109 protein-coding genes, 1 other RNA gene and 4 pseudogenes (1 of these 114 running past the window's edge) are annotated in these 115,343 nt (G+C 45.7%); 18 read left to right on the plus strand and 96 right to left on the minus strand.

What is annotated here, in order from left to right; all coding sequences use genetic code 11:
• Both A7D23_RS02585 and A7D23_RS02590 read left to right on the plus strand, forming a co-directional pair.
• The coding region (locus A7D23_RS02585) for a transposase (RefSeq protein ID WP_141690632.1) at positions 1–342 on the plus strand (342 nt) is incomplete at its 5' end.
• Between the two features lie 217 nt (positions 343–559).
• Positions 560–1,054 carry an HD domain-containing protein gene (locus A7D23_RS02590; protein WP_019226921.1) on the plus strand — a complete coding sequence of 165 codons (495 nt, stop codon included), beginning with the start codon at positions 560–562 and terminating at the stop codon, positions 1,052–1,054.
• A 163-nt stretch (positions 1,055–1,217) separates the two neighbouring features.
• Here A7D23_RS02590 and A7D23_RS02595 read toward each other — a convergent pair whose 3' ends face one another.
• The 5 genes from A7D23_RS02595 to A7D23_RS02610 all read right to left on the minus strand — a co-directional run bounded on the left by A7D23_RS02595 (position 1,218) and on the right by A7D23_RS02610 (position 5,431).
• Positions 1,218–2,156 (minus strand): DUF2935 domain-containing protein, encoded by a 939-nt coding sequence (locus A7D23_RS02595; protein WP_019226920.1) that lies wholly within the window; start codon positions 2,154–2,156, stop codon positions 1,218–1,220.
• Positions 2,157–2,771: 615 nt separating this feature from the next.
• On the minus strand, positions 2,772–3,092 hold the full coding sequence (locus A7D23_RS02600) for a hypothetical protein (RefSeq protein ID WP_019226918.1): 321 nt from the start codon (positions 3,090–3,092) through the stop codon (positions 2,772–2,774).
• Positions 3,093–3,238: 146 nt separating this feature from the next.
• Positions 3,239–4,162: a TIGR01777 family oxidoreductase gene (locus A7D23_RS02605; protein ID WP_019226917.1), complete on the minus strand. Its 924-nt coding sequence runs from the start codon at positions 4,160–4,162 to the stop codon at positions 3,239–3,241.
• 215 nt (positions 4,163–4,377) lie between these two features.
• Positions 4,378–4,509, minus strand: a complete 132-nt coding sequence (locus tag A7D23_RS15520) for a DUF1659 domain-containing protein (protein WP_019226916.1) — start codon at positions 4,507–4,509, stop codon at positions 4,378–4,380.
• An 88-nt stretch (positions 4,510–4,597) separates the two neighbouring features.
• A complete protein-coding gene (locus tag A7D23_RS02610; protein WP_025206214.1) occupies positions 4,598–5,431 on the minus strand; it encodes a DUF3102 domain-containing protein in 834 nt (277 codons plus the stop codon).
• A 248-nt stretch (positions 5,432–5,679) separates the two neighbouring features.
• Here A7D23_RS02610 and A7D23_RS02615 point away from each other — a divergent pair, with 248 nt between their 5' ends.
• On the plus strand, positions 5,680–5,883 hold the full coding sequence (locus A7D23_RS02615; protein WP_019224928.1) for a hypothetical protein: 204 nt from the start codon (positions 5,680–5,682) through the stop codon (positions 5,881–5,883).
• A gap of 131 nt (positions 5,884–6,014) precedes the next feature.
• Here the strand turns inward: A7D23_RS02615 and A7D23_RS02620 are convergent, their stop codons facing one another.
• Both A7D23_RS02620 and A7D23_RS02625 read right to left on the minus strand, forming a co-directional pair.
• Positions 6,015–6,686 (minus strand): hypothetical protein, encoded by a 672-nt coding sequence (locus A7D23_RS02620; protein WP_019224929.1) that lies wholly within the window; start codon positions 6,684–6,686, stop codon positions 6,015–6,017.
• 84 nt (positions 6,687–6,770) lie between these two features.
• Positions 6,771–7,412 (minus strand): hypothetical protein, encoded by a 642-nt coding sequence (locus tag A7D23_RS02625; protein WP_019224930.1) that lies wholly within the window; start codon positions 7,410–7,412, stop codon positions 6,771–6,773.
• 65 nt (positions 7,413–7,477) lie between these two features.
• Between A7D23_RS02625 and terS the strand changes: the two genes are divergently transcribed.
• Both terS and A7D23_RS02635 read left to right on the plus strand, forming a co-directional pair.
• On the plus strand, positions 7,478–7,861 hold the full coding sequence (gene terS / locus A7D23_RS02630) for a phage terminase small subunit (protein WP_019224931.1): 384 nt from the start codon (positions 7,478–7,480) through the stop codon (positions 7,859–7,861).
• A 22-nt stretch (positions 7,862–7,883) separates the two neighbouring features.
• Positions 7,884–8,228 carry a phage scaffolding protein gene (locus A7D23_RS02635; protein ID WP_019224932.1) on the plus strand — a complete coding sequence of 115 codons (345 nt, stop codon included), beginning with the start codon at positions 7,884–7,886 and terminating at the stop codon, positions 8,226–8,228.
• 75 nt (positions 8,229–8,303) lie between these two features.
• Here the strand turns inward: A7D23_RS02635 and A7D23_RS02640 are convergent, their stop codons facing one another.
• The 4 genes from A7D23_RS02640 to ssrA form a co-directional block, all read right to left on the minus strand.
• Positions 8,304–8,561: a hypothetical protein gene (locus A7D23_RS02640; protein ID WP_019224933.1), complete on the minus strand. Its 258-nt coding sequence runs from the start codon at positions 8,559–8,561 to the stop codon at positions 8,304–8,306.
• Between the two features lie 8 nt (positions 8,562–8,569).
• Entirely contained in the window at positions 8,570–9,166 is a 597-nt protein-coding gene (locus A7D23_RS02645) for a sigma-70 family RNA polymerase sigma factor (RefSeq protein WP_019224934.1), read from the minus strand.
• Positions 9,153–9,497: a hypothetical protein gene (locus tag A7D23_RS02650; protein ID WP_019224935.1), complete on the minus strand. Its 345-nt coding sequence runs from the start codon at positions 9,495–9,497 to the stop codon at positions 9,153–9,155. Before A7D23_RS02650 ends, A7D23_RS02645 begins: the two co-directional genes overlap by 14 nt.
• Before the next feature lie 415 nt (positions 9,498–9,912).
• Positions 9,913–10,263, minus strand: a transfer-messenger RNA (tmRNA) gene (ssrA, locus tag A7D23_RS02660).
• Positions 10,264–10,608: 345 nt separating this feature from the next.
• Between ssrA and A7D23_RS02665 the strand changes: the two genes are divergently transcribed.
• On the plus strand, positions 10,609–12,051 hold the full coding sequence (locus A7D23_RS02665) for a PIG-L family deacetylase (RefSeq protein ID WP_019224938.1): 1,443 nt from the start codon (positions 10,609–10,611) through the stop codon (positions 12,049–12,051).
• Here A7D23_RS02665 and A7D23_RS02670 read toward each other — a convergent pair.
• The 18 genes from A7D23_RS02670 to A7D23_RS02755 form a co-directional block, all read right to left on the minus strand.
• Positions 12,048–13,037 (minus strand): DUF4003 domain-containing protein, encoded by a 990-nt coding sequence (locus A7D23_RS02670; protein ID WP_019224939.1) that lies wholly within the window; start codon positions 13,035–13,037, stop codon positions 12,048–12,050. The two genes, A7D23_RS02665 and A7D23_RS02670, sit on opposite strands and share 4 nt — an antisense overlap.
• A gap of 23 nt (positions 13,038–13,060) precedes the next feature.
• Positions 13,061–13,525 (minus strand): SsrA-binding protein SmpB, encoded by a 465-nt coding sequence (gene smpB / locus A7D23_RS02675; protein ID WP_019224940.1) that lies wholly within the window; start codon positions 13,523–13,525, stop codon positions 13,061–13,063.
• A 107-nt stretch (positions 13,526–13,632) separates the two neighbouring features.
• A complete protein-coding gene (locus A7D23_RS02680) occupies positions 13,633–14,397 on the minus strand; it encodes an alpha/beta fold hydrolase (RefSeq protein WP_019224941.1) in 765 nt (254 codons plus the stop codon).
• Positions 14,398–14,638: 241 nt separating this feature from the next.
• Positions 14,639–16,648, minus strand: coding sequence for a sodium-translocating pyrophosphatase (locus A7D23_RS02685; RefSeq protein ID WP_019224942.1), 2,010 nt, complete (start codon positions 16,646–16,648; stop codon positions 14,639–14,641).
• Between the two features lie 129 nt (positions 16,649–16,777).
• Complete coding sequence (secG, locus tag A7D23_RS02690; protein ID WP_019224943.1) at positions 16,778–17,008, minus strand: preprotein translocase subunit SecG; 231 nt, start codon at positions 17,006–17,008, stop codon at positions 16,778–16,780.
• Between the two features lie 219 nt (positions 17,009–17,227).
• Positions 17,228–18,502 (minus strand): phosphopyruvate hydratase, encoded by a 1,275-nt coding sequence (gene eno / locus A7D23_RS02695; RefSeq protein ID WP_025206215.1) that lies wholly within the window; start codon positions 18,500–18,502, stop codon positions 17,228–17,230.
• A gap of 96 nt (positions 18,503–18,598) precedes the next feature.
• A complete protein-coding gene (gene gpmI, locus A7D23_RS02700) occupies positions 18,599–20,149 on the minus strand; it encodes a 2,3-bisphosphoglycerate-independent phosphoglycerate mutase (RefSeq protein WP_019224944.1) in 1,551 nt (516 codons plus the stop codon).
• Positions 20,150–20,154: 5 nt separating this feature from the next.
• Complete coding sequence (tpiA, locus tag A7D23_RS02705) at positions 20,155–20,919, minus strand: triose-phosphate isomerase (RefSeq protein ID WP_019224945.1); 765 nt, start codon at positions 20,917–20,919, stop codon at positions 20,155–20,157.
• A gap of 132 nt (positions 20,920–21,051) precedes the next feature.
• Entirely contained in the window at positions 21,052–22,245 is a 1,194-nt protein-coding gene (locus tag A7D23_RS02710; protein WP_019224946.1) for a phosphoglycerate kinase, read from the minus strand.
• Positions 22,246–22,518: 273 nt separating this feature from the next.
• Entirely contained in the window at positions 22,519–23,973 is a 1,455-nt protein-coding gene (locus A7D23_RS02715; protein WP_019224948.1) for a TrkH family potassium uptake protein, read from the minus strand.
• 15 nt (positions 23,974–23,988) lie between these two features.
• Positions 23,989–25,320, minus strand: coding sequence for a Trk system potassium transporter TrkA (gene trkA, locus A7D23_RS02720; RefSeq protein WP_019224949.1), 1,332 nt, complete (start codon positions 25,318–25,320; stop codon positions 23,989–23,991).
• A 101-nt stretch (positions 25,321–25,421) separates the two neighbouring features.
• On the minus strand, positions 25,422–27,014 hold the full coding sequence (locus tag A7D23_RS02725) for a Na/Pi cotransporter family protein (protein ID WP_019224950.1): 1,593 nt from the start codon (positions 27,012–27,014) through the stop codon (positions 25,422–25,424).
• 5 nt (positions 27,015–27,019) lie between these two features.
• Positions 27,020–27,985, minus strand: coding sequence for a DNA-binding protein WhiA (gene whiA, locus A7D23_RS02730; protein WP_019224951.1), 966 nt, complete (start codon positions 27,983–27,985; stop codon positions 27,020–27,022).
• 56 nt (positions 27,986–28,041) lie between these two features.
• Positions 28,042–29,406, minus strand: a complete 1,365-nt coding sequence (locus A7D23_RS02735; protein ID WP_019224952.1) for a gluconeogenesis factor YvcK family protein — start codon at positions 29,404–29,406, stop codon at positions 28,042–28,044.
• Between the two features lie 15 nt (positions 29,407–29,421).
• The gene (rapZ, locus tag A7D23_RS02740; protein ID WP_019224953.1) at positions 29,422–30,291 is read right to left on the minus strand and encodes an RNase adapter RapZ; all 870 of its coding nucleotides are present in this window, start codon (positions 30,289–30,291) and stop codon (positions 29,422–29,424) included.
• A 35-nt stretch (positions 30,292–30,326) separates the two neighbouring features.
• A complete protein-coding gene (locus A7D23_RS02745) occupies positions 30,327–31,508 on the minus strand; it encodes an ABC transporter substrate-binding protein (protein ID WP_019224954.1) in 1,182 nt (393 codons plus the stop codon).
• A 237-nt stretch (positions 31,509–31,745) separates the two neighbouring features.
• On the minus strand, positions 31,746–33,620 hold the full coding sequence (locus A7D23_RS02750; RefSeq protein WP_019224955.1) for a B12-binding domain-containing radical SAM protein: 1,875 nt from the start codon (positions 33,618–33,620) through the stop codon (positions 31,746–31,748).
• 56 nt (positions 33,621–33,676) lie between these two features.
• On the minus strand, positions 33,677–34,474 hold the full coding sequence (locus A7D23_RS02755) for a Cof-type HAD-IIB family hydrolase (protein WP_019224956.1): 798 nt from the start codon (positions 34,472–34,474) through the stop codon (positions 33,677–33,679).
• A gap of 298 nt (positions 34,475–34,772) precedes the next feature.
• On the opposite strand from A7D23_RS02755, the gene A7D23_RS02760 reads away from it, so the two are divergent.
• The 5 genes from A7D23_RS02760 to A7D23_RS02780 all read left to right on the plus strand — a co-directional run bounded on the left by A7D23_RS02760 (position 34,773) and on the right by A7D23_RS02780 (position 39,975).
• The gene (locus tag A7D23_RS02760; RefSeq protein ID WP_019224957.1) at positions 34,773–35,894 is read left to right on the plus strand and encodes a sensor histidine kinase; all 1,122 of its coding nucleotides are present in this window, start codon (positions 34,773–34,775) and stop codon (positions 35,892–35,894) included.
• On the plus strand, positions 35,884–36,516 hold the full coding sequence (locus tag A7D23_RS02765) for a response regulator transcription factor (protein WP_019224958.1): 633 nt from the start codon (positions 35,884–35,886) through the stop codon (positions 36,514–36,516). The genes A7D23_RS02760 and A7D23_RS02765 overlap by 11 nt, the downstream gene beginning before the upstream one ends.
• Positions 36,517–36,756: 240 nt before the next feature.
• On the plus strand, positions 36,757–37,695 hold the full coding sequence (locus A7D23_RS02770; protein WP_019224959.1) for an ABC transporter ATP-binding protein: 939 nt from the start codon (positions 36,757–36,759) through the stop codon (positions 37,693–37,695).
• 9 nt (positions 37,696–37,704) lie between these two features.
• Entirely contained in the window at positions 37,705–38,829 is a 1,125-nt protein-coding gene (locus A7D23_RS02775) for an ABC transporter permease (protein ID WP_019224960.1), read from the plus strand.
• The gene (locus A7D23_RS02780) at positions 38,830–39,975 is read left to right on the plus strand and encodes an ABC transporter permease (RefSeq protein WP_019224961.1); all 1,146 of its coding nucleotides are present in this window, start codon (positions 38,830–38,832) and stop codon (positions 39,973–39,975) included.
• Between the two features lie 90 nt (positions 39,976–40,065).
• On the opposite strand, the gene panB is transcribed toward A7D23_RS02780, so the two are convergent.
• The 17 genes from panB to A7D23_RS02865 form a co-directional block, all read right to left on the minus strand.
• Positions 40,066–40,908: a 3-methyl-2-oxobutanoate hydroxymethyltransferase gene (gene panB, locus A7D23_RS02785; protein WP_015044879.1), complete on the minus strand. Its 843-nt coding sequence runs from the start codon at positions 40,906–40,908 to the stop codon at positions 40,066–40,068.
• 208 nt (positions 40,909–41,116) lie between these two features.
• Positions 41,117–43,939, minus strand: coding sequence for an excinuclease ABC subunit UvrA (gene uvrA, locus A7D23_RS02790; protein ID WP_019224962.1), 2,823 nt, complete (start codon positions 43,937–43,939; stop codon positions 41,117–41,119).
• 144 nt (positions 43,940–44,083) lie between these two features.
• Entirely contained in the window at positions 44,084–46,135 is a 2,052-nt protein-coding gene (uvrB, locus tag A7D23_RS02795; RefSeq protein ID WP_019224963.1) for an excinuclease ABC subunit UvrB, read from the minus strand.
• A 67-nt stretch (positions 46,136–46,202) separates the two neighbouring features.
• Complete coding sequence (locus tag A7D23_RS02800; RefSeq protein ID WP_019224964.1) at positions 46,203–47,243, minus strand: hypothetical protein; 1,041 nt, start codon at positions 47,241–47,243, stop codon at positions 46,203–46,205.
• Positions 47,244–47,579: 336 nt separating this feature from the next.
• Positions 47,580–48,761: a S41 family peptidase gene (locus A7D23_RS02805; protein ID WP_019224965.1), complete on the minus strand. Its 1,182-nt coding sequence runs from the start codon at positions 48,759–48,761 to the stop codon at positions 47,580–47,582.
• Between the two features lie 72 nt (positions 48,762–48,833).
• Positions 48,834–49,967, minus strand: a complete 1,134-nt coding sequence (locus tag A7D23_RS02810; protein ID WP_019224966.1) for a M23 family metallopeptidase — start codon at positions 49,965–49,967, stop codon at positions 48,834–48,836.
• Between the two features lie 73 nt (positions 49,968–50,040).
• Positions 50,041–50,925 (minus strand): permease-like cell division protein FtsX, encoded by an 885-nt coding sequence (gene ftsX / locus A7D23_RS02815; RefSeq protein ID WP_019224967.1) that lies wholly within the window; start codon positions 50,923–50,925, stop codon positions 50,041–50,043.
• Complete coding sequence (gene ftsE, locus A7D23_RS02820; RefSeq protein WP_019224968.1) at positions 50,915–51,601, minus strand: cell division ATP-binding protein FtsE; 687 nt, start codon at positions 51,599–51,601, stop codon at positions 50,915–50,917. Before ftsE ends, ftsX begins: the two co-directional genes overlap by 11 nt.
• A 318-nt stretch (positions 51,602–51,919) precedes the next feature.
• Entirely contained in the window at positions 51,920–52,885 is a 966-nt protein-coding gene (locus tag A7D23_RS02825; protein WP_019224969.1) for a transketolase family protein, read from the minus strand.
• Positions 52,885–53,697 (minus strand): transketolase, encoded by an 813-nt coding sequence (locus tag A7D23_RS02830; RefSeq protein ID WP_019224970.1) that lies wholly within the window; start codon positions 53,695–53,697, stop codon positions 52,885–52,887. The genes A7D23_RS02825 and A7D23_RS02830 overlap by 1 nt, the downstream gene beginning before the upstream one ends.
• 33 nt (positions 53,698–53,730) lie before the next feature.
• Positions 53,731–54,838, minus strand: a protein-coding gene (gene prfB, locus A7D23_RS02835; protein ID WP_141690633.1) for a peptide chain release factor 2 whose coding sequence is annotated in 2 segments (ribosomal slippage) — positions 53,731–54,768 and positions 54,770–54,838 — 1,107 coding nt in all. Because the reading frame shifts where the segments join, the coding sequence is not laid out codon by codon here.
• Between the two features lie 70 nt (positions 54,839–54,908).
• Entirely contained in the window at positions 54,909–57,419 is a 2,511-nt protein-coding gene (gene secA / locus A7D23_RS02840; RefSeq protein WP_019224972.1) for a preprotein translocase subunit SecA, read from the minus strand.
• A 154-nt stretch (positions 57,420–57,573) separates the two neighbouring features.
• On the minus strand, positions 57,574–58,104 hold the full coding sequence (gene raiA, locus A7D23_RS02845) for a ribosome-associated translation inhibitor RaiA (RefSeq protein ID WP_015044892.1): 531 nt from the start codon (positions 58,102–58,104) through the stop codon (positions 57,574–57,576).
• Positions 58,105–58,531: 427 nt separating this feature from the next.
• Positions 58,532–59,254 carry a ComF family protein gene (locus tag A7D23_RS02850; protein ID WP_019224973.1) on the minus strand — a complete coding sequence of 241 codons (723 nt, stop codon included), beginning with the start codon at positions 59,252–59,254 and terminating at the stop codon, positions 58,532–58,534.
• Complete coding sequence (locus A7D23_RS02855) at positions 59,247–60,932, minus strand: DEAD/DEAH box helicase family protein (RefSeq protein WP_242836979.1); 1,686 nt, start codon at positions 60,930–60,932, stop codon at positions 59,247–59,249. The genes A7D23_RS02850 and A7D23_RS02855 overlap by 8 nt, the downstream gene beginning before the upstream one ends.
• A gap of 103 nt (positions 60,933–61,035) precedes the next feature.
• Entirely contained in the window at positions 61,036–61,407 is a 372-nt protein-coding gene (locus tag A7D23_RS02860; protein WP_019224975.1) for a hypothetical protein, read from the minus strand.
• A 60-nt stretch (positions 61,408–61,467) separates the two neighbouring features.
• Positions 61,468–62,694 (minus strand): O-antigen ligase family protein, encoded by a 1,227-nt coding sequence (locus A7D23_RS02865; RefSeq protein WP_025206217.1) that lies wholly within the window; start codon positions 62,692–62,694, stop codon positions 61,468–61,470.
• Between the two features lie 98 nt (positions 62,695–62,792).
• Between A7D23_RS02865 and A7D23_RS02870 the strand changes: the two genes are divergently transcribed.
• A complete protein-coding gene (locus A7D23_RS02870) occupies positions 62,793–63,914 on the plus strand; it encodes a glycosyltransferase (RefSeq protein WP_019224977.1) in 1,122 nt (373 codons plus the stop codon).
• Positions 63,915–64,038: 124 nt separating this feature from the next.
• Here the strand turns inward: A7D23_RS02870 and A7D23_RS02875 are convergent, their stop codons facing one another.
• The 7 genes and pseudogenes from A7D23_RS02875 to A7D23_RS02905 form a co-directional block, all read right to left on the minus strand.
• Positions 64,039–64,770 carry a WecB/TagA/CpsF family glycosyltransferase gene (locus A7D23_RS02875; RefSeq protein ID WP_019224978.1) on the minus strand — a complete coding sequence of 244 codons (732 nt, stop codon included), beginning with the start codon at positions 64,768–64,770 and terminating at the stop codon, positions 64,039–64,041.
• A 17-nt stretch (positions 64,771–64,787) separates the two neighbouring features.
• Complete coding sequence (gene mreB / locus A7D23_RS02880; RefSeq protein WP_019224979.1) at positions 64,788–65,777, minus strand: rod shape-determining protein MreB; 990 nt, start codon at positions 65,775–65,777, stop codon at positions 64,788–64,790.
• Positions 65,778–65,999: 222 nt separating this feature from the next.
• On the minus strand, positions 66,000–66,254 hold the full coding sequence (spoIIID, locus tag A7D23_RS02885) for a sporulation transcriptional regulator SpoIIID (protein ID WP_015044900.1): 255 nt from the start codon (positions 66,252–66,254) through the stop codon (positions 66,000–66,002).
• Between the two features lie 213 nt (positions 66,255–66,467).
• A pseudogene (locus A7D23_RS02890) lies at positions 66,468–66,944 on the minus strand (hypothetical protein); the annotation flags it as partial.
• A 3-nt stretch (positions 66,945–66,947) separates the two neighbouring features.
• Complete coding sequence (spoIID, locus tag A7D23_RS02895; protein WP_019224981.1) at positions 66,948–67,883, minus strand: stage II sporulation protein D; 936 nt, start codon at positions 67,881–67,883, stop codon at positions 66,948–66,950.
• A gap of 78 nt (positions 67,884–67,961) precedes the next feature.
• Positions 67,962–69,212, minus strand: coding sequence for a UDP-N-acetylglucosamine 1-carboxyvinyltransferase (gene murA / locus A7D23_RS02900; protein ID WP_019224982.1), 1,251 nt, complete (start codon positions 69,210–69,212; stop codon positions 67,962–67,964).
• 188 nt (positions 69,213–69,400) lie between these two features.
• Positions 69,401–70,033 carry a hypothetical protein gene (locus A7D23_RS02905; RefSeq protein WP_019224983.1) on the minus strand — a complete coding sequence of 211 codons (633 nt, stop codon included), beginning with the start codon at positions 70,031–70,033 and terminating at the stop codon, positions 69,401–69,403.
• Between the two features lie 218 nt (positions 70,034–70,251).
• On the opposite strand from A7D23_RS02905, the gene A7D23_RS02910 reads away from it, so the two are divergent.
• Positions 70,252–70,554, plus strand: a complete 303-nt coding sequence (locus tag A7D23_RS02910) for a metal-sensing transcriptional repressor (RefSeq protein ID WP_019224984.1) — start codon at positions 70,252–70,254, stop codon at positions 70,552–70,554.
• A gap of 89 nt (positions 70,555–70,643) precedes the next feature.
• Here the strand turns inward: A7D23_RS02910 and A7D23_RS02915 are convergent, their stop codons facing one another.
• From A7D23_RS02915 to sleB, 33 genes and pseudogenes are all read right to left on the minus strand, one after another.
• Complete coding sequence (locus A7D23_RS02915; protein ID WP_019224985.1) at positions 70,644–71,045, minus strand: F0F1 ATP synthase subunit epsilon; 402 nt, start codon at positions 71,043–71,045, stop codon at positions 70,644–70,646.
• Positions 71,046–71,047: 2 nt separating this feature from the next.
• A complete protein-coding gene (atpD, locus tag A7D23_RS02920) occupies positions 71,048–72,451 on the minus strand; it encodes a F0F1 ATP synthase subunit beta (RefSeq protein ID WP_019224986.1) in 1,404 nt (467 codons plus the stop codon).
• Between the two features lie 37 nt (positions 72,452–72,488).
• Positions 72,489–73,337 carry an ATP synthase F1 subunit gamma gene (gene atpG, locus A7D23_RS02925; protein WP_019224987.1) on the minus strand — a complete coding sequence of 283 codons (849 nt, stop codon included), beginning with the start codon at positions 73,335–73,337 and terminating at the stop codon, positions 72,489–72,491.
• Positions 73,338–73,355: 18 nt separating this feature from the next.
• On the minus strand, positions 73,356–74,858 hold the full coding sequence (atpA, locus tag A7D23_RS02930; protein ID WP_019224988.1) for a F0F1 ATP synthase subunit alpha: 1,503 nt from the start codon (positions 74,856–74,858) through the stop codon (positions 73,356–73,358).
• A 4-nt stretch (positions 74,859–74,862) separates the two neighbouring features.
• Entirely contained in the window at positions 74,863–75,435 is a 573-nt protein-coding gene (locus A7D23_RS02935) for a F0F1 ATP synthase subunit delta (RefSeq protein ID WP_019224989.1), read from the minus strand.
• Positions 75,429–75,986, minus strand: a complete 558-nt coding sequence (gene atpF / locus A7D23_RS02940; protein WP_019224990.1) for a F0F1 ATP synthase subunit B — start codon at positions 75,984–75,986, stop codon at positions 75,429–75,431. The genes A7D23_RS02935 and atpF overlap by 7 nt, the downstream gene beginning before the upstream one ends.
• An 83-nt stretch (positions 75,987–76,069) precedes the next feature.
• Entirely contained in the window at positions 76,070–76,303 is a 234-nt protein-coding gene (gene atpE, locus A7D23_RS02945) for a F0F1 ATP synthase subunit C (RefSeq protein WP_015044915.1), read from the minus strand.
• 82 nt (positions 76,304–76,385) lie between these two features.
• A complete protein-coding gene (gene atpB, locus A7D23_RS02950; RefSeq protein WP_019224991.1) occupies positions 76,386–77,147 on the minus strand; it encodes a F0F1 ATP synthase subunit A in 762 nt (253 codons plus the stop codon).
• Positions 77,148–77,489, minus strand: coding sequence for an ATP synthase subunit I (locus A7D23_RS02955; RefSeq protein WP_242836980.1), 342 nt, complete (start codon positions 77,487–77,489; stop codon positions 77,148–77,150).
• A 16-nt stretch (positions 77,490–77,505) separates the two neighbouring features.
• The gene (locus tag A7D23_RS02960) at positions 77,506–77,736 is read right to left on the minus strand and encodes an AtpZ/AtpI family protein (RefSeq protein ID WP_019224993.1); all 231 of its coding nucleotides are present in this window, start codon (positions 77,734–77,736) and stop codon (positions 77,506–77,508) included.
• 169 nt (positions 77,737–77,905) lie between these two features.
• Positions 77,906–79,093 carry a UDP-N-acetylglucosamine 2-epimerase (non-hydrolyzing) gene (gene wecB / locus A7D23_RS02965; RefSeq protein WP_019224994.1) on the minus strand — a complete coding sequence of 396 codons (1,188 nt, stop codon included), beginning with the start codon at positions 79,091–79,093 and terminating at the stop codon, positions 77,906–77,908.
• Positions 79,094–79,226: 133 nt separating this feature from the next.
• Complete coding sequence (locus tag A7D23_RS02970) at positions 79,227–79,682, minus strand: dCMP deaminase family protein (RefSeq protein ID WP_019224995.1); 456 nt, start codon at positions 79,680–79,682, stop codon at positions 79,227–79,229.
• 158 nt (positions 79,683–79,840) lie between these two features.
• Positions 79,841–79,936 (minus strand): annotated as a pseudogene (locus tag A7D23_RS15525) (uracil phosphoribosyltransferase); the annotation flags it as partial.
• A gap of 7 nt (positions 79,937–79,943) precedes the next feature.
• A complete protein-coding gene (gene glyA / locus A7D23_RS02975; protein WP_019224996.1) occupies positions 79,944–81,191 on the minus strand; it encodes a serine hydroxymethyltransferase in 1,248 nt (415 codons plus the stop codon).
• Positions 81,192–81,309: 118 nt separating this feature from the next.
• Positions 81,310–81,873, minus strand: a complete 564-nt coding sequence (locus A7D23_RS02980) for a TIGR01440 family protein (RefSeq protein WP_019224997.1) — start codon at positions 81,871–81,873, stop codon at positions 81,310–81,312.
• A gap of 65 nt (positions 81,874–81,938) precedes the next feature.
• Positions 81,939–82,382 carry a ribose 5-phosphate isomerase B gene (gene rpiB, locus A7D23_RS02985; RefSeq protein WP_015044923.1) on the minus strand — a complete coding sequence of 148 codons (444 nt, stop codon included), beginning with the start codon at positions 82,380–82,382 and terminating at the stop codon, positions 81,939–81,941.
• A 59-nt stretch (positions 82,383–82,441) separates the two neighbouring features.
• Positions 82,442–82,891 (minus strand): low molecular weight protein arginine phosphatase, encoded by a 450-nt coding sequence (locus tag A7D23_RS02990; protein ID WP_019224998.1) that lies wholly within the window; start codon positions 82,889–82,891, stop codon positions 82,442–82,444.
• A 42-nt stretch (positions 82,892–82,933) separates the two neighbouring features.
• Positions 82,934–83,482 (minus strand): manganese efflux pump, encoded by a 549-nt coding sequence (locus A7D23_RS02995; RefSeq protein WP_019224999.1) that lies wholly within the window; start codon positions 83,480–83,482, stop codon positions 82,934–82,936.
• On the minus strand, positions 83,473–84,591 hold the full coding sequence (locus A7D23_RS03000) for an L-threonylcarbamoyladenylate synthase (RefSeq protein ID WP_019225000.1): 1,119 nt from the start codon (positions 84,589–84,591) through the stop codon (positions 83,473–83,475). The genes A7D23_RS02995 and A7D23_RS03000 overlap by 10 nt, the downstream gene beginning before the upstream one ends.
• A 58-nt stretch (positions 84,592–84,649) precedes the next feature.
• Positions 84,650–85,528: a peptide chain release factor N(5)-glutamine methyltransferase gene (gene prmC, locus A7D23_RS03005; RefSeq protein ID WP_019225001.1), complete on the minus strand. Its 879-nt coding sequence runs from the start codon at positions 85,526–85,528 to the stop codon at positions 84,650–84,652.
• 32 nt (positions 85,529–85,560) lie between these two features.
• On the minus strand, positions 85,561–86,628 hold the full coding sequence (gene prfA / locus A7D23_RS03010; protein WP_019225002.1) for a peptide chain release factor 1: 1,068 nt from the start codon (positions 86,626–86,628) through the stop codon (positions 85,561–85,563).
• Between the two features lie 27 nt (positions 86,629–86,655).
• The gene (locus A7D23_RS03015; protein WP_019225003.1) at positions 86,656–87,534 is read right to left on the minus strand and encodes a DUF1385 domain-containing protein; all 879 of its coding nucleotides are present in this window, start codon (positions 87,532–87,534) and stop codon (positions 86,656–86,658) included.
• A gap of 87 nt (positions 87,535–87,621) precedes the next feature.
• On the minus strand, positions 87,622–87,822 hold the full coding sequence (rpmE, locus tag A7D23_RS03020) for a 50S ribosomal protein L31 (RefSeq protein WP_019225004.1): 201 nt from the start codon (positions 87,820–87,822) through the stop codon (positions 87,622–87,624).
• A 126-nt stretch (positions 87,823–87,948) separates the two neighbouring features.
• Positions 87,949–88,923: a class II fructose-bisphosphatase gene (gene glpX, locus A7D23_RS03025; protein ID WP_019225005.1), complete on the minus strand. Its 975-nt coding sequence runs from the start codon at positions 88,921–88,923 to the stop codon at positions 87,949–87,951.
• 16 nt (positions 88,924–88,939) lie between these two features.
• Complete coding sequence (gene fsa, locus A7D23_RS03030) at positions 88,940–89,581, minus strand: fructose-6-phosphate aldolase (protein ID WP_019225006.1); 642 nt, start codon at positions 89,579–89,581, stop codon at positions 88,940–88,942.
• A gap of 43 nt (positions 89,582–89,624) precedes the next feature.
• Complete coding sequence (locus A7D23_RS03035) at positions 89,625–90,317, minus strand: hypothetical protein (protein ID WP_019225007.1); 693 nt, start codon at positions 90,315–90,317, stop codon at positions 89,625–89,627.
• 304 nt (positions 90,318–90,621) lie between these two features.
• On the minus strand, positions 90,622–90,999 hold the full coding sequence (locus A7D23_RS03040; protein WP_019225008.1) for a response regulator: 378 nt from the start codon (positions 90,997–90,999) through the stop codon (positions 90,622–90,624).
• Positions 91,000–91,097: 98 nt separating this feature from the next.
• Entirely contained in the window at positions 91,098–92,294 is a 1,197-nt protein-coding gene (alr, locus tag A7D23_RS03045) for an alanine racemase (RefSeq protein WP_019225009.1), read from the minus strand.
• A 71-nt stretch (positions 92,295–92,365) separates the two neighbouring features.
• Complete coding sequence (locus tag A7D23_RS03050; RefSeq protein WP_019225010.1) at positions 92,366–93,448, minus strand: peptidoglycan bridge formation glycyltransferase FemA/FemB family protein; 1,083 nt, start codon at positions 93,446–93,448, stop codon at positions 92,366–92,368.
• Positions 93,449–93,627: 179 nt separating this feature from the next.
• Entirely contained in the window at positions 93,628–95,232 is a 1,605-nt protein-coding gene (locus tag A7D23_RS03055; protein ID WP_025206222.1) for a CTP synthase, read from the minus strand.
• A gap of 92 nt (positions 95,233–95,324) precedes the next feature.
• Positions 95,325–97,010, minus strand: coding sequence for an arginine--tRNA ligase (gene argS / locus A7D23_RS03060; RefSeq protein WP_019225012.1), 1,686 nt, complete (start codon positions 97,008–97,010; stop codon positions 95,325–95,327).
• Between the two features lie 201 nt (positions 97,011–97,211).
• Positions 97,212–98,633 carry a PepSY1/2 domain-containing protein gene (locus A7D23_RS03065; protein ID WP_019225013.1) on the minus strand — a complete coding sequence of 474 codons (1,422 nt, stop codon included), beginning with the start codon at positions 98,631–98,633 and terminating at the stop codon, positions 97,212–97,214.
• A 12-nt stretch (positions 98,634–98,645) separates the two neighbouring features.
• Positions 98,646–99,353 (minus strand): spore cortex-lytic enzyme, encoded by a 708-nt coding sequence (gene sleB, locus A7D23_RS03070; RefSeq protein WP_068883187.1) that lies wholly within the window; start codon positions 99,351–99,353, stop codon positions 98,646–98,648.
• Positions 99,354–99,657: 304 nt separating this feature from the next.
• Between sleB and A7D23_RS16535 the strand changes: the two are divergent.
• A pseudogene (locus A7D23_RS16535) lies at positions 99,658–99,795 on the plus strand (FAD-binding protein); the annotation flags it as partial.
• 18 nt (positions 99,796–99,813) lie between these two features.
• On the plus strand, positions 99,814–102,321 hold the full coding sequence (locus A7D23_RS03075) for a heterodisulfide reductase-related iron-sulfur binding cluster (RefSeq protein ID WP_019225015.1): 2,508 nt from the start codon (positions 99,814–99,816) through the stop codon (positions 102,319–102,321).
• A gap of 431 nt (positions 102,322–102,752) precedes the next feature.
• Here the strand turns inward: A7D23_RS03075 and A7D23_RS03080 are convergent, their stop codons facing one another.
• The 4 genes from A7D23_RS03080 to A7D23_RS03095 form a co-directional block, all read right to left on the minus strand.
• Positions 102,753–103,922 (minus strand): alanine--glyoxylate aminotransferase family protein, encoded by a 1,170-nt coding sequence (locus tag A7D23_RS03080; RefSeq protein WP_019225016.1) that lies wholly within the window; start codon positions 103,920–103,922, stop codon positions 102,753–102,755.
• Positions 103,923–104,106: 184 nt separating this feature from the next.
• Entirely contained in the window at positions 104,107–105,498 is a 1,392-nt protein-coding gene (asnS, locus tag A7D23_RS03085) for an asparagine--tRNA ligase (RefSeq protein ID WP_019225017.1), read from the minus strand.
• A gap of 34 nt (positions 105,499–105,532) precedes the next feature.
• Entirely contained in the window at positions 105,533–106,285 is a 753-nt protein-coding gene (locus tag A7D23_RS03090; protein WP_019225018.1) for a DUF2225 domain-containing protein, read from the minus strand.
• A 68-nt stretch (positions 106,286–106,353) separates the two neighbouring features.
• Positions 106,354–107,505, minus strand: coding sequence for a class I SAM-dependent RNA methyltransferase (locus A7D23_RS03095; RefSeq protein WP_019225019.1), 1,152 nt, complete (start codon positions 107,503–107,505; stop codon positions 106,354–106,356).
• Between the two features lie 271 nt (positions 107,506–107,776).
• Between A7D23_RS03095 and A7D23_RS15535 the strand changes: the two genes are divergently transcribed.
• The gene (locus A7D23_RS15535) at positions 107,777–108,172 is read left to right on the plus strand and encodes a response regulator (RefSeq protein WP_019225020.1); all 396 of its coding nucleotides are present in this window, start codon (positions 107,777–107,779) and stop codon (positions 108,170–108,172) included.
• Positions 108,173–108,303: 131 nt separating this feature from the next.
• On the opposite strand, the gene A7D23_RS03105 is transcribed toward A7D23_RS15535, so the two are convergent.
• Genes A7D23_RS03105 through A7D23_RS03115 form a run of 3 tightly spaced genes read right to left on the minus strand, consistent with a single transcriptional unit; the run spans position 108,304 to position 110,294 of the window.
• A complete protein-coding gene (locus tag A7D23_RS03105; protein WP_019225021.1) occupies positions 108,304–108,981 on the minus strand; it encodes an ABC-2 transporter permease in 678 nt (225 codons plus the stop codon).
• Positions 108,982–108,983: 2 nt separating this feature from the next.
• Positions 108,984–109,889, minus strand: a complete 906-nt coding sequence (locus A7D23_RS03110; RefSeq protein ID WP_019225022.1) for an ABC transporter ATP-binding protein — start codon at positions 109,887–109,889, stop codon at positions 108,984–108,986.
• An 18-nt stretch (positions 109,890–109,907) separates the two neighbouring features.
• Positions 109,908–110,294, minus strand: a complete 387-nt coding sequence (locus A7D23_RS03115) for a GntR family transcriptional regulator (RefSeq protein WP_019225023.1) — start codon at positions 110,292–110,294, stop codon at positions 109,908–109,910.
• Positions 110,295–110,479: 185 nt separating this feature from the next.
• On the opposite strand from A7D23_RS03115, the gene A7D23_RS03120 reads away from it, so the two are divergent.
• The gene (locus A7D23_RS03120) at positions 110,480–111,031 is read left to right on the plus strand and encodes a hypothetical protein (RefSeq protein WP_019225024.1); all 552 of its coding nucleotides are present in this window, start codon (positions 110,480–110,482) and stop codon (positions 111,029–111,031) included.
• Between the two features lie 39 nt (positions 111,032–111,070).
• On the opposite strand, the pseudogene A7D23_RS03125 reads toward A7D23_RS03120, so the two are convergent.
• A pseudogene (locus A7D23_RS03125) lies at positions 111,071–111,803 on the minus strand (metallophosphoesterase).
• Between the two features lie 111 nt (positions 111,804–111,914).
• Between A7D23_RS03125 and hflX the strand changes: the two are divergent.
• Entirely contained in the window at positions 111,915–113,720 is a 1,806-nt protein-coding gene (hflX, locus tag A7D23_RS03130) for a GTPase HflX (protein WP_019225025.1), read from the plus strand.
• Between the two features lie 52 nt (positions 113,721–113,772).
• Here the strand turns inward: hflX and A7D23_RS03135 are convergent, their stop codons facing one another.
• Entirely contained in the window at positions 113,773–114,714 is a 942-nt protein-coding gene (locus tag A7D23_RS03135; protein WP_019225026.1) for a 1,4-dihydroxy-2-naphthoate polyprenyltransferase, read from the minus strand.
• A 66-nt stretch (positions 114,715–114,780) separates the two neighbouring features.
• Positions 114,781–115,343 carry the 3' portion of a LysE family translocator gene (locus tag A7D23_RS03140; protein ID WP_019225027.1) on the minus strand. Its footprint extends 67 nt past the window's final position, so 563 of the gene's 630 nt are visible here — the last part of the coding sequence; the start codon falls outside the window, past its right edge; it ends in the stop codon at positions 114,781–114,783.

The raw sequence follows: 115,343 nt of genomic DNA on the forward strand, positions 1-115,343 counted from the left end.
TTCTACGGTGACGCCGGATATTTGGGACTAAATAAACGACCGGAAATCACAGAGGACCCTCACAAATCACAAATTGATTACCGTATCGCTGAGCGTCCCGGAAAGAAACGCAGCATGGACAATGGCCCTGCACGGGATTTTTATTGCCATATAGAGTTTCGGAAAGCGTCTGTCCGAGCCAAAGTGGAGCACGCCTTTCATATCATTAAGAACATATTTGGCTTCAAAAAGGTTTGTTATAGAGGAATTGCCAAGAATCTGAATAGACTGTATATGCTGGCCGCCAGCGCAAACCTGCTGATGTGCGCCCGAAGCGGCGGCTGGCGAAGCCAATGCGCGTAATCCGGGGATAAGTACGCCTTTTTTCGAGAATTACTCGGAAAAGGCAGCTGAAATCGGCGGCGATAGGGCCGCTAACTTGGGATTATCCCACTTTATTATTTATTGGGATGATAAAAAACGTTATTAATCAGTGGTTCCTAAGGTCTTTTAAAGGTGCTCGTAGGCTGCTGACGAATGCCGAACTGTTATCTACGACAGAAAATTCTGGAGGTGCGGAATGAATGATATCGGGCAGGTTATCAACGCTATGATCCATTATTTTATGGGTGACGCGCGGCGCATCAACCATTTTATTAAGGTCTATGGCTTTGCCAAGACCATTGGCGTGCTGGAAGGGCTGGATGAAAGCACGCAGGAAATTCTTGAAATTGCGGCTGTCACTCATGACATTGGGATAAAAAACAGTGAAAAAAAATACAACAGTGCTTCCGGAAGTCATCAACAAGTCGAAGGACCTCCTGAAGCCAGAAAGCTATTGGAAGATTTAAACTTTCATCCTGCGGTCATTGGTAGGATTTGCTGGTTGATTGCGCATCACCATACCTATGATAAGATTGACGAACTTGATCACCAGATATTGATAGAGGCTGATTTTATTGTTAATGCTTTTGAAGATGACCTGTCAGAGATCGCCATTCAAAATGTTTCTGAGAAAATATTCAAGACTGAAACCGGACGAAGATTCCTGAACAAACTATATTTTTCAAAATAGCTTGATGATCATAGATGTACTGTAATTCTCATTCAGCTCGATAATATTTGAATGTCAATTAAGGGAAGAGTTAACGAACTCTTCCCTTCTAGCGCGAGCAAGGGCGAAAAAGAAATATCCGGGAATGATCTAGAATAACCAATCCTAGAAATATTCTAATGTGTTATAACTGTAAATCCCGTTTTAACCTGTTTAATATTCTTAGGTAATGATTAGCTTCTCTCAATACATGATCTGCTAAGAGTGGAATGATTATTGATTTTATCTTACACGTTAGTATCCCTTCTGTACCGGCTGCTTTAAAATCTCTAAACGCTCGGGTCGCCGTAATCGTTGACCGTGTTAAACCGCCAATATCTGTTTTAGTTAGGGATGCTTCCGGCACCTTTTGTTCAAGTGTATTGAATTGCTTGTCAAAGCCTTCTGCTTGAACAATTAGGCCAGATTCAGTTGGATCTAATAATTGACGAATAAACTGTGCGTGTTCCGCCATTTGCCTGTTCCAGAACTTTTCTTCTTCAATAGCCTCCTGAATAAAATCAACCGCCATGTGCCTTTGCAATCGCTCTAAATGATTTATGTAAAATAATGCTTCTCTTCGGATATGGATTATTAATAAAGGAAAATTAAAAGTGAACAATTTACATTGAAGCATTCCGTTAAGTATATTGGTTTTAAACTGGACCAAAGCATTGGTCAAACCAATGGCTTTCTGATTTAAGGCAGTGACTTGTGCCTCAAGTTGTGCTGGATTTACTCCGCCATTTGGGGTTAGTCCGAATTCTTCATTAGTAATAACTGATTCAATCGTGATCCCAGATAGCTCCTCAGTAACTTGTTCAGCTCGTAGCGTTTTATCTGTTATGGATTCCCCTGATCTTAATGTTTCTTCGCTGACAACCCCGTTTGCCAAAAATACAGCCTCCCTTAATACTTCAGCAAATTGGGTCTTAAACATATCCGCTTGTTGCGCAAATGCTGCATCCTTCGTCACAAAACCAGCTTCGAGGAATATAGAATGCTCCTTCATAATTCGTCCAAAAAACAGGTGTAATTCCAAGGACTCCCGAACAAAATCTCCAGGCAGTAATATTGCTTTCAATTAAATCCCTCCTTCGTTAACGCTTACGCTAAAACGTATTTTTAAAAGAACTCATTTATTCCATTATCTCTAGAAATCTACTCACGTCTCTATTAATGTTAGCCCTTCTTAACTACGGATGAGAGTTTAACCGGGTCATGTTCAGTTCGTTATAATATTCAGCGCCATTATTGCCAACGATATATTTTTAACGTCCAGCGGTGTTCTGACCGATATACCACAAAAATCAAAACCACTAAATGCTGTAACATAGCATTTAGTGGTTATTAAAATGGACAATCGGACAATGGGCAATAGCCGATCCTATGAGAATTCATCACTCGGATGGAAGAAGTCAATATCGCAGCGCTGCCTTGCTTTAATAAGGATTTATCGAGTATAAATACGAATATACTATCCAAATGATTGCAATAATAATCAATGCAATAACTGAAGACACTATTAGGGGTTTTTTCTTATTTATTATTCCGTAAATTAAACCTGTAAGCGAAGCTACAATAAGAATAATACCCAAGGCCATACCGTTACACCTCCGAAATTTAAATATCCCTCATAATTTTACCTCTTGAAGTTATAATATTCTACTACTACGAAGGAATAATACATCAATTCCTTTCACCCGCGATTGCCTATCAATAACATTAAAACACCAATAAGAAATACAATGCCAAGAGGTATTGATAGATAGACCAAAACAGAGTGTTCATTATGTTTTTTGACAGCTATTAGTCCAATGGCAGAAGCAATGATTATTGCTGAAAACATAAGATAAATGACCGTTCCCAGAAATGGACTATTAATAGGATTCGGATATTCGAGCGTGTTCCCCTGTGTTGAAGAAATTATACCCCCTGCTACTGCTAAAGCAATAAAAGCAATAAATAATCCTACTGACCATCTCCCAGCACGAGTTTCGGGCAAAAGTACCGTTTTCATGAGATACACCTTCTTTCAAATTTAGATTGCATTAGTTTGCAATTGTATACTAATGCGAAGAAATATCCGACTATTTTCGTCCGCACCAGGAGGGCGCGGTTGCGTCCCAACCGCATGCATATCGGCAAAGTCGAGGTAATGCCGTGTTAGACGACGTTCCGGTTCCCCAAAGCATCCTCTAGAGCAGACTTTAAATCAGGAAATTTAAACTCGAAACCAATATCACTAATTTTTTGGGGAATAGCCCTTTGACCATGTAATAACATTTCAGACATCTGGCCTAATGCGATTTTCAATACAAATTCGGGAACTGGAAACCATGATGGTCTCTTTAAGACTTCTCCTAAAATCTTTGAAAAGCCTTTCATTCTTACTGGTTCTGGTGCTGTTCCATTTACAGGACCAGTAACCTCATCATGTTCGATTATAAATCTAAACATCCTGATTAGATCTTGAATGTAAATCCACGGAAGCCACTGATTTCCTTTACCTAATGGACCACCGATGTAATATTTAAAGGGTATAACCATTCTTGTAAGAGCACCTTGACTACCCAATACTACCCCAATACGAATAGTAACGACTCGTGTAAATTCATTTTGGACCTTGTAAGCTTCATCTTCCCATTTCTTGCAAACTTCCGCAAGAAAATCCTGTCCAGGACCTTCACTCTCGGCTATCTTATCATCCTGACGAGGCCCATAGTATCCTACAGCTGAAGCATTTATTAGAACTTTTGGATTCATAGTCCCATCGTTTATAGCGTTAACAATGGAACGAGTAGTATTTATCCTACTATTCAATATCTCTTGCTTAACTAAATTGGACCAACGACGGTTACCGATTGATTCTCCTGCAAAATTAATAACTACATCAAATTCCTTAAAATCATAAATTGCAGATAGAGGAGAAATGTTATCCCACTCTATTAAATCAACATTACTTTCAACTTTGTCTGCTGTGAATTGCCGATTTCTTGTTATAACAGATACTTTATAACCACTAGACATTAACTCCTTGGTTAAGTTCCTTCCTAAAAAACCTGTTCCACCAATAATCAAAACATTCATATTTCATACCTCCGGAATGTCGTCTAATGTCCAGCCGTTCCCGAAGCGTCATATTACATTTATATATTCTAAGTTTTGGGAACGGCGTGTTATCTGCCGTGTGGCACCCTCAAGCTGGGTTGCCATGGACGGCAACCGACCGCAACAACTTCTTAATGCAATTGGCATATCCTCCATTTTATGTTACATTTTACCACGTCCTAGACAATAAATCATTATATTATGAATATTATCAGGTTAAGCCTTCCAGCCTCATAGACAGTTTGATCCGAAGCATTGTAAACAATATTGTTAAGGGTTCGCTGTTTGGTTAGCGGAGCGCCGGATGATGCTGAAACAACGGCCATTCCCATCATCCCCTTTCCCTTTTATTGGACAGCTTACGGCTGTCTTATACATACTATGCTTGGCTTGTCCAAAGGTTCCAAAAAAAAATCAGGAATTAACTCTAAGCGGCTTCTTGGGGGGCGGCCACTCTTTAATCGTCCCTGCCATATATTCAATCAGCCGGTTAGCCTCTTTTCTTTTCTCTTCTTTCAGCTTCGGATCGATATGGGTCAGATTGGTGAGTGCTGTTGTCAGATCGAAGAAGGTATCGGCGATCGTTTTGCAGCAAGCGTCGCATTTTTCTACATACTTGATGTGAGCGTCCGGGTCATGTTCGGTTTTAAGGTTGTGGGTCGGCAGGGCGGGTTGACCGGCAGAGAAGGCTTCTGCTTTGACATTCTCCGGATTTGTTGGCATTGACGGGGTCTTAGCCTGCTCCTTTTTTAATTCGGAGATGGTGCTGTCGATCGCCTTCAGTCCTTTTTTAAATGCTTGATTCTCCTGAAGCGCCTGTTCCTTTTCCTGATTGGCCTTGTCTCTGTCCTGAAGTGCCTGCTGCAGCTTCTTGGTGGTCATACCGCCGACATCATTCTGCTCGATGAATTCCTCCCGCTCCTCTGCCGGTAAACCCAGAAGGAGGAGGGCCTGGGTGTAAGTCATATTCGACATTGATGTCGATTTTGACGTGTCCAATCCGTCAGAGAAGTTTGGCCCGTACTCTTGGTAGAGCTTTATCAGTCTTTCGGCAGTTTTCTGGGAATAGCTCACAGACTCTGCCAGCCAATTACCCCATTCCCCGTGTTTGACCAAATCCTTGGCTTCCAGCAAACGACGGCCGATTTCAATGGCACCGGCAAGCAGGATTTTTTTGGTTTGGCAAGTTATCATATTTATTTCAGCCGCAATGATAAGCGGCGTGCGTTCGGTGACCGGATTATCCATACCGCCCATCCTTTTATTATTCGTCTAAATACAGCATACGCAGATAGGCTTCAGATGGTGAGGGCTTAGTTTCTACTTATTAATGAAGCAGAACCCCGGCCAATTTTGATATGCTCCTCCTTGCACTAAACAGTTTTTGTTATTTGAACTGTCTACTACGAAGGGAGCATATCAATTGGGACGGTCTTTTTATTGCAGGAAAATACTTCCTTTCATCGAATATTAACAGAACAAGGGAGGGATTTATCTTGTTGTGCGAAAAAGATTATTTTGACGCTGCCGCAGTAATCTTCGCAGGTATGCTAAAAAATGATGCTATCGAAATGGAGTTTGTGCAAAACCCAAATCATCAACTCGAGATAAGATTTAAGACTGAAGGTTCAAAAGATTTTGTTTCATCAAGCGGAATTATGTCGGCGATTATTCGAAGCATAAAAACAACTGAAACCTAAACGGAAAATAAGAGCTTTCGGGCTCTTATTTTTATTTCTCCAAAACAAACGAAGACCTCAGAGATACAGTATTAAATTATAAATATTAATATACTAACGAATGAAATCTTTTTGAATAAATCGAATGGTAATTAGTTTAATATCAAATCTATACCAATTATTTGATTATTTTTTTTGTTTTTAATTAAGATTATATCGTCGCATTTTTTAATAAAATACCTTATTGCAATTGATTCACGTAACTTGTCTGTGTATGTCCAACCATATGGAGTGAGGCAAATTTTTCGTTCTCTCGCATAACATCTCAGTAAAAGATCCCAAGTTGAATCAAAGGATGGGCAATTGATAGGTTTTATCATCTCAGGATTAACTTTATAACAAAGTGAGCCTTCGGTAGGCGGATCAGGATAGGCTGGATTATCCAGATACAAGTCCAAAATAGTCGGTTCTAAATTGCTATTTTTAAATAATAATTGCATTAATTGGGCAGAATCGGGCTTCACTTGCCGAAAAATTAAAGTTCTGATCTCTCCTTGTTTACTTTTTATTGCTTGAACCTTTTCATAATGAGGCGCCAATTCCGTCAAAACATACTGACAAATTTCCTCGTCAGGAACTGGGATAGACGTATATAAATTTAATATACCAGCTGCAGTTGGGCCGAGAAAAAATTGACAAAAAGGAGAGAAGGATTCTGGTACTTCATTTTGATTAATTGCTAAGTCAACTAGATCTCTGGAATCGCTAGTATTAATTACGTTTTTCATAAGAGTTTCTTTGTCTATCTCAACTGTCCAACTCATATAATTAAACCTCCGCAATCTGCCAGGCTAGGATATTAATCTAGCCTGGCAAAAATTATATCCACGTAGTATAAGTATATACTATTAATTGACGTAAACGGGACTTAAATCTACCAGTTGGATTAACTCATAATTAGCATACCTACCCATAGCTATACCACCAAATGTCGCTGTGTAATATCCTCCTGATGATACCGTGGTTGATACTTGGTCTAAAAATTGAGACACAGATGGATTAAACCATAAAGTATTAGCTCTTGTTACTAATGGTATTTCAAGTTCTAAGTTAGGATTTACATAATAGAAGGTAGCAGCCCATTCCGCGTAACTTACCATATCAATGAAAAAATGAGCTGTAATGTTACAATTCACGGTTCTGCCAGAGTGAGTCATGCCTCCGGTAACATATCCTCTTACTCCACTTAACGGTAGCGAGGCAAGAGATTTTACTGGATCGCTAGACTCTAACGAATTAGTTGATGTTGTTGTGTCTTTTTCAACAATAAGGGCTAACCCTTCGTTGGGATCTAGTCCATACTTCTTTAATACTTTACGGTCTTTTGTCTTGGAGTAATCTTCTACTAATTGAGTAACTTGATCTTGTGTTAAGACTGCATGTTTTGATGACGTATCAACAGTTTGTGCACTTGCAAAACAAGGTATAGAAAGTGTGAATATAAGAGTTAAAACTACAGCGATAAACTTTTGGGAAAACATTTTAGGCATAATGGAACCTCCTTAATTGGATAACTCATACTACGTTGATAATAGCATTAATTGGTGGTGAAGGTGTGGCAAAAGAAAAAAATCCTCTAAGAGGTAAAGCTCTTGAGATATTCCAAGAGTCTGAAGGAAATATAACCAATCGTGAGATTGCAAATATACTTGAGATACCCGAACGTACCGTCAGCGTATGGAAGCTACGGGACAAATGGAACGATCAAATAGGTTGTAGTACTTCAATTTCAAAAAACTGTAGTACTACAAAATGTAAGCACGGCGGCCAGCCGAAAAATAAAAACGCCAAAGGCCATGGGGCTCCGGTCAAAAACAAGAATGCGGAGACTCATGATTTTTTTAGTAAATACCTCCCGGATGAGACACTGGAGATCATGCAGGTGATCCAGGAGAAGCACCCGCTGGACATCCTTTGCCAATCTGGCCGATGCCAATAAACAAATTGAGGCCTTTAAGGGCATGGATATTGAGGGCATTAAGGGTGCAGCTGACGAGTGGAAAACCAAGTATGAGACTTCCAAGACAGAAGCAGACAAAGAGCTTAATAAGCTGAGGTTGGACGATGCGGTCGAACGAGCTCTAATGGCCGCAAAGACCAAGAATCCGAAGCTGGCCAAGGCGGCTCTGGACATGTCTCTTATTAAATTGGACGGGGAGACCATCCTCGGGCTGAATGAACAGCTTGAGAAGCTTAAAGCGAGTGACGGGTACCTCTTTGAAGAAGTCGGCAATGAAGACAAAGGCGGCTCATCCTTCAGGGTTGAAAGTGGCGGAAAGAGTACAGCTTTGGAACAGCCAGAGTAGAAGTAAAAAAAGCCTCGAGGGAGAGATCCTTCGGGGCTTTTTTGCGTTTATGGCTACATTTAGGGCTGTAATATCTTATTTTATGCTTTCAACATCTAATGAATAACCAATTACTTCTCCAACATCGGTAATAGTTCCAATCACGGTGACTTTTTGTTTGTTTGTAAATTTGGCTACTGTAGCTTTCTGTTCTTCAGTTATGTAACACATGACATTGAATAACGAATAACTATCATCCAAAGGGCCAATGGAAAAATATTTACCACTACTATCAATATTCGATAATTGACCGGTTATCTCAACATATTTTCCTTCCTGTCTAGTTCTCATCATACTAGACTTTACGCTCTGGGTGTACTGATCAATATCAAGGCCATGGTTGCCGGTTGCTCGAGTTGAGAATACCCTTCAAGCCTTGCCTGTATAACCGCGCGCTGTCGTTCCGGAAGCGTTGAAATGATCTCATGTAGTACAACCTTTAGCCGATTTCTGACCATTTCGTCACTGATTTCATCTTCGAAATTGGCTGTCGGGTCCGGAAGCGTATCAATAAGCAGAATTGTATTTCCGTCGTTCCTGTTTATGGGGGTGTCAAGGCTGATCATACCCTTTTCGTGTTGGCTTTGTGCGGTTCTGCGGCGGTCTTTATAACCCCATATAATTTGTTTAACGATGTATGTCGCCAGGCTGGCCGAACCTTCTTCACGGAATTTGTTTACCTTTTTTATCATCATAAAAAAGGCTTCCTGCATTTCATCATCAAAATCTTGTTCACGACCACGACATAAACGGCGGACAGTATAGCGAATCAGTCTATGATTTTGCAAATACAGAGCTTCCAGGGCGGAAGGATCGCCATCATGGTACAGCTTGACCAGTTCTTCGTTCGTCAGATAGTTTTCACGATCCCGACCCCCTTCCTGTTTATGGTGAAGCACCACCTGACCCCAGGAAGTCTTCGTCGTCGTCATAGTCCTTAAATATGGGAACGGCTGTCTTTGTTGCTTTATAGCCGCCGCGATCCCGTTCCTTTGACAGCCAGTTATTTACAAACCTAAGAATCCCGCTTCTGGTCTTTCTCTTTGAAGGATTGGCGTCCAGCCATCCCTTCATTTTCCGAAGCTCCTGTTGAACATCTACGGCAGGATACAGCTTCGACCATTCCGCGATTTTTGCTTCCGCGATCCCGTATTCGCTCTTATCATTTAAGATCAAGGAAATAACGTGATCAGGCGCCGGCCGGCATGAAGCGGCTTCCGCTCCGTGCAAACATTCTTCTTCTGGTTCGGAATCCTGATTTCTGGTTTCTGGTTCTTTATTCGGGAACCCTTTCGGGAATCGTTTCGAAACTATTTCAGTAAGGGTTTCTAAAGGCTTTTCAATGCTTGTATGCCTCTCAGAACATCCTTTTGGTACGGTTAAGTGGTACCATGGAGCCCATTATCTTTTATGCAAGGGTATAGAAAAAACCACAGGCGAGCTGGGGCTTAGTTTCCTTGCATATAATTTGAAAAGGGCAATTAATATGGTAGGAACAAAGAAATTAGTGGCAGCAATGAAGGCTTGATGGCCTTCTTTTTTTTGTATTTTTCTAACTATAAACAAAAAAACGGTCAGAAAACCGTTAAAAATTTGCTCCGGAAAATTTCAAACCCGCATGAATAGCGGGTTTTTGGACGAATTTTGGTGGAGGCGAGGGGACTTGCACCCCTGTATCGAAAGACAATACCAAAAGCATCTACGTGTGTAGCTCTCATTTTAATTCTCGCTTCGCGGGACTCCTGAAAGCGGGATTCCTTTGAAGCCAGTCTGGTTAATCCTTGTTTTGGCCTCAGACGGTGGCCGCACAAGTTTTCCTGCTAATTTGACACCCTGGCCCTTCCCCGCAGGTTAAGAAGGCAGGATGTAGCAGCTTAAGCTGCTAAAGCGTAATTTGTTTTGTCAGTTATTGTTTGTCCGCTGTTTAACGAGGTCAAGCGGGATCTCGACACGCGACTCTTGCCATTGCTCCCCCGAGCGAGTCTAAAACGCCCCCGAGAAAGTGTAGCGATATCATTATACCATATCTCAACATTTTGACTAGTACCAACTTGAAAATCTTATTTAATGTTTACAGAAAATACAAATATCTTTCTTAAGAAGCATGATTCAGCCTATAGAACTTTATTTTTAATTTTAATTTAATTCTCTACTTAACAATTAATTTAAAAAACGATCTTAATTGTTAGATTTTTATTTTTGTCATCTCATGCTATCTTAAGCATCTTATTTTAAGGTATAATATTAGATGGTAATTTAACCATAGAGACTATGAATTTGTATAAAATTACTCGAGCAAAAATTCTTAAAAACACATTTTGCTGAGCTTAACTGAGGTAATATGAAAAAGATCTTGAAAAGAAGAATTTTTCTGGCTGCTTCGACTCTGATTATTGTATTCGCATTTGTCTTTATCCTATCGGATCAGATGGTTGCCAATTATATGGTCGACACAACTCCGGAGCATATCGATGCGCCTGGGGCGGGCTCCCGGGTCCTGATCATTGCGCCGCACCCCGATGACGAGACGCTGGGGGCGGGTATGCTCATCAAAAAGACGCTGGCTAACGGAGGTAAAGTAAAAGTGGTCCTTATGACCAATGGTGATGGTTATAGGGTTGCAGCCCATTTAGACTATACAAAAATAACGCTTACACCAAAAGAATATATCAATTTTGGCTATACGCGCCAGCAGGAATCAGTGAAAGCTTTGGCATCATCGGGAGTTTCTGAAAGCGATATTATCTTCCTGGGTTATCCTGACGGCGGACTTGCCTCACTATGGTCTTCCAACTGGAATTCAACGAATCCGTACACCAGTCCCTATACCCAAGCAGACCGGTCACCCTATACCGACAGTTTTAAGAAAAACCGCCTGTATTGCGGGCAAAATGTTGTCGCTGATTTATCACAGATTATTCACGATTTTCAGCCAACCGATATTGTCATGCCGCACCCGAATGATAAACATCCGGATCATTGGGCTAGCAATGCTTTCACGAAATATACGCTGACTGTGCTGAACTATTCTCCGCAGAAAGAGTGGCTTTATCTAATTCACCGCGGTTTATGGCCTAGCCTGGAAGCCGGCTCACAGCATAAAAAGGATCTTGCGCCGCCGGCCAAACTGCTTAAAACCGGCACCAAGTGGTATGCACTCGACCTAACTGATCAGGAAATAAGATTAAAGACCGAAGCGATCAAGCTGTATCATTCGCAGCAAAAAACACTGGGATTCCAGATGTCCTGTTTTGAAAAGCAGAGCGAATTATTCGGTCAGTATACAGATGCTAAACTAATCAGCGGCATGCGTATGGATTCGGACATTACGCCAAATGCCGGCAATATATTGATTCAGGACCCGGTTCAGGATAAACTGCTTTTGGATGTAGACAAAGGAGGCGATATCTTAGCTGTCCATGCAGAAATCTCCAAGGAAGGCAATTTGCATCTTATTATACAAACAGATCAAAAAATGATTAAGGAATTAAATGAATATCGTTATAATCTGGTCTTTATTAATAAAGAAAAGTCCTCGCACCTGACCCTCATCGTCAAAGGAAATGAGGTCTATGCGCAGGACCCAACTACAAATACAATCACAAGGGAGACTGTAAATATTTGTGTTTCAAATCAGGGCGGTATGTCTCATCTTATTATTAATCAATCAGCATTTCAGCAATTAGAATTTGGCCATTATGATCATGTCTTTATGGATGCGGAGTCCGCGTTTAATAACCACCTGATAGACAAAACTGCCTGGCGGATGATCGATACACGCTAGCTGCCGCTGGATGCAGCCGTTGCGGCACACGCAGCGCCGATCATTGCTGCGTTTTGAGCTGCGATGAGTGCTTCAATCGTCACAAAAGCATTGGTATAGATCACATCATTGCTGTTTTTGAGGCTTTCCAACATCGTGCAAGAAACGAGCGACGCTGCTGTAAGAAAAATAGTCTCCTTGCCCAACCAGCGGATATTTCGGTCTTCTCGGAGAACTTCACTCATTCCGAGCACCTCACGCGCAGCTCTCTGGCTTTTATCTTCAAGCAAGGTAAGCAGACCGAGTGTTCCATAGTTATTGGCGTAGACTTTTAATTTATTTTGACCGAAGAAATCATACAGGATGCGGCATCTTGCAGCTTTTGCCTTACTGTTCTCCTCACTCAGACTTAAGATGTGCGACAAGAATTGGAGTCCGTTTCCACGGCTAAAACCACATTCATGAAGTTCTTTGTACAGCTCTTCCATTTTAGCTATGATACTCTGTACGGGTTTATCCGAAGCTGCAAGCAGGATTGAGACAGCATAGTCGTCACCGGAAGTCAGCCAAGGGTGATGTTTCTTCATTTCGGTGAAAATCTCATAGGCTTTGGCAATCCGAATATCGGCTTTGCGCGGTTCGCAATTCAAGAGCAGTGTATAGGCGGTCACAGGCCTGTATGTGTAACTGCGAAACCCGTTTTCTTTAAGTCTTTCATCATAAGCAAGAAGAATATCCAGTTTTGTTTCCGGATCGGGAGAATTGACGAGCAGCAAGGCTGAATACAGAATGGATCTTTGTCTGAAACTCGAAAAAGAACCCAAATTCTTTTTGATATAGTCATTGACCCTTTCGATTTCTTTCCTGTCATAAACCTTGTCTTTGGCTACATAAGACAAAGCAATCAGCGTATTGATACTGCTTGAATTTTTCCAGCGAAAGTCCTTGGCAACCTGCTGATAGATGCTGATCAGATTTTCAGCTTTTTTCCGAAGATTACTGTCCATTTCCCCATCCCCTTTCCCGCGAACTAACCCTTGTTTCTGTCTCTTAAATCCCGTTCCATTTGCCTTTTGGCATCCCGCTCAGCCAGATCATCCCGCTTGTCATAAGTTTTTTTGCCTTTACACAGCCCAAGTTCAATTTTGGCCATGCCGTGCTTGAGATAAATCTTTAACGGGACAAGGGTCATTCCCTGTAGTTTGACCTTATCCCCCATCTTAATAATCTCGGTGCGATTAAACAGCAGTTTTCTCTTCCGCAGCGGATCATGGTTGAACCTGTTCCCTTGTTCATACGGGCTGATATGCATCTGATTCAGCCAGACCTCACCCTTGATAATTTCAGCATAACTGTCTTTGAGATTCACACGGCCGGCCCGGATTGACTTTATCTCGGTCCCCGTTAAGATGATCCCGGCTTCATAACTGTCCTCGACAAAGAAATCGTGCCTGGCTTTTCTGTTTTCAGCGATGACCTTAATTCCCTCAGCCAATCTATTTCCACCTCGCTGCTTTATCTATTAATAATATTACCCGTTGTTGACCGCTCAGGCAATGGGTATTTCCTTTAGATTATTTTGAAAAAAATCAGTAAACCGACCTATGGGACCAGCAGCTGACGCTTTTCTATAAATTCCCGTATTTTTTGGGCCAATTCGTCCCGCGCTGCGCTCAACGGCAGATAGTGATCCTCATCTTTCCAGTAAACTGCATCGCAATAGCGGTCTCCGATGTTCTTCTGAATAAATTCACCGCTGGACGGATGGACTGTCCCGTCAGCCATGCTCTGGACCATAAGCGTCGGACAGCTGATTTGGGGCAATTTTCCTTTCATTCGTTCAATGGCTTGGTTTAAAGAAATAAAAGATATCACCGGTACCTGAATATAGGAAAAATGGGGGAGTCCCTCGCTGTTCAGGCTGATCTCAGCGGTTTTATGCGGTTTGCCAACATATTCTATTTTTCCTATCAAGCTTTCGGCCTGATGCAGCTTTTCATCAACATAAATAATCGGGGCATTGATGGAGACTGCACCGTCGATCCTGCCCTGAGCAGCCAGAGACAGTGCCAGCAATCCGCCCATGGAATGTCCGACGGCAAGGACTTTCTGATACGTTTTCTTTAATTGCTCAGCTGCTTCGGCAACAGCTCGCTCCCAATCCTGCCAGGATGTCTTCTTCAAGTCTTCTATTGAAGTTCCATGGCCGGGAAGAAGCGGGGCCTGGACTGTATATCCCCAATTTTTCAATCTCTCACCAAGTGGCTTCATATCAATCGGGCAGGCTGTAAAGCCGTGAATCAGAAGGATCGCCGTGCTTCCGCCTGAAAAGTAAAAAGGTTTGGCCAGCTCTTCTCGTGTAAACATGCTTCTCCCTTCCACTTGCCAACATCAGGCAATAATGTCCTTATCGGTTTATTTAAACAGATTTTTTTGCCGAATGCAATGTCTTTGATTTTATGATGGTAAATTAAGCTTTGATGATAGTCTTAAAGAATAAATAAAAAGATTTAAGATAAATAAAATTCATACAAAAATAGAAATGGAGATGCTTTAAAGGCATCTCCATATATTTCACTTGAAAACGATGTTTGACGGACCTAACCTCTTAGTGAAGGAAAGGAGCAATGATCAGGGAAATCGTTCCCATAACTTTAATCAAAGCATTCAGGGAAGGACCGGCAGTATCTTTGAACGGATCGCCAACAGTGTCGCCGATAACAGCTGCAGCGTGAGCAGGAGTCCCCTTGCCGCCATGGTGTCCGGATTCAATATATTTCTTGGCATTGTCCCAGGCCCCGCCGGCGTTGGCCATGAATACGGCCATCAGGAAGCCGGCAAATGTACCGCCTGCGAGCATTCCACCCATGGCACTCTTGCCTAAAATAAATCCAACAAGTACCGGTGTGCATACGGCCAGTAAACCAGGAGCGATCATTTGTCTGATTGCCGCTTTGGTCGAAATATCAACGCAGGCCGCATAATCAGGTTTCGCTTTGCCTTCCATCAGTCCGGGGATTTCTCTGAACTGACGGCGGACTTCAGCAATCATGTCAAACGCAGCTCTTCCGACCGCCTGCATCGCAAAAGCGGAGAACAGGAACGGCAGGGCAGCACCAATAAATAGACCGATAATCGTCGTCGGCACAAGAATGTCAATGACCTGAAGGTCGGCAAGTTCAGCAAACGCGTTGAACAGAGCCAGCGCGGTAATTGCAGCTGATCCAATCGCGAAGCCTTTAGCTACGGCAGCTGTGGTATTTCCAACAGCGTCAAGTTTATCTGTTGTTTTACGCACACTCGGATCGAGTTCAGCCATTTCGGCAATACCGCCGGCATTGTCAGCCACCGGTCCGAAAGAGTCAATCGCAACGATGATTCCCGCTGTGGAAAGCATCGCCATTGCAGCCATCGCAATGCCATATATACCCGCAACCTGATAAGCCACCAGGATCGCAGCACAAATCGTAATGACCGGCAAAGCTGTACTTTTTAGACCGACAGCCAAACCCGTGATGATGTTCGTAGCTGCTCCGGTTTCGGAGGCCTTGGCAATCGACTGGGCCGGTTTCTTTTCATTGGATGTGTAGTACTCCGTGATCAAACCAATGATAATATTTACTGCAAGACCGCAGATAATGGCTAAAAATATCCTGTTTGGTGTGAGTACGAGTCCGGATTCTGTGACATAAGTTGCCGGCATCAGCAGATGGACTGCGGCAAAAGAACCAATAGCTGTAATCACATTTGTTCCCCAAAGGCCCATGTTCAGAGCCATCTGTGGATTGGCCTTTTCTCCTGTGCGCACAAAGAAGCTGGCAATAATCGAGGCAAGAATACCGATCGCACCGATAATCAGGAAGATAGACTCCCCAATGCCATGACCGCCGAAGACCGAAAAGCCGATCAGCATGCCGGAAATGGCGGTTGCAGCATAAGATTCAAACAAGTCGGCACCCATACCTGCTGTATCGCCAACGTTGTCACCGACATTATCAGCAATAACTGCCGGGTTACGCGGATCATCTTCTGGAATTCCGGCTTCAACCTTCCCTACAAGGTCAGCTCCAACGTCAGCAGCCTTGGTAAAGATACCTCCACCGACACGGGCAAACAGTGCAATCGCACTTGCGCCAAAAGCAAAGGAGTTGATTGTTTCAGCATCACCAAAGATCATAAACAGCCCGGCAACACCTAACAGACCCAGACCAGCCACCGAAAATCCCATAACTGCGCCTGCGCGGAATGACACGCCGAGTGCTTTGTTCAAACTGGTACGGGCAGCTTCTGTTGTACGGGCATTGGCTCTGGTCGTAATCCCCATGCCGACATAACCTGCAGCACCTGAAGCTACTGCACCAACCAAGAAGGACAGTGGTGCCGCAGCGTTACCTTTTAACGCAAATAAAGCAATAAAAATAATGATAACAATCGGAATAAGCGTTCTGTATTGACGGTTCAGATAAGCCATCGCGCCGACTTGAATCGCTTTGGAAATTTCTTTCATTTTGTCATTTCCGGCGCTCTCCTTAAGTACACTTTTTGCAAAAAACAATGCCGCGAGCAGTCCGATAATTCCTGCTCCTACACCCAATAAGGGTATCTGTGAGAAATCCATTCCTACTACCTCCTAATAAATAACCACACGAAGTATGTTCCACGCAGCCTGGTGTGTTGACCTTATTTCATACCGAATAATCCGCACAATTGCGGATAAATCTGCAGGGCACGGGATCTTGCTGTTATCTTATTTTAAAAACAAGGTCAGCCCTAGTGAACTTACAAGGAACAAAACGGCAAATACAACACCAAGTTTGGCGAATAAGCCTTCCTTTCCTTTGGCAGCCTTACCGAAAAATTGCTCACCCGCTCCGGTGATCGAACCGGAAAGACCAGCGCTTTTTCCTGGCTGCAGCAGAACTGTGGCGATTAACCCGAGAGAACTGATGATCAAAATTACAACGATTGCTATTGTCATATTTTCACCTCCCTCAAAGGTTTAAACCGTTATTTTACCCGGCTTTAACTATTTACAGCATATGTTTCCCTGGTCGGCATAAAATAGCATGTTTGTCTGATTATGGTCAGTATTGCTATTTTAGCACAGCCCCAGTGTTGACGCAAGGGAATACGGCCTGAATGGCCGATTATTGCGGATGGAATGCCCATAGCCGATTGTGGATGGACCCAGGACTGATTATTTCAGCACGGCTCTGCCTTTGTAGATAGCGGTTAACCCGAGTTCTTCCTCAATCCGGAGAAGTTCATTATATTTAACCAAACGGTCCGTACGAGCCGGCGCGCCTGTTTTCAGCTGTCCAGCATTGACTGCTACGGCAATATGGGCCAAAGAGACATCTTCTGTTTCTCCGGACCGATGGGAAATAACCGTGGTATAGCCGGCTCTTTTAGCTATCTCTATCGTATCGAGGGTTTCGGTCAGGGTGCCGATCTGATTCAGCTTGATTAAGATGGAATTCCCGCACTTCGCCTGAATTCCCCGGCTAAGCCGTGTTGGATTCGTAACAAACAAATCGTCCCCGACAAGCTGGATTCTGTTGCCGAGCCGTTGGGTGAGTTTAGCCCAGCCGTCCCAGTCTTCCTCTGACAGGCCGTCTTCTATCGAGACAATCGGAAATTTGCTGCATAAGTCTTCATAATAGGCGATCATTTCGTCCGCGGTTTTCGTCAATCCTTCGCCTTCCAGAACATATAGGCCGTTTTTATACATTTCGGTAGCTGCTGCATCAATCGCCAGTGTAACCTCTTCGCCCGGTTTGTAGCCGGCTTTTTGAATGGCATCGACAATGACTTCCAAAGCTTCGGCGTTGGAAGCAAGGTTCGGCGCAAAGCCGCCTTCATCTCCGATTGCGGTTACCAGACCTTTCCCCTTTAAGACGCTCTTAAGGGTATGGTATATTTCCGAGCCCATTCTCATCGCTTCGGCAAAGCTGGCTGCTCCGACCGGCATAATCATAAATTCCTGAATATCCACATTGTTGTCGGCATGTTTGCCTCCGTTCAGGATATTCATCATCGGCACGGGAAGCTCCTTGGCATTAATGCCGCCGATATACTGGTAGAACGGCAGGCCGAGATAAAGAGAAGCCGCTCTGGCTGCAGCCAACGATACGCCCAGAATGGCATTAGCTCCAAGCTTGCTCTTGGTTTCCGTTCCGTCGATCTCTTGAAGCGTCCGGTCGATCCCCGGCTGATCAAAGACATTGAGTCCTTCCATTTCCAGACCAATCACGTCATTGACATTGTCAACAGCCTGAAGAACGCCTTTGCCAAGATAACGGTTCTTGTCCCCGTCGCGCAGTTCCAGAGCCTCAAAAGCTCCGGTGGAAGCGCCGGACGGCACAGCAGCCCGCCCCATGGTGCCGTCTTCCAGCACAACATCTACTTCAACAGTCGGAAAACCTCTGGAATCAAGGATTTCCCGTGCAATTACCTGGTCAATAAAACTCATCATAGTCACTCCTTCATTTTTTTTGATTTTTTTGGGTATACGTTATTGCCAGTACCTTGGTAGTGGGTATACACCTGGGTTTGTTTGCCATGGATACTAGTATAAAAGCAAGGATTTACCAGTCATTTCCGCCGGAATATCAAGCTTCAGCAACTTCAGCATCGTCGGTGCAATATCGCAGAGACTTCCTCCCTCCCGGAGGGTGCGGTCTTTATACGTATCATTCACCAGAATGAACGGTACCTTATTGGTCGTATGCGCTGTAAACGGTGAATTTGTTTCCTGATCAATCATGCACTCGGCATTTCCATGGTCCGAAGTAATTAACACAGTCCCGCCTTTGGCCTGAACTGCATCAACGATCTTCCCGATACAAACATCGACAGCTTCCAAGGCCTTGACTGCCGCTAGAAGATATCCGGTATGCCCGACCATATCGGCGTTAGCAAAATTTAAAACAATTACATCATATTGATCGTCCCGCACTTTGCTAAGCAGGGCCTCGGTGATGCCATAGGCGCTCATTTCCGGCTGCAGGTTGTAGGTAGGCACTCCCGGTGACGGAATCAGACAGCGGTCTTCTCCATCTTCAGGTTCCTCTATCCCACCATTGAAAAAGAATGTTACATGCGCATATTTTTCTGTTTCAGCGATGCGAAGCTGCCTTAGACCTTTGGCTGCCAGAGCCTCGCCAAGTGTATTTTCGAGGTTTTGCGGCGGAAAAACCACCGGACAGTCAAAGCTGGCATCGTACTCGGTAAGGCAGACATAATGCACCCGGGGACGGTTTGTCCGTATAAAACCTTCAAAATTTTCTTCAATAAACGCCCGGGTAATTTCTCTGGCCCGGTCTGCCCGAAAATTAAAGAAAAGCACACTGTCGTCGTCTTCAATTACCGCCACTGGACGGCCTGATTCATCCGTGATTACGGTCGGGTCAACAAACTCATCGACAATCTTTTTGTCATAAGCATTCTCTACAGCTGCCAGAGCATTACAGGCCATCGGCCCCTCTCCGGCTACAAGGGCTTTATATGCTTTCTCGACTCTGTCCCAGCGCTTATCCCTGTCCATCACATAATAACGCCCACTAACTGTAGCAATTTTTCCTCTGCCAAGCTGTTTCAGTTTATTTTCCAGCTGCCGGATAAATTCCTTGGCGCTTTGGGGAAGAACATCTCTGCCGTCAAGAACCGGATGAATATAAAGCTTCTCTACACCGGCCTCAACCGCCATGTCCAGTAATGCAAACAAATGACGGATATGGGAATGGACACCACCGTCCGAAAGCAGCCCCAGCAAGTGAAAAGCTTTTCCGGAATCCCTGGCTCGGGTCATTGCTTCGTGCAGCACTTCATTCTTGACAAGGTCTCCTTCGTCCATTGCCTTGAAGATCCGTGTCAGTTCCTGATAGACGACCCGGCCGGCGCCAATGTTTAAGTGGCCGACCTCCGAATTGCCCATTTGTCCTTCCGGCAATCCCACTGCAGCACCCGAAGCGTTAAGCAGCGTATGTGGATAACTTTCCTGCAAACGGGAAAAATTCGGGATCTTTGCAAGCAGCGTTGCATTTCCATTCTTTTCTTTGCTACAGCCCCAACCGTCCAGGATCATCAGCAGGAGCGGCCTCCCTGTTGCCTCGGACATCAAAATCACCTCACGCTGCCAATCAGTTCAGTAAATCCAAGGAAGTCCAGACTTGCTCCACCGACCAGCGCGCCATCAATATCCGGCTGATCCATCAGTTCGGCGATATTGGAAGCCTTGACACTTCCACCGTATAAAATTCGTATTTCCTGAGCGGCTTCAGCGGCGAGCCTCGCCAGGGTGGCACGGATTGCGGCACACATTTCCTGGGCATCCTGCGGAGATGCTGTCCTGCCTGTTCCGATAGCCCAAATGGGTTCATATGCAACAACAATCTTTCTGATTTCTTCGGGACTCAACTCCCTGAGGGCATTCTCAACCTGCCCTTGTACAAAGACTAGGGCCTGACCTGCTTCTCTCAAAGCCAGGTTTTCACCAACACACAGAATTGGCGTCAGTCCAAAGTCCAGTGCGGTCTTGACTTTTTTTGCTATAAGCGCGTCATCTTCTTTAAAATATTCCCTGCGTTCCGAGTGGCCGATAATCACATAGGTACAGGCTAGCTCTGTCAGCATAAGTGGCGATATCTCCCCGGTATACGCACCCTGTGTCTCATAATACATATTTTGGGCGCCAATATGGATGATGCTCTCTTCAAGTTCATCCTTTAAGGCTGCCAGCGCAGTAAACGGCGCACAAATTACCATTTCCGCGTTTGTTCCATTTTCCAGTTTCTCCAAACTTTCCAACAGTCCCGCGGCAAAATCTTTGGCTTCCTGCACCGTCTTATACATCTTCCAATTACCTGCAATGATCGGCTTTCTTGTCATCAGAGACCCCTCCCATAGCTTTTTTATCTGTAATATATTCCTATGCCTGATATTTTTATATCTTATTTTGTGATATTCATATCTCGTAGACTGATTCTTTAAATTCCGCTAATACCTGAAATTGAGTCAATTTCAGTTTTCAGTTTTTTCTTTTAGTACTGCTACACCCGGCAGAATCTTTCCTTCCAGGAATTCGAGCGAAGCGCCCCCTCCGGTAGAAATATGCGTCATTTTTTCTGCCACACCTACTTTTTCCACAGCAGCAACAGAGTCCCCACCTCCGACAATCGTTGTTCCCTGGCATCCAGCCAGCGCCAGCGCGATTTGTTCCGTGCCCCGCGCAAAGTTTTCCATTTCAAATACGCCCATCGGGCCGTTCCATATGACAGTCTTCGCAGGCAAAATCGCCTCTGCAAATAATTCAGCACTTGCCGGGCCAATATCCAAAGCCATTTCTTCCGGAAGAATGTTGGAGACCTCTGTAACTCTGAACGGGGCGTCCGCTTTGAACTCCAGCGTAACGACTACATCCTGCGGGAGCATTAATTTTACGCCGGTACTTTCGGCCTGCCGGAGAAGTTCGGCGGCCAGTTCCACCTTGTCCTCTTCAATCAGTGATTTCCCGACTTCCAGCCCCTGGGCCTTCAGGAACGTATTGGCCATCCCGCCTCCGATGATCAGAACATCCACCTTTTTCAGCAGATTTTCTATGACACCGATTTTATCACTGACCTTCGCTCCACCAATAATCGCAGCAAATGCTCTGGTTGGCTGACCGAGCACCTGGCCAAGGATGTCCACTTCTTTTTTCATCAAGAATCCGGCATAAGCAGGTATATGTTGGGCTATCCCTTCAGTTGAGGCATGTGCCCGGTGCGCCGCTCCAAACGCGTCATTCACGTAGATATCGGCTAAGCCGGCCAGGCTGCGTGCAAAATCAGGGTCATTCTTTTCCTCTTCCTCATGAAATCTGACATTTTCCAGAAGCAAAACCTGCCCATCTTCCATATATTCAACCAGCGCTGCAACCTTGGGCCCGATACAATCAGGAGCGAGCTTCACTTCGGTGTCCAACAGAATGCTTAAATGGGCTGCTGCAGGTGCCAGTGAATATTTGGGATTGACTTTGCCTTTGGGTCTTCCGAGGTGGGAAGCCAAAATGACTTTAGCACCGTTTTCTTTCAGATAACGAATCGTCGGAAGTGCAGCCCTGATTCTGGTATCATCCGTAATATTTTGCTGATCGTCCATCGGCACATTAAAATCCACGCGTACGAAAACACGCTTTCCCTTTACGTCTATTTCATCGATTCCGATTTTATTCATCGTTATATCTCCCTCTTTTTCTTTCATATGTTTGGAGAACAGGTTTAGTTTCCCTTTTCCCTTATTTTCTTATTCGGTCGTATGCTCAGAATATCATTTCCCGGATTCCTTCTGTTCAAATGAACATATTTGTTTGTTTTTATGTTTTATTTTAACATGTTTTTGTTTGTTTGCGCATGTTTTTTTCATTAGGCAATTCATATTCACAGAATCTTCGTTCGGCATTAGGCCACCATCAAAAAAACTGGCCGTAGCCAGTTTTTTGAGATAAGCTTACCAGCTTTTTTTCGATTTCCAAAACTCCGGCGTTAGAAAGACCAGCAGGGTAAAGAGTTCCAGCCTGCCCAGCAGCATACACGCTGTCAAAACAATTTTCCCGAAAGGTTCGATCGGTGCATAGGTAAACATCGGTCCGACGGCGCCAAACCCTGGTCCAACGTTGCTGAGATTCGCAATAACTGCCGACATCGCATCAAAAGGCTCCAGACCTGTACCGGCCAAAAGAATAGACCCGATAGCAAATGTCAGGAAGTAAACGAAGAAAAACCGTCCCACATTACTCAGCACTGTCGTGTCAATTACTTTATCCTGAACAACAATATTGATTACCAGGCGTGGATGGATCGCTTGTCTGAGCTGAGCCAGACCCATTTTGACCAATAAGATCACTCTGGACACTTTTAAACCACCGGCAGTGGATCCGGCACTCGCGCCGATGAACATTAAAAAAAATAAAATCAATTTCGCCAGCCCCGACCACTGGTCAAAATCAGTAGATGCAAATCCGGTAGTCGTCATCAGCGTTACCACTTGAAAGACGGAATGTCTCAGAGCAGCAAGTGATCCCCAGCCCTGCTGGATGACAAGTGAACCGGTGATAATGAGCGTAGACACAACAACTATTAAAAAATAATATTTCAATTCCGTATCTTTGAGCGGACGCAAAGAACGTTTCCGCCAAGCCTGGACGAAAAGACTGAAGTTTGAACCTGCGATAAACATGAAAATGGTCACAACAAGCTCAATAGGGAAAGAATTGTAGGCAGCAATACTTGCCGAGCGCGTGGAGAAGCCACCTGTCGCCACAGTGGCAAAGGCATGGTTCACCGCATCAAAAAGGGACATCCCCGCGAACAACAGCAGCACAATCGTCGCCACTGTAAGCCCTGCGTAGATCCCCCAGAGAATCAGCGCAGTATCTTTGATTCTCGGAACAATCTTCTCGGAAATCGGTCCAGGGACTTCGGAGTTAAAGATGTGGACTGCCCCAATGCCAAGGTTCGGGAGGAGTACAATAAACATCACGATGATCCCCATCCCGCCCATCCAGTGGGTCAGGCTGCGCCAGAAAAGAATACTCCTGGGCAGAACCTCCAGATTACTCAATACGCTTGATCCCGTCGTTGTCAGGCCGGAAACCACTTCGAATAACGCATCAATATAGGTTGGAACGACGCCGGAAATAATAAAAGGCAGCGCCCCAAACAGCGACGCAAAAATCCAGGCTCCCCCGACAACTGCAAAGCCTTCCCGCACGCTAATTTTGCCTTCAACTTTTCCATGGAAGCGCATAACTGTTCCGACAATGACGGTAATGCAAAAAGAAATTAGAAAAGCCCAGCCGACCTTCTCTTGAAAGAACAGCGCAACAGCAATCGGAATAACCATGGCAAAACTGTAGGCAATCAAGAACCTTCCCAAGATATTTTCCAGCAGCGTAAAATTCATGATCCTGATTCTCCGTTAAAAGAATTTATTGACCTTAATGATCGTATCAGGCAGTGCAAAGATTATCACCTGGTCACCGGGCATCAGAACAGATTCACCGTTTGGCACGTAAACCCGACCTTGATGCAGGACTGCTCCAACCAGACAATTGTAGGGAAACCTGACCTCTTTCAGCTTCTTGCCGGCAACTTTGGACGTCGGAGATATGCCGATTTCCATAGCCTGCGCTTTGGCGCCTTCCAGCAGAGCCACGGAAATAAATTTACCCCTGCGGACCTGGCTCAGAATAAAACCGGCTGTGATCAATCTTGGCGATAAGACAGAATCCACGCCTACCTTTTCCATCAGGGGAATATACTCCGTTCTTCCTACCCGGCAAATTGTTTTCTGGGCGCCCAGATCTTTGGCCATCAGGGCCAGAAGCAGATTCAGCTTATCGTCATCTGTCAGACAGACTACGGCATCGGCATCTCCGACCCCTTCTTCCATCAGCAGATCGACATCGGTTCCCTCTCCGCAGTACACAGTTCCCTTTTTGAGGCTTTTGGCCAAAGCCTGACACCGTTCCGGATTCTTGTCGATCACCTTGACGATCATACCTGCCTTTTCGAGCAGAACGGCCAGATTGCGGCCAATTCGGCCGGCTCCAATGAGCATGACTTTCTTGACCGGGACCATCTTTTCGGTAAACTCATCCTGGATCTCATTTAAAGCTTGCGGATCGCCGACAAGAAAAACATTGTCGCTTGGCTTCAGCATCTCCGCGCCGTTCGGTATAATCATCCTGTTTTTACGCAGGATACCAACAATCAAAATATCTTTCGGAAGATCCAGTTCGGAAATCGGGATATTTGTATGCGGTGATTCTGGCCGGATCCTTACTTCCAACAACCTGACTTTACCATCGGCAAAGTCCTCGACCTCCAGTGCTGCCGGAATGAATAAGATCCTGCTTATTTCAACCGCGGTAACATGTTCAGGGTTAATCGTCAGATCGATCCCCAAAGAACGATGGAATTCGGCTTCCTCTTTACCAATATATTCGCTATTGCGGATTCGGGCGATTGTTTGATGTATTCCAGCCTGTTTCGCTGCCATACACGCCACCATGTTCACTTCATCACTGTCGGTGACAGCAATCATCAAGTCTGCCGACCGGACATCCGCGTTCATCAAGACCCTGGGGCTCGCTCCATTCCCTTGAATAGTCATGACGTCAAGGCTGTTCTGGATAATATTCCGGCGTGTTTCATCTTCCTCAATAACAATGACATCATGGTCTTCATCAACGAGGTACTGCGCCAGACTAAAACCAACCTTTCCAGCTCCCACAATGACTACCCGCACGTTAACCCCTCCGGTTCCTATTACTGTTTTAGAGCTACAATATAGCACAAACCAAAGATTTTCAACAGTGTTTTCTCATAATTTGTGAAATTAATTTGCATCTAATCCTGCAATATCTTGGCGATCCGGACAATATGCTCCCCAATTTTATACAGCCAGCTGTTCAATTCCTGCATACCTTGATCATCTTTGGAGATCCGGCAAGTCAGGCTGTTCTGAACTTGATTATAGATTTCGATAATACCCTGATGGGCTTCGATGATCAGCAAAGCAAGAGCCTGATCACCTCTTTCCAAATAGCGCAGCAGGGTTAAAAAATTGCTGGATACAGCGATGTATAATTCTCCGGCCTTTTCCTGATCAGTCTCTTCAGCCATTATCTGGGCAGCATGAATCCTGGTCCCCAGCCTGGCCATCACAATCAGGCTGTCGGCAATATATTCAAGTTCTTTAATGATCAACTGGTAGCTGTGGCTCTCGACAATTTGTTCCCGGGTCATATTCCGACGGAATAATTCCGTAAAGAATTTCGACAGTTCCTGATAGTGCCAGTCTACTTCCCGCTCCGTCCGTTCCAGCTCCTGAAGTATTTTTGTATCCCCGTAAAAGATGATACGCGGCAGTATTTGAACCATATTCTCAAGGATCTTATTCGCCACCCAGCGGATTTCCTGTCTTGCCTGGGTCAAGGCAACAGCCGGCAGTTCAGGAGCTGCCTTGGTAATATAAATAAGCCTTGGTTTTTTGCCTTCGTCCCTTCGCTGCGGGATCAGCTTAATCAGACATTTGCTTAAGATTTTGTTTAAAGGCAGAAATAGAATCACCATTAAGACTGCCGAAAAAAGATGCGTATTCGCTACCTGCCGGGGCAGGTCCGCAGCACTCCATTCGATAAACCGAGTAAAGTACGGAAAAAACGGCAGTAAGATTAACGCTGCAGCAAGACGATAAAGCGTGTTGGCTGCGGCTACCCTAACCGCATCGGCCCGTTCAGCGCTGAGAGAGGAAAACAAAGTCGTCAGCGTCCCCCCGATGTGAGCCCCCATGACCAGCGGGATGACCGATTCCACAGACAGCAGTCCGTGTGTGGAGAGGGAAATAAGAATTGCCAGAAACGCAGCACTGCTCTGCAGTAATGCTGTCACAACCATACTTATGGCTATACCGAGAATCGGGTTTGTCCCGAACTGGGAGAGGAACGCATCGACATCAGGCGAGCTTTTCAACGGTGAAAATGCTCCAGAAAGCAAAGACATGCCAACAAAAATACAGCCAAAACCGATCAGCGCTTGTCCGATGCTTTTGGCCAGCATGGTTCTGACAAGAAAAAACATGATAAATCCGATAAAAAGCAGCAAAAGTGCAAAATCCAGGATTGGGAAAGAGATTAATTGAATGACGATCGAGGTCCCGACCGCTGACCCCAGAACAACACCAAGCGCCTGGGTCAGCGTCATCAGGCCTGAATTGACAAATTCGACGATCATGACCGTTGTCGCGGTACTGCTTTGCAGCGCGACTGTCATCACAATTCCGAATAGGGTCGCTGCCCAAGGCTTTCTAGTTAAAGAGGCCAGGATGTTTTTCAACTTTTTCGCGGCAATTTTCTGCAGCCCTTCCGAAGTAACATTAACCCCGTACAGGAACAGTCCCAGTCCGCCTAGAAATTGCATTACCATCGTGATCGAAAACATTTGCTTTAACTCTTTCCTTTGCCAGGCTTTGGTTTGTTCTTATCCGTCTGAATCTTTTCGGCAATCTCTTCAATCTTGCGCAGTCTGTGATTGACGCCCGATTTACCGACTTTCGGGGTCAGAATTTCGCCCAGTTCTTTCAAGGTATAATCCGGAAATTCCAGACGCAGGCAAGCAATCTCCTGCAGATTTTCCGGCAGGGCTTTGAGTCCGATGGTCCTTTCAATCAGCCGAATGTTTTCTAACTGACGTACTGCGGCGTCCACCGTCTTATTCAGATTGGCAGTCTCACAATTAACGATCCGGTTAACTTGGTTGCGCATTTCTTTGATGATCCGGATATTTTCAAACTCAAATAACGCCTGGTGGGCACCAATCAGCGCAAGAAACTCGACGATATGTTCGCTCTCCTTTAAATAAACCACATGGAAATTCTTACGGGTACTGACCTTCGCCTTTAGATCAAATTTGTTCAAAAGTTCGCTCAGGTCTCCTGCCAGAACCGGATCATTCGTGATAATCTCCATATGATAATTCCCCTCAGGGTTACTGATCGAGCCTCCGGCCAGAAATGCCCCGCGGAGGTAAGCCTTCTGGTCACATTTTTTGGCAATAAGTTTCTTATCAATTCCGGCCTGGATTTCTCCCTCTTCATTAAACAATCCGAGTCTTTGCAGATCACTCATCTCTCTGGGGTAAATCTTCACCAGGTAAGAATTGTTTTTCTTCAGTCTTAATTTCCGCCTGACCACAATATCGGCTGGCAGATGCAGCGATTCTTTGGCCAGGTTATATATTTTTCGCGCCACAGGAGCGCTTTCAGTGATCACGTTCAGGGAATATTTCTGATTCGCGCTGATCTGCAGTGTTCCATCCATGCGGATAAGCGAAGCCAGCTCAGCCAGCTCACAACAATCCTTCTGCAACTCCAGTCTGGCTAGTTCCTCTTTGGTTATGGCACTAAACGACATACCATCAACTCCGGCCCTTCAAAATAATATCCTTTTTCATCAACAGCGGCTTATATTTATATCGACTTAATTTTCCGATTTAGCAGATACGAATCAACCATGGCGACTCTCTCATTCACGGGCTTGAGACGGAATAACAGACGCAAAATTTCTTTAGCCAGCTTATCCGGATTATGCCGGACAACTTCCCCGCCGGTGTAAAAACTGCCTTCAAAGTAACGAACACCCAGTTTTTCGACCTCAGCGGCATCACCGTCCACAACCTCAGCTCCTTCTGCCTGATAGCGTTCCCTGACTTGCTGAGATATATTTTCTCTGGCAGCCAGCACCGCATCAACCAGATCCTTCCCAACATGCTCGATAATCACCTTCAAATGGTCGGCGACCGCATAATGGTCAGTCTCTCCAGGTTCCGTCATAATGTTGCAGACATAAATGCACGGAGCCTTGGCCGAAGCAATCTTGTCGCGAAGCCCTTTCACCAATAGATTCGGAATGATACTGGTATAAAGACTCCCCGGCCCAAGAACAATCAGGTCGGCATCTTCAAGCGCCGCTAAAGCTCCGGGCAAGGGCCGACAGTCCTGGGGCATAATATTGAGAACTTTGATCTTGCCAGGTGTCGTCCGGATGGCTGTCTCGCCGTTAATGAATCTACCGTCTTCAAAATAAGCATTCAGGGTGATTTGAGAAAGCGTTGACGGATATACTTCCCCGCGCAAGGCGAATACTTTGCCAATTTGCTCGATGCCTTTCTGAAAATCACCGAATCTTCCGGCCAGACCTGCAAGAAACAAATTCCCGAGGCTGTGCCCGGCCAGCGTCCCGGTATCAAAGCGATAGGAAAAAAGTTCTTCCATGATATCTTCTTTTTCAGCCAGAGCAACCAGACAGTTACGGATATCCCCGGGCGGCAGAATCCCAAGCTCTCGACGCAGACGCCCCGAGCTTCCGCCATCATCCCCAACGGTAACGATAGCCGTCAGATTGCTGGTATATTCTTTTAGCCCTTTCAGCAACGCCGACAGCCCGGTACCTCCACCGATAACAACAATTTTAGGTCCTCGCTTCAATTGACGGCGGGAATAAATCACATCGAGAATTCTATCTTCATTTTCCGGAATCAGCACGGAAATGATCGAGCTGATCATTTTTTTAAACGCAATAAAAACGATAGCCATACCTGCCAGGCAGGTAACGACCCCCGCCGGACCCACCATTACGGTATCTTTGCCGGCCAGCTGATAGATGATCTCCCGAAACTGCACTTCAATAAATCCGAGGGTTTCCCCGGAGCTGATGACCGAAAGTCCGCCGGCGACAAGAAATAAACCGAGGATTGCCAACAGAAAATATCTTTTTACACCTAAATTTGGATAGAACCATTTGCACATTTCCAAATATTTTTTCGGAAGTTCCATCTCGTCAAACCATTCCTATCCTTTGATATCTCTGTGGTTTATAACACAGGAGTAATTGTTCATCTGCAGGAACTCCGCTGTTTTCTCGGCAATTGCCACGGAACGGTGCTGCCCCCCTGTACATCCTATGCCGATGACCAGGTGACTCTTGCCTTCCTTGAGATATAACGGCAAAATAAATTCCAGCATATGAAAAAACCTGCCGATAAAATCAGCCGTGGTAGGATTCAGCAAAACATAATCCCTGACCTCTTTATCTTTGCCGTTCAGCGGTTTAAGTTCCTTTAAATAATACGGATTAGGCAGAAAACGGACATCGATAATTGTATCGGCATCCAGCGGTATCCCAAATTTAAACCCAAAAGAAACAACCGATACGGACATCCTGGCCGGATCGTATTCCTTTCCAAACAGATTCCTGATTTTTTCCTTCATCTGTACGGTTGTCAGGTCTGAACTGTCAATGATCTTGCTTGCATCCCCGCGTAAATCGGCAAGATATTGCCGCTCTTTGTGAATGCCTTCCAGCACATTTCCCTTCGGAGATACGGGATGCCTTCTTCTTGATTCTTTATAACGGTTGACCAGAACATCGTCCGAAGCCTCTAGGAATAAAATTTCGTATTGATATCCCGCCTCCTGCAGATCCTCGAGCGCCTGGTTTAAAGAAGAAAAGAAATCTCCGCCGCGTAAGTCACAGACAATGGCAGCTTTGTCTATTTTTCCTTGGGATTGGGCACACAAGTCAACGAACTTTTCAATAAGGCTCGGCGGAAGATTGTCAACGCAAAAAAATCCAAGGTCTTCCATACTTTGCAGGGCTTGCGTTTTTCCAGCCCCGGACAAACCGGTAATAATCACCAGTTTCAATGCTTCACTTTTCATAGCCTTTTCCCCCACCTGAATTGTTCCTTTCCTGATTATTTCGTTTGCTTGCCAATATCCGACGCATCCTGCTGAATACGAGCGAGTTCACTTTCCATATTGGCCCCTCCTGCAATATTCTGCCAGCTGGAATTTAGGAGGTCCAAATACGTCCAGTCGTTCACTGAACCCTCCAAATACCAGGCAGACTGCAAAGACAAAGCAACCTCTGACTGAAAACGCTTCGTCGCCGATTCGTAATACGCACTGTTAACAGGCAGCCTGCCGCCGGCTTGAAACATCGCCTCTTCCGCCGCCGGCTTCAGCAGTTCTTCTTCAACCAGCCGAATGGCGCTTTCCATGACAGGAATGGTCTTTATGGATGAATTAGCGATTCCGATCGTATGCTCCAGCAAAACCTGTCCCTTGGCTCCCAGTAAAGAATAGAAGGACAGACAGTCCCAGTTTCCACCTATGTTCGTCAGTCTGGTACTGTCACTGGCCCAGGTCAGCAGGTAACCGGTCTCACCCCCGGCAAACCGGGCTAAGGCCGCACTGTCCAAAAGCACTTGATTTTGCTGACGAAGCGCTGCAAAATTGTTGATAAAAGCCCGATTCTTCTGCGAATCCAGGGCTGGAACACCGTTGGCACTTAACGTTCCTCCCTCAGCCCTCCACCACGGACTGAGCAGCGACGCATTCAGACCCGGAACTGCGATGACGGAATGTTTCTCCCAGATTTCCGCCAGACTTGCCGGGGGCACCAGTACTTTATCTTTGCGGTAGTAGAGCAGTGGCACATCCGTAAGCCAGGGTGCTGCAAATGCTTGTTTATTATACGTAAAAACCGCTCTCGCCGCCGGATAGGCTGAGTCGATATCCGCCAGAACAGGTGAGACCGCCCCTTTTTTATAGAGCGCATCGAGGATCTGTCTTCTAGCAATCACAATTTCCGGCCCCTCTGCTCCGGCTTGGTAGTTCCAGACCTGCTGGACAATATCTGCCTCAGCAATTTTTTCACCTTTAACCGATACTTCGGGATATTCCTTATTGATTCTGGCAAACTGCGCAAGTAAAGCCTGTTCTTCTTTGCCGTCCAACGAATACCAGACAGAGATTACCGCAGGGGCGTCTCCGCCGGGTTCCCCCGGAGAGGGTCCCTTGGAACAAGCTGTTAAAGCCGTTAAGCTCAATATAATTATCATAATACACAGAAGTGCTTCCAGCCTTTTTTCCATTCAGAGCGATTTCCTCTCCACATACCTGATACAATATTACTAAAATATTCAAAAACCATTAGGGTAAGTCTAAAGGCCATAATACCGTTTCTCGGCTGTTGCGCATCCATTACGGAGACTAACCCGAGCAAATATTCGTTTCTTCTCCCCTTATTCTAATCCGTCCGCTGGAAAGTTACAAATACTACTTTCTGAGACTGTTTTTGTCAATTGATTTTCTATATGCTTTTAGGAGCTTCAACTTTCAACTTTAAAATACTGGGTCGGCTTTCGACCGTAGTAGAACAAATACCAGCCGCCTTTTCCCGGGGAATGTTCTGTAGTCCCTGTTGGAATATCCCGCTCAAAATATTCGATAGCCGTAGCTCTGATCCATTGCCTTTTATCCATGCCCTCAGACTCAGGAATCCGGTTCTGCCAAATCGGGTCCTTCCTTATCTCTTCTTTCCAACTTTTATCCTGGACAGTCTCTTCTGCTCTCTGTAGAAAATCAGGGATTTGCCCGGGACGTTCAGCGACAAAATAATCAAAACGCAGTGCTTCGCGCCAAAGTTTCCGATTCAGTGCGGTCCGGCCGTCCGGCTGTTCCATCAGAAATTCCCAGATATTCTCGAAGAGTGACCTGGAACTCCATTCTCTTTGGAACCAGCCCTTACCGTGCCAGTATCTGGCCAGAGCATCAAAAAAATCAAACGGGCTTTGCCGGTCAGCAAGAACAACTTCGAGTGAAAACTTAAACCTTCCAGAATTATAGTACCTTTCCAGAGTTTCTTCTATTCGGGCCAGGTCCAAAACCTGTTCGTGGCTCAACTCCCGTGTTTTCAAGACCGTATAGGGCGGATCCGGGCAGTATTTCAGCCCGTATTGGGTGCATTGCCTGCGGATTCCCGAACCCTTCAATACCTTCAGAAAACCAAGCTGCAAATGATTCGGTCTGAGATTAAAAACTTCATCAAATGACTTGCGGAATTCTGCCCACCCCTCATGGGGCAAGCCTGCAATAAGATCCAAATGAACCGGTATCCCGCAATCGTGCTGCAAATAACGAACCTTATCTTTCCAGTCCGCAAAATTCTGGGATCGGCGGATCGCTTTCAAAGCAGGTGGATGGGTGGACTGGACTCCTATCTCTAATTGAATCATTCCTGTCGGATAGTTCTGCAAGTACTGCAGCCAGTCCTGATCCAGCAAATCTCCGGCTATCTCGCAATGAGCCCGTGGAATGTCCCCAGACAATCCATATGTGCCCTCCGGTCCTGTTTTCTCGTACTCCCGTTCAGCTTCCTCTTTAAATAGGTCAAGAACTTGAAACCCGTGTGTTTTGGATGCGTTGAATGTTCTGTCCACAAATTTAATCGTCCGTGCCCCGTTCGCAAAAAGCTGCCGCAAAATAGGACGAAAACGCTCCGGCTGCAAAAACCGGACACCCTTGAAAGTGGACGAAATACAAAATTCACAGTTATACGGACAGCCCCTGCTTGTCTCGACATAAACCAGTTTCCCGCGAAAATCCTCTTGCACCGCGTAGGGGTTTGGCAGAAAATTCAGATCCACGGTATCCGGTGTCGCTGCATTCGTCACTACCATGCCACATGCATCCGTGCTGGTCATTCCCTGGAAACCATCCGAGGCAGTCATGCTGTTCAGGCCCTGGGGACCGCCGGCCTCTCTCCGCAGTCGCCAGACAACACCGGCGACATCCCGGGGAAGGCTGCCTTCGGACCAACCTTTAAGCAGCACAGGCAGAACCCGTTCGGCTTCCCCGGCAACGACCGCATCGAGCTGGGGGACCTCATTCATAAGACGATCACAGTCAAAAGATACTTCCGGCCCCCCAGCCAGAATGAAGGTATCGGGCAAGACAGGCCTCAACCTGCGTACCAGGGCCTTAACGGAGACAATGTTCCAGATATAGCAGGAGAAACCAAGGACATCCGGTTTCTCTTCAAATATTTCTCCGGCAATTTTGTCCAGATGCTCATTAATCGAAAATTCGCGGATACAGATTTCCCATTCAGTGTTTCCCTGTGTCTTCAGGACTTCACGCAGACCGCGAATGGCCAGATTTGTATGTACATACCGGGTATTTATGCCAACGAGCAGGATCTTCACATTAAAACTCCTTACCTGAATTCTTAGGCTGGATTTTTTTTGATTTATGATGGACCTTACAGAACAAATTTCTCGAAAACTTTGGCTACTCCGTCTTCTTTATTTGAAGCTGTAATATAATCCGCAATTTCTTTAAGTTCCTGATGGGCATTGCCCATAGCCACACCGATACCGGCAAACATCAGCATTTCCCGGTCATTGAAATTATCCCCAATCGCGATAATTTCTTCCGGCAAGATGCCGAAATTCGCGGCTAACGCCCTAAGCGCGCTGCCTTTGTTGACCTCTTTATCGATCATATCCAGAAAAATTGGCTTGGAACGCGTAAAATGAAGCCTGTCGGCATAGATCTGCCGCAGTTCTGCCGTAGCAGTCTGGAGATAATCCTCCCCGGAAATGCACAATATTTTTTCAGCACCTTCCGGCTCAGTGTGCAAAATTTGCAGCACATCCGTTTCCTGGACCTTTATTCCGGTCATTTCCTCATAGGCTTTGGAATATTGATTCCATTTATTTGTAAAGACTTCATCTTTGATAAACACCTGTGTGTAGACTTCTTTCGACTGGAGATGCTGAATAATCTTCATAGCTAATCCTGACGGAATCACTTTATGGCAGATGATTTCCCTGCTCAGGGAGTGCTCGATCAAGGCTCCGTTGCATGTAATAATCGGAACATCCAGACCCAGCTGGCTGGCGTATTTTCTGGCAGATACAGCCATCCTTCCTGTAGCAAGCGTAACCATTACGCCTTTGGCCACTGCGCGGCGGATGGCCTTGATATTCCCTTCAGAAATTTGCCACGCATCGTTAAGCAGTGTTTCATCCAAATCTATGGCAACAAGTCGGATCAATCTATTTCACTCCTTTGGTAGATTACACGAACAAATCGATACTATTATACCATAGAACTTGAGGGCCGTAGCCTTTTCGATTTTTAGGCAAGGTAGTCAGACGTATACGTATAACATACCAGAATTAGGGTTGACATGGTCCCGGTAGAAAAACTATAGTAGGATTATATAGAGAATTTGGCTTACGGCAAGCCTTTTGGCACAGGCGTAGGCCTTAGTTGCCCATAGATATATCAAAAAGCACCTAGGTTTTTTCACCGAAATCTGATATGTGAAATAGGATGAACGAGGTAATCTGATGACCAGCTGGCTTTTGGGCACGAAATTAGTGATCATTCTATATAGTATTTTTTGCTATGTACTGACTGGGATGACCAATTTGCCCCTGGTGCTGTTACTTCTACTTATCTATATCATTATGAGCATGTTTCATATTATTTCCTCCAGGGAATCCGTAAAAAAAACATGGATGGTTTTGATATGTGTTTTTCTGATTCTCTCTGCTTTCTATGCCTCTAATCTCTTTGTTTTTCTTTTGCCGTTAAACTTGTTGGAATTGTTTCACCAGTTCGGGAAGAATCCATTATATGCCCTGATCTCTACAGCTCTTCCTCTTTTCTTGCTTGCGGGGAATATTATCCCGGAATATCTGCTGATCAGTCTTTTGAGTGCCATGATTTATGAACTGTCCCTAAAATCTTCGATGCGCATTGCCCGCCTGGCCGCGGACAACGATTTCTTAAGAGAAAAGAACCATTCTCTTTACGGTCGTTTGCACTCCGGTACCGAATATGAAAACCAGGTCAAGTATTTAAGCCAACTGGAAGAAAGAAATACGCTTGCGCAAAATATTCACGATAAAATTGGGCATGTCCTTGCCGGAAGCCTGATCCAGCTTGAAGCCGCCCGCCTGGTGATTGATCGGGACCAAAGCAGATCAAAGGAGATTATTATCAATGTTATCCATGTTCTGAAAGAAGGCATGGAGGATATCCGTTCTACACTCAGAACTATCAAACCAGCTCCTGAGCAGCTTGGCATTAATCGTTTGAAAGCGATTCTGGATGAACATTCATTTAACAGCCAAATGAAAACACATTTGAACTACCAGGGTGATCTGAACTGCATTACCCATTCACAATGGAGAATCATTCTGGAGAATGTCCGGGAAGCACTGACAAATACATTGAAATATTCATCCGCCGGAGAAGTGAAAATAAAACTTGAAATAATGAATAAACTTATTAAGGTCGAAATAAAAGATAATGGAGTCGGTGCCATATCGATTAAGAAGGGATTGGGGCTGGAAGGGATGGAAGAAAGAACGGAAAGCTGCGGGGGTAAACTTATTCTGGACAGTTCAGACGGTTTTTCCGTCATTACCTTACTGCCTGTGAAAGGAGCAGAAAATGCCGATTAAAGTACTTATTACCGATGACGATATCCTGATCCGGGAAGGGCTTAAAATCATACTTCAAAACGACGAACGTTTTGAAGTAACCGCCTGTGTGGAAAATGGCCTGCAGGCCATCCAATACTGCGAATCCCAGAAAGTCGATATCGCGCTGCTTGATGTCAGGATGCCTGTCATGGACGGCCTGCAGGCTTCCAGAGAAATATCTGAAAAAACGACCGTCAAGCCACTGATCCTGACCACATTTGACGACGATGATTTTATTCTGACGGCCGTAAAAAACGGCTCAAGAGGGTATTTGCTGAAGAACAGTTCCCCTGACCGGATCATGGACGCGATAAAAATGGTATATGAGGGCGGCATTGTGATGCAGGACAGTGTGATGAAAAAAATTCGGGAGGAGCTGGTCACGAATCCCAAAGTCAAAATTGCCGAAGATCTTTTTTCTGACAGGGAAATGGATATCATCAAACTTATTTCCAAAGGTCTGGCTAATCGCGAAATAGCAAAGAAGCTCTATGTCTCGGAAGGCACAGTTAAAAATTATATCACTTCCATCCTGAATAAAACGGGACTTGAACACCGAACCCAAATTGCGATTTATTACCTGACCGGTTCCAAATCATAAAAACGTTACATAACAAAAAGAATGCAACTCAATCATCATAAACAAATGACTTTTGTCATACAAACTGGTGACCTTTTCTACTAACGAAAGGTTCCTTTTTTTATTAGTATATAAGAAAGTATACGTTACTTTCTTATATATCTAAGTGCAGCTAAGGCTGCCGCCAGAAAACTTGGCGCCAGCCAAGTTTTCTTTGATGAATCAGAGGGATGGGTAGGAAAATGAAAGGGGCGATTCATTATGAGCATCCTGGTGATGGAAAATGTTACGAAAAAATTCGGTGATGTCATTGCTGTAGATAACATGAATATCAGCATTGCGAAGGGAGAAATATTTGGACTTTTAGGACCGAACGGTGCAGGTAAGAGCACCGCTATTAACATGATTATTGGCTTATTATCCATCGATAAAGGGAGTATCTCTATACTGAATAAAGATACGAAAAGAAACAAAGCCTTTTCGAAGAAAAATACAGGCATAGTTCCCCAGGATATTGCCATTTATGAAGATCTGACCACGCTGGAAAATGTCAAATTTTTTGCGGGACTTTACGGTCTGCGAGGGGATGAGCTGAATAAAGCAGCGGCTGAGGCGCTTGAATTTACCGGATTAAGCGATAAAGCAAACAGTTATCCAAAAAGCTTTTCCGGGGGCATGAAAAGACGGCTGAATATCGCCTGTGCGATTACCCACAAACCGAAATTGATTATCATGGATGAGCCTACCGTAGGTATCGATCCTCAATCCCGGAATCATATCCTGCAATCTGTTAAGAAATTAAATCAGATGGGCTGTACAATCATTTATACCAGTCATTACATGGAAGAAGTCGAAGAAATCTGTTCCCGAATCGCGATCATGGATCACGGCAAAGTGATCGCCCTGGGCAGCAAAGAAGAGTTGAAAGCGCTGTTAACCGACTCCAATATTGTCTGGATTACCGTTAACGACTCGATCACGAAAGCTGTCGAAGACAAGATCAGGGAAATACCCGGGGTTCTTCAGATGGACATTGAAGAAAATACGCTAAAAATAAGCACTGCCAAAGAAGTCCACAACCTTGATAAAATTATCTGTTACTTTACCGAAAACAAGTTCTCAATCAAAAGTGTTGAGAGCAGAACACCGGACCTGGAAACTGTATTTCTGTCGCTGACCGGCCGCAGTCTAAGGGATTAGGTGGCTACCATGAGAATTATCCATATTATTTTAAAGGAATTCAAACAGAACATTCGGGATTTCAAAGCGAATATTATGATGGTCCTTTTCCCGATTGTCTTGATTGTCATTCTGGGTACGGCCTTTTCCGGTGTATTTTCCAATGATATTGTATTGGACGATATACGTGTCCTTTATTCTGTTCAAGGAGATCCGGCACTTACCGAAAGTTTTCATTCCTTTCAGGATGAGCTGCAGAAACAGCTGGGAATTACTTTTACCGAAACGACAGACCCAGAGGAAGGTCTAAGCAGTATTAAAAATGACCAGTATTCCTGTTTTATTTTGCTGACGAGCGCCCCTCCGGAAATTCGCGTCTATAAAAATGCGCGTTTTAACTTTGAGGCCAATCTTGTTGAATCATCCGTTAAAGTGTTTGCCGCCAGATACGATGCCGTTAAGCTGATTGCCCAAATAAATCCTTCCGCATTAGCGGGCATTATGGCTAGTCCTGAAGAAGATTATGTTCAGTCCGAATCCATAGACAAAAAAAGAGAACCCGGTTCACTGGATTACTACGCGGTAACCATGCTGACACTTTTTTTACTGTACGCTTCGCTGACCGGATTCTGGTCTGTTAAAAATGAACAGAATTTTAAAACCGGAAACAGGATACTTTGCAGTCCTGTCACCAAAATTGAACTACTCACAGGCAAAACGCTCGGCGGCCTCCTGGTAACCATCGTGCAGGCAGCGGTCGTTCTTCTGTTCAGCTCGCTTTTCTTTAAAGTGTACTGGGGATCAGATCTGCTATCGGTCCTGCTGATCATTTTCTCTGAAGCTGTTCTGGCAATCAGTCTAGGCACAGGAATTGCTTACCTGATTCGCAATGACGGTACAGGTGCCGCTTGTCTAAATGTTTTGATCCCAATTATTGCTTTCCTCGGCGGCGGGTATGTCCCGTTATCCTCGCTGAATGGTCCACTCACTGCCATCACTGCGCTATCTCCGCTTAAGTGGACAAATGAGGCAATTTTCAGATTGATCTATGATCAGGACTATACGATCATGCTTCCTGCTATTCTGATCAATCTGGCTGTCGCCGCGACATTTCTAATGGTCTCAGCATTCCTGTCCAGAAAGGAGGCGGTCTGAATGAAAAACATTCTATTTTTAGTCCAGAACACCTTAAAGGTCACCTTTAGAAAAAAGGGGAATTATATTGTCTATCTGCTTCTTCCACTGCTCGGTATTGTCTTTGCACTGGCGATCTACAGCGGGGCCAAGTCAGAACCCGTCCAAATCGGGCTGATTGACAAAGACCAAACTGCCCTTTCCGCCTACCTTGTCCAGGAAACTGCTAAAGCGGGAAACTATACGCTTACTCCCCTCCAAGAAACAGAAATAAAAAACAACCTTCTGGATCAAACCCTGGAGGCAGCTGTCATCATCCCCGGTGGATATGAAAAAAGTATTGTTGCCAGCTCTCCGGCAGCAATCAAAATCATCTCGTTAAAGGGACAGGATACAACGGCCTGGCTGGAGCAGTTTTTCAATCTGCAGACCCGGAATCTGAAAGATCTGGCTGCCGCTGCCGGCGGGGACGAGACAGCTTTCCGGGGACTGTTTCAGGAATACAGCAGCCATCCGCTCCAGGTATCTGCTGTCGAACTGCAGGACGAAAGTGTCAGCAAGGATATTACCCTGACAAGCTTCGGCTTCCTGCTGATGTTTGTTATGCTCGGAGCAGGCTTGACATCCCATGCTATCCTGAATGAAAAAAAAACCAGGACCTATCACAGAATTTGTGCGAGTCCCGTATCGCCAAAGGAATATCTCAGTGCAAATGCGCTAAGCAGCCTGATCATCGTTACCGTTCAAACACTCTTTATCATCGTGGCTTTACAATATCTGTTCCGTATTGAAACCTATGTGCCTGCAATCCTTCTGTTCTTTATCCTTCTGCTGTTCGGCCTTGTTTCGATCGGGATTGGACTTATTACAACAGCGTTTTCCAGTTCGTCCTACATGGCAGGCACGCTTTCTACGCTTATCCTGACACCGACCTGCATGCTGGGAGGATGTTTCTGGCCGGTTAGCCTGATGCCCGAAACCATGCAGAAAATCGCCCATTTTATGCCGCAATGGTGGGCTTTGGATGCGATTCGAAAAATGCAGTCCGGCAGCAGTCTGTCAGAAATCCTGATGAATATTGCTATCTTGATTGCTTTTGCCGTGGCTTTCTTCCTAATTGCAGTGTACCGGTTCGCCCGGGAAAACAATATCCAGAAATTCGTGTAATTCATTTGTTTGTACTGAATAAGAAACAAAAATACTGCCAACAACGGTCAGCAGTATCTAATATTAAACCTTCATATTCCTGTATGATTTTTATGCTTGCCTGAGAAGCTTTTCCAATTCCCCATTCATAAAGTTATAATTATGTCCGTCTTCCGGGTACTGTTCCCCAACTACATCATTCTTGTAGCTTTCCAAAGCATCCAAAATGATCGAATTCAGATTCACATACTTCTTGACAAATTTGGGGGTGAAAGCGTCAAAGAAACCCAGCGCATCGTGGACAATCATCAGCTGTCCATGAACATATGGACCTGCTCCGATTCCAATAACCGGGATATTTGCTCTTTCAGTAACAATCTTGCCGACTTCAGGCGGAATAGCTTCCAGCAGCAACAGGCTAATACCGGCTTCCTCAAGAATTCTGGCATCTTCAATAATCTTTAAGGCGCCTGCACAATCGCGTCCCTGGGATTTGAATCCACCTAATTGAGCCATCGATTGCGGAGTTAAGCCAAGATGTCCCATGACAGGAATGGTCGCTTTGACCATAGCTTCGACGGTATCCGCCATATTGGATCCGCCTTCCAGCTTGACAGCATCGCAGCCAGCCTCTGCCATAAAACGGCTTGCATTGCGAATGGCTTCTTTTTTGCTGATCTGATAGGTCATATAAGGCATATCGCCGACTAAGTACGCCGTAGGTGCACCTTTACGGACTGCCTTGGCATGTGTGACCATGGTATCCAGGTCCATGCCCAGGGTTGTCTCTTCTCCCAGAACGGTCATTGCCATAGAATCTCCGACAAGTATAATATCGATACCAGCCTTCTCTTCGAGAAGGGCCATTGGATAGTCATAACACGTGAGCATGGTAATTTTTTCACTTAAATTCACTTTGTTCTGCAACGCATTGATGTTGACTTTCGATCGCATTTTTCTCTTTCCCTCCAAAAATATAGGAACGATTCCTTAAAATTATTTACAATATAATATATACCATCTGCCTTCAATTGTCTACCCCCTGCCGACACTTTTCCACAAGGGGAGTACACCAATTAATGACATTGTCGAAAAATCAGAAAAGCTGACACCGTATAAAACGACGCCAGCTTGTAAAAATTAATGAATTTAACCCATTGTCCTAAATTCCCAAATGTTTTCCTAAAAACTGTCCAGTATACGAGGCGGGAACCGCGGCGATTTCCTCTGGTGTACCGACTGCGACAATCTCGCCTCCCCGGCTGCCGCCTTCTGGACCGAGGTCGATGATATAATCGGCGGTTTTAATCACGTCCAGATTGTGCTCAATGATCAGAACGGAATCGCCCGCCTCAACAAGGCGCTGTAAGACCTTTAACAGCTTATCCACATCGGCGACGTGCAAACCGGTCGTCGGTTCATCCAAAATATACAGCGTTTTCCCCGTACTGCGGCGGCTGAGCTCCGTAGCCAACTTAACGCGCTGGGCCTCTCCCCCGGAAAGGGTCGTAGCCGGCTGCCCAAGCTTGATGTAGCCTAAGCCAACATCCTGCAGGGTCTGCAGTTTCCGAGCAATCCGAGGTACAGCCGCGAAAAATTCAACCGCTTCAGCAACCGTCATGTTGAGGATCTCCGCAATATTTTTTCCTTTAAAGCTTACCTCCAGGGTCTCACGGTTGTAACGCTGCCCGCGGCATACCTCACACGGGACATAGACATCCGGAAGAAAATGCATTTCAATTTTTATGATTCCGTCTCCCCGGCATGCCTCACAGCGTCCGCCTTTGACATTGAAGCTGAACCGGCCTTGTTTATAGCCTCTGATTTTCGCTTCCGGCGTCTGGGAAAAAAGGTCCCGGATAAAATCAAATAGCCCGGTGTACGTGGCTGGATTGGATCGCGGTGTACGCCCGATCGGAGACTGATCAATGTCGATAACCTTGTCGACATACTCCAGTCCTTTGAGCTCCCGGTAAACCCCGGGACGGACTTTACTGCTGATTTTGAGTTCCATCTGAAGCCCTTTAAATAATATTTCGTTGACCAGCGTGCTTTTGCCCGATCCGGACACTCCTGTTACACAAGTCATCACACCCAAAGGGAATTTGGCATGGAGCTGTTTCAGGTTGTTCTGGGCTGCGCCGACTACTTCAAGCCATTTTCCGTTCGGCTGGCGACGTTGAGCAGGGACTTCAATCTTTTTACGACCGGTCTGATACTGCCCGGTAATCGAAGCTTCACACGCCTTGATCGCTTCCAGATCTCCCTGCGCCACAATATGCCCGCCATGGGTTCCGGCGCCAGGGCCGATATCAATGATATGGTCGGCCTCCAAAAGAGTATCCTCATCATGTTCCACGACCAAAAGCGTGTTCCCCAAGTCCCGCAGTTTTTTCAACGTGTCCAGCAGTTTAGCGTTATCGCGCTGGTGCAGACCGATGCTTGGCTCATCCAGCACATAAAGCACGCCGGTGAGACTCGAGCCAATCTGCGTGGCCAGACGGATCCGCTGGGCCTCCCCGCCTGAAAGTGTCCCGGCGGCACGATCCAGAGTCAGGTAGTCCAGCCCGACATTAACAAGAAAACCAAGCCTTTCTTTGATTTCTTTCAAAACCTGACGCGCAATCATCTGTTCCTTTTCACTTAGAACCATCTTTTTAAAAAAGTCCAGGGACTCCATCACGGTAAGCCGGGTCAGCTCATAGATGGATAAACGATTAATCTTCACAGCCAGCGCTTCGGGTTTCAGCCTCTTGCCCTGACAGACCGGGCACGGTCTCTCTGTCATCAGACCTTCTATTTCATTCCGGACATAGTCCGAGGTCGATTCCTTATATCGGCGGTTAAAATACGGCACCAGTCCTTCAAAAGGCGCTTTCCAATATTTTAATTCATCAAAGATATTGTAGTAACTGAATTTAATCGGTGAATCAGAGCCATAGACCAGGACCTGCCACTGCTCCGGTGTCAGATTTTTCACCGGGCAGTCCAGACTGAACCCGAATTTTTCGGCCAGCCCCTGCAGCAAGGCAGGATAATAGCTCAAATTCGATTTCGCCCACGGCACGATTGCACCTTCATTGATCGACTTGCCGCGGTCGGAGATAATCAGATCGATATCTGCTTCCAGATTCGCCCCGAGTCCGGTACACGACGGACAGGCCCCGAATGGGCTGTTGAAGGAAAACAGTCTTGGAGCAATCTCGTCGATTGCAATTCCGCAGTCCGGGCACGCAAAATTTTCGCTGAATAGAATCTCTTCCTGACCCGCGATGTCGACCAGGACCGTGCCTTCGGCGAGCTTCAGCGCAGTCTCGATTGAGTCGGCGAGCCGAGCGGTGCTGTCGGGCTTCAGGGAAATTCTGTCGACAACCACATCAATGGAGTGTTTTTTGTTTTTTTCAAGAAGTATTTCCTCACTGAGATCTCTGACTTCTCCATCCACCCTCACCCGGACGTAGCCGCTTTTTCTGACCTGTTCGAGTGTCCGGACGTGCTCTCCTTTTTTTCCTTTGATCACCGGTGCTAGAATCTGTAAACGGGTTTTCTCCGGATAGGTCAGTAATTGATCCACCATCTGCTGGACGGTCTGCTGGCTGATCTCCTTGCCGCAGTTCGGACAATGCGGATGACCGACCCTTGCATAAAGCAGTCTGAGATAATCATAGATTTCCGTTACCGTTCCTACGGTTGATCGTGGATTGCGATTTGTCGTCTTCTGATCAATGGAGATTGCGGGTGATAGCCCTTCAATATAATCGACATCCGGTTTGTCCATCTGCCCCAGGAACTGGCGGGCATAAGCTGAGAGGGACTCAACATAGCGTCTTTGGCCTTCAGCGTAAATGGTGTCAAAAGCTAGAGATGATTTTCCTGAACCGGACAGGCCGGTAATAACAACGAGCTTATCCCGCGGAATATCGACATCAATGTTTTTGAGGTTATGGACACGGGCGCCCCGTACCTTGATATAATCCTGGGTCATACATTTCCTCCATAAGGCTTCTAAAGATGATAAGGCTATATTTTTGCTTGATTCTATTCCTTATTTAACATCTATTCTTCCATAATTGCCACGATCTTATCTTACACCAAAAAACAGTAAAAGGGAACATTTGTTCGCATTTATTTACCTTCTTTTTTTACGGGATCTGTTCTGTTTCTCGGAAGAATAGTTTTTGCCGGATTTAGAGCGGCTGCTCCGTGTCATACCAGCATATTCTCCCTTCAGTTCAATGATCGCATCCCTTAAATCAGCTGCGCGTTCAAAATCCAGTTCCCTGGCAGCCTTAAGCATCTCTTCTTCCAGGACCTGAATGGTTTTTTCCTGTTCCTCAGGTGTCAACTTGCCGCCTTTTTCCCCATAAGCCGTCTTTTTCTCCGCAACTTTCGTCGCTTCAGGCACTTCATAGATCTGCTTGCGAATGGTCTGCGGGATAATCCCGTGTGCTCTGTTATATTCTTCCTGGATCGCTCGGCGACGGTTGGTCTCACCAATCGCGGCTTTCATGGATTCCGTCATATTGTCCGCATACATGATGACTTTTCCGTTGACATTTCGGGCCGCCCGGCCCACAGTCTGGATCAAAGACCTTTCCGATCTTAAGAATCCTTCCTTGTCAGCATCAAGGATCGCCACCAGCGATACCTCAGGCAAATCAAGGCCTTCTCTTAAAAGGTTAATCCCGACAATCACATCTATTTCTCCAAGACGGAGTTCTCTTAAGATTTCCAGCCTCTCAAGGGTCTGAATATCAGAATGAAGATATCTGACACTAATATTCAGCTGTTTCAGATAGTCTGTCAGGTCTTCGGACATTCTCTTGGTCAGTGTGGTCACGAGGATTCTTTCGTCCCTGGCAATCCGCTGCCGGATCTCGCCGATCAGGTCATCAATCTGTCCCTGGGTGGGCTTCACAATGATCTCCGGGTCAATCAAACCTGTGGGCCGGATAATCTGTTCGACAACCTCGCGGCAGTGCTCCATTTCGTATGGTCCGGGAGTCGCACTGACATAGACCCTTTGGGGTACAACTATTTCAAATTCAGAAAAACGCAGCGGCCGGTTATCCATGGCAGAGGGCAGGCGGAAACCATGCTCCACCAGCGTGCTTTTCCTGGAACGGTCTCCCTCAAACATGCCTCTGACCTGCGGCAGAGTCTGATGTGATTCATCAATGAACATCAGGAAATCCTTCGGGAAAAAGTGCAGCAAAGTATAGGGTGTTTCTCCTGGTTTGCGGAAGGTAAGATGCCTGGAATAATTTTCAATACCGTTGCAAAATTCCATCTCCCGAAGCATTTCAATATCGTAGCGGGTTCTCTGTTCGAGGCGCTGAGCCTCCAGTAGCTTTTCCCTTGAACGGAAATATTCCAGACGCTCTTCAAGCTCCTGCTCAATATTTTCAGCAGCCAGCATTAATTTATCACGTTCGGTCACATAGTGGGAGTTTGGAAAAATCGAGATATGTTTTCGTTCTCCCAGGATTTCACCGGTCAGAAGATTCACCTCATAAAGATGTTCGATTTCATCGCCGAACATTTCAATCCGAACTGCCTTTTCATCCGTAGAAGCAGGACATACCTCGACGACATCCCCTCTTACCCGGAAAGTTCCGCGATAAAAGGCGGTATCATTCCGGTCGTACTGGATTTCAACCAGCTTGCGCAGCATCTGATTGCGTTCTATTTCCTGGCCCTGCCTTAAAGACAGAACCATATCCCGGTACTCATCGGGAGATCCCATACCATAGATACAGGAAACACTTGCGATAACAATGACATCTCTTCTTTCAAACAACGCAGCTGTGGCCGAGTGCCGCAATTTTTCTATTTCCTCATTGATGGAAGCGTCTTTTTCAATGTAGAGGTCATTGGATGGAACATAAGCTTCCGGCTGATAATAATCATAATAACTGACAAAATATTCAACCGCATTCTCCGGAAAAAATTCCTTAAACTCGCAATACAGCTGTCCGGCCAGCGTCTTATTGTGTGCAAAGACCAGGGTCGGTTTTTGAATGCGTTCAATGATGCTGGCCATTGTAAATGTTTTACCCGATCCGGTAACACCCAGCAGCGTTTGGTGCTTATTACCGGCTAGAATGCCTTCAGTAAGCTTGTCCACTGCCTGGGGCTGATCTCCAGAAAGACTATAAGGAGCCCGTAGTCGAAATTCCATAGAATATCCCTCCATCAAAGACAGTATATTTATTATATCATTTTGTTCTCATTCCCGCATTTTTGTTTCATCCTTGATGGAGGTCCGTCAAAATACTGCTCAGGAGCTCGCTGCGGAAATGGTCCAATCCCCTGAAATTCACGGAGTCATTAATTAGATTTTTTAATTCGAGGCGGTTTTTTCTGTATTGTTCGAGAATAGCTATCAGCTCCGTACTGTGACCCATCCGGAAACCCTGCTCTTCAATCCGGCAGGGATTGCCTTTCCAGACCGCCAGGTTCTTTTCCGGAAAGAGCAAACCGACGATTGTGTACGGTTTTAGCGGATGAACAATAATTTCCATGGCCTGCCCCAGGCATTTAACCTCTTCGAGCAGTACCCGCAGAAGGTGAGCAGACTCTTCACCGTCCAGGCAAATCCGGTCAAAATCCCGAATATATCTTGGAGCAAGATTTAGCCACCCTTCTAATTGAAGGCTATGGAGAAAATAAAACGACAGATTATTTGCTTTTATTCTAGAAAGGATTCGCGTGATCTCATCAATATGCGGCGAATCATCACCTTGCTGATCGCCTTCCCAGGCCAAAGACAGGACAGCGTCCAGATTCCTGGTTTTGTTTTGACAGGCGTGCCCATCTTCCTCAGATTCCTCTTGTTTTTTCGGCATATAGTCTTTTCTGAGCTGGGCAATGATGTCCTGCTCAATGTCAGCAAGACTTGCTCCGAGCTGACTGATTTTAGGGCTGTGTTCTTCCAGTCTGCTCTGGCGGCAGAAGGAAGAAAAATCAATTTCACGGTGGTACGGGCCGCAGAAATTTATTTGCCAGTTAAATTCATCCTTATCGAGTAAGCATATTTTATGCTTGGGCAGGTACAGACCGGCAACTGAATCGGCTTCCCTGATCGACCTGATATAATCAACATCATTCCCACGATCAATCATCTGGATGCCGATGAGCTTCATCATGGTTGATTTTCCGGTACCCGGGCCGCCCGTGAGAAGATATGTATATTTAATTTCTTTCAGCAGTTCAGGCAGCAGCGATACGTAACCGTAAGGCGTGAATGCCTCAATATAATAATGACGAATCCCACTTGTATTCCCCATGATGATTCCTCCAGTTCAATAATGTCTGTGGGATATTCTATGCAAATGGAACAGCCGGCGTTCTCCCGTCAAAACAGAAATGTAATGTCCATTACAATACTCCGCTCACAGCGAAACTGTGTCCCTTAGACTGATCATAGGGATAATAAGAAGATCTTCTTATCAGGAATTAACTCTCGATGTGTATGTCTATTCTAAGAATGTAGTACTAGGATGAGATTGCTCATTAAATAAATCCGCAGCAGAATGGGTTTAATCATTCGTTCCGCTGCGGATTCTATTTAGAGAAAGACGTCTTCCATTTGACTGAATAAAGATACTGTATCCTTTTCTATCCTACTGGATTTTCTGCAGCAGGACTTCAACCGCCTTGCTCAGCTGACTGTCGAAGACAGGCTCGGTCGGAAGGATGGTAGGCTTTTCTCCTTCTTTAAGTTCGACTTCAACATCGGGCTTGATTCCCAATTTATTAATATCATTTTTCTTCGGTGTAAGATATTTGTCCGTCGTCAGCTTTACGCTGGTGTTGCCATCAAGGGTAAACACGGTCTGCACGACACCCTTGCCATACGTCTTCGTCCCGACCAGGGCCCCGCTTCCGTAATCCTTGACTGCCCCCGATACGATTTCTGCTGCTGAGGCCGTATATTCGTTGGTTAAAATGACAATGGGCATGTCGATATATTCAGCAGTCGATTCTTTTGTATCTACGACGCCGTTCCTATTCACAATGTGAACGATCGACCCTTCCGGCACCAAAAAACTTGCTACTTTAATCGCGGCATTGACTTCTCCTCCGTAATTATAACGAAGATCAATAATCAGACCCTTATATTTGGTCAGATCCATCTCCCGTAAAACCTTCTCAAGTTCATCCCCGGTATTAATGTTAAAACTGGAAATATCAATCAGCCCAATATCTGACCTTCCCGGCAGGGAGATCCCTTCAACCGTCGGAACATTGATATAGTCACGAATAAGACTTACGGTAAATTCTGTCTTCGTCTTCGGCCGGTAAATTTTAACCGTCACCTTGCTCCCGGGCTCTCCTCTTAAGATCGCGACTGCTTCATCCTGGCTGATCGTGGAGACATCGGTCTCGTCAATTTTTGTGATAATATCCCCCGCTTCGAGTCCTGCCCTTTCAGCCGGAGAACCTTTGATTGGACGCATAACAACCAATTTTTCCGGATCTGCCGTACTTAAATGTACACCGATCCCTCCAAAGGTGCCCTGAATCGAATTCATCAGCACTTTGTTTTCCTCAGCATCCTGGAAGGATGAATACGGGTCCAGCGAACCCACCATCCCGTCGATTGCCCCATCAACGAGTCCAGCACGGGATGTTCCATTTAAATACTGGGTGTCAATAAGATAGACCACCCGCATAAATCTTCCAAGGTGATCATAATTGACCAGTACAAACCCGCCAACAACAAGTGCCAGCCCCAGACAAAATATCAGGCCGACTGCGGCGGCCTGTATAAAAGCTTTTTTCCAATTCACACGGTTGAACAAACGTCCACTTCCCTATCAAACTCATTATTCTCTGTTAGTATATGCAGACTTGTACAAGTTAAGTCCAATTGATTAAAAATAGGCCATCGGGTTCGTCGGGGTGCCGTCTTTACGCACTTCAAAGTGCAGGTGGGCCCCGGTGCTCCATCCCGTTGATCCGACATAACCGATCGTTTGGCCGGCTGCCACTGTTGTATTGACTGCAACCGCCCTTGAAGACATATGGCCGTAAAGCGTTGAAATTTTATTGCCATGGTCGATAATAATGGCATTTCCATAGGCGCCGTACCAACCGGAAAAGACCACCGTACCGGATCCTGCTGCTACAATCTTCGCCCCATATGGTGCACCGATATCGACTCCGGTGTGCAGTTTATACTGTTTTGTTATCGGATGAACCCTGTATCCGAAAGTACTGGTAATATACTTGTATCCTGGAGCAGGCCAGACACTAACTGTCCCAGTAACTCCTCCGGTGTTGTTCTTCTGCAATTCACGGATTTTTGACTCAAGTGCTTTAGAGTCTCTCTCCAGCTTGTCAATTTGTTCGAGCAGCGCTTCCTGATCCTCTTTATTCTCAGCGAGTGCTACTTCTTTTTTTGACTTGCTGCTGTCCAAATAATTCTTAGCTGCTTCCGCCTGTTGTTTTAAGCTCTCCGCCTCATCCATTTTAGCGACTAGGAGTTCCTTTTTTTTATCTAAATCCTGTTTTTGAACACGGATATCACTTAAAATGGTTTGATCATTTTCAACTAGGCAGCTTAGATATTCTACTCTGGAAATGAAGTCGGATAAATCAGTGGATTGGAATAGAACTTCCAGATAGTTTACCTGACCTTCTTCATAGATCGCGCGTACCCGACTGCGCAGAGTATCCTGTCTCCCTTTCAGTTCCTGCTGTTTGGCTGTCACTTCCGTTTGAATCGCCGTTACTTCTTCCTGGGCCTTCGCATGGGCGTTTTCTTTCTGATCCAGATCCACCTCAGCGTCAGAAATTTGCGTCGTCAGTTGCCGGATCTGTTTCTCCATCTGTTGCGCTTTTGTCGTCAGGCTATTCAGGTTTCCTTCCGCGTTTTTCTGCTGATTCAGGATCTTTTCCTGCTGCTTAAGCGCCTCAGACAGTTCATCCGCGGTCACAGGAAAATTGAAGGTAACCATTAGAGTTAAAACAATCAGCAAAACAACCGGTCTTGTCATTTTAATCATATTTTACGCCATTCCCCCCCAATAGAACTCAAAGTTCGTTAACCTCGACGTCTAAAATCATAAAAAACTGATTTTAAAGGTTCAAAAATTTTCGTACAGAGAACGCACTTGCCAGAAATCCCATGGCAACCCCGCCCAGAACCATCAGCAGAAGCACATTGATAATGAACTGTTGACTGCTGACAACAGGCAGGAAACTCAAGGTCGAGATAATATACTGCAGGAGCCAGGTATAGGTAGCCCCAACCAGCGCAACAGCCAGGATTGCCCCGACCATACCGATGACGATCCCTTCGATGATAAATGGCCAACGGACAAAGGATTTGCTGGCGCCAACCAGGCGCATGATTTGAATCTCTTTCTCTCTGGAATTTACATTGGTTTTAATATTTAAAACAATTAAGAGGAAAGAGGCACAAGCAAATGCGGCAACAACGCCAATCCCGACCCAGCGAAGCCACTGAGTAAAGACAATCAGTTTCTCAACAAAGCCCTGCCCATAACGGACTTTCTCGACTCCGGTCAGCCCGCTTACCTGGGAAGTAATCTCTTCGACGAGACGGGCATCGGTCGTTGTAATTGTAATCTTATCCGGAAATGGGTTCACTCCGCCCAAATCCTCCAGAAGAGAGTCGGAACCCATGGATTCCTGAAACTCTATAATAGCCTGATCTTTAGTGGTAACGGCAACGGTTGCGACACCTTCAAGTTTTTGAATCTGACTTTTCAAATCGGTAATTTGTGATGTCTCCAGATGATCATTTAAAAACACGGCAATTTCTACCTGAGATTCAAAGGTCTCGGCAATGTTCGATGTGTTGACTAAAAAGAAAACCGAATAACCAACGATTGTTAAAGAAATCATCACCGTTAAAATGGATGCGGCACTGAGCCAGAAGTTTCTTTTCAATGATACCAGAGACTGGGTTAGAACATATTTTGCTGAGTTAAGTGACAATTCTGTATGCCCCCTCTATGCTGTCATCAACAATCTTGCCTTCTTCAATCCTTATTACCCTCTTATTCATTTGTTCAATAATGTACCTGGCATGTGTTGCCATCACGACCGTGGTACCCAGCTTGTTGACGTGGTTAAGCAGTTCCATGATACTCCAGGAAGTATCAACATCAAGATTCCCTGTAGGTTCGTCCGCAACCAGCAAAGCGGGTTTGTTGACCAGCGCCCTGGCAATGCAGGCGCGCTGTTGTTCGCCTCCTGAAAGCTCGGAAGGAAAGGCATTCTTTTTCTTAGCAAGTCCAACCAAATCCAAAATCGTATTCGTATTCTCTCTGGTTTCTTTCATACTTTTACCAATAACCTGCTGGGCAAAAGCGACGTTTTCAAATACGGTCTTTGCCGGAAGCAGCTTGAAATCCTGAAAAATAACACCAATTTTTCTTCTGACCAATGGCACATGGCTGGAAGACATTCTGACAAGATTGACATTATCGATGAGTACCTGTCCCCTCGTAGCAATTTCTTCCCGGTAGAGCAGTTTGATCAGTGTCGATTTGCCGGCCCCGCTGGCCCCAACCAGAAATACAAAATCTCCCTTAGCGACATCAAGGTTGACGCCGAACAGAGCGCGGGCACCGTTCGGATATATTTTGGAAACATTCTTTAGTTTAATCATTCATTGTCCTCCGGAAGACCTATTAACATTTATCTCTTCGACATTTTGTGTTATTTTCCTGTCTAAGACAGCTAAAAAAATTAAACATTTCCTGAAAAATGGCAAGATCTCAGGAATGCATTCCACAATTATTAAACGATAGTGTAAAAAATAAATATATTGACAAATAACAACAGAAATATATTTGATTTCTTTAGGCTATTTTCTGATCCAAATCTTCTTACTATTTTATCGGTAATTAAAAGAACAAATTGAGCAAAAGTAAAAAGCAGAATACTCTTTTGGGGAATATCCTGCTTTTATTTATCCTGCAACTCTTTATTTTTTGGCAATCACTCGTCTTACAGCTTCAACAATGTCTTTCGCTGTAAGATGATACTTCACCAGCAGTTCATCCGGGCGTCCGGACTCTCCGAAAACATCATTGATCCCAACCCGGCAGAGCGGGACAGGACAATTTTCGCTTAATACTTCTGCCACTGCACTTCCGAGTCCGCCAATAATGCTGTGTTCCTCCGCCGTGACAACTGCTCCTGTTTGTTGCGCGATCTGAATAATGGTCTGTTTGTCCAGTGGTTTAACAGAGGCACAATTGACAACCGCGACATCGCAGCCCTGCCCGCTGAGTTCATTCACAGCCTTCAGCGCTTCCGCTACCATGAGCCCGTTTGCGATAATGACAGCATCTTTGCCGTCTTTCAGGACATTGGCCTTGCCAATCTCAAACTGATAGGAAGATGAATCAAAGAGCACGGGCAGTGCCAGTCTTCCGAGCCGGATATAGACAGGTCCCTGGTATGCTGCAGCAGCTTTGATGACCTGACTTGTTTCCTCCGCATCAGCAGGAACCAATACCGTCATATTTGGCACGGAACGCATCAGCGCCACATCCTCCACAGCCTGGTGGGAGGCACCGTCTTCACCTACACTGATCCCCGCATGGGTAGCCGCAATCTTCACATTGAGCTTCGGATATGCAATGGAATTCCGGATCTGTTCAAAAGCTCTTCCTGTTGCAAAGATTGCAAAAGTGCTCGCAAAGGGAATTTTGCCCGCTGCTGCCAGCCCGGCCGAGACTCCCATTAAATTTTGTTCGGCAATGCCTATATTGATGAAACGTTTCGGAAATACCTTGGCAAAATCGGCTGTTTTAGTTGACTTGGACAAGTCGGCATCCAGAACCACAATATCCTTGTTTTCTCCGCCAAGCTGCACGAGTGTTTTGCCATAGGCATCTCTCGTCGCTATTTTTTCCGCTTTAATCAGATCAAACATCTCAGCCATTAGTTTTCACCTCTCAGTTCAGCCAGGGCAGCTTCCGCTTGTTCAGGGCTGGGTGCATTTCCATGCCACCCCGCCTGGTTTTCCATAAAAGATACCCCTTTCCCTTTAATGGTTTTGGCGATAATCATCGTCGGTTTGCCCTGGACCTGCTTCGCTGCTTCCAGGGTATCCGTCAATGCTGAAATGTCGTGGCCGTCAACCTCCAGGACATTCCATCCAAAGGCTCCCCATTTGTCGGAGAGCGGAGAAGAATTCATGACTTTCTCCGTCTCCCCGTCAATTTGAAGACCGTTAAAGTCCAGGATGCCAATCAGATTATCGAGCTTATAATGGGCTGCTGCCATTGCCGCTTCCCAAACCAGGCCCTCATTCATTTCCCCATCACCTACGAGACAATATACTTTGTATGTTTTTTGATCAATCTTGCCGGCAAGCGCCATCCCAACTGCAGCTGAAATGCCCTGTCCCAAAGAACCGGTGGACATATCAACTCCCGGAACCTTTTTCATATCCGGATGCCCCTGAAGAAAGTGTCCGGTCTGCCGTAAGTGCTGCAGCTCCTCGCGCAGGAAATATCCCTTTTCAGCCAGAGCTGCATAAAGTACAGGGGCAGCATGCCCCTTACTGAGCACAAAGCGGTCCCGCTCAGGCCATCCAGGATTGGCCGGATCAATATTCATGATCCGGAAGTATAAGACGGCAAGGATATCTGCGGCCGAAAGGCTGCCGCCTGGATGCCCTGATTTAGCTTTTTCCAGCATTTCGATGATGTCCTGACGTATCCTGCAGGCGATTTCTTTTAAATCTGACATGGTATAAAGCTTCCTCCTTTGCTTGGTCACAATTTATTTATTCTGTCCGACAATTTGCTGAAGATAAGCCGAAATATACGGATCAATTTCCCCATCCATCACCGCATTGACATTCCCTGTTTCATAGCTGGTCCGATGGTCTTTAACCATGCTGTAAGGATGAAAGACATAGGACCGGATCTGGCTCCCCCAGGCGATATCATTTTGCTCCCCACGAACCTCAGATATTTCCTCTTCCTGTTGTTTTCGCTTTAATTCTAAAAGCTTGGCCTGAAGAACCCGCATGCAATAAGCCCTGTTCTGAATCTGTGAGCGCTCGCTCTGACATTGAACAATAATTCCGGTAGGCAGGTGTGTGATCCGTACAGCAGAATCCGTCTTATTGACATGCTGTCCGCCGGCTCCTCCTGAACGGTACGTGTCAACCTTTAAATCTTCCGCATCAATGGTTATCTCTGCATCATCAGTGACTTCAGGAATCACATCGACAGAGGCAAAGGAAGTATGCCGCCGTCCGGAGGCATCAAAAGGAGAGATACGAACCAGACGGTGTACCCCTTTCTCACATTTGGCGTAGCCGTAGGCATTCTCCCCGACCAAGGAAAATGTTACACTTTTAATTCCTGCTTCTTCTCCCGGGAGAAGATCGAGTGTCTCGACTTTAAATCCCCGGCGTTCACCCCAGCGTACATACATCCTGTACAGCATTTGCACCCAATCCTGGGATTCGGTTCCGCCTGCGCCGGAGTGCAGGGTAATGATCGCATTATTACGGTCATAAGGTCCGCTGAGCAAAATCTCTAGTTCCAAATCAGCAAACTGGTTTTTCAATTTAACAATGGTGTTTTCAATTTCCGATTCCAAAGAAATATCGTCTTCCTCCACAGCCAACTCCCAAAGTGCAGCGATGTCCTCGATCTGATCCTGGAGCTGTTGATGGACCGTCACCTTATCCTTCTCACGGGTCAATTCCTGCATGACTTTTTGCGCTGAAGAAGGATCATCCCAGAAACCGGGTTTGTTGAGTTCGTCCTCAAGCTTGGCAATCTTTATCTGACGGCCAGCAACGTCAAAGGGAAACCCTCAAATCTGCTAAACGCATTTTTAGATTCTCAATTTCTTTTTTCCAATCGGCAAGCATTTTTCCACCCCTAGATTATTTTTTCCACTGCTTATTAAAGTAAAACAAATCTGTTTTGTCAACATTTTATTTAGCTGTTGATTCCGCAACATTTCTTATATTTCTTCCCACTTCCGCACGGGCAGGGATCATTGCGGCCAATATGTTCCCCAATTTTGCGGGGCTTCTTGGCCTGTTCCTGTTCTTCCTCATAACGGTTCTCGGAGACTTTTTGCGCCTGTTCCGGAACTTGCGTCGTAATCCGAGGTGTTACTCTTAAGATATAAGTCGAAACGTCCTCCTGGATGGATTCTACCATACCCTGGAACATATCAAAGGCTTCATTCTTGTATTCAAGGAGCGGATCGCGCTGTCCGTAAGCTCTTAAGCCAATCCCTTCCCGGAGGCTGTCCATCGCGTCAAGATGTTCCTTCCAACGGGTATCTACAACCTGCAGAGCCACTGCTCTTTCAATTTGGCGCATCAGGTCCGAACCGAACTGGGATTCCCTGATCTCGTACAGTTCATGCACCCTGTCGGTCAATAGTTCTTCAACTTCTTCTTTGGCTAAATTGCTAATCTGTTCGGGGGTAAAGTCATGATCAGGAAGAATGACATTGTCGACATAGTCCAGAAAACTGACCAGATCCCATTCTTCCGGATACGGGCTATTTCCGCTGTAACGCGCTGTGGTGTCGGCTATGACTTTTTCGATCATATCCATTACCTGTTCTTTCAGGTTTTCTCCTGTCAGAACGGATCTGCGCTGCGAGTAAATAATCTCACGCTGCTTGTTCATAACATCGTCATAATTCAGCACGTGTTTGCGGATGTCAAAGTTTCTGCCCTCGACTCTCTTCTGGGCTGTTTCAATACTGCGGCTGACAATTTTGGATTCGACAGGAACACTGTCGTCCATACCCAGTTTGTCCATTAGCCCGGCAATATTGTCACCGCCGAAAAGCCGCATCAAATCATCATCAAGTGAAATATAGAACTGGGAAGACCCCGGGTCGCCTTGACGGCCGGAACGTCCTCTCAGCTGATTGTCAATCCGGCGAGATTCATGTCTTTCCGTGCCAATGATATGCAGTCCGCCAAGTTCCTTTACGCCTTCCCCAAGAACAATATCTGTTCCTCTGCCTGCCATATTGGTTGCAATGGTTACCATACCCTGTTCCCCCGCCTTGGCGACGATCTGGGCTTCAAGTTCATGAAACTTCGCGTTCAGCACCTGATGTGGAACACCTTTCTTTTTCAGCATGTCGCTGAGCTTCTCGGATTTTTCAATCGAAATCGTTCCAACAAGTACTGGCTGGCCTTTGGCATTCTTTTCCGAAATATCGTTGACTACGGCGTCAAACTTGCCTTCTTCCGTCCTATAGATAACATCAGGCAGATCCTGTCTGACCATCGGAAGATTCGTGGGGACTTCTACGACGTCCAACCTGTAAATATTAATAAATTCCTGTTCTTCCGTCTTCGCGGTACCGGTCATGCCACCAAGTTTCTTAAACATCCGGAAAAAGTTTTGAAACGTAATTGTTGCCAGCGTCTGAGATTCCCGCTCAATCTTGACATTTTCCTTGGCTTCAATCGCCTGGTGGAGCCCCTCGCTGTACCTGCGCCCGAACATTAAGCGGCCCGTAAATTCATCGACAATAATGACCTGACCGTCTTTCACCACATAGTCGCGGTCAAGCTTGAACAGGGTATGCGCTTTCAAAGCCTGATTGACGTGATGCGCAACTTCATTGTGCAGATCATCGTATAAGTTATCCACCCCGAGCATTGTTTCAACCCTAGATACCCCATTCTCCGTCAGCGTTACAACTCTGTCCTTTTCATTGACATGATAGTCTTCCTCCGGCTTAAGGCGGGGGACAACCTTCGCAACCCGGAAGTACAGTTCAGTGGGCTTATCAGCTTCTCCGGAAATGATTAATGGCGTCCTCGCTTCATCGATCAGAATCGAGTCTACTTCGTCCACGATCGCATAATGGAGCTCCCGCTGGACGACAGCGGCAGGATTGACGGACATATTGTCTCTCAGATAGTCAAATCCGAATTCATTGTTCGTGCCGTACGTAATGTCGGCGTTATAGCTTGTCCGCCGCTGTTCGTGTGTCAGACCATGAACAATCAACCCGACGGACAAACCGAGAAAATCATACACCTGGCCCATCCAGTTGGCGTCACGGGTGGCAAGATAATCGTTAACCGTCACAACATGGACGCCCAAGCCGGTTAAGGCATTTAAATACGTAGGCAAGGTTGCAACCAGCGTTTTGCCTTCCCCGGTCTTCATTTCGGCGATCCTTCCATCGTGTAGGACCATTCCGCCTATAAGCTGAACATCATAGTGCCGCTGTCCGAGAACTCTTTTCGAAGCCTCCCTGACGACAGCAAAGGCTTCCGGCAAAAGATCATCCAGCGTCTCACCCTGTTCCAGTCTTTCTTTGAATTCCACTGTCTTTGCTCTGAGTTCGTCATCAGAGAGTACCTGTATGGAAGGTTCCAACTGATTAATTTTTTCAACTTTCTTTTGGTACTTTTTTATATCTCTGGCGTTGTCATCAATCAAATCCTTTAAAAAACCCATTTTGGTCCACCTTTCACCTTGCGCGGTGTGCTTAATATGATTATTTTATCACTGTCTTACTGAAGGTTCAATCTAAGCAAAAAGATGTCCCGCTTAGGCGGGACACTTTTTTGCTCAGGATATGCGATTAATAAACCTGAGTCGTTCAGCCGTTTTAGTATTCTGGCTCCAGTAGGCCGTAGCCACCGTGTTTACGCCGGTAAACAACATTTATCTGCCCCGTATCTGCATTGGCAAATACAAAAAAATTATGCCCGATCAGGTCCATCTGCATCGCTGCCTCGTCAACCGACATAAGCTTAGCTGAAAACTTTTTTGTTTTAACGATGCTGTTATTGTCAAAGATTTCTTCATCATCCTCGAGGATATAGCTCGGCTCCTCCTTCGTGGATTTTATTCTTTTTTTCCCAATACGCTTGCGGTATTTTTCCATTTGGCGTTCCAACTTATCCACTACCAGGTCGATGGAGGAATACATATCATCTGTTTCTTCCTCACCTCTGAGAAGAAATCCGTTTAGCGGGGCAGTAACTTCAACTCTCTGACGTTCTTTTTCTACGGACAGCATGACTTGAATATCGAGAAAATCATCGGAGTACTTCTCCAGCTTACGGACTCTTTTTTCTACATAATCCTTTAACGCGTCCGTCATTTTCATTTGTTTGCCTCGAACATTGATATTCATAGTCTCAACCCCTTTCGCCTGATATAGTATTATAATTCATCTTTTCTTATTAAATTCCTGCCAAATTTTATCTTTGTTTAGTGATATTATTACCTCAACGAACTGAAAACATCCTGAGAAGCAGTATCTTGTTAACCTTAAAATTTTATATGACGGCGAGCAGATTTTCTGCAAGACAACGCAGTATTGCGAAAAATCTGCTGTCAGGATATATGAGATTTAGGGTTAACATGATACTAGCGTTTCGGTTTGTTGAAGTTATACACAACAAATTGTGGATAATGTTGATAACTTTACTTTTTGGCGTATATTTTCATTTTTATTGGTGGATAAAATTGTGAGCAGTCCATCGATTAGTACGAAGGTCCTATTTTTGTCTTCATTCTGCAATTTTCTGCAAAAAATAATTCTTATGCGGCAAATTGTCTCATTCTTCTTTTCCCGCGCCAAGACAAAAAGCATAGACTTTCTTTACCCCATTCTTTTTCAGTACCCCGGCACATTCTTCTAGCGTCGAGCCTGTCGTCACAACATCATCAACCAGCCAGACAATTTCCCTGAGATCACTGTAACCAGGTTTGACTGAGAAGGCATCCCGGAGATTCCGCAGCCTTTGCCTGCGTCCCAGGGTAGTCTGAGGAATTGTATCCTTTATTCGGTCAAGCAAATTCTGATAAGGAATTGCCAGCTGCCTGCTGATGATTGAGGCCAGCACCTCTGCTTGATTGAATCCTCTTTGGGCCAGCCTGTCCGGATGCATCGGCACCGGAACTACTGCGTCAGGAGGAGGCAACCAGCGGATAACCCATGGAATGATCACTTCTGCCAGAGACGTTATCAAATATGGCTGTCCCTTATATTTAATTTGCTGAACCAATTCTTTCCAGGCACCTTTGTAATAACCCAGACAGGTTACCTTATCCAATCCTTCCGGCCCCTTTCCTGTTTCACAATTTCGGCAACGTGTTTTGGTCTCTGCAAGAATTTTGCCGCAGGAACCACAGCGAGGCAGATTCGGAAAGAAATACGCCTGCTGACAAATCAGACAGACCGGTTCTTCTGATACATTGCCGCAAAGCAGACAATACGTTGTCTTCTCATACCACAAAAGCACTGCGTTTTCTTTAAGTCTCAAGAATAAATCAACCATTCAGACATCCCCATTCTTCAGCCAGCCTGTTCTGGTCCTGAATCCAGCGGTTGGCCTGGATCATGGCCTGGGTTTGTTCGGCATAAATAAAGACGGCTCTTCCAAACGGACATTCTGCGCTCCGGCCTGTTCTGCCGGCCATCTGGACCAAAGCCCTCGCATCATAGAGCGTATGATCCGCAAATAAAACTGCAACCTGTACACCTTTAATGGTTATGCCTCTTTCTAAAATGGATGTACAGACAAAAATATTAATATCGCCCTGCCTGAAAAGTACGATCTTTTCTCTCCTCGCAGCATCCGAGCTCCAGCTTCCCTCCACGCGCAGATCACTAAAAGCCATTTTCAGCACACCCGTCCATTCTTTAACCAACGCAACTGTGGGGACAAAGACCAGAATCGGACCGTCCGCAATCAATTTCAGCAATACTTTTTTCAATTCAACCAGTGAACGATCCCTGGTCAGTTTATTTTTTTGCCATTCGGGGACCGGAACAGGAAATCCATGATGTCTTACAGGGAGTCTGACGATCGCACATTTCTGGCTCTTGACCCGTAACAGGATTTCTGCTGACGGTGTCGCTGTAAGACAGATAATTTGTCCATCTGGTCTCAAAGCCTGTCTGATCCCATATTCCAGGACGCTGCTTCCTTCATACGGATAGGCGTCAGTCTCATCAAGGATAATCAGGTGAAAAGCCCGATAAAATCTCAGAACTTGATGCGTTGTTGCGACGGTTAGCTTTGAGGGCTCCATATCCTGCGGCAGCGCTCCGCTTAAAATTTTGATATTGTATTCCGGAAAATTTTTCTGCAAACGAGGCTGAACATCGTGCACAACGTCCTGTCTGGGTGCCGCAAAAAGAACCTTTTTATTCTGACGCAAAAAACTGTCGATCAAAGGGAAACAAACCTCTGTTTTTCCAGCACCGCAGGCAGCCCAAAGCAGCGTTTCTTGTGCTTTTTGCCGGTGCACCTGCTGCCAAAGCTCTTCGGCTGCCTTTTCCTGCGCAAAAGTAAATTCCAGGCTATAACTCCGGACAGTTTGATCTGGTTTACACTTATCCGTATCCACCTGTGTTTGACCCGGAACATCGACGGAATGGAGCCTAAAAAGAATTTGCAGAGAATTGAGCGGTCCAATTTCCCGACAGTCAAGGCAGGTATATGTATCGCCATACAGTGATGGCCATTCTTCATAATGACTGCTTCCGCAGCGCCGGCAGAAATACCTGGATCGAACCTGTTCAAAAATCGGCAGCCACTCTGCATTTCCGCTCTGCACAGCTTTTTGCATGAAGCCCAGAAGTTCCTTCGTACTAACGCCGAGCTTCTTCTCCACAATCCGAAACTCATTTTCGGCGAGTTGCCTGCCCTCCGCTATTCTCAGGAATTTTTGGTACACGGTTTCATTCTGCAGCACTTCGATATTGAATGCCTCCGGCAAGGCCTCCCGGCTGATATCCTGCCACCGAACCTTTTCTTGAACGCCCATATTTTCTTTTTTCATTCGATTTGTTAGCTTTTGGGCAAGCCTGTTTTCAAAGTCCCTGTCTATAACTGGTGCTGATGGCAGAGCTGGTGAAAATGGCTGCGTGGCTGGTTGTGTCGTTGGTTTTTTATCAGGCAGCCCTGCAGTGACGGCCAGCAGCTTTCCTAGCGGTAACCCCGGGCTCAAATACCTCGTCCACCCTCCCAGGATTAGGCCCGCAGAAGGCAGCGGAGAAAAACAGAATTCTCCATTGTCTTTGGCTAATATGTAAAAAAGCACGCTTTTGTCCTTATCCTTTCTGAGTATATTGAACCGTCAGGCCAGGAAAACGTCTTTCCAGACGGGTCTTGGTTCTTTCCTGCTCGTCTTTAGGAAGATTGGCATTCTCCTGCGACAAATCTATGCTGACAATTATTCCCTCCTGCCTGTTTCGTGTTTTTCTGACCATATAAATTTCTTTTTCAATATCCTCATGGTCAAATTCCTTGGCCTCAATAGCCAAAACCGCATTGTCAGTGATTGTCTTCACCTGCCGCGTGTTGTTTGTTCTAAAGGCCTCAATCCGTTCAGACAGGGCATCCGGAAGCTCCCACTCATATTGTCCTGCCCATAACCAAAGAATAATCAAACCTACCGCCAATACACCATAAATAAGCATCATGTGCCTGACCTGCCTTTGCCGTATAATCATTAATTCTTCTGATTATTTCTATCATATGCTTCAGCTAAGCAAGGCGGTTCTGATCTTGTCCTGATTTTCTGTTTTTTCCCCGGTATTGAGCCCGACCAGCAGCCAGAATAAGATGCCGATAATCCCAAAAGACATATCCACATCAATCAGGCTGTGCAGTCCCAAAAATAGAGCTGCTGCTTTCGTACAGATCGTTCCAAGGTCATCTCCATTCCAAAGGTCCTGGACAAAACTCCTGAATCCTTGCCGTGCCCAAAGCATTAATAACAAAAGAGCAATGATCCCCTGATTTAAAAGCACCCGGCAAAATGAAGAATGGGTATCCAATGTCCAATAAGGGGTGGTCTGAATAAAGGGAAAACCGAGCCATCCTCCCGCCCGCGGCAGAAAATATGCATCTCTGGCAAGCCGGATACTATCAGCATAATACGTAATTCTTTCCGCCATGCTGGTATACGTCCAGGAACTTAAATGGCTGAATGGCACCTGTATACTCGAAACTGCAGGGTATAGGACAATGATCAAACAAGCAAGAAGTATTATTCTGACTGACGCCTGAGAACGCTTTTCGGTTACAGTTCTGATGCTATCCATATTTATAATATTTTTTTGAGTTAAAGCTCTTTTTTTTAGCAATAGAATCGGGATAAACAACAAAAGCAGCAGTATCGAAGCCCTTGATCCAGTGGATAGGATACTTATTCCCAGCAGCAGCAAGAAAAATGGGTTAAATCCCCTTTTTATCAATATTACCATTAATTGGCACCCAAGAAAAGCTGCAGCAGAATTCGGATATCCGAAACAGAAGGCATAGCGCCCTTCTTCCGGCGGGCCAGGCGGCAGCCAGATATTCTCACTTCCGGGCAGCCAGGACAGTACCACCGCCAAAATTGTCAACCATATCATTCTGTTTAAAAACCTATTTGCCCCCCCGGCAGCCGCCAGCTGTATTCCCCACAAATAGGCAGATAAATATACCAGCCAGCGGAACGCTTCCAGCCAGCCATCAATTGCCCTGACTGGACTGAATAGTCCCACCAGCGAAAAAAGGCTCAGCAGCAAAAAAATGCTCACCGGATTCCGAAATTTTTTTTTGGCGGCGATAGTTGTAAGACAAACTTGTTTCCAGTGAGCAATCGTGTAGAATATCAAGACAGCACCCAGGACAAGCCACTCTCGGATAAAAAAAATCCCGTGGCATATCATACCCAAAAACATAAACACACTTAGGAAATTTTCTGTCCTCCCATAATTCACCTTAATCCTCCGCAGGACTTGCAAGTCCAATCATATTTCTCTATCATATTTATAACAGCAGAGAAATATTATGCCAAAGGCTTTGGAGGAGGCAATCTATGTCGATTAATGTTCTTCATCTGATTGGAGGCGGCGAGATCGGAGGGGCTGAGCAGAACGTTCTGAATCTCCTGAAAAATCTGGACAGGCAAAGCGTAAATCCTTTTCTGGGTTGTCTGACCAAGGGCTCCGCGCTGGCACCATGCGCACAGTCTTTCGGCATCCCGTCTGAAATATTCCCCATGCAGTTCCCTTTTGACCTCTCCCCTTTGCCTACCATTATTGCTTTCTGCCGCAAACATAAGATTGCGTTAATCCATGCCCATGGCACAAGGGCTAACCTTCTGGGGCGGACCGTCGCGAGACTCACCAAGATCCCCTGCATTTCAACCATCCACAGCCTGCCGGAATACGATTATCCGTCTTCCCTCAAAGGCAGGATTTCTCTCTGGGTCGATAATCTCACCCTGCACTGGTCTGCCGGCATTATTGCGGTATCCGTCAGTCTCAGCCAATCCGCTGCCATCCGACTGAACAGGAAAGGATTAACTTTGCCGGTGAACGTGATCTATAACGGTAGTGAAATATTTTCATTCACTCAACCAGACCAAATGCTCAAAGCCTTCCGTGAACAATGGTCAATCCCGGATCATTGTCTTGTCATCGGAACGATTGGTCGTCTGCACCCGGTGAAAGGGCAGTTTTACCTGATTGAAGCGATGAAACTGCTTACTGCGGAAATCCCTGACCTTCATCTGCTCATCATTGGTGAAGGTCCTCTTCATAATCAACTGACCGAACAACTGAAGCTTTCCGGACTTTCATTTACGCTGACCGGCTACCTGCCTTCAGCCTGGCAGGCCCTGCCGGCAATGGATTTGTTTGTATTTCCTTCTCTGAGCGAAGGAATGGGACTAGTTTTACTGGAAGCCGCTCAAGCCGGAATCCCGATTATAGCTTCCAAGGTCGGCGGGATCCCTGAACTTCTGGAAGACCACAAGGAAGCCCTGCTCGTTCCGCCGGCTGACCCTGCGGCGATGGCGCTGGCCTGCAGCAAGGTGCTCAAGGACAGGGCTTTTTCTGCCGAAATGACTGCCAGGGCTAGGCAAAAGGCCAGCCTGTTTTCCATTGAAAAAATGGTTCAGGATACAATAACTTTTTATGAAAAAATAATAAGCTAAGTGCGCTGTAAACGGTCACTTAGCTTTCGTATATTATCTGAGTGAGTTATTTTCCTAATCGATTAGAATCATATTTATTCCCTATTAGAATCATCCGGTCAAGATTAACCGATATGAACCGTTTTTATTTATCAGATTCCGGGAAATATTTCTGTTTCAGAACCCTTAGAAGGTACAGTGGAAGTACAACTTGCCTTTTTATCCGGCCCGGTTCGCTGATCAGCCGGTAAAGCCATTCCAGTCCGGATTCCCGAAATACCCCGGGGGCACGTTTCACTTCTCCGGACAGTACGTCGAATGACCCCCCGATACCCATACTTACTTTAGCCAGCCCTGCGTGTTCATGATTCCAGTATTCCTGTTTGGGGGCACCCAAGCCAACCAAAAGAATATCCGGTGCAAAGTGACGGATCTGCCGGATGACCTCCGGCTCTTCTGCCTGCGTAAAAAAACCATGATGACACGCCAACGCTATCCCCGGGTACCGCAGGCTCTGCTGCCGAATAACTTTTTCTGTAATGCCCGGCTTCGCGCCCAACAGAAATACTCTCCATCCGTGACGGTTGCTTTCCCTTAATATCCCTGCTGTCAGGTCGATGCCGGTTACTCTTTCTTTGACTGGAAGGCCAAGTTTCCGGGCAGCCCAAACTACGCCGACCCCATCCGGTACGACAAGACCGGCTGAATTGATGACTGCTAGGAGATTGGCGTCATGTTCAGCTTTGTAAATTAATTCGGGATTTGCGGTCACAATCCGGAGTTGCTGCCCCAGCAAAATCGTATTTTTGATAGTTTCAAGGCAGTCCTGCAAACTAGCCGGATCAATACGCGTTCCCAATATTTCCAATTGTTTCATTTTTGTCCCCGGGATTCTCACTTGAAACTGTTTTTAAGGACTTTGCCCGTCCCTAAAGCGACACAGGAAATCGGATGATCGGCAAGGGTCACAATGAGTCCCGTCTCCTTAGAAATCCTCAGATCCAGGGAATTTACCATCGATCCTCCGCCGGTAAGTACGATTCCCCTGTTCATAATATCCGCAGCAAGTTCCGGCGGTGTACGCTCTAAAACATCTTTAACTCCGGCTACAATCACTTCCAGCGATTCTTCCATCGCTTTATACGTCATTTTTGAATCTACCATGATGGTCTTCGGGAGTCCGGTGATGAGATCTCTTCCTCTGACATCGATCTCCGTGTTGTCTGCTTTTCCTTCCTGAACGGCGCAGCCGACTTTGATCTTGATATCTTCCGCCGTTCTTTCTCCGATCATCAAATTGAATTCTCTGCGAATAAACCTGATAATCGATTCATCCAGTTTATCCCCGCCCATGCGGATGCTTTTTTTGGTTACGACCCCTCCCAGGCTGATTACTGCAATATCTGTCGTTCCACCGCCGATATCGACGACCATGTTTCCTTCGGGGCCGTATATGTCCATACCGGCCCCCAGGGCAGCTGCATAAGGTTCCTCAATTACTTTGACCTGTCCGGCACCGGCTTTCATAGCGGCTTGTTTTACAGCCCTTTCTTCAACTTCGGTGACTCCGGACGGTATACAGACAACAACTCTATTTTTAATAAAAGGCCAGTTTTTTATTCCCGCTTTTTTGAGTAAATATTTCAGCATGATTTCGGTGGTCTGATAATCTGCAATGACGCCATCCCTCATCGGCCTGATGACCATAATGCTTCCGGGAGTCCTGCCAAGCATCATTCTGGCCTCTTCGCCGACCGCAATTCTTCTACCTGTGTTCTTATCAATCGCAACGACCGAAGGCTCGTGCAAAACGATACCCCTGCCTTGTGCATAGACCAGAACACTCGCCGTGCCTAAATCGATCCCAAGATCAGTCCCAAACATCAGGTGCTGCCCCTTTCACTTCACGATTCTATTGGCTTGTCCCATGAAAATAAGAAAAACCTGGCAGACGCCAAGCATTTACATGCCGGGCGGCAGCCAAAATTGAATCTCCCTGGAGGGGAGATTCTTTTTATAACTTTGCTCATATTATTCGATGTAATTTTATGTTTTCCTCTTTCTTTCCGTTTTTTGCGACCTATTTTTCTGTCTGTCTTTTAGGAGCTAATCCTCCGTATGCATATATTTTTTCTTGGTTGCTTCTCCTCCCCGAATATGCCTCTCGGCTTTATTGCTTTCAAGGACATGCTTGACCTGAGAGGAAAGTCGTTTGTTAATCAACGGCAATCTTTCCGTTACATCTTTATGTACCGTCGACTTGGATACCCCAAATATTTGCGCGGTCTGCCGCACTGTACAGCTCGATTCTATAATATAGTTGCCAATGTCCAAAGCTCTTCTTTTGATATGTTCCTGCACTCTCCCTCTCCCCTTTGTACCTGCAATGTTTTAGTTCATTTATATGCTGGTACAAATGAAAAAGACATCCTAAAGAGGATGTCCCTTACTGGTAAATAATGTACACTGATTTGCAGGCAGGCCGCCTTTTTCCTAAATCAAACCCGCTATGGCCTTTCAGTATGGTCTTCCCCTGTTTCTGATCTTTGAGAAAAGCATTAAACAAGAAGGTATTTATGCCTTTGGTATTGCCCCATTTACTATTTTGACCTGAGATTCCGAGGCAACCGACCCCATAGAATCTTTTTCATATTCAAACATATCATCAATTGACTTAAGAAATTTGGCAGAAGCCTCGCCATGGCTTCCAATATAAATTCCTGCTTCGTGGAACCAGGAATCCTCTTTCGAGTTCCACGGATAGACCTTCATGCAACGCCCGCAGAAAACACCATCTTCGTTGGTTGCCCTGAATATAGTACACTTCTTCATATCACTATTCCAGCGAAGGTAACCGTTATGCTCGATTGATCCGCGTCCAGGGTAATTGCTTGGGCTTGGGCAATTTTCAGCACATTTTTTGCAGATCCTGCAGAAGTCCAGAAGCTCGAGATCTATTGGTTTATCCGGAGCTAGCAGCAAATCGGTAGTGACGGCATCCACTTTGTGTCTGAATCCCAAACGGGGATGAACTGTGCAGTCTCCGGTCCGGTATCAGTAAATCTTTTCAAGTTTTGTCCCTTGATAATAATGTCCCAGGATTTCCATGTACGATTCGCCTTTTAGAGCCAGGTCATTGGCCCCGTATTGTGACATTCCGACTCCGTGTCCTTTGCCGTACGTAACAAACTCAATTTCTGTTCCGCGGGTCTCCCATTCAAAATCGGTTGAGGAAAGCTGAAGCTTGCTCCGCAGTTCCGTTCCCTTGAAAACTTTGTTTCTGACAGCCAGTGTCTTTACCCGTCCGGCTTTCGTCCTTTCAATCAAGATGACATCGCTGTCCGAAAACTTTTCCGGGATCTGGGTGAAACCAAGAAGCTGATAAAATTCAGCACACTGAAAGATCTGATGTTTGACGAACCGTAGTGAATCACTTTCCCCGGACGGCACATTTTTGAGATAATCCAGATCAGTACTCCAAACGTCTCCAGCCTGCTCAGTCTTTTTCCGGCCGCAGCTGCTGTAGAAAAACGCATTAATCATTTTTCCCTGATACGTAACAACCTTCCCCCGTGTAGCTTTAACCGCATCTGCAATTTTGCGCTGGTATTTCCAGTAGTTGATGATTCCCCATTTTGTCCGCATTTCTTCATTGGTATTCCAGGCCTGCGTATTGACAGTGGTGTCCACATCAAAGTCGCTGCCCGCAGCGGATTCCATCCTTTTCAGTACATAGGTCCTGGCGGCAACAGCCTGGGCCTTTAACGCCTCTGCTTCAAACTGGGCAGGCATTTCGGCTGCAACTACCCCGACCAGGTATTCCTCTATGGGTATTGCTCTGATCTGGCCGTCTGCCAGTTTAACCCTTACCGGTATTCCCGGATCGTCCTGGTCTCCACCCCCAAACCAACTGATAAGCACGGGCAGTATTCCTACAAAAAAGATAACGGCCATGACAGCGGCCGTTATTGTTTTCATTCTTTTACTCACGTTTTGGCCTCCTGCGCAGTACAAGCATATCCTATTTGTATGCACAGGAGGGCAGCGATATGATACAAACGAAGTCGGTTATTCTTCTTTCGTGATATTGGCACCAATACCCCTTAATTTAACTTCAAGGTATTCATAACCTCTTTCAATATGATGGATCTCTCTGATTTCCGAGGTGCCATTGGCCGTCAGTGCTGCCAGAACAAGGCCCGCTCCGGCCCGCAAATCACTCGCACTTACGGTAGCGGGATGAAGGTTTTCCACTCCCTGGACAATCGCACTTCTGCCCTCAATCCGGATATCTGCGCCCATTCTTTTCAGTTCTTCGACATGCATGAATCTGTTTTCAAAAACGGTCTCTGTAACCATTGAAGTTCCATGGGCCCGTGTAAGCATCGCCATGATCGGCGCCTGCAAATCGGTTGAAAACCCCGGATGCACTTGGGTCTTAATGTCTACGGCATGATAGTTCCCTTTGCCAATGACTCTTATGCCGTCATCTTCCTCTTTATATACCACGCCGGCTTCATCAAGTTTGGCCAAAAGCGAAGTCAAGTGGACAGGGATGACGTTCCGCACCAAGACTTCCCCGCCGCAGGCCGCAGCCATCAAGATGTATGTTCCTGCTTCGATCCTGTCCGGTATAATCGTATGCGTGGTTCCATGAAGTTCTTTGACCCCTTCAATGTTAATGATATTTGTGCCTGCGCCGCGGATTTTACCACCCATTTCATTGATAAAATTGGCGAGATCAACAATTTCGGGTTCCTGAGCAGCATTCTCAACAATGGTCGTACCCTCAGCGTTTACTGCAGCCATCATGATATTCTCGGTTGCTCCAACGCTCGGAAAATCCAGATATATTCTTGCCGCTTTCAGTCTGGAGGCCGAAACGTCCAAAAAACCATTATCCATACGGACCTGGGCTCCCAGCAGCTCCAAACCTTTAATATGCCAGTTGATCGGTCTGGACCCGATTGCGCATCCACCGGGATGAGAAATCCTGATTCTGCCCTTGCGAGCAAGCAAAGGACCCATAATAAATATGGATGCTCGCATTTTGGATATAAGATCGTAAGGAGCCTCTATGTTTTCGATATCCCTGTTTTCAATATGTAATTTCTTGTTCTTTCTTTTAACCTTTCCCCCCAGAGATTCGATAACCTGCCCCATGACTTGAACGTCGAGCAGATCGGGGGCTTCCTCCAAAATAATCTTATCTGAAGTCAGCAGACTTGCTGCAATGATCGGTAATATGGCGTTCTTTGCCCCGCTGACATCCACTTTCCCTTCCAGTTCTCTTCCGCCTGTCACAACAAATTTGCTCAAATTATTGTCATCTCCTGACCTATTTCTAAACTACGATTATATCATGATCCGGTCCAAACAATCCAGTATTAATCATCCCATATCCGGTTTTCCATTTCAACAGTAATAGTTCTTTTCTACCGGTCTGTTTTCCTGCAAGCAGGAAAGAAAACTTATTCGTACTATGTCAACCTTAAAGTTATTGTATACTATACTTCCTCGAGGAGTGCCGGCAGCGCAAGTACAGTCCTTCCACCATTATCTCCGGATTTTCTGGTCACCGCCTGTATATTGATTGTATCCTTCCCGGCTTTAATACCCTGGCCTGATCCCCAGGTATAACCGGACAGAGCATACAGCGATGGAATATCCGTTTGTTGAATAATGCTGACAATGTTCATTTTAAAATAACGTTGGATATCAATTTCCTGATCAACGCTTTCTTCAAGGTATACTTTTGTTTCCCGGCTGGATAATCGAAGGTTCAGTACTTCATACGTGTTGAGAACATCACCTTCCTGGTCTTGATTAATTTCCAGCTCTGCGCTGTACTGATAGGCCGTTCTGTTGGCAAAGTCGCTCAGGACAGCTTTATTCCACAGCAAGCCGCTTGACTGCAAAACATTTTCTATTTCCTTCTGACTGCTGCTATCTTCCGTCCAGATAATATATTTTACCCGGGCATTTTGGCAAGATGCAAGTCCCGAATGAAGAAGCAGCACAAGATTTCTGTCAGGATTGCTTTGGGCTTTAATGCTACTGGCAATCCCGGCTGCTGATCCTGATAAGACGATAATGGTCAGGGATATGAACAAACAAAGCAAGGTCTTTTTTCCAGACACGCTCTCTCACTCCAGCTTACTGATTTTTAGTTGTCATTCCTGTCTTTAATTCAAATGTCATCAACTATTAATAGTTTGACCAAAGTGGAGATTCCCAAAACATAAGAGATTTTTTTAGATTTTTTAGATTCTTCTAGCTATGTTGCCAGAAGCCTTTTCATGGTAAAATGTTATATATCAATTTTCTTACAGGTACTCATCAGAAGGGAGCCACTTTAATGGAAAACAACAGCCTTGAGCATAAGCATCTCCATGCCCATTCCCATCCAAACAAGAAAAATGTCTTAAATCGCTTGGCCAGAGTAATCGGCCATCTGGAAGGTATAAAAAGAATGGTTGACGATGAAGTAGACTGCAGTGAAATACTGATACAACTGTCGGCTGTCCGCTCCGCACTTAACAATACCGGTAAAGTCATCTTGAGTGACCATATCAATCACTGTTTGGTTCATGCTTATGAGGAAAACAATACCGAAGTCATCGACAAACTGAATGATGCTATTGACAAATTTCTAAAATAAATGCGGAATAGATTATGACCAGGCAAGACAAGATAAGAAAAGGATGCAGCAATATGATCGCTGCATCCTTTTTACTTTTGAACCCAAGGCTATTTTTCTGTCGCTCTGAGCCTAGCGACAGCTCTTTTCAAGGCAACCTCCGCTCGGATGATGTCCGTCTCGGCCTGTTTTTCACCGAGGCGTTTTTCAGCGCGCTCTTTGGCCGCCTCTGCTCTCGCGACGTCGATAGATTCCGCAAGCTCGGCGGTGTCGGCCAGGATCGTTGCCTTGTTCTGGACAACTTCCAAAAATCCGCCGCCAATTGCCATTTTTTCCACTTTGCCGTTTTGCGTATAGCGGACGACCCCGATTACCAGGTTGGCAATGAGTGGAGAATGGTTGGCTAAGATACCGAGTTCTCCTTCCGCTCCGGGTGCCAGGATAAATTCAACTTCCGTATTCAGAACTTCGCCGGCAGGTGCCACGACAACAAAGTTAAACGTTCCAGCCATGGTTATACAGCTCCCAACTGTTTCGCTTTTTCAACCGCCTCTTCGATCGTTCCGACATACCGGAACGCTTCTTCAGGCAGACTATCGTGCTTACCTTCGCAGATTTCTTTAAAGCTCCGAATCGTATCTTTGACCGGTACGTATTTGCCTTTCATGCCGGTGAAGGCCTCGGCTACACTAAACGGCTGGGAAAGGAAAATCTGAATGCGGCGGGCTCGGTTAACAAGAAGTTTGTCATCTTCGCTGAGCTCGTCCATACCAAGAATCGCAATAATATCCTGAAGCTCTTTATAACGCTGCAGGATCTTCTGCACTTCGCGGGCAACTTCGTAATGCTCCTGGCCAACGATGTCCGGGGTCATGATCTGGGAACTGGAATCCAGCGGGTCCACCGCCGGGTAAATACCCATTTCAGAAATCGAACGGGAAAGAACCGTTTTGGCATCCAAATGCGCAAAGGCCGTAGCCGGTGCGGGGTCCGTCAAGTCATCCGCCGGCACATAAATAGCCTGAACGGAGGTGATGGAACCTTTCTTCGTTGAAGTGATGCGTTCCTGCAGGTTGCCCATTTCCGTAGCCAGGGTCGGCTGATAGCCTACCGCCGACGGCATACGGCCCAAGAGTGCGGACACCTCAGATCCGGCTTGGGTAAAGCGGAAAATGTTATCGACGAAGAGGAGCACGTCCTGTCCCTGTTCATCACGGAAAAATTCAGCCTGGGTAAGACCGGTCAGTCCTACTCTTAAGCGGGCACCGGGGGGTTCGTTCATCTGACCGAACACCATGGTCATCTTGTTAATAACGCCGGATTCCTTCATTTCATTCCAGAGGTCATTCCCTTCACGGGTACGTTCACCAACGCCGGCAAATACGGAAATACCGCCGTGCTGGGTTGCGATATTATTAATGAGCTCCTGGATCAGAACGGTCTTGCCTACGCCAGCACCGCCGAACAGACCAATCTTACCGCCTTTAGCATATGGTGCCAGCAGATCGACTACTTTAATCCCTGTTTCCAGCATCGTATCTGTGGTTTCCTGATCGACAAACGGTGGTGCTTTACGATGAATCGGGAATTTTAGTTCCGTGTTCACATCGGGTAGATTGTCGATCGGTTCTCCCAAGACATTGAACATTCTCCCCAATGTTTCAGTACCGACGCTGACAGTGATCGGTGCACCGGTGTTCACGGCTTCTACACCCCTGGTCAGACCGTCGGTGGACGACATCGCAATACAACGCACGGTGTCGTTGCCTAGATGCTGGGCAACTTCCAAAGTCAGTTTGGAGTTCTTTACTTCGTTTTGAATGACAATCGCACTATAAATTTCCGGCAGGGCATCGGAATCAAATTCGATGTCTACAACCGGACCCATGACTTGAATTACTTTACCTATTTTTGACACAAGCTTGCAACCTCCTTTGATAAGGTACGAAAAGCAGCTACTCCAGAGCCGCAGCTCCCCCTACAATTTCAGAAATTTCCTTGGTAATCGCTGCCTGACGGGCTCTGTTCATCATTAAAGTCAACTTGCCAATCATTTCTTTGGCATTTTCCGTTGCTGAATCCATCGCCGTCATTTTTGCCCCCATTTCACTCGCCTTGCTTTCCAGGAGGGCGCTGAAAATCTGACTTTCAACATAGCTGGGGAGTAATTTATCCAACATTTGCTGGGGTTCAGGCTCGAAGATATAGCTGCCACTGGCCTTTTCTGCGGATGGTTCAATCGGCAGTAATTTGATAGCGGTTGGTTCCTGAGACAGAACCGAAATGAATTTGGAATAAACGAGGTAAACCTCATCTAATTCGCCGCGGGTATATAACCCAATGACATCTTTAGCAATGCCTTTGGCTTGGCTATAATTGGGGCTATCGCCCAATCCAGTAAACTGTGTAATGATTTCAATATTACGTCTGGTAAAAAAATCAATGCCTTTCCGGCCTACTGCTACCAAACCGGCTTGAACGTCCGTCTTTTCATCAAGCAGACTCCTGGTCATACGATTCAAGTTGGTATTAAACCCTCCGCACAGACCTCGGTCTGACGTTACGAGGATATATCCCACTTTCTCCACTGGACGTTTTTCCAGAAGCGGATGCCTTGCCTCCGCCTGGTTCTGAACAAGACGGGCTAGGACACTCTGAAGCTGTTTGGCATATGGGCGGGAAGCGATGACTTTTTCCTGAGACTTCCGTAATTTGGCGGCAGCTACCATCTTCATGGCTTTGGTAATCTGCTGCATATTGGCTACACTACGGATCCGTCTGCGAATATCGCGTACTCCTGCCACTTCATTCACCTACTCTTTCTAAGCTAAAAAGCCTTGCTTGAACTCATTGATGGCATCGCCGATTTCTTTCATGAGCTCGTTGGAAAGAGCTTTCTCCGTACGAATTTTCTCAGGGATCTGAGTCGTACGCATGAAGCGGAGAAGTTCCTGTTCGAATTCTTTCATTCTTTCCATTGGGACATCATCGATATAACCTTTAGTCGCCGCGAAGATGACGATGATCTGCTCTTCGACCGGCATCGGCTGATATTGTCCCTGCTTCAGGATCTCCATGGTTTTTTGGCCGCGGTTAAGTCTGGCTTGAGTCGCTTTGTCCAGATCAGATCCAAATTGGGCAAAAGCCGCTAATTCGCGATAAGCTGCCAGATCCAGACGGAGCTGACCGGCTACCTGTTTCATGGCCTTGATCTGAGCGTCTCCTCCAACGCGCGATACCGAGATACCGACGTTAATGGCAGGACGGAAACCGGAAAAGAACAGGTCTGATTCCAAGAATATCTGACCGTCGGTGATGGAAATAACGTTCGTCGGGATATACGCGGAAACGTCACCGGCCTGAGTCTCAATGATCGGCAGCGCTGTCAGTGAGCCGCTTCCCTTTTCTGGGGACAGCTTAGCCGCACGTTCCAGCAAACGGGAATGGAGATAGAAAACGTCGCCGGGATAAGCTTCACGTCCGGGCGGACGTTTCAACAAGAGCGACAGTTCGCGATAAGCAACCGCCTGTTTGGAGAGATCATCATAGACCACCAGAACATGCTGACCTTTGTCCCGAAAATACTCGCCAATCGCACAACCAGAATACGGTGCAATATAAAGCATCGGAGCCGGGTCGGAAGCTGTCGCCATGACAACGATCGAATATTCCATCGCGCCATGCTCTTCCAGCTTCTTCACAACACTGGCTACGGTCGACTGTTTCTGACCGATAGCCACATAAATACAGATACAATTCTGTCCTTTTTGATTAATAATGGTGTCTACGGCCAGCGCGGTCTTACCTGTCTGGCGGTCACCAATAATCAGCTCACGTTGTCCGCGGCCGATTGGCACCATGGAGTCAATCGACTTCAGACCGGTCTGCAGCGGTTCATTTACTCTTTTTCTGTCGACTACACCGGGAGCATCTGATTCTATCGGACGATATCCGGCTGGAATGATCTCCCCTTTGCCATCGACAGGTTGTCCAAGAACGTTGACAACGCGGCCAATTAAGCTTTCTCCTACCGGTACTTCCACGATCCTGCCGGTACGCTTGACCTGGTCGCCTTCTTTAATCGCAGCATAAGGTCCCAGGATAACGCAGCCGATGTTGTCCTCTTCCAGGTTCATGGCCATCCCATATATACCGCCAGGGAACTCCAGAAGCTCACCGGACATTGCCTTCTCCAAGCCATAAACACGCGCAATACCATCACCTACCTGGATAACGGTACCAACATCAACGACTTCGAGGGCTGATTCATAACGCTCGATTTGCTGTTTAATAATAGAACTAATTTCTTCGGGACGTAAATTCATCCTTTTAGTTCACCCCTACTTCCTGCTGAGGTTTTAACGATGTTTTTTTCAATTCATCACGTATTTTAGACAATGCGGTTGTAATTGAGCCATCCATCACACGATCTCCCACTTGAAGTTTGGCTCCACCGATCAATGTCGGATTTACTTCGGAAAGTAAACGAACATTCTTGCCAGTAGATCTGGCAATCATTTCTTTGAGTTTTTCCTCTTGCGCCGGAGTCAGTGCTGTGGCACTGGTAACTTTTGCTTCGATTAAGTTGCGTGCTTCATTGGCCAGACGTGCAAATTCACGCTGAACCAGGCTGAGGAGATTCTGTCTCCTGCGATCAATCAACAGATAAACAAAATGACTGGTCATGTCAGAAACAGTGTCATCAAGTATCTTCGCCAGGACCTTCTTTTTGGTTTCTGCTTCAATATTGGGATGGTTCAGCAAAACTTTCAGCTCATTATTTTGGGCTACAATTTCCGCCAAATCATGCAGCTCTTTATCGATTTGATCGAGGACAGACATCTCAATAGCTAATTCAAAAAGAGCCTGCGCATAGCGATGTGCGAGAGCGCCGTTTAACATGGCCGATCCCCTACCTCTTGAATAAATTGTTCAATGAGAGCTTCCTGACCCGTGATATCCAGTTTGTGGCGAATGATTTTTTCAGCAACGGCTACGGACATATCGGCTACCTGAGCTTTAACATCGGCAATTGCCCTGTCGCGTTCCCGTCCAATGTCGGCCAAGGCCGACTGTTTGAGCTTTTCGGTTTCCTTACGGGCTTCCAGGATAATTTCTTCCGCACGCAGCTCGCTGCTCTTGGTAGCCTTCTCAATAATTTCCTGAGCTTGCTGACGGGCTTGACGCATTTCCTGTTGGTATTCCAGCCGGATTCTTTCAGCTTCTTTTCTCTCCTGTTCGGCTTGGGCCAGGTTATTTTCAATACCCTGACGGCGTTTTTCCATCATATTCATGATTGGTGTCCAAGCAAACTTTTTCAGGATCCAAACTAAAAGCAAAAATGAAAGAAGCTGAACAAAATATGTGTAGTCAAAATGTAACGGGCTATTTGTCGTAGGACCAGCAGCCGCTGAGGCAATCGAATTGGTAAAACCTATTACGAAGGGATTCAAGCGATATTCCCCCTCCTCTCTATTTTGAGCAGTAGATTAATACAGTAACGTCATTCAATTGTTGCATTTTACTGAAGTACACCTCAGGACTTCGTAAAGAACATTAACAGAGCCATGATGATGGACAAGAGGGGAAGAATCTCAACCAGCGCAATACCAATAAACATGGTGCTCATTAAAGTTCCTCTGGCTTCAGGTTGACGTGCAATTCCATCAATTGTGCTGGCAACAACGTTTCCATTACCCATAGCAGCTCCAATGGCCGCACCCGCGGCAGCAATACCAGTACCTATCAACGCAGCAGCAGTGATATCCATATTAAATTTCCTCCTTAAATTAATTCATTTTGTATTTATTGATTTCAGATTGCTTCTTTTTAGCTCTGAAATAATACCGTTGTTAGTGAGACTCTTCGATAGCTTGGCCGACATAGGCCACCGTTAATATTGTAAAAACATAGGATTGGATTACTGCGATAAATACGCAGAAAACAAGCCAGAATGGCATCGGAATAACTCCGCCAAAGGCAAATATACCCGGGATCATGAGAATGACTGCAATCAGGATTTCTCCAGCATAAATATTGCCGAATAGCCGGAAAGCTAAGGTCAAAGGCTTGGCGACAAAGTCAATAATATGAAGGATCGCAAAAGGCGGATAGGGTTCAAGAAAGTGTTTGAAATAGTGCGCACCTTTATATTTGAGTCCATAGACCAATACTAAAACAATCGTTATTGTAGACAACGCAAAAGTCGTATTAACATCTGCTGTCGGCGACGAAAACGTTGTTGTTCGCGCACTGAAAATTGCTCCGCCAAACATCTCATTGATTCTAGCAAAGTGTACGTGATCGAGTAAGGGTGCAAATATATTGGGAATCAAGCCAATCATGTTCGCAAAAAATACAAACAAAATAAGGGAAAGAAGATACCCGAGCAATGACGATCCTTTTTTATAGTTCATATTATCAGAGATAAGGCCCCTGACAAAATCAATGATCCATTCCAAAAGATTTTGAAGTTTTCCGGGCGTTCCACTTGTCAGATTGCGCTTACAAAGAAAGACAAAACCCAAAAGAAGTATCATCGTGACCCAAGTCATAATCAGTGTCTTCGCATGCACAGTGCCATTTCCCAATACCCATAGTACGGTATCATGCATTTAATTTTCACCACCTTTCATTTTCCTTAGTTGATGTCTTGCTACAATTATAGGGATAACAATACCAATCATCATTCCTATAGCCACATAATAAAGCCATTCCGGTTGGAACCTTGCGGTAATAGCGAATACCAATGTAATGATTACCAACCTGAATACTAAGCTTTTGTAGTATGTTTTTAGGGCTGCTTTCTTATCTTTGTCCATTGCTTTTCGAGCATCCCTAAGTAGCCACTTAACATTAATTATGCCCGTATAATAGCCGATCAATAAACCGACAAGGGGATAAAATTCTGTTCGCCATATTACGATTAAAACAGTGATGCAAAGAATAACCGTCAAGATCTGAATAAACCTGCTATTTTCCATCCGTTTTACCTAACTTTAAATAAATTAATATTAGAGATAATATACTGAACAAAATGCCTAGAATCATCAAAACTGCCTTAAATAAAGGGTCAGTGCCAAAACGAGTGTCCAAATAATTTCCGAAAAAATATCCTCCTACTTCCAAGCCAACAAGAGCAGAGGCACTTGATGATCCCCATAGCATATACTTGACAACATCACCTGCAAATTTGTCAGCCATCTGGTTCCCTCAAATCTTTTGGTTTTTCGTAGACAACATAATATGACATCGTAATATGTATTGCAAGATTTATGCCAATTGCACTTGCCGTCAAATACCGCGTAGAATCAGGATTGATCGTTCCTTCACATAATCATGAGTTTTCATTTTGCATTTTTTTAATTATTTTTTATTTTATTAAGAAATTCTTGTGATCGTGATCAGATGCTGAAAATCTTTTATCAGAAAATTTTTCAATAATAATTTGGGTGATTCTTGCGCTTGATCTGCCGTCCCCGTATGGATTTGTCGCTTGAGACATTTTTTCATAAGCATCCTGGTCGGTTAACAGCTGCTGAATGCTCTCAGCGACTTTATTGTATTGTGTCCCAACCAGCAATACGGTTCCTGAATCGACAGCTTCAGGCCGTTCAGTCGTATCCCTGACCACTAGAACGGGCTTGCCCAGTGAAGGAGCCTCTTCTTGGATCCCCCCGGAGTCTGACAGGATCAGATAGGCCTTCGCCATTAGATTTACAAACGGTTCGTAATCCAAAGGTTCAATTAAATGGACCTTTTCATTGCCTCCTAAGACCTCCGTGACTACTTTCCTGACCGTAGGGTTCTTATGCATCGGGAATATAACATAGGTATCCGGAAATTCCCGCAGGACTGTTTCCAGCGCCTGATAGATCTGCCGCATGGGTTCTCCCCAATTCTCCCGGCGGTGCGTTGTCATTAGGATCATTCGTTTATCTTTATTTGCTTCTAGAATCCTGTTTAAGTCTATATCCGCAAACTGATATTCCGGCTTAACGGTACTTAATAAGGCATCGATTACTGTGTTGCCTGTAACAAATATATTCTCCGGGTCGACCCCTTCGCGCAGCAGATTACTTCTCGATACTTCGGTGGGTGCAAAATGCAGGTCTGCTAAACCGCTGGTAAGTTTCCGATTGATTTCCTCCGGCCAGGGAGAATATTTCTGGCCAGTTCGCAAACCAGCCTCGATATGGCCGATCGGGATCTTATGATAAAAAGCTGTTAGGGCTGATGCAAAAGTAGTTGTAGTATCCCCTTGTACCAAGATCAAATTCGGTTTTTCCTTGATCAATATCTCATCTATTCCTGTCAGCACTCCAGTGGTAAGGGTGGCAAGAGTCTGTCCATGCTTCATTAAATCAAGATCATAATCAGGTACAATATCAAAGAGTTTAACAACCTGATCCAGCATCTCACGATGCTGGGCAGTAACAACAACCAGGCTGTCAACGTCGTCCCGCTTTTCTAATGCTTTTACGACAGGTGCCATCTTAATAGCCTCAGGTCTGGTTCCAAATACAGTCATGACCTTATAATTTCTTTGCTTCAATTCCACAATATTTCCCCCACTGTTGGGCAATGCCTGAAGGCGTTGACCGCAAAGACCTTTAATCTTAAATATTATACACGCCCAAGGCATTTTTCGCAAATATATACAATTATATACAGCTCCATCATCCCATGGTTTATTACTCGCTTGTTTCGAAGCGAATATTCTTTTTTTTACCGTTTTCATCAAGATAAGCAACCCGTTTGATCATTGCATTTTTAATCATTCTCCGGCACAGCAGACAGGGTTCCCCCGATGCTTGTTCCCCATCAAATTCATAGCCGGATATGTAAATTGTGGCTCCCTGCATTTTTACGGGATCACCGGCAATAATCGCATTTTGTTCAGCGTGAACCGCCATACACAACTCATATCTTTCCCCTTTGGGAACATTATACCGTTCCCTGACACATTCCCCGATGTCAATGCAGTTGGGTTCCCCTCTGGCAGCGCCGTTGTAACCTGTGCTAACAATAATATTGTCTTTGACAATCACTGCGCCATAATTGCGCCTTAAGCAGGTTGACCGCCTGGCCACCAGCTGGGCAAGATCAAGGAAATATTCGTCCCACGCTGGCCTGGTTTGATTTTTCATCACACTACTCCCCGCATTCCGCTTTCCTTCGCCAAAAAGTACATTGAATTTTTGTCTGCTAAGATAATTCTCTATTTTTAGTATACTCGTGCCAGACTCTGCTGTCATTATATCTATTAGGATCTTTTTCTGTTCATTTTCTGTTTCTTCTCTGTTGTTTATTCTTTTGTTCCAAACAGTCTGTCCCCAGCATCTCCGACTCTTGGAACGATATAGGCGGATTCGTTTAAGCATTGATCAATAGCCGTAACGTAGGTTAGGTTACTTATACAAAGGAAATCTTCCGCAAATATCTTTGACAATCGCTTCGGCCCGGGCAATTCTTGAAGCATCACTGCCGGCAGTCAGCGTCAGGTCAATCGCCTCAGTGATCAGATCCATCTCGGCTTCCTTCAACCCTCTGGTCGTGACCGCAGGCGAACCGATCCGTATACCGCTCGTTACATTGGCCCCCTGAGGATCAAACGGGATCGTATTTTTATTCACGGTAATGCCGACACTGTCCAGCCGTGTTTCAGCTTCTTTGCCTGTCAGCCCCTTGCGTCTGACATCCAGCAGCAGCAAATGGTTGTCCGTACCGCCTGAAACCAAACGAAATCCTCTTGCCAGAAATCCTTTGGCTAATGCCCGGGCATTTTGCAAAATCTGCTGCTGGTATTCAACAAATCCCGGCTGAAGAGCTTCACCGAAAGCAACGGCCTTGGCTGCAATCACATGCATCAGCGGGCCACCCTGAATTCCGGGGAATATCGCTTTATCGATCTTTGGCCCGAATTCCTCTTTACAGAGAATAAGCCCGCCTCTTGGCCCCCTTAAGGTCTTATGGGTTGTGCTGGTTACAAAATGCGCATAGGGAATGGGGCTCGGATGAAGACCGACTGCTACCAGACCTGCAATATGCGCCATATCAATCATCACGTAAGCGCCAACTTCATCGGCGATTTCTCTGATCCGTTTAAAATCAATCTGGCGAGGGTAAGCACTCGCTCCGCCGACAATCATCTTTGGTTTATGGGCAAGCGCCAGTTTATGCAGATTGTCGTAATCGATCCGTTCTGTTTCCTTATCAACGCCATATTCAATAAAATTGAAATATTTTCCCGAGATGTTGACCTGACTCCCGTGTGTAAGATGCCCTCCATGCGACAAGTTCATGCCCAGAACCGTGTCCCCAGGATTCAGCATGGCAAAATAAACTGCTGTATTGGCCTGTGCTCCTGAATGGGGCTGAACATTAGCGTGTTCTGCATTAAACAGTTTTTTGACCCTTTCCCTGGCCAGATTTTCAACAATATCAACATACTCGCATCCACCGTAATAACGTTTTCCCGGATATCCTTCAGCGTATTTGTTTGTCAGGACCGAACCCTGAGCAGCCATAACTGCCCTGCTGACAAAGTTTTCCGAAGCAATGAGTTCAATTTTATTTTCCTGTCTGTTTTCTTCCAGCTCTATGGCTTTTGCTGCCTCAGGGTCCTGGGACGCTAAATATTTCCGAATGTAATCCATCTGAATATCCACCTCTATCATAAATAACTAGGATATCGTTTCCTTTTCTGGTATCTTGTCAACCTTAGAATTATTCTGTTTAGCATATGCTGCCATATAAACTTCTGTCCTGGCCTCCTCAGTCGCAGGGATAAGAAGCTCTCGGGCCGCCGACATATTTCGGCCGCGTTTTGGCAAGGTTAAGATGAGCCGCACCGAGGTTTCGGACACCAATCCTTAGCGGAACGGCGACCGGACGAAGATGCATACCAATCAACGTGTCTCCGATATCGATCCCGGCATCAGCCCTAACCTGTTCGACAGCAACGGGATCGGAAAAATTCCCCCAGGCAGTCAGGGACATTGCCCCGCCTGCTGAAAGCGACGGTATCACCACGACGGGTTCAAAATTCAGCCTGTCCGCCACCTTTCTTTCCACGATGAGCACCCGGTTTAAATGCTCACAGCATTGAATCGCCAGAAAAATCCCAAGCTTGTCCGCCCATCTCCGAAGTGGTTCGAACAGAATATCAGCCACTTCTTTGCTACCGGCTTTGCCAATCTTCTCCCCGATAATCTCACTCGTGCTGCAGCCTACAACCAGCAGCTGTCCAGGCGTTAGTCCAGCTGTATCCTCAAATGCCTGAAGAATATGCTCCCACTCATCTTTGATTTGCCGAAGCATTTCCTTCTTATCTGCCATAGTACCCTCACGCCTTTCTTATTTTTTGGGCCAGTATCCTCAGCCTAAAAAATTAAGATCGCTGTTCAAGATCGCTGTTCAAAATCGCTGATCATATCTACTCTTCTGGCATGTTTCCACCCGCTGAAGGATGTCGTCAAAAAAGTCTCGACAATATCCAGCGCAACGCCCTGACCAATTACTCTTGCTCCGAGTGCTAAGATATTGGCGTTATTATGCTGCCTCGCCATCTTGGCCATATAACTGTCGGTACAAAGGGCAGCCCGGATTCCCTTGACTTTATTGGCTGCAATGGAAATCCCTATTCCGGTGCCGCAGACCACGATTCCTGAATCCGCTTTATTTTCGATCACTGCTTTCCCGACATTGAAGCCATACTCCGGATAATCAACGGAAATGTCGCTGTCTGTACCGCAATCTAGAATCTCGTGGCCTTTTTCCGCAAGAAATTCTTTGATGCACTCCTTAAGCTGATATCCTGCATGATCTGCACCCAATGCAATTTTCATTTCTGCCTCCTGAACTCCGTAGTTTTTATCATCATTTTTTTATCTAGCATTTACAGGCGCTAACTATTCCCTCGATACCGCCGTACTCCAGCTTTGATCATTTCTTCAATTTCTTCCGCACAGAACCTGTATGTTTCCAGAGATCCCAGCCATGGGTCGGAAATTTCTTTATCCAAACCAGCCCATTCTCCGAGTTGCATGATTTTATCCTGATATTCCGGATAAATACCGAACAATACTTTTTTCTGAGCTTTGGTCATTGTCAGGATCAGATCAGCAGCAGCGAGCGTATCTTTTTGCAGCCTGACCGCCCGATGCCGCCGGGCATCAATTCCCTTTTTCTGGAGAATCTCCCCTGCATACGGACTGACGGGATCACCATCCAAAGCCTGAATACCAGCCGAAAAAAGCTCATACCCTTCCGGAAAATATAAGCGGGCAAGACCTTCTGCCATCGGACTGCGGCATGTATTTCCTGTACAAACAAACAAGATTTTCATAGATATCATTATACCCTCTTTTCCGGACTAGTAAATTAAAATTCAATTAACTTAGAAAACAAGACCGAAGGCCATTCTCAGGCCAATCAGAAACAAGATGCCGCCACCGACGGCTTCCGCTTTGCTGCCGGCCCAGGTGCCGATTCTTCGACCAAGAAGAATTCCGCCTCCTGTCATGATGCCTGCGGTAAAACCCATGATCAGGGTTGCCGGCAGGATCATACTGACAAACGTACCCAGAGAAAATCCGACACTCAGCGCGTCAAGGCTGACGCTTCCTGCCAAAACAAAAATTCCGAATCCTTTTAAACTCGGGATGCTTTTTTCTCCCGATCCCCGAATGGCTCCCAGAATCATTTTACTGCCAAGCCAGAGTAAAATGACAGCTCCGATCCCAACTGCAACATTGCCAAACAGCAATCCAAGTTTCTGTCCAATCCACAAACCCAAAAGCGGCATGAAAACATGAAACACTGCCACGACAACACTCAATCTCAGCGCTATTTTATTGTCGATCCCAATCATTCCTAAAGCAAGCGAGAAGGAAAAGGCATCCATCCCTAGTGCTATCGATACCGCTATGATCCATATTAATTCCAAGTGTTTTCCTCCTTAGTTTCGGTCAGATTGGGATACCTGCTCCCTGGACCAAAATTTTTTTTGCCAGCTGCTTTCTTCAAACGGTTCATAAATGCAAGCCCTATTCCTTCTTCTGCAATCTCCTCCGCCAGAATGGTGTCGATGTTTTGCTCGTCACACAGTCTCAGTCCTTCAAACAGACGGCTGGCAGCTGAGTCAAGATTATTCCTGGAACCAAGTGTAAATATCATATCGGCCTTGCCGGCCGTATCTCCGGTCAGTCTGGCGACCGTTTCTTCCAAACACAGTACTGCAGTCCTTACCGCGTTGTTTTTGTTCCTCAGATATTTCGTCATTTTTTCAGCTTTTTCAGAGGTACTACCACTGAATAAAATGATTTCACCTTCCGGTGCGTAATGTCTATATTTCATACCAGGCGACCTGGGCTCTACGGTCGGTTGTCCTTGATCAGCACTGCGGTCCAGTTCGACCTTCCCCAGCACTGCCCGAAGCTGTTCAAGCGTAATTCCTCCTGGGCGCAAAATCGTTGGTAGTTCCCCGGTCAAATCAAGCACAGTCGATTCAAGACCCACTGTACAAGATCCGGCATCAATCAGCAACGGAATCTTCCCTTTCAGATCCCGCCAAACATGCTCCGCATTGGTCGGACTGGGCTTTCCCGATATATTCGCACTCGGCGCGGCCAATGGACAACCCGCTGCTTCAATCAGGGCCAGGGCAACAGGGTGACTCGGCATTCTGACCGCCACCGTGTCCAGTCCTCCGCTGACGATTTCCGGAATATGCGCTCTCTTGGGCAGTACCAGCGTTAAAGGTCCTGGCCAGAAATTCCGCGCGCAGACTTCAGCCTGCGGCGGCCAAACACGGACAAGCTGCTGTGCTTCGTCCAAGGCAGCAACATGAACAATCAGCGGATTATCCGAAGGTCGTCCTTTTACCGCATATATTTTAGCACAGGCTTCGCTGTCCAGCGCATTGGCGCCAAGCCCATAAACGGTCTCGGTAGGAAATGCCACGACTTCACCCTGTCGGAGCAAAGCTGCTGCTTCCTGCAATTCTTTATCCTGTATGATGCTGTCCGACCTCAGCCGAATTCTTTTTGTCTCCATGACAGCTCCTTCGTGGCCTTATACAAACGGCGGTTTCCAACCGGTTATTAACGAAATACTATTCCTTGCGGGCCAGGACTATTCTATCCAGACCAGCGTAATCAGAAAACAATTCGGTTTGATATCCGGCGGCCGTAAATAATTCCCGAACCCGAGTTCCCTGGGAATACCCGATTTCCACCAGGATTATTCCCTCATGGCTCAAGAATTCTGTTGCGTTCATAGCAATCCTCCGGTAGAAATCCAGGCCATCTTTTCCAGCCAGCAGAGCTAAGACAGGCTCTTTCCTAACTTCTGGCGGACACTTCAGAATTTCATGTTCTGAGACGTACGGAGGATTGGAAACAATCAGGCTAAATTTTTCTCCCTGCACCGGTGCAAAGAGATCTCCCTGACGAAAATCAATATTCACGTTCATATTGGCCGCATTAATTTTGGCGACAGTCAACGCTTCAGAAGACACATCAACAGCGACAACGGCCGCCTGCTTCCAATGATAGGCCACAGCAACGGCAATTGCCCCACTGCCTGTGCAAAGATCAAGAACCTTCGAAGGAATTTCCGAATTTTCTCGTTCTCTACCCATATTCTTGCCCAATTCCAGGACTTTCTCAACTAGAAGTTCCGTTTCTGGTCTCGGGATCAGAACGCTTGGGTCCACAAAGAAATCAAGACCCATAAATTCACGGGTCTTAAGCAGATAAGCAAGCGGTTCCCTCTGACCACGTCGTTTCAGAAAATCATTATAGATCTCTCTTTCCGGAGAAGCGACTACCCTGTCACACTCGGCATATAGTTTGTCTCTGGTCGTTTTAAGCACAAAGGCCAGGATAAGATCCGCCTCCGCCCGGGCGTCAGGTACCCCGCACTGCGCTAAATACTGCGCACCTTGCCGCAGCAGCTCCATTGGCTGATGAGCATCAAGTCTATCTGTCATACCTGGTAAACTCCTGGTTTCATCCTTTTCCATTAGACCGAAGCTTTGAGTTTTTCGGCATGATCGGCTGAAATCAATGCCGTAATAATTTCTTCGATGTCACCCAACAAAATGCTGTCCAGTTTATGCAGCGTAAGCCCGATACGATGATCGGAAACCCTGCCCTGAGGATAGTTGTAGGTTCGGATGCGCTCACTGCGGTCACCTGTCCCTACCTGGCTTTTACGTTCTTGGGCAATCTCGCCGGCTGCTGCTTCCTGGGCTTTCTCTAAGAGCCTGGCTCTGAGCACTTTTAAAGCTTTATCCTTATTCTTGTGCTGGGATTTTTCATCCTGGCAGGAGACCACGATTCCCGTCGGCAAGTGGGTAATGCGGACTGCCGACTGTGTCGTATTTACAGATTGACCGCCAGGACCGCTGGAACAAAAAATATCGATCCTGATATCGTTCGGGTTAATCGCAACATCGACTTCCTCGGCCTCAGGCAGTACGGCAACCGTCACGGTCGACGTATGGATCCTGCCGCCGGATTCGGTCGCAGGAATCCGCTGAACACGGTGAACACCGCTTTCATATTTAAGTCTGCTATAAGCACCCTGTCCTTCGATCATAAAAATAATTTCTTTAAAGCCGCCAATATCCGTGAAACTGGCACTTAAGGGTTCGGTCTTCCAGTTCTGACTTTCGGCATATTTTGTATACATCTTGTATAAATCACCTGCAAACAAAGCCGCTTCATCTCCACCAGCACCGGCTCTGATCTCCATAATGACGTTTTTCTCATCATTCGCATCCTTCGGCAAGAGCAAGATTTTCAAATCCTCCTCCAGCTTCTTTTTACTCTTTGTTAATTCATCCTGTTCGGCCTCGGCCATCTCTCTCATTTCCGGATCGCGTTCCTCGGCAAGCAGAACTTTAAGATCCTCGATCTGCCGGTTTATTTCTTTATATTCCCGAAATACTGCGACTGTATCTGTAAGCGCTGACTGGCTTTTGGCATATTTCTGAAAATCAGCCTGATTGGCGATGATCTCCGGCTTGGCCAGGAGCTCTGTCAGGTCGTCATATTTTTTTTCAATCTCTTCGAGCCTGTTTAGCATGTTTTAACCTCTCCCAAATGAATTTTATTATGAAAGTTCCTGTCCAGTCGCGAGTACCCCGTTAAGCGCAGCAATCGCAACCTCAAGTTGGGAGTCGTCCGGTTCCCTGGTCGTAAGTTTCTGCAGCAGAAGGCCGGGAACAATGATCCACTTTAAAAATACCGATTTGGAAAATCTCCCTGACAGCTTTAAAAGCTCGTACGAAATTCCGGCTACCAGCGGCATCAGGATGATTCGGGAAACGATACGCCACCACAGAGGATCCACGCCCAAAAAGGCAAAAACAAAGATACTGACGACAACAACAATAAGCAAGAAGCTCGTCCCGCACCGGGGATGCAGTCTGGAGTATTTCCGGATGTTTTCCGGATTCAGTTCCACGCCAGCTTCATGCGCAAATATTGCTTTATGTTCTGCCCCATGGTATTGAAATACCCTCTGAATATCCTTTAATCTAGATATCAGAAGGATATATAGAAATAACACAATAAGACGAATGAGGCCTTCGACAATATTTTGCAGTACGGTACCCGGAAAAATATCTGTTAATAAATGAGCGGAAGCTGTCGGTATTCCGACAAATAACAGGAGTCCGGCAGCAAAGGCAATAACGATTGTTAACACCATCGCCCAAAAGCCAAGCTCCTCTCCTTCTTCTTCGCCGACAGCGCGGTCGGCGGAAAACATCAAAGCTTTGGTTCCGATTACCAAAGATTCAAGCAGTGCAACAAAACCCCGAATGATCGGCAATTTAAGAACTGGCTTCTGAGACCAGGGATGAATATCTTGGGTCGTTACTTCAATTTCTCCGTTCTGCAAGCGAACGGCCATCGCAATCGCCCGCGGCCCGCGCATCATTACGCCTTCAATCAGCGCTTGCCCTCCATATTGAACAGGTTTCTCCATAATTTCAAACCTCCAAGGCCTAATAACCGAAAAGCAGAGCTTACGCTCTGCTCCTTGTTTTCTACAGGCAACGGTTTCATACCGTTGTTATTGCAAACCGTATTTCTTTTTGAAACGATCGACTCGTCCACCAGCGTCAACAAATCGCTGAACTCCAGTGTAAAAAGGATGACACTTGGAACAAATTTCGACCTTGATATCCTTCTTCGTACTACCTGTTTCTATAATATTGCCGCAAGCGCAGCTAATGGTAGTTTGTTCATATTTCGGATGAATTTTCTCTTTCATGACCCGTCACCTTCCTTCCCAATCAGATCCGTCTCAATCAAAAACAGTCAACTCTGAATATTTTAGCACATTCTTTGCCTTTCGGTCAAGAAAAAAACAATTCAGAAGGCTTCTCTTCGCAGCGTTTTAGCAGGCTCCTTTAATTGCATATTTAGGCTTTTTGGCAAAACAATGTTTGGCTTCAATAAAACGGACCGTACCGGTCTTGCCTCTCATCACCACAGTGTGCGTCGTGGCACCCTCACTGCTGTATATCACGCCTTTAAGCAGCGGTCCTTCTGTAATTCCGGTTGCCGCAAAAAAGATGTCATCCGTATTGACCAGATCATCGAGTGTCAGCAGTTTATTGATATCCATTATACCCAGTTTCCGCGCTCTTTCAACATCTTCTTCATTCTCCGGCCAAAGTCTCCCCTGCATTTCCCCGCCCATACAGCGCAGGGCAGCAGCGGCAAGCACTCCCTCAGGAGCTCCGCCGACCCCCATCATCACATCAACTCCGCTGCCTTCCAGCCCGCAGGCGACAGCCGGAGCGACATCACCGTCGGTAATCAGGCGTATTCTGGAGCCGCATTCTCTTACCTGACGGATGATCTCACTGTGGCGGGGCCTGTCGAGAATAACCACCGTAAGTTCCTGAATTTTCTTATTGAGTCCCTTGGCTATGTTCTCGAGATTTTCCGCAACCGGAGCATCCAGATGGATACGTCCTGCAGCCTTGGGACCAACAGCAATTTTATCCATATACATATCCGGGGCATGCAGAAGTCCATATCTTTTGGTCACAGCTAAAACCGCTATGGCTCCTGGCATTCCTTTGGCAACAAGATTTGTTCCCTCGAGGGGATCAACGGCAACATCAACCTCGGGCTTTTCGCCCGTGCCAAGTTTCTCCCCAATGTAAAGCATCGGGGCTTCGTCCATTTCTCCTTCGCCGATCACGACCGTCCCATCCATGTGTACGGTATCAAACAAAGATCTCATAGCTTCCACTGCCGCATCATCGGCTTCATTCTTCTGTCCCATTCCTACCCAGCGAGCTGAAGCAAGTGCTGCCGCTTCCGTCACCCGGGCAAATTCCATGGTTAATTCTCTTTCCATCTCTTTTTCACCCTTCTTAACTTAACTTCTTCCAGTCATCCAAAAATTTATTAATTCCTGCACTTGTCAAGGGATGCTCGGATAATTTGCTCAAAACGCCAAAAGGTATTGTCGCAAAATCCGCGCCGATCTTAGCCGCTTCAAGGACGTGAACAGGATGACGGATACTGGCGGCAATCACCCCGCAGTCCAGATCATGGACCTCAAAAATTTCGCAGATATCGGCCAGGACATTCATGCCAATCTCCCCGATATCGTCAAGTCTTCCTAAAAAAGGGCTGACATAAGCGGCTCCCGCCCTTGCTGCCATCAGTGCCTGAACAGGGCTGAATACCAATGTAACGTTCGTCTGGATATCTTCTTCCCGCAGCGTCTTGACGGCTTTCAAACCGTCAAGCGTCATTGGAATTTTGACGACAATATTTGGATGAATATCTGAGAGCCGCCGGGCTTCCTGAAGCATACCCTCATAATCGAGCGCTATGACTTCCGCACTGATCGGGCCATCGACAATCCCGGCAATTTTATGAATCAGAGTATGAAAGTCCTCTTTTTCTCTGGCTACCAAAGAAGGATTCGTCGTAACACCGGCGATGACTCCCATGTCCCATGCCCGGGAAATCTCTTCTGTATTGGCTGAATCAAGGAAAAAACGCATAGGTCAAATTCCTCCTTCAATAATATCCGGCCATAGTAAAAACCTACTCGACCTCCGTAATGATATTCTTTCTATGATTTCCCTTCAGAGAATCGTTGATGATCCACATCTCGTTTTCCTCTAAAGTAATTGCTCCCATTTGTTCTAGTATGCGCAAAATGTCTTTATTATCCGTATAAATAATACCCATTGCCTTGCATAAATCGCAAATCAATTCTACACTTTCAGGTAATATTTCTACAGTTAGGTTATGATTTCCGCATTTGCAGCCAAGCTTTTTCCGTTCAACCAGCCTGCCAAGTATCTCTATAACGCCATAGACAACAAAAAAATCATCTGTCATTACATCAAGATCTTCCTGATCGCTTGTTAACTCCGAAGCCAGTCGGACAAAGTTCTTTTTAATTTCTGTGCACAATTCCATGACACGTGATTCAGGCCCGATATAGCCTACTGGTAGTTCCTTGTCGCTGCATCCCAGACGCAAAGGTTGTTCTCCCCAGATCAACTCCCTTCTGGTAACCAAGTGATGTGGCGTCCCGCAGTAAATACAAGAATATTCTATGCCGATTTTCTTGCTCTCAAAACTGATGAGCGTCAATAATGGAGTACCACACGTACAAATGAAACTGTTCTTTCCCAAGTGAACAAAAGAAAACACTGATAATGTTTTAAGCTGAAGTTTCCCGCAGTGGGAACAAAGCATCCCAATGGTTGAGACTGCCTGAATAATCATTCTTTAGGCTCACCTCCCACACTGTCAGCTATTGGGTCTTTCCGCTCCATGAAATCACGGTATTAGGCTCCGTGGCCGTCTCAAGTCAGCGGATCACATCGGTTTACATATGCCGTATAGTTTATAGTTCTCCAAGTAAAATATTATTCCTGCCTTAGATTTTTTAGAATATTAGAATTGCCGCTTCTTACCATTCATGGCACCGCGGAATTAGATCCTACATGGCCGCCAAAAAGCCAGACTTTCGTTAAAGTCTGGCCGGTTAATCTGTTGATCATTCAAGCCATTATTTTAAGCCACCATTTCAATCCTCAGAAACATGATCCACACTGATAATTTCTCCAACCTGTTTTTTTAATTCATTTAAGTCAAAAGGTTTAACAACAAAGCCGGATACTCCTAATTCCTCAGCCTGTTTATAAAAAATCTGATCGCCATATGCTGTCATCATGATGACCCGGCTTTTACAATTTGTCTCCCTGAGTTTCGTTAGAACCTCAATTCCACTCATTCCAGGCATCTTGACATCCATGATTATCAGATCCGGCTGAAATTCCGGAATAATCTCAAGCGCTTTTATTCCGCTGCCGCACGATTCAATCTCATAACCATATTCTAAAAAAACCTCGGTTAGAAGTCTTCTGATCCCATTTTGGTCATCCACAATCAACATCTTCAGCATCAAAGCCCCCCTTTTTATAGCTAGATTTGCAGTTGTCAATAGATTTTAAAAACATCTATCGCGCTAAAAGGCAATATGATTTTACAAAGATCGCCATACTACCTTTTATTTGACAATTGTTCTTCGCTGGGAGACAAAAATCCTTCATTAATTATCCTTATTCTCATTATTTCTCCATTTTTTTTATACATCCGCAGAATCCTGGGATTGGCCTGAGTCCTTCGTAAAGGAATCACAATCTCGTCACCGGCTGAGCAAGGCGCGCTGCCGACATCGAGTACCGTAAGCTGCATCCCAATTTTCCCTGCAATCCTGACGGGTTGCCCGTTGCAAAGCAGTTTTTCCCGGCCCAGCTGAATGCCCATCAGAGCTCCCATATTTTTGACAATTATTTTCGCGAGATCCACAATGTTTTGAGGCACAAGTCGGGGCTCAATCCCAAAGCCATCGGCATAACCTACCGGCACCACTGCCAGAGTCGTGTCTTTTTTAGCCTTGTAAATACTCTGGTAGCCGACAAAGGTACCTTTTGCCGCCTTTTGCAGGTGAACAATTCTTGCTTTGACCAGCCAAGGGTCTTTTAATCGCAGCCTGCCTTCAAATGCCGGCGCAGGACAATGACCAATCAGGAGTGTCCCGACTCTGACCATATTGTAATGATACTCCGGAAAATCCAAATAGGCGGCGCTGTTGCAGACGTGCTTCAGCGGGATCCGAATGCCTGCCTGTTCCAACGTTTGAACATAAGCCAGATATTTTTCATTCTGCGCTCTGGTATAGGCACGATCACGTTGAGCTCCCCGGGCAAAGTGCGTGTACACCCCGGTTATTTCCAACTGAGGAGCTTCTCGCAACGCTGCAGCTAATTCCTGCAGCTGATCGCCCGTAAAACCGGTACGTCCCATACCCGTTTCCAGCTTCAGCTGAATCCCGGCTTTAGTTCCCAACGTTTCGGCGAGTTTGTTCAGTGTCGGTATCCAGTCCAGCTGTGATACCGTTAGTTCAATATGGGCCTGGATTGCCGCCTGCCAGTATTCCGGGCTCGACGGACCGAGCACCAGGATTGTACCGTCAACACCTTGGTTTCGCAGCAGCAACGCTTCAGAGATGGTGGTGACAGCAAATGCCGTACATCCTTCTCCCTGCAAAGCTCCTGCTACTTCCGCAGCCCCGAGGCCGTAGGCATCTGCCTTAACGACCGCCATGAGCCGGCATCCGGCAGAAAGCCCGGCCATGATTTGTCGGTAATTATGGATAATGGCATCCATATCTACTTCGATCCATAGATCTGACATGACAAGCCCCTCTTTAACAAATGATTTTAAAAATTATTTAAGAGATCATTTAAGAAATTACAAGGAATGAATTATTTATTCCGCGGCCTGCGCATCCGGGCAAGCATTCCTTTCAGTTTCCCGGAGTAAGCTTTTTCAGCAATCTGCCAAATCACATACAGGACAGGCCTGTAAACATAGTCCCATTCCCCGATGAATTCTGTAAACTCGCCATTAAAACCTTTTTTAAATTTATACAGTCCATACAGCGGGTTACTCTCGTCCAAATCCCCGGATACTCCTCTGAAATCATAGAGCGTACAACCATTTGCTTTGGCCCAGCAAATCATTTCCCACTGAATCAAATAGTTGGGCATGACATTGCGATAAGAATTTGATGATGCCCCATAGATATACCAGGCTTTGTCCCCTGTGATGAAAGCCAGCGTTCCTGCAACAATCTTTCCTTCATATTCGGCAACAAAAAGTTCGGCAAAACCTGCCGGCACCAGCGTATCATACAGATCTTCAAAATAGGTATAAGACCTCACCAGGAAATTATCCCGCTCGGTCGTTTCCTTGAGTACACGGAAAAATTCCGATAGATCCTCTCTTAATCCTTTCCGGATCACGACACCTTTTTTAGAGGAAAGGCGGATATTATAGCGGGTTTTTTGATGCATATTCGCGAGCAAGGTCTCTTCATCCGGCGAAATGTCCAGACGAAATACAAACTTCGGCTGAACACCTTCAAAATTCTTTCCTGTATCCATTTTATTAAAGCCCTGGGCTTTCAAAATACCTGCCAGAACCTGATCGGTTGAAGATACATCAGGATCAATCTTTAAGAGAATCGCCTTGCGTTTTTGCGCCAGCTTCCTGATTGCTTCCAGGACGGCTGCCATTTTTTCGCTGTCGTGCATATCAACGACCGGACCGCGCGGACAGTAAAAAATGGGGGTCCCCAGTAACGGTAGTTTTCTTTCGAGAATTGTTGCAGCAGCAAAAATCTCACCATCTTTTTCCACTGCAAGCCTCCAGGGTTTCCAGCCCGTTCTTCCTTTAATGTCTCCCCATTCCCATAATTGCATCGCATGCCCTTTGGGATGCTTACAAATAAAGGAATTAAACTTTGCTTTATCTTCAATTGCGAGCCACCTTGCCGTAAATTCCATTTTTTCACTCCTCCCAAAGACATTCCATTCTATCATCTGCGGAAATACAATTCATAGAAATACCAATCACCCTGTTCGACGTGAACCGGTTGACTGGCAATAAACGTTTTTTCTTCATCCTGTTATCCTATTAATTTTAAACGTAATCATATGATCTTAAACATCTGTTGTTTGCTGTCTTATATTTCCTTCAGTGTTGCTGTGACAAAGTTTTTGAAGAGTGGATGCGGCCGGTTCGGTCTGGACTTAAATTCAGGATGAAACTGAGAAGCCACAAACCAGGGATGATCCGGATATTCCGATATTTCAACGAGTCTGTCGTCCGGGGATGTGCCCGAGAATACCATGCCGTTCTTCTCGAGGATTTCCCGGTAATAATTGTTCACTTCATAGCGGTGACGATGCCGCTCATAAATCACTTCACTGGAATACGCCGAGTTGGCAAGGGTATTCGGTTTGACCCTGACCGGAGAAATCCCCAAACGCATCGTCCCGCCCATATCTTCAATATCTTTTTGTTCCGGCAGCAAATCGATCACGGGATACTCCGTATCAGGGTTAAATTCTGTACTATTCGCGCCTTTTAGCCCACAGACGTTTCTGGCAAATTCAATGATGGCACACTGCATCCCGAGACAAATGCCTAAATACGGTACTTTGTTCTCTCTGGCATACTGGATCGCCTTGAGCTTCCCTTCAATCCCTCTGTTTCCGAATCCTCCCGGTACCAGGATGCCTTTAATTCCGGTAAATATCTGCCCCAAATCTGCCCCTGGAACCTCAAGCTCCTCAGAATTAATCCAGCGGATTTTTACACCGGCCCCCTGATCGATACCGGCATGGCGCAAGGCTTCTGCTACGCTGAGGTAGGCGTCGGGTAAAGTGACATATTTACCGACAATCGCAATTTCTGTATACCTGCATGGAGACTTAATCTTCAAGACCATTTTTTCCCACGTTGACATATCCGCTTTGGGGGCTTTAATACCCAAACAGCACAGAACGATATCATCCATACCTTCTTCCTGAAGACGAAGCGGAACCTCATAAATCGTCGGAGCTGTGGTATTAGTTATGATAGCTTCTTTGTCAATATCACATAATAAAGCTAGTTTTTCTTTGAGATCATCGTCAATTGCTTTGTCAGCCCGGCAAACCAAAATATTGGGCTGAATTCCGATACCTCTGAGTTCCTTGACCGAATGCTGCGTCGGTTTGGTCTTAACCTCACCGGAAGCCGACAGATAAGGAAGAAGGGTGACGTGGATATAACAGACATTCTCTTTGCCCATATCTCCACGGACCTGACGAATGGCTTCCAAAAACGGCAGTGACTCCATATCGCCGACAGTCCCGCCAATTTCAGTAATCACAACATCGGGATTACTCTCTCTGGCAACCCGGTAAATACGTTCTTTAATCTCATTCGTAATATGAGGAATCACTTGAACCGTGCCGCCAAGATAGTCGCCTTTGCGTTCCTTGGTGATGACCGACCAGTAAATCTTTCCTGCAGTCACATTGCTGTTTTTGGATAACGGAACATCAATAAATCTTTCGTAGTGCCCGAGGTCAAGATCGGTTTCCGCTCCGTCATCGGTAACAAACACTTCTCCATGCTGGTAAGGGCTCATTGTTCCAGGATCGACATTAATATAGGGGTCAAATTTTTGGATTGCGACCTTGAGTCCCCTTTTCTTCAATAAACATCCCAAAGAAGCGGCTGTTATTCCTTTACCCAGGGAACTTACTACGCCTCCGGTAACAAATATAAATTTCGTCATCCTTTTCTACCCTTTCCTTATCTCATAAAATTCTAAAGTCTAGAGTCCTGTGCTACGTTGTATGTCAAATTAATTAACTTCCAAAGATAAGTTTACATTCTTTCCGGGGCTGATACACCCAGTATCTTCAAGACATTCGCCAATACCTGTCTGGTTGAGCGAATCAGTCCCAGCCGGGCTGTCCGCAAATCGGGATCCTCAATCAGAACACGCTGACTATTGTAAAAAGTATGGAATAGCGCCGCCAAGTCAAGCACATACCTTGCAAGCCTGTGCGGTTCGGTTAGCTTTGCTGCCAGCACAATTTCCCCAGGCAGATCCGCCAATTTCTTCAATAGATCTCTTTCCTCCGCAGAAACAAGAAGCGCCAGCTGATATTCACCAGGAATCAGCTGCGATTCGAAACCCTGTTCTTCCGCCTGTCTTAAGATACTGCACAACCGAGCATGCGCATACTGCACATAGTAAACCGGGTTATCGGCGGACTGGGATTTTGCCAGGTCAAGGTCAAACTCAACCGTAGAATCCGGGTCACGCAGCAGGAAGAAGAACCTGGCTGCATCTTTGCCAACTTCATCAATCAGTTCCCTCAGCGTGATATACTGACCGGAACGCTTTGACATCTTGACGATATCACCGTCCTGAATCAGCCTTACGAGCTGCATGAGGATGACCTGAAGAGAATCAGGGCTGTATCCCAGAGCCTGCATTGCGCCTTTCATGCGGGCGACATGTCCATGGTGGTCTGCTCCCCAGATATTGATAACCTTTTTAAAACCCCGTTCGAACTTATTGCGGTGATACGCAATATCCGCTGCAAAATAGGTCGGAACCCCATTGCCGCGCACAATGACTTCGTCTTTTTCATCTCCCGGAAGGATTGCTTTCAGCCAGAGAGCACCTTCCTTTTCATAAATATATTCTTTGTCTTCCAGCCGCTTCATCGTCTCACGAATATAGCCGGACTCATGCAAAGACTTTTCACTGAACCATACATCATAGAAAACGCCAAAATCCGCCAGCGTTTCTTTGATATCATTGATTTTTTCTTTAAGAGCATAACTGACAAGAATATCCCGGCGGGTCTGTTCTTCCATCCGGACATATTGATCTCCGTCTTTTTCAATGATATTTTTGACAGTATAAATCAAATCTTCACCATGATACCCGGCCTCCGGGAAAGGTACTTCAACCCCCATAAGCTGGAGATATCTGGCTTCCAGCGATAGCGCAAAATTATGAATCTGATTGCCTGCATCATTGATATAAAATTCCCTGCTGACCTCGTACCCGGCCATCGCCAGCAGTGAGGCCAAACTGTCCCCCAAAGCAGCTCCTCTGGCATTCCCCATATGCAAAAGGCCTGTCGGATTCGCACTGACAAACTCAACCTGAATTTTTTCACCCTGGCCGATGTTGACAAACCCGTATTTTTCACCCTGGGCAGATATTTCAGGAATTACGCCTGTCAGCCAGGCAGGATCCAGGCGGAAATTAATAAATCCGGGTCCGGCTATTTCACTTGAGGTAATCCAGGTATCTGCCGTATCCAGATTATCAATAATGATTGCTGCTATATCCCGCGGAGCTCTTTTTGCCTGTTTGGTTAACAGCATAGCAAGGTTGGTCGCCAAATCACCATGCTCACGTTCTCTTGGTTCTTCTAAAACGTAAGAAGGTATTTCCTGAAAAGCCAACGCTCCTTTTTCGCGTGCACAGAGGATCGCCTGTTCTAATTTTTTACTGACATTTTCCCTGATTTTCTCATAAACGCTCAAACCTGAAGCTCCTCCTTCATAGGACCGCTGGAAATGTACATAACTATAATAAATTTTAATACATTTTCAGTAAAAATACCAGCGCCCAAATAATTAAGCAGAAAAAGAAGGTCTTTCTCTGCTTAATTATTTTACATTTACCAATTATATTGGAAATGCATTTTTTTTCAATACTTATTTTGTTAATTCTTATCTTAATCCTTACTGGATTAATTTTCCGGCAGGCGTATTGACAACCCTGCTAATTTTTTCTTCCGTCCCATTCAGCGCATTGATATAAACCATATACTCCTCCCCAAATGCCGTCCCTCTGAATTCATAACAAAAGGCTTCATTTGTCCCTAATTTTGAGATCACCGCCATTTTTGTTTCGATGATCTTAAATTCTTTCTTGAGTTTTGCCTTGGCCTGCTCCAGTGTAAGCACGCGATTCAGATTTCGTTGATGATGATACGCATAGTAGGGGTTAGCGTCGAAGCCAATGATCTGACCGTTATCTGTCGCTATGGTCAGCCTGATCTTGTCAGGATACAGCAGTGTCCCGTTCTCCCGCGGAACTGCATCAACCAAAACATAGGACCCGAGATCCTCGGAAGAAGTTACGACCAGATCCCATCCTATCCTGGCCAGAGAGGCATAGGTACTATCCAAGGTTTTTTTGACATCGAGCTGGCGATCGTTTAATTCACGCTGGTCCCGGTAAAACGTGACGACACCGCCTTTTTTGCTGACCTCCAAATAGCTGTCCTTATACGTAAGATTAAATCCTCCGAGGAGGTTGTCGCTTAAACCGCTTAATTGTGGAGCCGCACCTGTCTGCCCCAAATCTTCAAGAAAACGCTTGCCAACCTCCACGGCTTTGCTTTCATTAATTTCTCCTTCCGGTAAACCAAGCGGCTTATCCACATAATGCTTGTCCAGTTCTCCCTGATATGTGAATGGAGGATATTTCTGAAGGCTGACATCAAGCTGCTTCAATCCGCCTCTGACAGAAGTTGGCGTTTGGGCAGCTGCCTGTTGATTTTGCTGATTGGTCTTTCCGCTGTTTTCATCACCCTGAGCAGCGGTCTGAATGGATTTTCCGAAACCGATTTTTTGCAGCAATCCTTTGGGTTTGTCCACCCAGGCGAGGTTCTCGGAATTAAACTGATTGTAAACTTGCTGAACTGAGCGGTTGATTTCTATCACTCTTTCATGCATTTTGTTTAATGTAGCCTGCTCCTCAGCACTCATCACGGCGGCAGCAGCCATCTTGCGAGTCATGGCCTTGCTGAAATCACCGACCTGGTTGATAAACGTGTCAACATAGCTAATCCCGACCTCGTCTGCCGGCAGCTGGCCAAGGCGGCTGACCGCACTTTCGCTTCCCTTCCAAGTTTCTCCGAGATAAAGCACCCTTTGGGCCGTGCTACCCGCAACCTTGGCTTTGGCTATACTTGTTTCCACTTCGTTTAACGACGTCACAAGATCCGTAAAAGCCCTCGAATACTGGTTTTCTGTTTCCGTCTTATACTCTTTGAGTTCCCTGAACTCATAATAACCCCAGCCCAGAGAGAAAATCAGCGCAATCCCTAACGTCAAGGACAGCCAGGAAAGCAGCCTTTTTTTTGATTCAGCGTTCATCGGTACCCCCCCCTAACGTGTAAAAATATGTTTGCCAATTTTTTTGATCTGCGGTCTTGACCAGACAAATTTATTGGTGGTCTTGTCGGGATTAAAATAATAGACCGCTCCATTGGTCGGATCAGATCCGTTCATCGCTTCCCTGGCTGCCTTAATGGCGGTTTCATCAGGTTGAAGGTTGATCTGACCGTCATCTACTGCCGAAAAGGCCTTTGGCTCGTAAATGACACCGGCGATGGTTTTCGGGAAGGAGGAACTTTTAATCCTATTCATGATACAGGCCCCGATCGCGACCTGACCAATATACGGTTCACCGCGGCCTTCCGCATAAACACACCGAGCCAGCAGCTGAAAATCGGCGTTCTTAAAACCGACCTGTTTCCCGGAAGAGGTAGTACTTTCACCTGTCAGTCTTTTTAACTCCCGAATCGTTTTGTCTCCGGCTATGCCGTCAGCTTTTAATCCTCTGCTTTTTTGAAATCTTTTGACGGCAGCCACGGTTGACTTTCCATAAATACCGTCAACTTTTCCGACCTGATACCCGAGTTGGACCAGTTTGTTCTGCAAGGCTTTGACTTCAGAACCTCTGGAACCCTTGGACAGTGTCCGGTCTCCAAGAGCAGCCTGACTGGCAGCAGAAAGAATCAGACACAGAATAAGACTTACCGTTATAATACTGAATATTTTTTTTTGTTTTTTTTCATTGGAATTCTGATCCATGCTTTCACCTCACCCGAAGTTATTTCTATTGCACCGCATTTCTTTGCTGTTTTTCATGCCAGCTCCGATTCAGCTTTCTTCTTATTCTGGCTTGGTTAGCAGCGGTTTATCCGCTAAAAATCATCTGTTCTGCCAGTCCAAATTTTTACAGCCAGCTTATTAATAAATTTCTATGATTATTACAAAGAATATAAGGATATTACTTTCTCAAACTCTTATAAATATTTCTATATTTGGCTTGTTTAGAGAGGTAAATCTCTAAAAATGAAGAACATTCTGACACAGTGGGATATTACAAAAGAACCTGACGCTGGCGTTATACCCGACAAGTGCTCCTTCTTCGACGGTCGGTGGATGGCTTGCGCAGGGCGGTGCTGGAATCGGCAGTTATGAATTCGGCTACTTCCGAGACAATGTACTGTCTGCCAGAGTTGTCTTGCCAGATGGCTCTGTCAAATTCATGCAGGGTTCGGGTCTGGATCTGGTTTCGGACGTTAATGGAATCACTGGTTTAATCAGCGAGATCAGCATCCGGGTTAAAATGCTGAAACCAATGCATGTCAAAGCCATCGCTTTTGGCAATCCGGACCATCTTGCAGGATTGATGAAAGATCTGTTTTCCCGCAAAGTGCCTTTATGGTCGGTATCATTTATCAACCCAGATGCTGCGAGGTTAAAGAATAATCTGCCGCCGCATTATCATCACGGGGAGCCAGTCACGGATGAGCACAGACCGATTCTGCCCGAAAAATATATAGCGATTCTGTCTTGTACCAACGACCGTTGCGATCTTGTTCAGGCCGATGTGATGGAAATCGCCCAAAAAAACAACGGAGAATTTCTCTCCGCCGAAATCGCCCGGCATGAATGGGATGCCCGTTTTGAACCCGTCAGGGCCAAGAGGATTGCCCCTTCCCTGATTCCAAGCGAGATTATTATCCCGCTGGAAAACCTCGATAAAGTCATTCAAGAGATTACGGCCGAAGTTAAGCACCCATTTATTCTGGAGGGCTTCGCGACAAATTCCCAGGAATTTGTTCTGCTGGGTTTCATCCTGCATGATGAAAGGCAGTTTAACTTCAATCTTGCTTATGCGCTTTCTCTGTCTATTCTGAACACCGCTCAGAAATACCAGGGCAGACCGTATGCGTCCGGCTTATATTTTATCGGGTTCGTCGAAAAGATCTTAGGCAAGGACAGGGTCAAAAAACTGACCGCATTCAAAAAGCAGGTTGACCCGAATAAAATGATGAATCCGGGCAAAGTCCTGGACAACAGTTTTTTGTCCAGGGGAATTGAACTTGCAGGTACGTTTGACCCGATCCTCAAAATATTCGGTAATTTGGCCAAAACCAAAGATCCCGGTGAAGTATTCAAGGAGAGAAAAGGCATTCCAGGTGACATTGTCTGGTATGCCTACGCCTGTTCGCAATGTGGCTACTGTGTTGATCAATGTGATCAATATTACGGCCGGGGTTGGGAGTCCCAATCCCCGCGCGGCAAATGGACGTTTTTAAAACTTCTTCTGGAAGGGGAAGTCGAATTTACCCAGCGTGTTGTTGACACTTTCTTGGCCTGCACGACGTGTGAATTATGCAACAGGACCTGTCAGCTGGATTTGCCGAATGAATCTTCCTGGCTAAAACTGCGGGGGCTGCTGGTAGACGGACTCGGGTACAGGACATTTCCTCCTTTTGAAATCATGGCCAATACGATGCGCCAGCAGGGCAATATTTGGGGCGGATACGCTAAGGACAGGGATAAATGGATCATTGACGAGGTTCGGGACAGTATCCAGGAAAAAGCCGAATACGCCTTTTTTCCTGGCTGTACCTCATCCTTCGTCGAACAGGATATTGCCCAGTCTACTGCTTTGCTGTTAAAGGAAGCAGGGATCAAATATGCTTATCTCGGCAACAAAGAACAGTGCTGCGGCATACCGATGCTCGTATCCGGACGCTGGGAAGTCTTCAATGAAACAGCAGCTAAAAATATTGCCGCGATGAAACAGACCGGGGCCAAGACCGTTATTACAACCTGTCCGGCCTGCTGGCTGGTCGGGGAAATCTATTACCGCCATTGGGCCAAAGACAACAATATTGAATATGATCTGCATGCCAAACATTATGCGGATGTTTTGGCCGAAAAGATTGAAGCGGGAGAGTTTAAGCTTGCCAAAGAACTTAACCTTCAGGCAACCTACCATGATCCTTGTCATATGGGACGGGCCGGAGCCAGGTTTGAAGGTCCACGTACGCTGATCAACGCAATCCCCGGCTCAAACTTCAGGGAAATGCGTTTTCACCATTATGATGCGCACTGCTGCGGCGCCGTGATCTCCCTAGTGGCTGATCCGAAGGTCGCCTCTGAGATTGGTGCTTCCCGGATTGAGGAAGCGATAGAGTGCGGTGCAGATACGATTATTACCGCCTGTCCCTGCTGCAGGGTCCAGTTAAAAATCTCGGCCAAGGGTAATCATCTGCCAATTAAGATCCGCGATTTATCTACGCTGGCAGCCGAAAGCCTTGGCTATGACATTCCGTGCTCAGATCCGGTCATCGATGAGAAGTGGGCTGTCTTTGACGGGATGATCCGAATGATGACCCCCTGGGGAATGGCCGATATGATGGCCGGTCTAATTCCGGAGATGATTGAAGCCATGCCGGACACATACAGGAACATGATGAAAATGGTGATGAACGCGCCGGAAGTGTTCAAAGAGCCGATGATCTCCATGATGAAAAGCGTGATACCTTCCTTATTCCCCGGATTGCTCCCGGGCATCATGGATAAAGTTATGCCGCGAATGCTTGAGAAAGTAAGCGAAGCCATCCCGATGCCGGAGTACCTCGAAGAACAGATGCCAAACCTGATGCCCAAAACGATGGAGGTACTCATGCCTAAAATGCTAGACGAGATCATCCCGTACTTCATGCCGAAAATGGCGGATTATTTGAGAGGGAAATAAAGCCTAGGTAACCTTAATCCAAGAAAAAGCGGACTGTCTTGTAACTTGTCTCTGAGGGACGTCTCAAATCATTTAAGACGTCTTTTTCTTATTCTTATTCTTAGGCAATGTAGCCTTACACAGATATTCCGCTCGCACGTTTTCGTGGCTACTCGCTCAAATCCTTGCTAACATGCTAGAACCACTGGGTTTTTCAGCATGTGAACCATTAGCATGTCTTGCCGCTGCGGTTTGGGGCATTCAGTAGAATAAACAGCCGAAAAGCGGATGGCACCATGTCGTCAACCTTAGCTTAGCTCAAAAAAAAATGCTGATAACAGTCAAAAACTATTATCAGCATCATATCGGTTTAGAGTTACTCTTGTTTAGGGGTTCACCCGAACCTTTTTACATAGAGCCTCAAATCTCTTACTTTTGAGCAATTTAGTGGTTTATTTATTATTCTCAGTAAAAACGTCCTTGAACACCTGGACGGCTTTCGCGCTGTCCACCGGGAATCCCATTTCTCCGAGTGTTTCACCAATGATTTCGAGCGCTTTGCAGAAAATATCATTCGTGGTGTTCCCCATATGTCCCAATCTGAAGCCTTTTCCGGCTAGAGAAGCGAGTAATCCGGCTACGATCAGCCCTTTCTTCGCGAGTACGGCTCTGAATTCGGCATCGTTGACTCCTTCTGGATAAAGAATGCAGCTTAAAGTCGGAGCAGCGACTTCTTCCGCAGCAAAAATATTCATGCCCATGGATCTGACCGCCGCACGGATTGCTTTGCCAATCGCTGCATGCCGACGATAACGCGCTGCCGTTCCTTCTGCCGCAATGATTTTCATAGCTTCTGCATAGCCATAGATCATATTGATCGGGTGGGTCGCAAAATATTTCTGGGGCTCTTTCATGACCGGGCTCCAGTTGTTGATATCCATATAGTAACTGTTGACACCATCCATTTTCGCTCTGGATTCTAGGGCTTTCGGTCCAAAGGCCACAATCGCAAGTCCAGGAGGAACCCCGATCGCTTTCTGAGATGCGGTCAAAACAACGTCAATCTTATAATCGTCAGTACCATAGGCTTTGCCCATATCTTCTTCAAGTCCGCCGGAAGCACATACACCGTCTAAAATAAAGAGCGCGCCATACTTTTTGACTGTCGGAACAACTTTGTCCAGATTAGCAGCTACTCCCGTTGATGTATCCGCGTGGGTTACCGTAACAGCTTTATATCCGCCTTGCTGCAGCTTTTCTTCGATCTGACTCGGTTCAATTTGTTTGCCCCACTCAGCAGCCAGTACTTCAGCTTCAATCCCTAAAGCTTTCGCAACTCCGATAAAGCGGTCTCCAAAATAGCCATGGCTTACGATGAGCAGCTTCTCACCGCGGGCAACCGTATTGGCCAGTGCCATTTCCATGGCTAGTGTTCCGGATCCGGCGATAACAAAAACTTCGCCATCCGTATTGAACATTTTTCTGGTCTGAGCGAGAGCTTCGCTGAAAATACCTGCAAAACGCATATCCGTATGGGACATTGTTTCCCGGGAAAGCGCCTCATAAATTTCGTCGACTACAGGTGTCGGGCCGGGAATTAAGAGCATTTCTTTATTGGGCATTGGGAATTTCCTCCTTGAAAATAGAACATTAAAAAAATTGTACTCCAATTAGGGATTATATCATTAATTTAGTCTCTACGGCTAATTCTGTCAGAATATTTTCCATTAATGCCGCAATAATTATTATTTTAGGACTAGTAAATCTGTATGTCTCATTTGGATAAATATTTAAAAATAATTTTTGCTAGAAATCTGCGGACTTTACGGTTCTCGGGAACGGGATGACATCACGGATATTGGAAATCCCGCTTAAATACATGATCAGGCGCTCAAAGCCGAGGCCGAAGCCTGCATGTTTTACCCCGCCATATTTTCTGAGTTCAAGGTACCAGCCATAATGCTCCGCACTCATTCCAAGCTGAGCAATTCGTTTTGTCAGCAAATCTGTTCTTTCTTCTCTCTGACTGCCGCCAATGATTTCACCGACACCCGGAACAAGCAGGTCCATCGCAGCCACCGTCTGCTGATCATCGTTTTGCCTCATGTAAAAAGCCTTAATCTCCTTGGGGTAATCTGTAATGAAAAGTGGTTTTCCAAATACCTTTTCGGTTAAAAAACGTTCGTGCTCAGTTTGGAGGTCTAATCCCCATTCCACAGGATAAGCAAAATCCGTATTGGCTTTCTTTAAAATCTCGATGGCGTCGCTGTAGGACAGACGGCCAAATTCCGAATCTAAAACATTGTTCAGCCGGGCCAGCAGTTCTTTATCGATAAACTTACTAAAAAACGCCATTTCGTCCGGGCAGTGTTCCAGCGCATAAGCAATCAGATACTTCATCATTTCCTCGGCGAGATTTTGGATATCGTTTAACTCTGCAAAGGCAATTTCCGGCTCAATCATCCAAAATTCGGCTGCATGCCTGGCCGTATTGGAGTTTTCTGCCCTGAAAGTCGGTCCAAATGTGTAGACATCTTTAAACGCAAGGCAAAAACTTTCGGCATTCAGCTGTCCGCTTACCGTAAGATTTGTCTCCTTACCAAAAAAATCCTGACGGTAATCCACTACTCCCCGGTCATCACGCGGCAGATGATCAAGCTTGAGTGTGGATATCCGAAACATTTCTCCCGCTCCCTCGGCATCACTTCCCGTGATGATTGGCGTATGCACATAGACAAAGCCTTTATCCTGAAAAAACTGATGAACGGCCATTGAAATGACAGACCTGAGTCTGAATACAGCCGAGAATGTATTGGTCCGGGGACGGAGGTGCGCAATCGTTCTAAGAAATTCCAGACTATGCTTTTTCTTCTGCAGCGGATAATCAGCCGGACAGGCATTTTCGATTTGGATCTTCTCGGCTTTTAGCTCAAAAGCCTGGTTTGTCCCCGGAGAGGAAACCAGTACCCCTTCCGCAGTTATGGCGGAACCGGCTCCGAGTCGGCTGACTTCTGAAAAATTTAGCAGATCCTGACCATAGACGATTTGTAGGTTTCTGAAGCAACTGCCGTCATTGAATTCGATAAAACCAAATTCTTTGGATGCTCTGACCGTCCTTACCCAGCCTGAGATTTGCAGACGCTCCCCAATCTTTGCCTCTGTTGCCTCATAAATTTGCTTTACAGCTATACTGTTCATGATTAACTCCTGTTATAATTGATACACCCTTCAGTTATTCTGATTTTACGTTTGGCTGTATTTGCTGTTTGTTCTTGCTCTCTCGATATTCCTGGACAGCTTCGCTCCACTGATTTCTGGCCATATTGACATATTTCATGTACCGGCTTTTGTCAGGATGTTCACTGACTGTAGAAAAATATTTGACAGCTTCATTGTATTTTCCTAGTCTGCGGTTCAATTCACCGATCAAATATAAAATCTGGATTTCCGGAGTCAATTCCGGATTGAAATCCGTATAAAGAAAAGATTGTTCATATTCGGTACAGGCCAGGTTCATAAATCTCATCTCTTCTTCAGCAATTCCGGCTCCGCGGTAAATCCACGCCAGGCGGTGACAGATCCTTGCCAGCACAACATGTTTTTCTTTAATCAGCTGGGCAAAGTAGATCGCTAGCTTAAACGTTCTGACTGCCATCTGATAATCCCGCTCTCCGCAGAAGTCTTTACTGTGATCCATCTTGCCGGAGATCTCCTCGAGGGTTTTTTTGCGAACATTTTGTGCCATGATTTTGGAAAAATCCTCTGTGAAAGAAAAACCACAATGAGGGCAGACCATGACATAGTAGAATAACGGACTATTGTCATCTTGCTCAAATATCTGACCAAAATCGCTGTCGACCTTGCGCGGCTTAATGAACCTTGACCGGATTTTCTTGGTCACGAATTCCTGACCGCATAAAAGGCATTCGACCTTTTTGTCGTAGAGAGGCTCGAGCTTTTCAGTTATATCCTTTTTATCCATCATAATCCTTATATTTCCTTCTCATCTTTAAAATTATCCTATCCATATTTTATTCTTTTTTTAGAAATAATCTATAGGTTATTTTTCGCGTCTTTTGGAGGTTTGGGCCCAAAAAACTGATAATAATGGCACTCAATTCTTCCATTATATAATTTCCGGCTTTTATCCCACCTTTTTTTAATGAACCTTTCTGGTTTTGGCAGCGAAGTGAGCATATGCAGGGACCAATCTTCGAGTCTCTCCAGAACCTCGCCAAGTTCCCGATAAGCAGTTTCAGCTTCTTCTGCTGTTCCAAGCCTTTGCCCGTATGGAGGATTCGTAATGATACAGCCATATTTAAATCTGGAGCGGACTTCTTTGACCGACAGCCTTTGAAAAAATATTTTTCCTTCCAGACCTGCTTCTCTGGTGTGTTCCCTGGCTAAGCGTAAAGCAGCTGGATCAATATCCGAACCATAGATTGCAAGTTCCTCATTTCTTTGCCAGAGATCTTCTGCTTCTTCTCTTGCTTTTCGCCAATGTTTTTCCGCAATGTTCGTCCATCGCTCAGCCGAAAATGCCCTGGCCAGACCAGGTGCCCGGTTCTGCCCGATAAAAGCCGCTTCAATCGGAATCGTTCCTGTTCCGCAAAAAGGATCCAGAAGAACACGGTCGGGGTTCCAGTAGCTAAGATAGGCCATTGCGGCAGCAAGTGTTTCTTTTAATGGAGCCTCCCCGGCCATTTGCCTATAGCCACGTTTGTTTAATCCCTTACCGGAAGTATCGATGGTCAGCGTAACAGTATCTTTCAGAATAGAGACCTGTACGGCATAGAGGGCTCCTGTCTCTTCAAACCAGCTGACGCCATAGGTATCCTTCAGTCTCTCCACAATCGCTTTCTTAACGATCGCCTGGCAGTCTGGAACACTATGCAGCTGAGATTTAACCGATTTTCCGGTCACCGGAAAACAGGCGTCCACCGGCAACCATTCCTCCCAGGGCAATGCTTTCGTTTGCTGGAATAATTCCTCAAAGCTCCGGGCTTCAAACTCACCCATCTTCAAACTGATACGGTCCGCACACCTCAGCCACAGATTGGCCCGGCAAATCCCTTCTTCATTTGTTGTCCATGATATCTTACCGTTCTGAACCTCTGTATTTTCATACCCCAGATTTTTAAGTTCCCGCGCAACGACAGCTTCAAGCCCAAATGCCGTTACTGCGACCAGTTCAACCCTTGCCATGCAAACACTCCAGTAAAGCTAAATTTTACGCATAATCTACACATCAAAAAAATTACAATATTTACTAACTTTTTTACGATAAATGACATTTCTTTCTGTAACCAAAATAAATGACAGGCTTTAAAACCATTGGAAATAAACGATTTTCTTCTAAAAAACAGTCAAATTATTTTTTTTCGGCCTTTGACAGGCATCAACATTTTTCTTCCTTATTGTAGTGTATACTGATAAAGGTTGCAAAATAAGAAAATTTTAGAAGGAGGAACGACAGTTGAGGCCTGTTGTAATGGTCATCGACGACGACACAAGTATAGCCAATCTTCTGTCAACAATGCTAATTAGCAACGGCTATACTCCAATTATCGCGTCAAATGGATATTCAGCTCTTACTATGCTGAAGAGCTGCCCTCACCCAACCTTGATTCTCACAGACTATTCCATGCCTATACTTAATGGCTGCGAATTTATTGAGAAGGTTTCAGTTCAAAAAAATCTGAAAGATATCCCGGTAATTATGATTTCCGGTTCAGATATTGAAGAAAGGAAGCTGCCGAAAACCACAAATTTCAAGGGGATTATCCAGAAACCGTTTAAAATCAATACGGTTCTTGACGTTATCAAGCATCACGCAATCAATCATTGCGATTCTTCACTCTATCCTGCTTAAATTCCAAACAGAGTTTGCACATTCATTGATATATCGGAAAAGGTATCAAGTCAATAATAACCATAATACGCAAAAAAGGCAAAATTAATGCCTTTTTTCTTTATCTTTAAGCAGCTGCTGTCTCAGCAGTGTTAAAAGTCTTTGTTTTTATAGATTCGGACAGAAACCTTGAACGAAAGTACCAACAGAACCATCCCAACAACAAGCATCATAAGGTAAATGACCGGACCGGCATACCCATTCAGTACCGCAGTAAGCTGCTCCAATCCCTGATTTGTGGTTTCCAATTCACCGGCAGGTATTTTTATCAACTGACCCATCGCGCCAATAAGCCCAAAAATAACAAACATAGAGATGAAATTGGCCCACCTGGAACGCATATAACCTAAACGGTAATAGAGCGGCAGGTAAATCGAAATATATATGCTCAGCAGCAGCACGACAATTCCAAGAAAACTTACAATGGCCTGGATACTGCCCGTCAGGCCGGGGAAATTAAATAGATAAAGAATCATACTTTCCGGAATGATGATAACCATGATAATCAGCGCATAGACAATTGCAGACAGATATTTGGCTAGAACAATTTCTTTTCTGTTAATCGGAAGACTGTTGATCATAATTTCCCCATTATACTTAAAATCATAACTATTTGCATAAATCAGCATGAAATATACACCTAACAAAAGTTGCACTCCCGCTATTCCCGGGCTTCTGTACATCGTGCCCGAGATCGAGATACACAAGAAGATAATAATGAAAATATTGCTTTTTTGGACCATTAAATCTTTTAGTATGATCCGCCACACTTTTACCTTACCCCCATTCTTGTTCTGTTAACTAGGTAAATCATAATTTCATCCAGCGTGGGCCTCTCGACAATCATCTTTTCTTTCAGTGCTGGCGAGATAACCTCTAAATCAGCTGTCAGCCCTTCAAAGCCGACACTACTTTTGCGCAGACCGATGAATTGTTTTTCCAGGGAGGAATCCAGCAGGTAATTGGGGCCTTTAACCAGAGAAAATCGCTCCAGAACCTGATCTTTTTCATTTGTAAATACAACGCTGCCCTGATTAATAAACGTTATATAATCTGCAATCCTCTCCAAATCTGAAGTAATATGCGTAGAAAAGAGTATGGCTTTATTTTCATCCTGCATCAGAAAGTAAAGAATTTCGAGCAATTCGTTTCTGAACACGGGATCCAGACCGGATGTCGGTTCATCCAGGATGATCAGCTCCGCCTGATGAGAAAGCGCCATGGCCAAAGAAAACTTTGTTTTCATTCCTTTGGACAACTTGTCAATTTTCTGTTTTGGGTTTAAGTCAAATTCTTTCAGGTACTTTTGAAATAAATGTTCATCCCAGTATTGATACATCGGTGCCACAATCTTTTTCATTTGCTCGATCGTCAATACGCCATAATAATGATTTTCATCGTAAACAAATCCGATTTTGTTTTTGATTTCTTTTTCACCTTTTACATGATCCAGACCAAATACTTTGATCTCCCCCCTATCTTTTTTCAGGAGATTCATGATCAGTTTAATCGTTGTGGTCTTGCCTGAGCCATTTGGCCCGATAAGCCCCATTACATAACCTTTTTCCAAACTGAATGTAACATCTGAAAGCTCAAACTCCGAAAAATATTTCCCTAATCCCTGGATTTCCAGGATCAGACTGCTGCTGTTCCTTCTGACAGGGTCTGTTTCGTTCACTTTATTATCCTCCTTATCTTACTTTGCCGGGGTCATATCGTCATAGACGTTCTTTAATATTTCTGTGATTTCAGCAAGGCTTAAATTCAGAAGCCTGCTTTCCTTGACAACGTCTTTCAACATTTCTTCAATTTGTTTTCGTTTATTTTTGATCCTTGCCTCACAGTTTTGCAGAGCAACAAAAGACCCTTTTCCCGGAACAGAGTAAATAAACTTCTCCCGTTCCAATTCCTCATAGACTCTTTTGGTTGTAATGACACTGATACGCAAATCCTTCCCAAGCTGCCTGATCGAAGGAAGCATTTCCCCCTCGGTCAGATCTCCCGCCAGGATCAATGTTTTGATCTGATTGATGATTTGCTGATAGATCGGTTCTCCGCTCATGTGTGAAATAATGATATTCATGCATCATCCTCATTTATTTAAAGCTAAACCCGGACAAGAGAGAGCATACTGTATATATATAATATATACAGTATGCTCTCTCTTGTCAACGATTCTTTATTGTCCGTTTCTTTCATAAAATTTAATAACCGTTTCAAAAGGCACTAATAAAAAGATATGTAAGACTATGTCGGAAAGGAGTAGCTATGCAGATAAAAACATTATTAAAGACCGCATGCGCCGTGGTTGTTGCCTTGCTAATCCAATATCTATATCTGGAAGGACCGGCAATTGCATCCTTCCAAAACGACCGGACGTATGAATATCAGGTGGATAATTATGCAGTCAAAGCACAATTTCCAGCTACAACTGAAGTGCATTTGACTCCCGACAAAGGAGAGGAAATGCGTCTGAACATCTATTTTACGGACAGTAAACTCAGCTTCAGGGGATATCTCCAGATCTGGCGGGCAGCCGACCTTGAGCATTTCCTTCAAGACAGCAAAGCCAGAAGTACTTATAACTTTATAAGTTATGTTCTAAAACGTACGTCCTTAAATCATTGGAACGGATTTGAAGAAAGCTGGTCAGCTGATTTTGGCGAAAATGTTATAAGCTCGCAGGAATACTGGCTGGAATTGAACGACAACAACGAAGTTGTCAGAATCTCCTTTTTTACCGATCAGGCTTTTTTCCCGGACAGCACGAGCAGCGCCATTCGTTCGATCCTGGATTCTATATCTGTCAAAAATCACTGATTTGTTTACTGCTCATCTTGTTAACTCACTCGTACCACGTCAACTCACTAGTTTCACCAGCACAATTTCTGGTCTGCTGCAGAACCTGAATGGGAAATGGGTACTTTCCCCTAAGCCGCAATTGATGATCATACTTGTGTTTTTATACCGAAACTCTCCATAATCATACTTTGGAAACAACGCTTGTCCCGGAACATAAATAGCCCCGAGCAGCGGGCAGCCTAATTTCTCCACCGTGCGTATGCCCGACAAGCACCAATTCTATGTCATCCCCGGCTGCTTTCGTTAAAATATCAGGAGCATGAGCCAGCAGTATTTTCGGGGCCTGATCGGATATCCGGCCTGTGGCCTTACTTAAGTCATCCCTGTGCGTATACGGATCATTGACCCCGACGATCCAGATATGGGAATTTCCGATGCTGTACGTATACGCCTCGTTTTGAAGAACATGCACTCCCTCATTAATCAGAGGCTCCTGGATATGAAAATGATACCGCCATTCGTGATTGCCCGACACAAAGAAAATCGGTTTGGGACGAAGCCCTTGAATCAATTCCCGGCCATATCTTTTGCTATGCAAATCCGTCAGATGCAGAATTGTGAATCCCTCAAATTCTTTGGGTAAGTTGGCAATCGAAACGCGGTACTTGGTTACAGCAACTGAATGCCGCTCATAATATAGAAAAAAGGTGGTTCCGATTATCCCGATTCCACCTGCAATGAACTGACGGCGAGTCAAATGATATTTACACAGAAGATGACCTCCCTCCACCCCGGCCGTTTCTCTGATCTTTTAGGGAATGACTGGATTCAGTGATATAATACTGTTATTATACATGATCAATGTCTTCTTTCCTAATCTTACCACAGGGAGGAATTGCCTTTGCTACAGGTTAACGGTGAAATAGAAGGTATAAAAAACAGTATTCTTGAAAAATTAAACAGTTTCTATACTTACCAAATCCCTAGAGACCATTTGTGGACACAGGAACTCATTGAACAACTTGCCGAAATCTCTTCGCAGGTGAACAAGGAAATTGCCGTGTATGCCGACCGCAAAGGCCGGATCACCGATGTCAGCATAGGAAATCACAGTACCGTGAAGCTGGCTGAAGTGGAGCAGAAACGCAGCCTGCAGCGCCTTTCAGGCACCCGTTGTATTCACACCCATCCGAAGAGCAGCGGTTTATTATCTTCCATGGACATCAGTTCTCTAAAGCAGTTGAATCTCGATGCAATGATCGCCATCGGGATCCGGAATAACCGGGCTGAAGATCTTTATGTTGGCATTCTGTCACCCACGAACATTGAGGAGGTCAATATTTTCGGACCCCTTGCGGCTGATATAGATGACTTTGCGTTGCTCTTTCAAAATATCGAAGATGCCGACAATGTACTCAGGAAATTGCCTGCAGAAAAAGCCAAAACAAGTGAACGTACCATACTGGTTGGACTGCAGACACGGTACAGCAGAGACCTATACGGAATCAGTGAAGCGGAAGTCTCGTTTGCTGAACTCGAAGAACTGGCCAAAACAGCCGACGCCTTGATTGTTGGCCATTTAATGCAAAAAAAAGAAACCCGCGATTCCTCAACGATCATCGGCCCGGGCAAGCTCGAGGAACTTCAGCAAATGATTCAGACACGCCAGGCTGATCTGGTTATCTTCGACGAAGAATTAACCGGCACCCAGCAGCGCATCCTGGAAGAAAAGCTGGGGTTGAAAGTTCTGTCCCGTACAGGCCTGATTCTGGATATATTCGCCCAGCATGCCCGTTCCAGGGAAGGAATCCTGCAAGTAGAGCTAGCCCAGCTCGAATATAGACTTCCCCGCCTGACAGGAACCGGGGTGGCGCTTTCCCGTCTGGGAGGCGGCATCGGAACAAGGGGACCGGGTGAAACAAAACTGGAAACCGACCGTCGTCATATTCGCTCCCGGATCGCTCATCTGAGAGAACGCCTTGACGACATCCGTAGACAACGCGGCATTCTCCGCGGAAACCGCCAAAAAAACAATATCCCGGTTCTGTCCATTGTCGGTTATACCAATGCCGGGAAATCTACCCTTTTAAATGCGTTGTGCGGCTCGGATGTCTTGGCCGAGGACAAACTGTTTGCTACGCTTGATCCGACAACCCGCAAGCTTCCCTTAAATAACGGCAGTACGGTCCTGCTTTCCGATACGGTAGGCTTTATTCGAAGACTTCCGCCTAATTTGCTCGATGCCTTTAAATCAACCCTGGAGGAAGTCGTATTATCCGACCAGATTTTGATTGTGGCTGATGCTGCTGATCCTCAGGTCGAAGACCACATCCGGATTGTCGATGAAATCCTGGCAGAACTTGGTGCAGGCAGTAAACCGACCCTGATTGTCCTCAACAAAGTTGACCGTTTGCATCCGGACAACCGGATCAGCTTGTGGCGCGAAACTCGGCCTGTTGTAGAAATTTCTGCTTTGCAGAGGAGCGGGTTGGAAGAACTGAAGCAGGCCATCGAGAAAGAACTGTTCAGTGACCTCATTCGGGTTAGTCTGGAAATTTCTGTTTCCGATGGAGCCGCATTGGCCTGGCTATATGCGAATACGAAAGTTCTTGAAGTCGTCTATGACGAACAAGTTACCCACGTCGAAGCGGAACTCGCCGCTTCCTTACTGAGCACTGTGGAGAGGTATAGAGTCTCTGCTCCATGATAGCACTGTTATGCCTCTGAACCAGTACCACTGCCTTTCGCTTTTCGTTCTATTACAGTTGACTTACGCCTACTTCAATTAACAAACCAATGGTAAGCAAAATCCCAAAAAGTGTATTGGTCTGAGCCACACTTTTCATTCCCGGCATCATTTCAGCCGGGAATTTTTTATTGCGGAATCCGTTCAAGGCCTGAAGAGCATTCGGAATACTCAGCAGGACCAATAGTGCCCAGACAGGCAGAACACCTGCCAGGGTAAGTACCACTACCCAAAGATTGGCCACCAGGAACATTCCCGCCATGAATTGTACAGCTCTGCGGTGTCCCAACAGAATGGCGAGTGTATGACGCCCGTTCAGCTGATCCCCTTCCCGGTCTCGTATGTTGTTGGACATCATGATTGCTCCGATTAGAATCAGATTCGGAACAGAAATTAAAAAGACGTCCCAGTTAATGCTGCCGGTCTGAACAAAATAGGCAATCAAAATAATTCCTGATCCCATAAAGAGCCCGGCCAGCAATTCTCCAAAAGGAGTATAGGCAATCGGGTAAGGCCCACCTGTGTACAAATAACCGACAGCCATACAGCCCAAGCCAATCAGGGCCAGCCACCAACTGCTGCTACTGCAGATGTAAATACCCAGCAGTGATGCAATTAGCAAACAAACCAAAGCCAGACTCAGAACTGTCCCTGCTTTTATTCCGTCCCTGGTTATCGCACCGGCGATGCCAACGGATTCCGCTGTATCCAGTCCCCGGATAAAATCGTAATACTCATTAAACATATTCGTGGCTGCCTGGATTAAGATTGAAGCAATCAGCATTGCCGCTACCAGTCCCCAGTTTAAGCCGTTTCTAATCTGCCAAGCCAGTACCGAACCAATCAGAACCGGTATGAATGAGGCCGTAAGGGTGTGCGGACGAAACAGCCGCCATAAAACCTCCCTGCGGTTTGATTGCATCTTGGCCCCCGAAGAGGATGATTTCGTTTCCATTATGATTGCTCCTTTGATTTAGTCTATGATTATTCAGTTCCTCATCATTCATTCGAAGTTCGTGTTTTATCTTGTGCTGGTCAGAAGCTTAAAGCCGAGTGCTCCGAAGATGGTTGCCGAGACAATATTCATAACCTTGGAAAACCCGGGCTTCTTTAAAATCCAATTTCCTAGAGAGCCGGCCGAGTAACCGATAAATCCAAAAATCAGCGCAACAAGCCCCATAAAGATAAGCCCTAAGAATATCATCTGCAAAGGAACGCTGCCAAATTCAGAATTGACAAACTGCGGCAGGAATGCCAGGAAAAAAAGGGCAACTTTCGGATTGAAAACATTCATATAGAAACCTCGCAGCAGCAGGCCGCGGTGATGGGGCCCTTGTTTGTCAACACCGGCAGTCAGTGGGTCATTCCGATGTTTGATCGCTTTATATGCCAAATAAAAAAGATAAAGTACCCCGCAGGTTTTAAACAGAACAAAGGCGACTTCTGACGTCTTGAATATGACAGATAGCCCCAGCGCCGCGGCCAACGTATGAACCGAATTGCCCAACGTCAGCCCGATTGAAGTAAAAATACCTGCCTTCTTTCCCTTGGCTATACCCTGGGTTATCAAAAATACAATGTCCG

This window comes from Dehalobacter sp. TeCB1 (genome assembly GCF_001707455.1).
Taxonomy (GTDB): Bacteria; Bacillota; Desulfitobacteriia; order Desulfitobacteriales; family Syntrophobotulaceae; genus Dehalobacter; species Dehalobacter restrictus.

Bases quoted from the DNA above. Each gene is read 5' to 3' on its own strand.
- A7D23_RS02590 (WP_019226921.1), top strand. From the start codon at position 560: ATGAATGATATCGGGCAGGTTATCAACGCTATGATCCATTATTTTATG.
- A7D23_RS02600 (WP_019226918.1), bottom strand. From the start codon at position 3,092: ATGAAAACGGTACTTTTGCCCGAAACTCGTGCTGGGAGATGGTCAGTA.
- A7D23_RS02605 (WP_019226917.1), bottom strand. From the start codon at position 4,162: ATGAATGTTTTGATTATTGGTGGAACAGGTTTTTTAGGAAGGAACTTA.
- A7D23_RS15520 (WP_019226916.1), bottom strand. From the start codon at position 4,509: ATGGCCGTTGTTTCAGCATCATCCGGCGCTCCGCTAACCAAACAGCGA.
- A7D23_RS02610 (WP_025206214.1), bottom strand. From the start codon at position 5,431: ATGGATAATCCGGTCACCGAACGCACGCCGCTTATCATTGCGGCTGAA.
- A7D23_RS02620 (WP_019224929.1), bottom strand. From the start codon at position 6,686: ATGAGTTGGACAGTTGAGATAGACAAAGAAACTCTTATGAAAAACGTA.
- A7D23_RS02625 (WP_019224930.1), bottom strand. From the start codon at position 7,412: ATGCCTAAAATGTTTTCCCAAAAGTTTATCGCTGTAGTTTTAACTCTT.
- A7D23_RS02635 (WP_019224932.1), top strand. From the start codon at position 7,884: ATGGATATTGAGGGCATTAAGGGTGCAGCTGACGAGTGGAAAACCAAG.
- A7D23_RS02640 (WP_019224933.1), bottom strand. From the start codon at position 8,561: ATGATGAGAACTAGACAGGAAGGAAAATATGTTGAGATAACCGGTCAA.
- A7D23_RS02665 (WP_019224938.1), top strand. From the start codon at position 10,609: ATGAAAAAGATCTTGAAAAGAAGAATTTTTCTGGCTGCTTCGACTCTG.
- A7D23_RS02670 (WP_019224939.1), bottom strand. From the start codon at position 13,037: ATGGACAGTAATCTTCGGAAAAAAGCTGAAAATCTGATCAGCATCTAT.
- A7D23_RS02680 (WP_019224941.1), bottom strand. From the start codon at position 14,397: ATGTTTACACGAGAAGAGCTGGCCAAACCTTTTTACTTTTCAGGCGGA.
- A7D23_RS02685 (WP_019224942.1), bottom strand. From the start codon at position 16,648: ATGGATTTCTCACAGATACCCTTATTGGGTGTAGGAGCAGGAATTATC.
- secG (WP_019224943.1), bottom strand. From the start codon at position 17,008: ATGACAATAGCAATCGTTGTAATTTTGATCATCAGTTCTCTCGGGTTA.
- eno (WP_025206215.1), bottom strand. From the start codon at position 18,502: ATGAGTTTTATTGACCAGGTAATTGCACGGGAAATCCTTGATTCCAGA.
- gpmI (WP_019224944.1), bottom strand. From the start codon at position 20,149: ATGTCCGAGGCAACAGGGAGGCCGCTCCTGCTGATGATCCTGGACGGT.
- tpiA (WP_019224945.1), bottom strand. From the start codon at position 20,919: ATGACAAGAAAGCCGATCATTGCAGGTAATTGGAAGATGTATAAGACG.
- A7D23_RS02710 (WP_019224946.1), bottom strand. From the start codon at position 22,245: ATGAATAAAATCGGAATCGATGAAATAGACGTAAAGGGAAAGCGTGTT.
- A7D23_RS02715 (WP_019224948.1), bottom strand. From the start codon at position 23,973: ATGAATTTTACGCTGCTGGAAAATATCTTGGGAAGGTTCTTGATTGCC.
- A7D23_RS02725 (WP_019224950.1), bottom strand. From the start codon at position 27,014: ATGTTTTCGATCACGATGGTAATGCAATTTCTAGGCGGACTGGGACTG.
- whiA (WP_019224951.1), bottom strand. From the start codon at position 27,985: ATGTCGTTTAGTGCCATAACCAAAGAGGAACTAGCCAGACTGGAGTTG.
- A7D23_RS02735 (WP_019224952.1), bottom strand. From the start codon at position 29,406: ATGGAACTTCCGAAAAAATATTTGGAAATGTGCAAATGGTTCTATCCA.
- rapZ (WP_019224953.1), bottom strand. From the start codon at position 30,291: ATGAAAAGTGAAGCATTGAAACTGGTGATTATTACCGGTTTGTCCGGG.
- A7D23_RS02745 (WP_019224954.1), bottom strand. From the start codon at position 31,508: ATGGAAAAAAGGCTGGAAGCACTTCTGTGTATTATGATAATTATATTG.
- A7D23_RS02760 (WP_019224957.1), top strand. From the start codon at position 34,773: ATGACCAGCTGGCTTTTGGGCACGAAATTAGTGATCATTCTATATAGT.
- A7D23_RS02765 (WP_019224958.1), top strand. From the start codon at position 35,884: ATGCCGATTAAAGTACTTATTACCGATGACGATATCCTGATCCGGGAA.
- A7D23_RS02770 (WP_019224959.1), top strand. From the start codon at position 36,757: ATGAGCATCCTGGTGATGGAAAATGTTACGAAAAAATTCGGTGATGTC.
- A7D23_RS02775 (WP_019224960.1), top strand. From the start codon at position 37,705: ATGAGAATTATCCATATTATTTTAAAGGAATTCAAACAGAACATTCGG.
- A7D23_RS02780 (WP_019224961.1), top strand. From the start codon at position 38,830: ATGAAAAACATTCTATTTTTAGTCCAGAACACCTTAAAGGTCACCTTT.
- panB (WP_015044879.1), bottom strand. From the start codon at position 40,908: ATGCGATCGAAAGTCAACATCAATGCGTTGCAGAACAAAGTGAATTTA.
- uvrA (WP_019224962.1), bottom strand. From the start codon at position 43,939: ATGACCCAGGATTATATCAAGGTACGGGGCGCCCGTGTCCATAACCTC.
- uvrB (WP_019224963.1), bottom strand. From the start codon at position 46,135: ATGGAATTTCGACTACGGGCTCCTTATAGTCTTTCTGGAGATCAGCCC.
- A7D23_RS02800 (WP_019224964.1), bottom strand. From the start codon at position 47,243: ATGGGGAATACAAGTGGGATTCGTCATTATTATATTGAGGCATTCACG.
- A7D23_RS02810 (WP_019224966.1), bottom strand. From the start codon at position 49,967: ATGATTAAAATGACAAGACCGGTTGTTTTGCTGATTGTTTTAACTCTA.
- ftsE (WP_019224968.1), bottom strand. From the start codon at position 51,601: ATGATTAAACTAAAGAATGTTTCCAAAATATATCCGAACGGTGCCCGC.
- A7D23_RS02825 (WP_019224969.1), bottom strand. From the start codon at position 52,885: ATGGCTGAGATGTTTGATCTGATTAAAGCGGAAAAAATAGCGACGAGA.
- A7D23_RS02830 (WP_019224970.1), bottom strand. From the start codon at position 53,697: ATGTCAGATTTAAAAGAAATCGCCTGCAGGATACGTCAGGACATCATC.
- secA (WP_019224972.1), bottom strand. From the start codon at position 57,419: ATGGGTTTTTTAAAGGATTTGATTGATGACAACGCCAGAGATATAAAA.
- raiA (WP_015044892.1), bottom strand. From the start codon at position 58,104: ATGAATATCAATGTTCGAGGCAAACAAATGAAAATGACGGACGCGTTA.
- A7D23_RS02850 (WP_019224973.1), bottom strand. From the start codon at position 59,254: ATGGTTGATTTATTCTTGAGACTTAAAGAAAACGCAGTGCTTTTGTGG.
- A7D23_RS02860 (WP_019224975.1), bottom strand. From the start codon at position 61,407: ATGATGCTTATTTATGGTGTATTGGCGGTAGGTTTGATTATTCTTTGG.
- A7D23_RS02870 (WP_019224977.1), top strand. From the start codon at position 62,793: ATGTCGATTAATGTTCTTCATCTGATTGGAGGCGGCGAGATCGGAGGG.
- A7D23_RS02875 (WP_019224978.1), bottom strand. From the start codon at position 64,770: ATGAAACAATTGGAAATATTGGGAACGCGTATTGATCCGGCTAGTTTG.
- mreB (WP_019224979.1), bottom strand. From the start codon at position 65,777: ATGTTTGGGACTGATCTTGGGATCGATTTAGGCACGGCGAGTGTTCTG.
- A7D23_RS02910 (WP_019224984.1), top strand. From the start codon at position 70,252: ATGGAAAACAACAGCCTTGAGCATAAGCATCTCCATGCCCATTCCCAT.
- A7D23_RS02915 (WP_019224985.1), bottom strand. From the start codon at position 71,045: ATGGCTGGAACGTTTAACTTTGTTGTCGTGGCACCTGCCGGCGAAGTT.
- atpA (WP_019224988.1), bottom strand. From the start codon at position 74,858: ATGAATTTACGTCCCGAAGAAATTAGTTCTATTATTAAACAGCAAATC.
- A7D23_RS02935 (WP_019224989.1), bottom strand. From the start codon at position 75,435: ATGTTAAACGGCGCTCTCGCACATCGCTATGCGCAGGCTCTTTTTGAA.
- atpE (WP_015044915.1), bottom strand. From the start codon at position 76,303: ATGGATATCACTGCTGCTGCGTTGATAGGTACTGGTATTGCTGCCGCG.
- atpB (WP_019224991.1), bottom strand. From the start codon at position 77,147: ATGCATGATACCGTACTATGGGTATTGGGAAATGGCACTGTGCATGCG.
- A7D23_RS02960 (WP_019224993.1), bottom strand. From the start codon at position 77,736: ATGGCTGACAAATTTGCAGGTGATGTTGTCAAGTATATGCTATGGGGA.
- A7D23_RS02970 (WP_019224995.1), bottom strand. From the start codon at position 79,682: ATGAAAAATCAAACCAGGCCAGCGTGGGACGAATATTTCCTTGATCTT.
- glyA (WP_019224996.1), bottom strand. From the start codon at position 81,191: ATGGATTACATTCGGAAATATTTAGCGTCCCAGGACCCTGAGGCAGCA.
- A7D23_RS02980 (WP_019224997.1), bottom strand. From the start codon at position 81,873: ATGGCAGATAAGAAGGAAATGCTTCGGCAAATCAAAGATGAGTGGGAG.
- rpiB (WP_015044923.1), bottom strand. From the start codon at position 82,382: ATGAAAATTGCATTGGGTGCAGATCATGCAGGATATCAGCTTAAGGAG.
- A7D23_RS02990 (WP_019224998.1), bottom strand. From the start codon at position 82,891: ATGATATCTATGAAAATCTTGTTTGTTTGTACAGGAAATACATGCCGC.
- A7D23_RS03000 (WP_019225000.1), bottom strand. From the start codon at position 84,591: ATGGAGACAAAAAGAATTCGGCTGAGGTCGGACAGCATCATACAGGAT.
- prmC (WP_019225001.1), bottom strand. From the start codon at position 85,528: ATGACAGATAGACTTGATGCTCATCAGCCAATGGAGCTGCTGCGGCAA.
- prfA (WP_019225002.1), bottom strand. From the start codon at position 86,628: ATGCTAAACAGGCTCGAAGAGATTGAAAAAAAATATGACGACCTGACA.
- A7D23_RS03015 (WP_019225003.1), bottom strand. From the start codon at position 87,534: ATGGAGAAACCTGTTCAATATGGAGGGCAAGCGCTGATTGAAGGCGTA.
- rpmE (WP_019225004.1), bottom strand. From the start codon at position 87,822: ATGAAAGAGAAAATTCATCCGAAATATGAACAAACTACCATTAGCTGC.
- glpX (WP_019225005.1), bottom strand. From the start codon at position 88,923: ATGGAAAGAGAATTAACCATGGAATTTGCCCGGGTGACGGAAGCGGCA.
- fsa (WP_019225006.1), bottom strand. From the start codon at position 89,581: ATGCGTTTTTTCCTTGATTCAGCCAATACAGAAGAGATTTCCCGGGCA.
- A7D23_RS03035 (WP_019225007.1), bottom strand. From the start codon at position 90,317: ATGATTATTCAGGCAGTCTCAACCATTGGGATGCTTTGTTCCCACTGC.
- A7D23_RS03040 (WP_019225008.1), bottom strand. From the start codon at position 90,999: ATGCTGAAGATGTTGATTGTGGATGACCAAAATGGGATCAGAAGACTT.
- alr (WP_019225009.1), bottom strand. From the start codon at position 92,294: ATGTCAGATCTATGGATCGAAGTAGATATGGATGCCATTATCCATAAT.
- A7D23_RS03050 (WP_019225010.1), bottom strand. From the start codon at position 93,448: ATGGAATTTACGGCAAGGTGGCTCGCAATTGAAGATAAAGCAAAGTTT.
- A7D23_RS03055 (WP_025206222.1), bottom strand. From the start codon at position 95,232: ATGACGAAATTTATATTTGTTACCGGAGGCGTAGTAAGTTCCCTGGGT.
- A7D23_RS03065 (WP_019225013.1), bottom strand. From the start codon at position 98,633: ATGAACGCTGAATCAAAAAAAAGGCTGCTTTCCTGGCTGTCCTTGACG.
- sleB (WP_068883187.1), bottom strand. From the start codon at position 99,353: ATGGATCAGAATTCCAATGAAAAAAAACAAAAAAAAATATTCAGTATT.
- A7D23_RS03075 (WP_019225015.1), top strand. From the start codon at position 99,814: ATGCAGGGTTCGGGTCTGGATCTGGTTTCGGACGTTAATGGAATCACT.
- A7D23_RS03080 (WP_019225016.1), bottom strand. From the start codon at position 103,922: ATGCCCAATAAAGAAATGCTCTTAATTCCCGGCCCGACACCTGTAGTC.
- asnS (WP_019225017.1), bottom strand. From the start codon at position 105,498: ATGAACAGTATAGCTGTAAAGCAAATTTATGAGGCAACAGAGGCAAAG.
- A7D23_RS03090 (WP_019225018.1), bottom strand. From the start codon at position 106,285: ATGATGGATAAAAAGGATATAACTGAAAAGCTCGAGCCTCTCTACGAC.
- A7D23_RS03095 (WP_019225019.1), bottom strand. From the start codon at position 107,505: ATGGCAAGGGTTGAACTGGTCGCAGTAACGGCATTTGGGCTTGAAGCT.
- A7D23_RS03115 (WP_019225023.1), bottom strand. From the start codon at position 110,294: ATGAATATCATTATTTCACACATGAGCGGAGAACCGATCTATCAGCAA.
- A7D23_RS03120 (WP_019225024.1), top strand. From the start codon at position 110,480: ATGCAGATAAAAACATTATTAAAGACCGCATGCGCCGTGGTTGTTGCC.
- A7D23_RS03135 (WP_019225026.1), bottom strand. From the start codon at position 114,714: ATGGAAACGAAATCATCCTCTTCGGGGGCCAAGATGCAATCAAACCGC.